We start from the raw sequence: 89,979 nt of genomic DNA, 5'->3' as shown, positions 1-89,979 counted from the left end.
GGCCTTGAGGGTGGAGAGAGACATGGGTCAGATTCCCTTCGCGGGGACGACGAGGCGGCGGGCGCGGAACTCCGCGTAGACGTCCGGCTTTTCTTCCTTGAGCCGGTCGACGTCGAGCGCGGGCACCATGTGCGTGTACTGGGCGACGAGGTCCCGGTGGGCCTCCGCGAACTGCTTGCTGGCGAAGGTGCCGTTGCCCTTCCACGTCCACGCGGGCTTCCCGCCCGCCTTCACCACCTCCGCCTCGGCGGTGAGCAGCTTCATCTCGTTCTCTACAAGGCGGAGTTCTTCCTTGATGGCCTTCTCGCGGGCCTTCACGTCGGCGTGCCTGGCGCGCAGTTCCTTGGCCTTCGCCACGTCGATCTCGGCGATGGTCTCCGCCTTCACCGACCAGAGCTTGGCCAGCAGATCGGTGGTCGCCTCCAGGCCGTCGGCCGGGGGCTCGATCCCCTCGACCACGTGGCGCTGGAACCACTTCCCGCAGTAGTCGATGAGGTACTCGATCATTTCCTCGTCGCGCTCCAGGCGGACCCACCTGAGCTTGTTGCCGCCGACGAGCGCGGCCACGAAACCGTGGTCCCACCCGCCGACCGCCATGCCCCAGTGGCACTGGATCGCGGGGGCGTCAGGGACAGCCCCGTCCTCCCACTGGTCCGCCTGGTACTCGGACCTGTTCTTGCACTCCAGGACCCCGGAGGCCGGGCCGGGCCGCTCGAACGTGAAGCGGTCCACGTTCACCCGCATCCACGGGTGCTCGATGTGCACGAGCGTCCCGGGGGCCTCCGCGGTGGGGACCCCCGACCGCTTCGTGAACATGTGGGCGATGAAGTCCTCGATCTCGCTACCGATCTCGGCGGCCTCGTTGCCCTTGAAGGTGCTCCGGCCGTGCTTCTCCTCGAAGACGTGGCGCGGACCGGTGTACTTGCCGCCCAGGCCGAGGATTCCGGCGATGTTGGAGCCGCCGAGACCGAGCCGTCGGGTGGCTTCCCACTCCTCACGGGACGCGCCGGCGGGGAGGAGGAGCCGCGCGGTGGGCGCGTCGGCCAGGCCGCGCGGGGCGCTGTCACCCAGGTCGAACAGGGTGGGCTCGATCGTCGTCGTCACTTCGTGTCCTTCGGGCAGGCGGAGAGGCGGCGCAGGCCGGCCAGGGCTTCGATCTCGGCGGCGGTCTTGACCGGGTCGACGGCGGTCCACACCGACGTCGCCAGGTCCGCGCCGTCCTTGACGGCGATCAGCGCGCGGGCCATGCACGCCTGGAACTTCTCGGGCTGCGCGCTCCGGCAGCGGCGCGGACGCGCGACCTGGCCGACGGAGCGGCAGTCGATGACGTCGAGGCGGGCCGCGTTCTCCGCGCTGCCCACGAACCGCACCCACAGGGCGGGAGCGGGGTCGTGGCGCACGACGGCCTGGTACGCACCGGCCGGTTCGTACGCGACCTTCGCGCCCCTACGGATCTGCCGGGCGGTGGCGTCGGCCCCGCCCACGGTCTGGTAGTTGCCGCCCCACACCCACTCGCCGGGGCAGGCGCGGGCGTGCTCGGCGGTCGTCCGGTGGTCGTTGTAGACCAGCGGGTTCTTCGCAGCGGTCATCCGCGCTCGCCGCCCGTCTCGCGGCTCGCCGACTCGGCGGACTGGCGCGGCAGGGCGGCCAGGGCGCGGCGGGTGCTCAGCTGGGACGGGTGGCGCAAGGGGGCGCACAGACGGCAGTTACGCGCGTCGTGCGGAGCAGTACAGTTCTGCTTCACGGTGCCTCGATTTCGATCGTGGTTGAGGTTCCGGCGGCGCTGGGGGCGGCGACTGAGGCCCTGCATGGCCCGTCGCCCCCGACGGCGTCGCCTAGGAGCCGCGGCGGTACTGCGGGGGGATGACCTCACCGGCCTTCGAAATCGCCCGGATGTGAGCGGGCGTGAAGCGGAGCTGTCCGGCGATGTAGGTGCAGGGGACTTCGCGCGCAGCGGCCTGGCCGGCCAGCCAGCGCTTCGACATCCCGAGCTTCGCGGCGGCCTGTTCGACCTTGTAGTGCGTGAGGTCGTCCTCGATCGGGTCGGGGGCGACGACAGGCTCGGGGGCGTCGGCAGCCTTGGGGACGCGACGCCGGGTCCTGACGGTCGTCACGGCGTTTCCTCTCGGTTGATTGCGGCGACCGGCACGTCCAGCACGCGAGCGATCGCCCGGAGGTTGGGCTCACTCACGCCCGCCTGCCCTCGCTCGACGCGGGACAGGTGCCCGTGATGAAGGCCCGTCTCCAGCGCTACGGCGCGGAGGGCCATGCCTTGCAACTTCCGGATTGCCCGGATGGCAGTGCCGTTCGGTGTCACGCTTCAAAACGTAGCGCTCGAAAACGATGCACGCAAACACCTTCACGCATCTTTTTGATGCATCAAGGAGCAGGAAGGGCGCCATGTTTCGAGGTTGCGCGGGCGGCAACTCACACCCCATGCACCATTTCGCCCCCACCGAGCGCCCCAGTGCGCGGTTAATGCGCCCTCACGCCTCCTGCCGTGGTGCATGAGAATCAGGCATGATGAGCCCTATGGATGGGGCGGAGGACTGGAGCGGCCTGGGGGCGCGACTCCGCGCGCGCAGGGAAGACCTACGGATGAGCCAGGAGGCTGTCGGTCAGCAGATCGGGGTGCAGCGCAACGCGCTGCGCCGCATCGAGGGCGGCATGATCCAGCGCGTATCCGCAACGGTCCGCGCCTACGCCAAGCTCATCGGCTGGACGAACGACTCCGTCGAGGCCGTCCTGGCCGGCGGCGCGCCCACCCTCCTCGAAGGCTTCGCAGACCGGCACGGAAACGTATCCCCTACCCCGGAGCCGGACTTCGCAGGAGAGATCGCCCGGGCCCTGATGAGCCGCCTACCCGCTCGCATCGTCCAGGAGATCATCGACGGCGAGGTCGTCGAACACGACGTCCTGGACCTCCGCCCGGACGGCTCCTCCGCACTGATGACGCTGATCGTCGAGCGAAGCCCGGAGACCCCGACAGCACAGGTACAGGAAGACCTCCGCCACTGGAGCGAGGTCCAGCGCCAGCTCCGGAAGCTACTCCAGGCGCAAACCCCCTGACGCAACGGGATGCATCCACTTTCATCGAACAAGTACGGACTTGCATCATTTTCAGTACACGCTGCGTAAGGGTGTGATTACACTCCCTTTGCCTGCGCGGAGAGGTGGCACTCGCCTACGTAGGTAAGGGGGCACCGCTGATGATGCAGCGTGTCCGCGTCGAGGTCATCCGTACCCCGGTCATCCCGCACGGGGGCCGGGCTTACCTCGACGGTGAAGTCACTGGCGATGGCCTGATCACCCTCTGGGTCCTCAGCACGCTCGTGACCGAGCAGGAAGCCGCCGCGCTCGCGGAGGAGCTGACTGGCGTCACGCACACGACGCTCCTGGCCCTGCTCACCTAGCCCGCCTTAGCGGGCGGTGGGGTGGGGCTTCGACGGCGGAAGCCCCACCTCTCCCCTCCCCTCCCCCCTCTCACTCGCAGGAGGCAGCCATGGCCTACGGAGAGAAGCGCGGCAAGTACTACCGCGCCCGATGGAAGGGGCCTGAAGGCTCCGTCCCCGAGTACCCCACCGCCTTGTACGACGAGAACGGCAACCGGTTCCTGACCAAGAGGCAGGCCGAGAAGTACGGCGAGCGCCAGGAAGCCGACATCGCGCGCGGCGTGTACGTCGACGCCCGTAACGGGAAGATGACCACGGCCGAATGGGCGGAGGTCTGGCTCGAAACCATGGAGGAGGTGGGCCCGCTCTCCGATCGCACCTACCGCAGTCGGCTGAACGCGCAGATCCTCCCCCAGTGGGGCACGACGGCCTTGGCCGACATCACGACCACGAACTTCAAGCGGTGGGAGAAGAGCCTCAAGACCGAGGGGTACTCCACCAACTACATCGGCGACATCATCTCCACCTTCCGGACCATGCTGGACGACGCGGTGAGCCACAAACCCCCGCTGATCCGCAGCAACCCGATCCCGGCCCGGAGTTCAGGCCGGCGTGGCCGGTACAAGAAGAAGGAGACCGCCGAGGTCGTCTTCGCCTCCCCGCGGCAGGCATTCCTCGTCGCCCGCAACGGTCTCGACTTCCGGGGCTTCAGCTGCTTCATCCTCGTCCTGACGGCTGCCTACGCGGCCATGCGCATCGGCGAGCTCGCCGGCCTCTCCCGCAATGACCTGATCCTCCCCGAGCGGCAGCTGAGGCCCCGGAAGCAAGTCCCGCTCGGCGCCTCGGGGTTCTACATGCCGGACCCCGGCATGTGGGAGCAGCCGAAGAAGGGGGCTCGGATCCTCCTCGCCAACCAGAGCCAGTACATCGACGGGGCACCGACGCTCATCGAGCCGAAGTACGAGTCCGTCCGCAGCCTGATCATCCCGCCCTTCCTCGCCGACCTCCTGCACCAGCTAATCAGCTCCCACAAGAACGAGCTGGTATTCACCGCACCCCGGGGCGGCCGGCTCCTCATCGGCGGCGAGTTCTACAGCGACACATTCCAACCGATCGTGGACGGCCGCACCCCTAAGCCGAGCAGCCGGGGGCACGCGGCCCAGCCGGGCATCCGGCCGGTGCTCGGCGTGGCGGGCATGACCCCTCACGGCCTGCGCCACTCCAACAAGGTGTGGCTGGACGAGGACGGCCACCCGAGGGTGGCCGTCGAGGAACGGATGGGGCACGAGGTCCCCGGCGTCGAAGGGACGTACTCCCACTCGACGCTGGGCATGGAACTCAAGATCGCTGCGGCTCTGGAGCGCATGTGGTGGGAGTCGGCGAGGCCGGTGATCGACTCCCGGGAATTCGGGCCGATCCCCTCCGGAGAGGAAGTTGAAAACTTGATCTCCCAAATTTCTCCCAAACGGCGCCCGAGGCGCCACCCGAAGGGGTCGACCGTCGATCCTCGGGACTGAGGAAGGCTCCACCAAAGCCCCCTTGACCTGCTATTTCTCCTAACGGGCGAGCCCCCGGCTGATGACCAGCCGCTGGATCTGGTTGGTGCCCTCGAAGATCTGCATGATCTTCGCCTCGCGCATGAAGCGCTCCACCGGGAAGTCACGGGTGTAGCCGTACCCGCCGAGGACCTGGACCGCGTCCGTGGTGACCTTCATGGCCGTGTCGGTGGCGATGAGCTTGGCCGCGCTGGCCTGACGGCTGAAGGGGCGGCCGAGGTCGCGCCGGCGGGCCGCGTCCAGGTAGGTGGCGCGGGCCGCGTCGACCGCGGCGGCCATGTCGGCGAGGAGGAAGCCGAGGCCCTGGTGGTCGACGATCCGGCGGCCGAAGGTGGTGCGCTCGTTGGCGTAGTCGACGGCGGCGTCCAGCGCGGCCTGGGCGAGGCCCGTCGCGCAGGCGGCGATGCCGAGGCGGCCGCTGTCGAGCGCGCTGAAGGCGATCTGGAGGCCCTGGCCCTCCTCCCCGATGCGCCGGTCGGCGTCGAGGAGGGCGCCGTCCCAGTACGCGGAGGTGGTCGGGACCGCCTGGAGGCCCATCTTACGCTCGGGCAGGCCGAAGCTCAGCCCTTCGGTGGCGCCGGGGGCGAGGAAGCAGGAGATGCCGTGGCTGCCGGCGCCGGTACGGGCGAAGAGGGCGTAGAAATCGGCCTTGCCGCCGTGGGTGATCCAGGCCTTGGTGCCGGTCACCCGGTAGCCGCTGCCGTCGTCCTGGAGCTCGGCCTTGCAGGAGAGGGCGGCCGCGTCGGAGCCGGCCTGCGGTTCGGAGAGGCTGTAGCCGCCGATGGTCCGGCCCTCCAGCATCGCGGGCAGCCAGCGCTCCTTCTGCTCCGGCGTACCGAAGGTGTGGAGGGGGTGGCAGGCCAGCGTGTGGACGCTGGTGGCGACCGCGACGGCCGCCCAGCGGGCGGCGAGCTCCTCCAGGACCTGGAGGTAGACCTCGTACGGCTGGCCTCCGCCGCCGTACTCCTCGGGGTAGGCGAGGCCGAGGAGCCCGGCCTCTCCGAGGGTGGTGAAGAGACCTTCGGGATAGGTCTCGGCGGCCTCGTGCTCGTTCACCCGGGGAGAGAGCTCCTTGTCGGCGATCTCCCGGGTGAGGGCGATGAGGTCCGCCGCTTCGGGGGTGGGAAGCAGGCGGTCGACATCCATGGCGACTCCAGCGGCGCGCAAAGTGGTACTGGGGCAGGTACTGCAGTACCGCTTAGCGTAGCGCAGTCGGATCTCGGCGTAGGCCTGTCCGCGGATCAGGGCGTACGCCCTCAGTGGGGGTCGAGGGCCCGCCGAGGGGCCGCCTGGAATACTGGGCGGGTGATCGAGACCTCCTCCGCCGACGCCCCGAAACTGACGGGCCGCGGGGCGGCGCGCCGCTCCGCCCTCTTCGAGGAGCTCGTCGCCCTGCTCGTCGGCGAGGGCTTCGCCCGCCTGACGCTCGACGACCTCGCCGCCCGGCTTCGCTGCTCGAAGCGCACCCTGTACGGCCTCGCCGGCAGCAAGGAGCAGCTCGTCCGGGCGGCGGTCGTGCACTTCTTCCGGCGCGCCACGGCCCGCGTGGAGGCGGTCCTGGCCGCCGCGACCGACCCGGCGGAGCGGCTGGCCGCCTATCTGCGCGCCGTCTCGGCGGAGCTGGCGCCGGTCTCCCCGCAGTTCTTCGACGACGTCGCCGCCTTCGAGCCGGCGGCGGAGGTGTACGAGCGCAACACGCGCGCGGCGGCCGGCCGGGTCCAGCAGCTCATCGAGGAGGGCGTGCGCGCGGGGGTGTTCCGCGAGGTCCACGTGACCTTCGCGGCGGACGTCATCTCCTCGGTGATGGTCCGCATCCAGCGCCGCCAGGTGGCCGCGGCGACCGGCCTGGCCGACGCCGAGGCGTACGAACAGCTGGCCGAACTGCTCCTCAGCGGGCTCCGCAAGGCCTGAACGGGGCACGCAAGACCTGAACAGGGCACGCAAGTCCGGAACGGCTCCGCAAGGCCTGAACGGAGCGCGCCCCCGCACGGGGATCGCGCACAGAGTCCGCGCATCGCCGTGGGGGGCGGGAAAGGATCTACCGGAAGGGTCTAGGCGACGGACCCGATCCGGCCGTCCGGCTCGCGATGGCCGTCGTGGTGGATCGGGGTGTGCGCGCCGGTGAGCGAGGTGCCGCTGCCGCCGCGCCGGTTGGCGACGATCTCGGCGCCGATCGACAGCGCGGTCTCCTCCGGCGTACGGGCGCCGAGGTCGAGGCCTATCGGGGAGCGCAGCCTGGCGAGTTCGAGCTCGGTGACGCCGACCTCGCGCAGGCGCTTGTTGCGGTCCTCGTGGGTGCGGCGGGAGCCCATCGCGCCGATGTACGCGACGGGAAGCCTGAGGGCGGCCTGGATCAGGGGCACGTCGAACTTGGCGTCGTGGGTGAGGACGCACAGCACGGTCCGGCCGTCGACCTCCGTCGACTCCAGGTAGCGGTGGGGCCAGTCGACGACGATCTCGTCGGCCTCGGGGAAGCGGGCCGGCGTCGCGAAGACGGGCCGCGCGTCGCAGACGGTGACGTGGTAGCCGAGGAACTTGCCGACCCGGACGAGGGCGGCGGCGAAGTCGATGGCGCCGAAGACGATCATGCGGGGGGCGGGGACGGAGGACTCGACCAGGAGGGTCAGCGGCTGTCCGCAGCGGCTGCCGTCCTCGCCGATCTCGACGGTCCCGGTGCGGCCCGTGTCGAGCATCGCGCGGGCCTCGCCCGCCGCGGTGCGGTCCAGCTCGGGGTGGCCGCCGAGCTTCCCCTCGTACGAGCCGTCGGGGCGGACGAGGAGGGCGGTGCCCCGGAGCTCGGCCGGTCCGTCGACGATCCGGGCGAGCGCGGCCGCCTCCCCCGTGGAGGCGGCCGCGAGCGCGGCGGGGAAGACCCCGCCGCGCACCGGGGTGACGAGGATGTCGATGACGCCGCCGCAGGTCAGACCGACCGCGAAGGCGTCCTCGTCGCTGTAGCCGAAGCGCTCGACGACCGTCTGCCCGTCCTCGAGAGCCTGCCGGCACAGCTCGTAGACCGCGCCCTCCACACACCCGCCGGAGACCGAGCCGATCGCCGTGCCGTCGCTGTCGACGGCGAGTGCGGCTCCGGGCTGCCGGGGCGCGCTGCCGCCGACCGCCACGACGGTGGCGACGGCGAACGTACGTCCCTGCTCGACCCACCGGTGCAGCTCTTCGGCGATGTCCAGCATTTCGGTCTCCTTGGGGGTGTGCGGAGGGCGACGGTACGACGTCAGCTGACGCCCAGCCAGCTCTCGATCGGGTGAAGAGCGAAGAACACGATGAAGATCGCGGTCAGGCACCACATGAACGCGCCGACCTCGCGGGCCTTGCCCTGCGCCACCTTGATGACGGCGTAGGAGATGACGCCGGCCGCGACACCCGGGGTGATGCTGTACGTGTACGGCATCAGCACGACGGTCAGGAAGACCGGTATGGCGACGGCGCTGTCACCCCAGTTGACGTGCTTGGCGTTCATCATCATCATCGCGCCGATGACGACCAGGGCGGCGGAGCCGACCTCACGGGGCACGATCTGGGTGATCGGGGTGAAGAAGAGGCAGGCGGCGAAGAACAGGCCGGTGATGACGGAGGAGAAGCCGGTACGGGCACCTTCGCCGACGCCGGTGGCGGACTCCACGAACACGGTCTGGCCGGAGGCGCCGGAGACGCCGCCGATCGCGCCGCCCGCGCCGTCGATGAACAGCGCCTTGGAGAGGCCGGGCATGCGGCCCTTGTCGTCGGCGAGGTTGGCCTCGGTGCCGACGCCGATGATGGTGGCCATGGCGTCGAAGAAGCCGGCGAGGACCAGGGTGAAGACGATCACGCCGACGGTGATGTAGCCGACGTCGCCCCAGCCGCCGAAGTCGACGTCGCCGAAGAGGGAGAAGTCAGGGGTCGAGACCGCGCTGCCCTTGAGCTCGGGCGAGCCGTTGGCCCAGGCGCCCGGGCCCTTGTCCGGGATGTCGGCGACCGCGTTGACGATCAGGGAGATGACCGTGCCGGCGACGATGCCGATGAGGATCGCTCCCGGGACCTTGCGGGCCTGGAGCGCGAAGATCGCGAGCAGGGTGACGGCGAAGATCAGGACGGGCCAGCCGACGAGTTCACCGTTGGTGCCCATGGTGACGGGCGGGCCGAACTGCGGGCCGGCGCCCACGAAGCCGGCCTTGTTGAAGCCGATCAGCGCGATGAAGAGGCCGATGCCTATGGTGATGCCGTGCTTGAGCGCGAGCGGGATCGCGTTCATGATCATCTCGCGGAGACCGGTGACCACCAGGAGGCAGATCACCAGACCGTAGACGACGCACATGGCCATGGCCTGCGGCCAGGTCATCTGGGGCACGACCTGGGTGGCGAGCACACCGGAGACACTGAGACCGGCCGCGAGGACGAGCGGGACCTTGCCGATGAAGCCCATCAGCAGGGTGGTCACCGCCGCCGCGAGGGCGGTCGCCGTGATGACGGCGGAGGAGCCGAGGACGTTCTTCTCGACGTCCGGACCTCCGAGGAGGATCGGGTTGAGCAGGAGAATGTACGCCATCGCCATGAAGGTGGTGACGCCGCCGCGGATCTCCGTCGCGACGGTGGACCCTCTCTCCGAGATGTGAAAGTACCGGTCGAGCCAAGAACGGCCGGCGGGGACGTTGGAGCCGGAGCCCGCGTCCTCCGATGCGGTCTTGGGCTCCACGGACGACTGGGTCATGGGGCCTACTCCCAAGGTTCAAAGGGGCACCCGCATCAGACTTCGAAGGGATTCTGATCTGGTTGAAGCTGCGGGATTTGGGATGCTGCGTGGGCTGCACGACCCGGGGGACGGCCCGAGACGAACGGAATGATTCGGTGGTGCGGGTAGTACGGGGGTGCTGCGGGTACTACGGGGTACTTCGGGTGCCGCTGGTACTGCTGGTACTGCGGGTACTGCTGGTACTGCGGGTACGGCGGGTACTGCTGGTACTGCGGGTACTGCGGGTACTGCGGGTACTGCGGGTACTGCGGGTACTGCGGGTACTGCTGGGGGGGAAGTACTCCGGGCGGCGCGGGCGGGGAAGTGTGACGTTCCTGGGAGGCACGCACCGTCCGGAGAGTCCTAGAGGGTGCCGGTGAGCGCCTCGGGGCGGACCGGCGTCTTGTTGAGCTCCAGGCCCGTCGCGGCCCGGATCGCCGCGAGGACGGCCGGGGTGGACGACAGGGTCGGGGCCTCGCCGATGCCCCGGACGCCGTACGGCGCGTTGGGGTCGGCCAGTTCGAGGTAGTCGACCGGGATGGTCGGCGTGTCGAGGATGGTGGGGATCAGGTAGTCCGTGAAGGAGGGGTTGCGCACCTTCGCGGTCTTCGGGTCGACGATGATCTCCTCCATCACCGCGACGCCCAGGCCCTGGGTGGTGCCACCCTGGATCTGGCCGACCACTGAGAGGGGGTTGACCGCCTTCCCGACGTCCTGGGCGCAGGCCAGCTCGATGACCTTGACCAGGCCGAGCTCGGTGTCCACCTCCACCACCGCGCGGTGCGCGGCGAAGGCGTACTGGACGTGGCCCTCACCCTGGCCGGTGACGAGGTCGAAGGCCTGGGTGGGACGGTGCCTCCACTCCTCCTCCACCTCCACGGACCGGTCCTCCAGGACGTCCGCGATGGTGGCGAGGGCCTCGCCGCCGTCGGTGACGACCTTGCCGCCCTCCAGGAGGAGTTCGGCGTTGGCCCAGGCCGGGTGGTACGAGCCGAACTTCTGCCGGCCGATCTCCAGGACCTTCTCGCGGACGATCTCGCAGGAGTTCTTGATGGCGCCGCCGGTCATGTACGTCTGGCGGCCCGCGGAGGTCGAACCGGCCGAGCCCACCTGCGTGTCCGCGGGGTGGATGGTGACCTGCTGGACACCGAGCTCGGTACGGGCGATCTGCGCGTGGATGGTGACGCCGCCCTGGCCGACCTCCGCCATGGCGGTGTGGACCGTGGCGACGGCCTCGCCGTTGATGACCTCCATACGGATCTTGGCGGTCGAGTAGTCGTCGAAGCCCTCGGAGAAGCCGACGTTCTTGATGCCGACCGCGTAGCCGACACCCCGGACGACACCCTCGCCGTGCGTGGTGTTGGAGAGGCCACCCGGAAGGGCGCGGACGTCCGCGTCCTCGCCGGCCGCGAGCCACTGCTGCTCGGGCGGCATCGGACGGGACTTGACGATGCGGAGCAGCTCGGCGACCGGGGCCGGCGAGTCGACGACCTGGCCGGTCGGCATGATCGTGCCCTGCTCCATGGCGTTGAGCTGGCGCAGTTCCACCGGGTCCATGCCCAGCTTCGCCGCGAGCTTGTCCATCTGGGCCTCGTAGGCGAAGCAGGCCTGGACCGCGCCGAAGCCGCGCATGGCGCCGCAGGGCGGGTTGTTGGTGTAGAGGCCGATCGCCTCGATCTCGACGTCCTCGATGACGTACGGGCCGACCGAGAGGGACGAGGCGTTGCCGACGACCGATGCCGTGGACGACGCGTAGGCGCCGCCGTCGAGCACGATCTTGCACTTCATGTGCGTGAGCTTGCCGTCCTTGGTGGCACCGTGCTCGTACCAGAGCTTCGCCGGGTGCCGGTGGACGTGTCCGAAGAAGGACTCGAACCGGTTGTAGACCATCTTGACCGGCTTGCCGGTGCGCAGCGCGAGGATGGAGGCGAGGATCTGCATCGAGATGTCCTCGCGACCGCCGAACGCGCCGCCGACGCCCGCCATCGTCATGCGGACCTTCTCCTCGGGCAGGCCGAGGCAGGGGGCGATCTGCTTGAGGTCCGAGTGCAGCCACTGGGTGGCGACGTACAGGTCGACGCCGCCGTCCTCGGCCGGCACGGCGAGGCCGGACTCCGGGCCGAGGAAGGCCTGGTCCTGCATGCCGAAGGTGTACTCGCCCGAGACGATGACGTCGGCCCTCTTGGCGGCCTCGGTCGCGTTGCCGCGGATGATCGGCTGGCGGTGCACGATGTTCGGGTGCGGGACGTGACCGGAGTGGTGGTCGTCGCGGTTCTCGTGGACCAGGATCGCGTCCGGAGCGGTGGCCGAGGCCTCGTCCGTGATGACCGGGAGCTCCCGGTACTCGATCCGGATCTTCGCGGCGGCGCGGCGGGCGGTCTCCGGGTGGTCGGCGCCCACGAGGGCGACCGGCTCACCGTGGTGCCGGACCTTGCCGTAGGCGAGGACCGGGGTGTCCTGGAACTCCATGCCGTAGTTCTTCGCGGCCGGCAGGTCCTCGTGGGTCAGGACGGCGTAGACGCCGTCCATGGCGAGGGCCTCGGAGGTGTCGATGGACACGATCTCGGCGTGCGCGACGGTGGACCGCAGGATCTGGCCCCACAGCATGTCCTCGTGCCACATGTCCGAGGAGTACGCGAACTCGCCGGTGACCTTGAGGGTGCCGTCGGGGCGGAGCGTGGACTCGCCGATGCCGCCCTTGACGTGGTTCTGCGTGACGTCGGTGGGAGTGCCCACCGGAACGGTGCGTGTGTTCTGAGCCATCGTCAGACCGCCTCTCCCTGACGCTCCTGGCGAGCGGCCGCGAGGCGGACCGCGTCGAGGATCTTCTCGTAACCCGTGCAGCGGCAGAGGTTGCCGGAGAGCGCCTCGCGGATGTCCGCGTCCGTCGGGGACGGGTTGCGCTCGAGCATCTCGTCGGCCGCGACGAGCAGACCGGGGGTGCAGAAACCGCACTGGACGGCGCCCGCGTCGATGAACGCCTGCTGGATGGGGCTCAGTTCGACGCCCTCACCGGTCTGCGAGTCCTGACCCGCCCGCGGGCGGAGCCCGCTGTCGGACGGGCGCGCCTCCCACCGCTTCGCGGCGTCGAGCGAGGTGCCACAGGTGCCCGTGGCGCAAGCACCTTCCTCCCTACGGGCTTCCGCGCGATCCTTGGCGAACTCGGCGAGGCCCTCGACGGTGACGACCTCGCGGCCCTCGGCCTGGCCGGCGGCGACGAGGCAGGAACACACCGGCACGCCGTCGAGGCGGACCGTGCAGGAACCGCACTCGCCCTGCTCGCAGGCGTTCTTGGAGCCGGGCAGGCCCATCCGCTCACGCAGGACGTAGAGGAGGGACTCGCCCTCCCAGACGTCGTCGGCTTCCTGGGGACGGCCGTTGACCGTGAAATTGACGCGCATGGTTATGCAGCTCCCTCAAGCGTGCGACCGGTTCCGCGGTACTGCTCCCAGGTCCAGCCGAGCTGGCGGCGGGCCATGATGCCGACGGCGTGGCGGCGGTACTTGGCCGTGCCTCGGACGTCGTCGATCGGGTTGGCGGCGCCCGAGCAGAGGTCGGCGAACTGCTTCGCGATCGACGGGGTGATGATCTTTCCGTTGTCCCAGAAGCCGCCCTCCTCCAGAGCCGCGTTCAGGAAGGCCTCGGCCTCCTTGGCGCGGATCGGGGTCGGCGCGGCGGAGCCGATGCCGGTACGGACCGTCCGGGTCTCCGGGTGCAGGGCCAGGCCGAAGGCGCAGACGGCGATGACCATCGCGTTGCGGGTACCGACCTTGGAGTACTGCTGGGGGCCGTCCGCCTTCTTGACGTGGACGGTCTTGATGAGCTCGTCGGGCTGGAGCGCGTTGCGCTTCACGCCCGTGTAGAACTCGTCGATCGGGATGAACCGGCTGCCGCGGACCGACTCGACCTCGACCTCGGCACCCGCGGCGAGCAGGGCCGGGTGGGCGTCGCCGGCGGGCGAGGCGGTGCCGAGGTTGCCCCCGACGCCGCCGCGGTTGCGGATCTGCGGGGAGGCGACCGTGTGCGAGGCGAGTGCCAGGCCCGGGAGTTCGGTCCGCAGGTTCTCCATGATCTGGGTGTACGGAACGGACGCGCCCAGGCGGACGTTCTCCTCGCCGACCTCCCACTCGCGCAGCAGCTCGATACGGTTCAGGTCCAGGAGGTACTCGGGGCGCCGGTGGTCGAAATTGATCTCGACCATGATGTCGGTGCCACCCGCAATGGGCACGGCCGTGGGGTGCTCGGCCTTGGCGGCGAGCGCCTCCTCCCAGCTGGCGGGGCGAAGGAAGTCCATGGTGGCTCTCTTCTAGTGCTTCTAGTGATCGGGGGTCGAACGCGTGGGCCCGGGGGGACGGCCGGCCCTCGACTTCTTATTCATGTGCTGTTAACGCGGTGTGTGGCCTAGTACACAAGGCCACCTTCGCCCGGGTGCAGTCACCGAAAACATGAAGGAGTTGGCTGGTGCCCGTTGTCGTCTTGTAGATTCGAACGAAAGACGGAGAACAGCAACCTCTCCGTTTTCCCCTGGAAACGGTGGCACCACGCCACCGTCGACAACGCGACATCCACGACCACCCACTCGAAGGAACGGCGGCGACACGATGCGGCTGCGCGCACTGCTGGAGAACGACGCGCTGGGGCTGCGGCTGCTCGGCGGCGACGACGAGCTGGACCGCACCGTCCGCGGTGTGATGACGACTGACCTCAAGGATCCCAGCCGGTACCTGTCCGGCGGCGAGCTGGTGCTCACCGGCCTCGCCTGGCTGCGGGACGCGGCCGACGCGGAGCCCTTCGTCCGGATCCTGGCCTCGGCCGGGGTCGCCGCGCTGGCGGCGGGCGAGGCGGAGCTCGGCGACATCCCCGACGATCTCGTACAGGCGTGTTTGCGCCATCGGCTGCCGCTCTTCGCGGTGAACGAGACCGTTGCGTTCGCGACGATCACCGAACATGTTGTTCGACAGGTCTCCGGCGAGCGGGCGGGCGACCTGGCGGCCGTCGTCGACCGCCACCGGCGGCTCATGACCTCCGGCCCGGCGGGCGGCGGCCCGGAGGTCGTCCTCGACCTGCTGGGCTCCGACCTGGACCTGCGGGCCTGGGTCCTCTCCCCCACCGGGCGCCAGATCGCGGGCGCCGGCGAGCCCCTCGAGAGCGGTCTCGCGGCGACCCTGGCGGGCGAGCACCTGGCCGCGACCCGGACGGGCCGGCGCGGCCCGCACCGGCTGAGCCTGGCCGGATCCACGTACTCGCTGTTCCCGATCCGCAACACCGGCCGGGGCCCGGCCCCCGCCTCCCGGGACGTGCGCGAGACGGTCCTGTCGGACTGGCTGCTGGCCGTCGAGGCCGACGCCGGGGACTGGCCCGCCGCCCGTCTCGATCTGCTCCAGGGCGTCACCCAGCTGATCGCCGTCGAGCGGGACCGGCGCGACGCGGCCCGTACGGTACGGCGCCGGCTCGCCCAGGAGGTCCTGGAGCTGGTGCAGACGGGCGCCGCGCCCGCCGAGATCGCGGCCCGCCTGCGGGTCGCGGCCCCGGTGCTGCTGCCCGGGCTCGGCACGGCCCCGCACTGGCAGGTCGTCGTCGCCCGCGTCGACTGGGAGCAGGAAGCCGGTCAGGGCACGCCCGTGGACGGCGGCCCGGTCGCCCAGGCGCTCCTGGAGGAGATCCTCGTCGACCCGGCGACCGTCGGCGCCGAGTCCGCGGACCGGATCGCCGTCGCGCACAGCGGTGACGAGGCGATCGCGCTGGTCCCGCTGGCCACCGCGCCGCTGCCGGACAGCGAGGACGAGGGCCCGGCGACGGCGCTCGGGCTGCACGCGGACGCCCTGCTCGCCGCCGTACGCGCTCCGCTCTCGTCCGGTCTCGCCGACGACGGGCGGCTCACGCTCGGCGTCAGCGCGGCCGTGCACTCGGCGGAGGGCCTGCGCGGGGCCCTGGAGGAGGCCAGGCACGCCCGCCGGGTCGCCGCGGCCCGTCCGGGCCGGGTCTGCGCCGCGGGCCACCACGAGCTCGCCTCGCACGTCCTGCTGCTGCCGTTCGTCCCGGACGACGTCCGTCGCGCGTTCACGGCCCGGCTGCTCGACCCGCTGCGCGACTACGACCGGCGCCACCGCGCGGAGCTCATCCCGACCCTGGAGGCCTTCCTCGACTGCGACGGCTCCTGGACGCGCTGTGCGACGCGACTGCACCTGCACGTGAACACGCTGCGCTACCGGGTCGGCCGGATCGAGCAGCTCACGGGCCGCGACCTGTCCCGTCTGGAGGACAAGCTCGACTTCTTCCTCGCCCTCCGGATGAGCTGATCCACACGCGTCCACGCCCCGGCGATTCACTCTTTCGGTGGAGTCCACAGGAGTGACAACCGGGCTGGTGGCGGCCCGTCGGCCAGCGCGGCCGGCGGGCCGCGCCGGGGCCTGATCCCGGGGCCGGCGGCGATCTGACGGGCTGTCGGCCACCCCCCGTACGGTGACGTCCGCCCGCGCCGGACTCTTGTGAATTCTTTCACCTAACCCCTTGGCCGGGTGCTGCCCTTCGTGCTGAGATGCGGGTCTACTCAACAGCTCAATGGCGCGCTCGGGGAGGGCAATGTGGCGGATACCGCCATGTCTGGTTCCGAATCAAGGGGCGGCGAAGATCCGTCCCTCGCCTACGGCAAGGAGACTCCTGTGGAGACCGCCATATGGCGGCTCCGCTCCCGAGGTTGCTGGACGGACGCGGCAGCGCTGCTCACTCCGTACGCGACCGAACCGGCCGCCGCGCTCGAACGGGCGGCCCTGCTGATCGAGCGCTGTCTCTACACCGAACAGGGCTGGGCCGACGCCGAGGAGGCCCTCCGGGCGGCCGAGGCGGTCGCCCGCACCGACGAGGAACGCGGGGCCGCCGCCTGCGAACGCGGCTATCTCGCCTACGCGTCCACGCTCCTCGGGGTACGCGACCGGGCCGACGAGGCCCGGATGGCCCTGGGCCGGGCGGCTGCCCTGATCGCCCCCTCGGCCGGGGGCCGGCCCCTGCTGGACTTCCGGCGCGGGCTCATCGCCCAGAACCTCGGCGACTCCCCGCAGGCGGCCCGCGCCGCGTACCGCAGGGCGCACGCCGGGGCGACGGACCAGGGGGATTCGCTGCTGCTCTCGTCCACCTGGCGCCACCTCGCCGGACTCGCCCTGAGAGAAGGCGAGTTGGCGGAGGCCCGGCACGGCTTCGCCGAATCGCTGCGGATCCGCGAGGAGTTGGGCTATCTGGTCGGTACGGCTCCGGCGCTCACCGCTCTCGCCGACACGGAGACGGAACCGGAGGCGGGCCGGCTGCGCGCGGAGGCACGCCGGCTCTTCCGGCTCCTCGGCGGCGTCCCGACCTGGCTGTCGGCCCAGCTGACGCCCCGGGCGGCGACCTGAAGTCGCCGTCGGTGACGTCGAGGTGACGGGTCCTCAGCTCCTCTGCGATGTGTCTCCGCGCCACGGCTCGGGGGCACATCGCGGAAGCCGGCCGCATGAGCTCCGTTTTCCTCCCGCTCAGCCGGTGTGGAGGGTCCGGAAGCGGTCGCGGTCCGCCGGGTCCCGGTCGGCGACCTGGACCGGCGGCCAGGCCCATTGCCGTACGCCGATGCCCGGCCTGCGTGAGAACCGGATCGTTCCGCGGGTGCCCTCGACCGTCACGCTCGGCCAGGCCCCGGCGACGGCCGCCCGGTCCGTGCCGTGGGCGCGCAGCACCTCGGCGAGGACGGCGACGGTGTCCCAGCCCTCGAAGGCGACGAAGGAGGGCGCTTCGCCCAGCCGTTCGCGGAGCTCCTTCCCGACGCGCTCGCCCAGCGGGCCGAGCCGCTCGGGGAGGTAGCGCAGGAACGGGATCCCGGCGCCGTCCTCGCCCAGCAGCGCGTCCCACTCGGCGAACTCCGGCTGCCCGGCCGGAGCACCGATCAGGAGCCCGTCGAGCCGCCGGTCGCCCCGGACGGCCCGGACGATCGGCACCGCCGGCTCCGGGTGGCCGACAAGGAGGAGGAGCGCGGTCGCGCCCTGGTCGACGAGCGCGTCGCACAGGGCCCCGGGGGTGAGCGCGTCCGCGTCGAGCGCGACGACGGTGCCACCGCGCGGACCGACGTGGTCCCGCAGGAGACGGGTCCCGGTCGCCCAGTAGACGCTCGACTGAGCCGCCACGGCGATCCTCCGCCGACCGGAGCCGAGGAGGAAGTCCCCGTAGATCCGCCAGCCGTGGGACTGGGCCGGCGCCAGGCGCGCGACCCACTCCGTCGGTTCCTCGGTGAGCGCGTCGAGCACCGCGGACGAGCAGAGGTACGGCAGGCCGAGGGCGTCGGCCCGGGCGGCGACGGCCCGCGCGACGACGCTGTGGTACTCGCCGACCACGGCGGCCACGCCCAGTCCGGCCAGCTCGTCCACGGCCGCCACGGCCCGCCCCGGGTCTGCCGCGGTGTCGCGGACGACGAGCTCCAGCGGCCTGCCGCCGATCCCGCCGGCGGCGTTGACCTCGCGAACGGCCAGGTCGAGCCCGGCGAGCAGATGCCGCCCCGCCCCGACCCAGCCGGGCCGCGTGAGCGGAACGAGAGCGCCCAGGAGGACGGGCGCCCTCTCTGTTCCACCCGAACCGGACGGCGACGACGGCGTGTTCCTCTGGGTGATCATGCCGGTCATGGGAACCGATGCCTTCGACGAAGGCAACCGGATATCGGGATGTCCGGATGTCCGGATGTCCGGATGTCCGGATGTCCGCGTGCGTCGGGGCGGGCCTCTTCCGTGGCGTTCCCGGGTGCGGGCCCGTGTCTACCCCTCCCTGCCGTCGTACCTCACCATGATCGCGTGGTCCTCGTCGTACTGCTCCCAGTCCGGAACGAGATGGAAGCGCTGGTGGTCCTGGAGGTCGCGCGCCGAGGCGACCGGGACGCGGGGGATCCCCCGGTAGAGACGGACCTGCTCGTAGTCCACCATCGCGTCGAGCGCGGCGCGGACCTCGTCGGGGCTCAGGCCCACGGCCTCGGCCAGCCGGCCCGGAGTGGTGAACAGTTCCCCGGGCCGTCCGAGGGCCTCGTGGAGGTACTCGGACAGGGCCTGCTTCCAGGGTGCGACGACCTTGACCTGCCGTAGTTTCCGGAGGGTCTCCCGCGGGCCCTCGGGGAGATCGAGGACGTCCTCGGGGAGCGGCAGGTCCTCCGGCATCCACCACCGGCCGTCCTCCGTGTGGGCGATGCCCAGCGCCAGCATCGTGCCGACGAGGTCGCGGATCGTCGCCGGTACGGGGAAGCCGCCCGCCCGCAGCGCTCCCTCGCAGGCCGCGCGGCGAGCCGCCGCCTCCGCCCGGATCCCGGCCTCCTCCTCGGCGTCCTCCGCCGCGGCGAGGGTACCGGGCTCCAGCCAGAGCACCGGCGAGTCCAGGTCGTCACCCAGTCCGTGGAGGAAGTCGCGCGGAGAGTCGCCGAACGCCTCCCACGCGACCTCGTCGAGCGTCCCGGTCACGGGCCGCGACGCGGCTGTGGCCAGGAGCATGCTCATCAGCATGGCCTGGTACGGCGGCAGCACGTGCATCCACCCGCTGTCGAACCAGCCGTTGTGCAGGGCGAGATCGCCCTTCCCCGGTTCGGTCCTCGCTGTGTCCTGATCAACCGTCATGGCCGTCCTCTCACATGTCAGCGGCATACTCACCCGCTCAACAGTCACGGCCCCGCCGAGGTCACCGTTCGGAGGACGATTCCCGGGATGATCGGAAGAACTGCTCCCGGGATCGCGGTACGAGGCACACCAGGCTCTCGTCGGTGCCGACGAGCAGCGCGCCCGCGCCGGTGACCGCGACCGCGCGGACCGGGGGGCCGGGGCGGAAGGAGAGCGTCGCGTCGCCCTCCGGGCGGTGGAGTTCGACGAGGCCGTCGGCCCAGGCCACGGCGACCACGGGGCCGTGCGGGGTCTCCGCCGCGTGCAGGGAGACCACCGGGGAGCGGCGCTCCGCCAGGGGTTCGGGGCGCGGGTCGCGGCCCGGGGTCCAGAGCCGTACCGTCCCGTCGGCGCCGCCGGAGCACACGAACGGGGTCTCCGACTCCACGGCGGCGACCGCCGTGACCCGGCCGCTGTGCGGGGCCGCCTGGTGCAGGCCCGTGAGCCCGAAGGCGTGCACGGAGCCGAGCCGGTCCCCCACCACGACCGAGCCCGCGATCGCCGCGAGGGCCGTGCCGGGATGGCGGGCCAGGGTCTTCGAGACGGCCTCGGTGAGGCGCTCCAGGTACGGGGCCCTGGGCACCGTTCCCCGGACGGAGTGCAGCCTGCCGCGGTCGTCCAGGAGCAGCACCGTGCCGTCGGGAGAGGGCGCGAGCGCCGTGACCCGGCCGGGGACGGTGTGCGGGAGGCGCCCGGCGGAGCTCGCGTCGGCCTCGTGGAGCAGGCGTACGGTGCCGGTGCGGTCGCCGACGAGCAGCGTGCCCTCCAACGGGCCGCCCGCGGCGCCGAGTACGGCGACGGGCCCCGGCCAGGGCGGCGTCAGGTCGCCGCGGTTGCGGGCCCAGCGGAGCCGCCAGGGCGCCCCCTCGGCGAGCTCGGCCAGCGCGGGCCGCAGCCGGGGGTCGGCGCCGTCGCCGAGCGCTGCGAGGAGCACCAGCGCCCGCTCCGCCGGGTCCTGTGCGCGGCAGAGCGACTGCCCGGCCCGCAGCCAGGCCGTCCTGAGCCCGCCGTGGTCGTCGGCGTCGGTCCCGCCGGAGCCTTCACCGGTTCCGGTGACGTACGCCGTGGTGACGAGCAGTGGGTCGGCCGCGCACACGGCGAGCGGGTCCGAGAGGTCCGGCAGCGGGCGTACGGGCTCCGCGGCGGCGCCGACGGCGGGGGCGGGCTCGGCCTCCAGCTCCACGACCGTCGCCCGGCGGGCGGCGCGCAGGGTATCGGGGGCCGGACTGCCGGTCCGGGCCTCGACGACGAGCCGGACCCGGCCCACTCCGGCGAGTTCGCCGATGAGCTCGGTGAGCGCGGCGGGTTCGGCGGCGGCGTGGAGGTCCGTGAGGAGGAGGACGGCCCGGCCCGAGGGCCGCGCCTCGCTGGTGGCGAGGGCGTGGACGAGTTCGTCAGGTGACCTGGCCACCACACCGAGCAGGTCGGCGATCGTCCAGGTCGCGCCGAGCGCGCTCTGTCCGGCGAGCGGGACGAGCACCCGGGGCGTACGGCGGCGGCCGCCGGCGCGCGGGCCGTAGGCGGCGAGCCAGTCGAGGAGGGCCGTCTTGCCGCTGCCGGGGGCGCCGGTGACGAGGCAGAGCCGGGGCGCCTCCGGGTCGGTGAGCCAGCCGAGCAGGGCCGCGGCCTCGGCTTCCGTACCGGTGACGGCTCGGCCTCCCTCCCGTGCCGGGGGCGGGGTCGCGGACGGCATGGGACACCTCACGGGCGCGGTGCGGGCGGTCTGACGTCAACGACCTTAATGCTCCGGACACGCTCCAGGGGGTGTCTCGTGGATCAGTACTCGGATCCGGCGAAGTGCTCCCGTACGAGCGACTGGACGACCGGCAGGTCCTGGGCGATCAGGGCGTCGAGCAGGGCCGTGTGCTCGGCGGCGTCGGCGACGAGCTCGCCGTGGCGGAAGGCGGGGGCGCTGATCAGCGGCCACTGGGAGCGGCGGTGGAGGTCGTCGGCGACGGCGAGCAGCTGCTCGTTCCCGGCGAGGGAGAGGACCGCCCGGTGGAAGGCGCGGTCGGTCTCCGCGTAGTGGGCGCGGTCGCCGCGCGCGGCGGCCGCCCCGGTGGCCTCGGCGAGCGGACGGAGCTCGGCCCAGCGGGCGGCGGGGACCGTGCGGGCGAGCCGCAGCATGACGGGGACCTCGATGAGCGCGCGTACCTCGGCGAGCTCGGCGAGCTCGCGCGGGGTGCGCTCGGTGACGCGGAAGCCGCGGTTCGGGACGACCTCGACGGCCCCCTCGACGGCGAGGCGCTGCATGGCCTCGCGGACGGGGGTGGCCGAGACGCCGAAGCGCTCGGCGAGGGCGGGGCCGGAGTACACCTCGCCGGGGACGAGCTCGCCGCCGACGAGGGCGGTACGGAGGGCTTCGAGGATCTGGTCGCGGACGGAGTGCCGCTGGACGACGCGCGGGGTGGGAGCGGGAAGGGAAGCGGGGGCGGAAGCGGGGGCGGGATGGGGGACGGCCGTGGGACGGGTCGCCGCCGGCTCGCCGTGGGTGTGCTCGCCACGCGCCTGCTCGGCTCCACGGGCATGCTCGGTTCCGCGGACCTGCTCGGCTCCACGAGCCTGTTCCGGTACGCGTACGGCGTCACCGAAGGGCGGGTACGGCCTCTCCGTCGCCCGCTCGCGCGCTGCGCCCTGCTCCACCCGGGTCCTCCTGCGGCCTCGTGCCGGGCCCGGCTCGCGATACCCGGGTCCCCTGTGCACCATAGGCGAACGGACCGACATATGGGGCAGGGGGGGGCTGCTTCGCAGGTGGGTGCGGTCCGTGCGATGGTGAGAGGCGATCGAGATTCGGGTAAGGTAAGGCTTACCTGCTAACGATCGCGATTCGGTGGTCCGCATGACCGTCCCCGCTCTGATGCCCGCACCCCTCGCCTCACCCGTCGCGGCCTCCTACGCCCGACTCGCCGAGGTCTTCTCCGGCCTGCGGATAGACGAATCGGCCCGGGGCGAGCGACTGCCCCGCGGCGCCGGCTGGGTCGGCGCCGACGAGCTCTCGGCCGGCGGAGCCGCCCTCGACGCCTTCCTCGCCTGGGACAACGCCCAGGTGCTCCGCGACTACGGCACCCAGGCCCGCCCCGACGTCGTCGCGAGCTTCGGACTCCACCGCTACGCCTGGCCCGCCTGCCTCCTCGTCACCGTCCCCTGGTTCCTGCACCGGAGGGTGCCCCGCCTGCCCGCCGCGAACGTCGCGTTCCAGCGCGCGCTCGGCCGCATGTCCGTCCGTGTCGAGGAGTTCGCCTGCCTGCCCGACGACCCCGCGGCCACCCTGCCCGGCGCCCGGGTCGTCGCCGACGAGGAGGCGCTGCGCGCCGAGGTGCGCGCCTCGCTCGCCGAGCACTTCGAGTCGGTGCTGAGCGGTTTCGGCCCCCGGATGAAGCGCGGCCGCCGCGCCCTGTGGGGCATGGCCACGGACGAGATCGTCGAGGGCCTCTGGTACATCGGCGCCCTGCTCGGCGAGGAGGAGCGGGCGATGGCCGAGCTCGAACTCCTCATGCCGGGCACCGCCGCCACCCGTAAGCCGCACAAGCCGTACGCCGGATCGGCCGGCTTCCGCGAGCTCGCGGGCTCCGCGGGACCGGACGGCGCCCCGCGCGCCACCCGCGACCGGGTGACCTGCTGCTTCTTCTACACGCTGCGCCCCGACGACACCTGCCTCACCTGCCCGCGCACCTGCGACAGCGAGCGCGTTCGTCGCCTCGCCGCGACCGCCTGAGGCTCCTGGGTGAATACGCCACCCGGACGGGTGGCGTAAATCGAACTCAAAACCCTTCCCTTGTACGGGCGTTCGAGCAGATCGCACCTATTCGTATGCCCTGGGACCCCGATGGCGTGCTCTTGCCCGGAAACCGCTTGAGCGCCGCACGGGGTCGGCCAGTATGGGCCGCCAAACGCCCTACTGCGATGCAAGGGACACCGCATGAGACTGACCGACATATCGCTGGACTGGCTGCTTCCGGGCGGCGTGATGGTGGCCGGGGTCCTGACGGCGGTGGCGGTGCTCGCGCGCGGGAAGCGCGCCGGTGACCAGGCCGCGGCCGAGGACTCCTGGGAGCGCAACGAGGAGCGCCGCAGACGCAAGGAGGCGGTGTACGGGACGGCTTCCTACGTCCTGCTCTTCTGCTGCGCCGCGGTCGCCGCGGCACTCTCCTTCCACGGACTCGTCGGCTTCGGCCGGCAGAACCTCAACCTCTCCGGAGGCTGGGAGTACCTCGTCCCCTTCGGCCTCGACGGCGCCGCCATGTTCTGCTCGGTCCTCGCGGTCCGCGAGGCCAGCCACGGTGACGCGGCCCTCGGCTCGCGGCTCCTGGTCTGGCTGTTCGCCGGCGCGGCCGCCTGGTTCAACTGGGTGCACGCCCCGCGCGGCCTGGGCCACGACGGGGCGCCGCAGTTCTTCGCGGGCATGTCCCTCTCGGCGGCGGTCCTCTTCGACCGGGCGCTGAAGCAGACCCGCCGGGCCGCGCTCCGCGAGCAGGGCCTGGTGCCCCGCCCGCTGCCGCAGATCCGGATCGTCCGGTGGCTGAGGGCGCCCCGGGAGACCTTCGCGGCCTGGTCGCTGATGCTCCTGGAGAACGTACGGACGCTGGACGAGGCGGTCGACGAGGTGCGCGAGGACCGGCGGGAGAAAGAGCAGACCCGGCTCCGCAGGCGCGACCAGGTCAAGCTCGACCGGGCCCGCCTCAAGGCCATCAACCGCCAGCACCGTGCCTTCGGGCTCGGCCGCGGCGGTGGCGGCGACCGGCAGGTCGAGATGGCGGCGCTGGGCACCGCGTCGGGCGCCGGTACGGGCCCGGGTTCCGGTTCTGGTTCGGGTGCGGGCTCCGGCTCCGCGACGTCGGCCGTACAGGCCGCTGTCGCGGAGCCCGCCATAGCGGACCCGGGACAACTGCCGCTTCGACCCCGGCCCTCCCTGCAAGCCGTAAGGGGCGCTGAGCCCCGGACGGTCGACCTCACCGCTGAGGACGACACCCAGACGCTGCCCCGCCTGGACTCCCTTGAGCGCAAACTCAAGGACCTGGAGCAGCAGTTCGGCTGAACAGACACATACGGAATCCGGCGGGGTCGTCTGTCAGGCGGCCCCGCCGTTCAGTTCGAACCAGACCACCTTGCCCATCCCGTGCTCCTCGACCCCCCAGGAGTCGGCAAGGGTCTGGACGAGGACGAGCCCCCGGCCGTTCGTACCGTCGTCGGCGGGCGGTACGCGCGGCCGTTCGAGCCCGGGGACGAAGTCCCGGACCTCGACCCTGAGCTGCTCGGGGACGACCGTCGCGGTCACGACGGCCCCGTGCTCGGTGTGGACCAGGGCATTGGTCACCAGTTCGCTGGTGAGCAGTTCGGCCACGTCGGAGGCGCCCGGTCCGCCCCATGTCCGCAGAAGTTCACGCAAGGCATGTCGCACCTCCGGCACCGCGGTGAGATCCGCGCATCCCACCTTCCTGAGCAGTTGAGTCGGCTGTCGTGCCTCCCCGGCCATATCCCCCACCCACACGTCGTCGAACAGGCTCACGGGGATGCATGCCCCACGGGGGCGCCCGCATTCCCCGGAAGCGCGGCGGCTCAGGGCCGCGGGACGTTGCGGAGGTTGGAGCGGGCCATCTGGAGCATGCGGCCCACTCCGCCGTCGAGCACGATCTTGCTGGCGGAGAGGGCGAAGCCGGTGACCATCTCGCCGCTGATCTTGGGCGGGATGGAGAGGGCGTTGGGGTCGGTGACGACGTCCACGAGGGCCGGGCCCTTGTGCTTGAAGGCGTCCTTGAGGGCGCCGGCGAGCTGCTTGGGCTTCTCGACGCGGACGCCGTAGGCCCCGGCGGCGCGCGCGATGGCCGCGAAGTCGGGGTTCTTGTTCGTCGTGCCGAACGAGGGCAGCCCGGCGACGAGCATCTCCAACTCGACCATGCCGAGCGAGGAGTTGTTGAACACGACGACCTTCACCGGCAGGTCGTACTGCACGAGGGTGAGGAAGTCGCCCATGAGCATGGAGAATCCGCCGTCACCGGAGAGCGACACGACCTGCCGGTTGCGGTCGGTGAACTGCGCGCCGATGGCCTGCGGCAGCGCGTTCGCCATCGAGCCGTGGCTGAACGAACCGATGATCCTGCGCCGCCCGTTGGGCGAGAGGTAGCGGGCCGCCCAGACGTTGCACATTCCGGTGTCCACCGTGAAGACGGCGTCCCCGTCGGCGAGTTCGTCGATGACGGAGGCGACGTACTCGGGGTGGATCGGGACGTGCTTCTCGACCTTGCGCGTGTACGCCTTGACGACGCCTTCGAGGGCGTCGGCGTGCTTCTTGAGCATCTTGTCGAGGAAGCGGCGGTCGTTCTTGGCCCGGACGCGCGGGACGACACAGCGCAGGGTCTCGCGGACGTCGCCCCAGACGGCGAGGTCGAGCCGGGAGCGCCGGCCGAGGTGCTCGGGCCGGACGTCCACCTGGACGATCTTCACGTCGTCGGGCAGGAAGGCGTTGTACGGGAAGTCCGTGCCGAGCAGGATCAGCAGGTCGCACTCGTGGGTGGCCTCGTAGGCGGCTCCGTATCCGAGGAGTCCGCTCATGCCGACGTCGTACGGATTGTCGTACTGGATCCACTCCTTGCCGCGCAGCGCGTGGCCGACGGGTGCCTTGACCCGCTCGGCGAACTGCATCACCTCGGCGTGCGCGCCCGCCGTGCCGCTGCCGCAGAAGAGCGTCACCCGGTCGGCCGCGTCGATCATCCGGACGAGCGCGTCGATCTCGTCGTCACCCGGCCGGACGGTGGGGCGGGAGGTGACGAGCGCGGTCTCCGCCGCCTTGTCCGGGGCGGGCAGGGAGGCGATGTCGCCGGGCAGCGAGACGACGCTGACGCCGCTGCGGCCGACGGCGTGCTGGATCGCCGTCTGGAGCAGGCGGGGCATCTGCTTCGGGTTGGAGATGAGCTCGCTGTAGTGGCTGCACTCGCGGAACAGCTGGTCGGGGTGGGTCTCCTGGAAGTAGCCGAGGCCGATCTCGCTGGACGGGATGTGCGAGGCGAGGGCCAGGACCGGGGCCATCGAGCGGTGGGCGTCGTACAGGCCGTTGATGAGGTGCAGATTGCCCGGGCCGCAGGAGCCGGCGCAGGCCGCGAGGCTGCCGGTGATCTGGGCCTCGGCGCCGGCGGCGAAGGCCGCGACCTCCTCGTGCCGCACCTGGATCCAGTCGAGCGAGGGCGTGCGGCGGATGGCGTCGACGACCGGGTTCAGGCTGTCGCCGACGACGCCGTACAGACGCTTCACGCCCGCGCGCACGAGGATGTCGACGAACTGTTCTGCGACGTTCTGTTTGGCCATGGCTCCATCAACACATGACCCGGCGCGTTACGCCTCCCAGACGCCCACCCCCGTACGGTCGTCGGCGTAACCGGTCACCCTCAGCTGGGTGTCGGCGAGGAAGGCGGCGAGGCCGGGCGCCTCCTGGCCGGCCCAGCGGGCGGCGAGTTCGCGGGCGAGGGCGGGCTCGCCGCGCATCGGCTCGGCGAACCCGGGCGAGGCGAGGAGCAGGGTGTCCCCCGGGCGGGCGACGGAGGCCCGGAAGCGGAACGGCTCGGCGGGCGGCGGCACCGGGTCCTCGACGATCGGGCCCGGCGCGGTCGTGACGCCGAGGTTCATGGTGAGCCGGTCGCCCTCCTCCTCGCTCTCGGCCGCCGGCGGGGTCGGTGAGCCGAAGCCGGGGACGGGGGCGCCGGTGGCGGCCGCCGGTTCGGGCAGGAGCGGTTCGATGTCCTGCCAGGCGCCGTCGCGGAGCCTGAAGAGGCCGCCGGCGCCGATCCCGAAGAAGACCCGCGTACGGCACTCGGGGTCGGCGGGGACGAGGAGGCAGCGGAGGGTCGCGGTGTACTCGTCGGGGGCGAGGCCCCGGTCGGCGGCGCGGGTGCGCAGCCTGCCGTAGGTGCGGTCGGTGAGCCGGTGCAGTCCCGACTTGAGGTCGCCGCGGCGGCCCGTCCTGATGTCCTCCGAGAGCCGGGCGTGGCTGCGGCCGACGGCCTCCGCGATCCACTGGCAGGCGTCGGCGGCGGCGAGGTGGGCGTCCTCGGCGGTGCGCGCGCCCGCGGCGACGGCGACGAGGACGAGCGCGGCCTCGTCGTGGCCGAAGCGGGCGGTGAGCAGGGCGTCGCGGCGGGGTTCGCCCCGGTAGCGGGCGGAGTCGCCGCGTACGGAGGCGGCCCGCAGGGTGCAGGTGCCGTAGCGGGCGCCGTCGAGGACGGTGTCGGCGACCAGTTCGTCGAGCTCGCCGGGGCGGGCGACGGGGAGGGCGGTGGGTTCGGCCTCGTAGGTCGGCGGCCTGCTGCCGACGAACCCGGCCGCCCGGGGGCGGGGCACGGGGACCTGGACGGTGAGGTCGGCGTCCTGGACGGTGAGGTCGGCGCCTGGACCGGTGTCCGGGTCGGCGCTCCGGGCGGTGTCCGGGGCCTCATCGGCCGGGGGCACCGGCACCTGCACGGTGGGCGTCTCGACCGGTGGAGCGACCGGGGGCGGCGGACCGGGGAAGGAGCGCGGCCCCGTCTCGGGGGCCTCCCAGGGCGCCCTGTCGGACGGGACGGGCGGCGCCGCCGCCGTCCGGGGGCCGTCCGGCTTCGAGACCGGGTTCGAGACCGGGTTCGAGACCGGGTTCGGGGCCGGGTTCGGGGCCGGGTTCGGGGCCGGGTTCGGGGCCGGGCTCGGGGCCGGGCTCGGGGCCGGGCTCGGGGCCGGCTTCAGGACCGGGCCGGGGCCCGGCGGGCCCGTGGTGGCGCGGGGCGCCGTGGCGAAGTGGTCGTCGAGTGTGTCACCCGAGACCGTCGGGGCCGTGTCCGGCGCCGACTCGTCGTAGAGCTTGTCCCACCAGTTGTCCCCCTGCTGAGTCATGCCCTTATTGTCCACCGCGCACGGCGCCCGAAAACGGACATCAGGAAAACCGTTGCTGCGAAGGGGTGATCCGCCGGGCGACCCCACCCCCCACGGGAAGGACGCCCGGCGGACCGTCGTGATCAGCGCACGTCGTAAGCGCGGACCACGGTCTGGGTGACGGAGTTGCCGTTGGCGTCCGTCAGTTCGGTCCTCAGGGTGACGGGCTTTCCGGTCGCGCCCGTGTGGTTCACGGTCGCGGTCCAGTCGCCGCCCTGCTGAGAGACCCGCGCTTCGGTCCAGGTCGTGCCCCCGTCGTAGGAGTACGAGAGCTTGGCCGAGGTGAGCGCTGCGGGGGTGTAGCCCGCGTGACCCGTCGCGGTGAGGCCGATCTGCTGGCCGTCGGTCGCGGCGAGGGTCTTGAGTCCGTCCTCCGGAAGGTCGTACCGGGGGAAGAGAATCGGGATGCCCTGAGAATAGACGCTCTCGTCAAGCTTGGAGGTGAATTTCCACACCGAGTTGACGGAGGTGGAGCGGGCCCACACCCTGCTGCCGATCTTCGTGGTGTTCTGTTCGAGCGTGTACGTCCCCGCTTCGGACGGTACTTCGAACACCCCGAACGGCCAGGCGCTCGTACCGAGGCGCTCGCCGTCGCGGCTGAGGCTGACGTTGCCGATGTCGCCGAAGGAGCCCTGCTCGGCGTGGTGGGTGTTGTCGCCCCACATGGCGTCGGCGAAGCCGATGAGGTTGCCCTGGCGCTCGGCCACGAGGACCGGCTTGCCGGACCTGTCGCGCGGGGCGGTGGGGGCGAGGACGCCGTCGTACCAGGCCTCGGTGCGCCTCTCCCCCGCCGTGTAGGCGCGGGGCGTGCCCATCATGAACTCGCCGAACGGGAAGCTGCTGCTGACGGCCTGCTCCCAGCGGGTCTCACCGGGCGTGTAGTACTCGGTGCGGGTGCCGGGGACCGGGAGCGGCTCGATCCAGCTGAAGTAGACGCTGGTGCCGTTGGGCCGGACGGCGGCCGGGCTCTCGATGAAGTCCGTCGCGATGCCGGCCGAGCCGTAGGTGGCGTCCGTACGGCCCAGGGAGCCGTCGCGGACCCGGTAGTTCCTCTCGCCCCGGATCGCGCCGGTCTCGGGGAAGGCGAGGCTGTAGACGTACGGGCTCTTCGCGGTGGCCTGCCAGGCGAGGGTGACCTCGCCCGCGGCCAGCTTGGCGAGGAGCTGGGCCGCCTCGTCGGCGGGGACGGCGAGGGCGGCCAGGCCGAGGCCGGTGAGGGAGCCGCCCGGGTACCAGCGGTCCGGGGTCGAGTGGTGCAGGACCACGGCGACGGCGCCGGCGGCCTTGGCGTTACGGGCGACGGTGCCCGCGTTGGTGGAGTCGTCGGGCAGTCGGACGAGGGCGATACGGCCCTGGACGCCGGCGGCGTTCAGTTCCTCCGGGGTGCCGGTTCCGGCGTCGACCAGCCGGGCGGAGCCGGTGCCGTCGAGGTTGTCGGAGCCGAGGGAGCCGGTGACCGGGTGGAGGGTCAGGCCGTCGGTGGTGCGCAGCGAGGTGATCTTCGGGGCGGCGGCGCGCCAGTAGCTGCCGAACTCGAAGTCGCCCTCGTCGGTGGCGCCTTCGACCGAGGCGTAGTAGCCGCGGATGGTGCGCGGTCCGGCGGCGGTGCCGGAGTGCAGCCAGGTGTCGTCCCAGGAGCGGGAGAACGCGAGGGTGGCGCCCCGGAGTTCGGCGGCCTTGTCGGTGTTCACCGACAGCTTGTGGGCCTTGCGGGCGTCGAGGACGACGGTGGTGTCCTTCTTCAGCTCCACCTGCGGGCGGCCGAGGTAGCTGAGCGAGTCGTTCAGCTTGGCGCCCGCGCCGGCGTCGGGGGTGGTGACGAAGGAGGAGAGGAAGTAGTTGCCGGGGCGCAAGCGGTAGACCTGGTCGGTGGCGCCGTCGTTGAAGCGTCGCTCGCCGCTGGCGTCGTCGGTGCCGATGACGTCCAGGGACGAGGCGCCGTCGGCGGGCTTGCCCTGACGGTCGATCAACTTGACGCGCAGGGTGACTGTTTCGGGCTCGACGTAGAGCGAGAACGGGGTCGAGACGTGGATGCCGCCGGGGCCGGTGGCGAGGACGCGGCCGGTGACGTCGCCGTACTGGGCGTGCTCCAGGCGGGCGTCGGGGGCGAGTTCGAGAGGGACCTGGACGGTGGCGCCGGCCGGGACGGTGACGGTGCGCTTGCCGAGGCGGGCGACCGAACTCCACACGCGGGATCCGTCGTTGCCGGTGACCTTCTCGACGGCGAGGTTCAGGGTGACCGGGGCGCCGGAGGTGTTGGTGTACGGGACGGAGACCGTGGTGCGGTCGCTGGATTCCTGCGGCCAGTTGAACGTCCCGCCCTGGACGGCGGAGGCGCCGAGGACCGTCTGGTCGACGGCCGCCTTGACGTCGAGGCGGCCGCCGCCGACCTCGCGGACGTCGCCGGGGAGGTCGCTCTCGGCGGAGGAGACGAGGGCGGCCTTGATCTGCTGGGCGGTCCAGTCGGGGTGGCGCTGCTTGACGATGGCGGCGGCGCCCGCGACGTGCGGGGTGGCCATCGACGTACCGGACATGGACTGGTAGGCGTACACGCCCCGGCCGCCGGCGGCGGCGGCGGAGATGGCGACGCCGGGCGCGGCGATCTCGGGCTTGAGGGTGTGGTTGACGATCGTCGGGCCGCGGCTGGAGAAGTACGCGGTGGAGTCGTCGCGGTCGGTGGCGCCGACGGTGAGGACGCTGGGCGCGCAGCCGGGCGAGGAGACCGTGTTGAGGGTCGGGCCCGAGTTTCCGGCAGCGATGACGAACAACGTCCCCTTGTTCTGGGCGAGTTCCTCGGCCGCGGTGCTCATCGGGTCGGTGCAGTCGGTGGGGACGGAGCTGCCGAGGCTCATGGAGACGACGTCGGCGCCCTGGGCGACGGCCCACTCCATGCCCGCGATGATCCAGGAGGCGGCGCCGGAGCCCGAGTCGTTGAGGACCTTGCCGTTGAGGAGGTCGGCGCCGGGGGCGACGCCCTTCTTCCTGCCGTCGCTCGCGGCGCCGGAGCCGCCGACGGTGGAGATGGTGTGGGTGCCGTGGCCCTGGTGGTCGCCGGCGGTCGCCGAGTCGGTGAAGTTCTCCGAGACGGTGACGCGGCCCTTGAGGTCGGGGTGCTCGGTGTCGGCGCCGGTGTCGAGGACGGCGACCTTGGTGCCCGTGCCGTCGTAGCCGGCGGCCCAGGCCTCGGGGGCGTGGACCTGCTGCGTCGACCGCTCCAGGGTGGCCTGGACCTTGCGGTCGAGCCAGAGCTTCTCGATGCCGGCGGCGGAGCGGGCGAGCGGGGTGTCCACGTCGGCCCAGAAGGTGGCGGCCTGCTTCTTGTCGGCCTTGAGCGCGACGCCGTCGACGGTCTTCAGGACCTGGCCGCGCTGCGCGCCGCGCGGGGCGGCGGGGACGGAGCGGGCGACGTCGGAGCCGTAGACCGCGATCAGGGGGAGCGTGGCGGTGGCGGCGTCGTCGTAGCCCTGGCGGACGAGTCCCGTGACGTTGAAGAGCTCCTCGTCGACGCGGCCGGCGGCGAGCGCGTCGGCGGCGTCCTCGGGATAGACGTACAGGTCCTGGCCGGAGCGGCGGGTCTGGACGAGCGGGACGCTGCCGTCCTCGCGCGGCAGCGCGGTGGCCGCCGGGTTCCCTGCGGCGTCGTGGGTGACGAGGACCCGGTCGCCGGTGACCAGGGTCACCGTGGCGGTCCGGTCCCCGGCGCGGGCCGAGGCCTCGCTGCCTACCAGCGGTCGCTTGCCGGCCGTGCCGTCCTGCGGCTCATTCGCCATGGACGGCGCGACCGCGGTGACGGCCAGGACGACGGCGGTCGCCGCCCCCAGGGCCGTACGCGAAATCGGGCGCATCGCTCTCCCCATCTGATTCCGGAAAAAGGGCACAAGACGCCCGGCTCCGGGAGCTGTTGGTGCTGCGGTGGCGCCACATTGGCAGAGGTGAGGGCGGTACAGGGATGATGGGCAAGGCGGGAATACGCCGTGGCCGTTTCCCGCCAGGTCACCAACGGAACGAATGCCTCCGGTGAAGGTCCCGAGAAGAACCGGGGCGTCCGCCGGACGCACGGCGAGGGGTGGGGCAACCATGCTGGGAGCGATAGGGCTCGACGAACGCCAGGAGTCCGCGTACCGCGCACTGGTCGCGCTGGGCGCGGCCGAGGTCACCGATCTCGCGCACCGGCTCGCCATGCCCGAGCGGGACACCGAGCGGGCGCTCCGCCGACTGGAGGCGCAGGGGCTCGCCGCGCAGTCCTCGGCGCGGACCGGACGGTGGGTGGCGGCGCCGCCGGGCGTGGCCCTCGGCGCGTTGCTGACCCAGCAGCGCCACGAGCTGGAGCAGGCGGAGCTGGCGGCGGCGCTGCTGGCGGAGGAGTACCGGGCGGAGGCCGAGGAGGCGGCCGTCCACGACCTCGTGGAGGTGGTCACCGGCGCGAGCGCGGTCACCCACCGCTTCCTCCAGCTCCAGCTGGGGGCGACGGAGGAGGTCTGCGCCCTGGTCACCGGGAAGCCGATCGCGGTCACCGGGATGGAGAACGACGCGGAGGAGCAGGCCGCCGGGCGGGGCGTGCGCTACCGGGTGGTGCTGGAGCGCGAGGTGCTGTCCCTCCCGACCGGGCTCCTCGAACTGTCGGCGGCGCTCGGCCGCGAGGAACTGATCCGGGTCGCCGACCGGGTCCCGACCAAGCTGGTGGTCGCCGACCGCTCGCTGGCGATGGTGCCGCTGACCGGGCGGGGCGCGGAGCCGGCGGCGATCGTCGTGCACGCGAGCGGGCTCCTCGAATCGCTGATGGGCCTCTTCGAGTCGGTGTGGCGGGACGCGCTGCCGCTGCGGCTGGGCGCGGGCGCGCAGATCGCCGAGGACGAGGCGCCGGGCCCGGACGTGATGGACCTGGAGATCCTGTCGCTGCTGCTCGCCGGGATGACGGACGCGAGCGTGGCCAAGCAGCTGGATCTGGGGCTGCGGACCGTGCAGCGGCGGGTCAAGGGGCTGATGGAACTGACCGGGGTGACGACCCGGCTCCAGCTGGGCTGGCACGCGTACGAGAAGGGGTGGGTGGCCCGCGGCTGAGGCGGGGGCGTATGGCAGGGTGAGCGGCCGGTTCCGCATACCAGCCCCTCGGGAGCATCTCCTCATGAACGCAAGGCGCCGCCGCGCGCTGCTCACGGCCGTCCAGCCGCTGCTCGAAGCCGGGGAGCGGGTCGAGGTGACGACCGTGGTGAACCTGAGCACCGTGTCGGTGGGCCGCACCGCGGTGTTCGCGGTGGCGTCCTCGATCCTCTCGGCGGGGACGATGGCGGTGATACCGGCGCCGGTGCCGATGTACCTGACGATGACGGACCGCCGCATCCTCGTCCACCGGGCGGACCCGGTCTTCGCCAAGCCGGTGGAGCACACCCTGACGCTCTCGCGGGCCGGCCTGGTCCGCTCGGCGATCAGGGAGCGGTTCCTCAACTCCTCCTTCGTCGTCTCCTCGCCCGAGGGCGGGACCGGTCTGCGGATCGTCTTCCCGCTGCTCGGCCGCAAGGAGCGCGACGCGGTGGCCGCCGCGCTGCCGCTGGCGGGCTGAGCCCGGCCCGGCCGAGGCGGGGCGGAGCCCGGTCCAGGTCGGACCTCCGCCCCGCTCCCTCCCCCGTCCGCCGCACGCGAGCGGCGCGGACGGCCGTTGTGGGGGACGCTGGGCAGCGTGGGTCTGTGGCAGCTCCTGATGGTCGCGACGGTGATGCTGCTCGGTCTGTTCGGGGTGCTGACCCCCGGCGTGCCGGGAACGTGGCTGGTGTGGGCCGCCATGCTCTGGTGGTCGCTGCATGAGCGGACGGACCTCGCCTGGATCCTGCTGGCCTCGTCGACCGGTCTGCTGCTCCTCACGCAGGTGGTCGTCTGGCAGCTCCCGCCCCGCAGGTTCCGGGGCGTCGGCATCACCCGGCGGATGATCGTGTACGCCGGCCTCGGCGCGCTCCTGGGCTTCGTCCTGGTCCCCGTCCTCGGCGCGGTCCCCGGCTTCGTCGGTGGGATCTACCTCGCGGAACGCCTCCGCCTGGGCGGCCACGGCCAGGCCGGGGCGGCGACCAGGACGGTCATGCGCGCGGCCGGCACGAGCATCCTCGTCGAGCTCTTCGCGTGTCTGCTGATCGTGGGGGCGTGGGCGGGTGCGGTGCTCTGGGGCTGAGCCGCCCTTACCGCGCGGTCGCGAGGTAGCGCGCCGCGTACGAGCGCCAGGGGCGCCATTCCTCCGCTTCCGGAACACCCACCGGGAGGACGTCCGGGTCGCCGAGAGCCCGCATCCGGATGAGGGCCGCCGCCTCGGGGGTCACGCCGGGGACGGCGAGGAGCGTGCGCTCGGCCTCGTCGCGGTCGGCACCCGGGTCGAGGCGGACGGCTCCGTCGACGAGCGCGCGGGCCAGCGGCCCCGCGACCGGGTGGCCTGTCAGGTCGGCCGGGGCCGGGAAGAGATGGGTGAGGCCGCCGCAGGCGGTGGCCAGGGGCGTGCCGTGCGCCTCGACGAGCCGGGCCGACTCCTCGGGCCCGAGGAGGGTCCGCAGCGCGAACTCCTCCGGCTCGGCCGTCCCCGGGGACCGGACGCCGGGCCGGGCGGTCACCTCGGCGGCGAGCCCGGGGGCGGCACCGAGGCGCTCGGCCACCGCGTACGGGTCGGCGTCGAGGTCGAAGAGGCGGCGCAGCCGGTGCACGGCGGTCGTCAGGTCGCGCAGCTCGGTGAGGCTGATGCGGGCCTCCAGCCAGTGCCCGGCGGACCGCTCGTCGACGGAGACGACGCCGGTGCCGTACGGGAGGCGGAGCGTGCGCCGGTAGGTGCGGGCGCCGGGCGCGCCGACGGTCTCCTCGACGCGGGGCACGGCCTCGGCGGCGAGCAGGTCGAAGACCTCCCCGGCGGCGTACGGCCCCCGGTGGGCGAGCCGTAGCGGGACCCCGGCGGCGAGCGCGGTGCGGCCTCCGGCGCCGCCGCCCGTCTCCTCGCGCAGGGCGGTGGGGGTGCGGGCGTAGACGGCGCGGATGGTGTCGTTGAACTGGCGGACGCTGGCGAAGCCGGCCGCGAAGGCGATCTCGGTGACCGGCAGGCCGGTCGTCTGGAGCAGCAGGCGCGCGGTGTGCGCCCGCTGGGCGCGGGCGAGGGCGACGGGTCCCGCGCCGAGTTCGGCGGTGAGCTGGCGCTGCACCTGCCGGGTGCTGTAGCCGAGGCGTCCGGCGAGACCCGGCACGCCCTCGCGGTCGACGACCCCGTCGCCGATCATGCGCATGGCGCGGCCGACGACATCGGCCCGTACGTCCCACGCGGCGGAGCCGGGCACGGCGTCCGGGCGGCAGCGACGGCAGGCGCGGAAGCCGTGGCCCTGGGCGGCGGCGGCCGTGGGGAAGAACGAGACGTTCCGCCGCTTGGGGGTGACGGCCGGGCAGCTGGGCCGGCAGTAGATCCCGGTGGTGCGGACGGCGAAGAAGAACTCGCCGTCGAACCGGGCGTCCCTGCTGCTGACCGCCTCGTAGCGGGTGTCGTCGTCCCTCATGCCTCCCAGTGTGCGGGACCCGACGACCCCCGACTCGCGGATTTCGGACACGACGCTCAGTGCCTGGGCGCGGGGCCGGACCATGGCGGGCGCCGCTGCCCGGGGCACGAGGCCTGGACCACGACACGAGCACGGCGCTACGGGCCCGGGACTCGCTCCCGGGCCACGACACGGCGCTGCGGGCCCGGGTGCGGGGCCCGGGCCACGACACGACGCGGCGCCGCGAGTCCGGGCACGGGGCCCGGGCCGCGACGCGGCATCGTGTTTCCTATCGGACGCGACCGCGCTTGGCCTCCATGGCGGCGCGTCCCTCCGCGCCCTTGCGCTTCCAGTCCTTGAGGATCTCGGAGCGCATCCGGGCGTCGGTCTTGGCCACGATCCGCTGGTTCTCGCGGAGCAGCTTGCGGTAGCTCTCCAGCCGGCGGACGGGCAGCGAGCCGTCCTCGATCGCCGCCGCCACCGCGCAGCCGGGCTCCGCCTCGTGGGCGCAGTCGTGGAAGCGGCAGTCCGCGGACAGCTCCTCGATCTCGGAGAAGACCTGGCCGACGCCGGTCTCGGCATCCCAGAGGCCGACCCCGCGCAGCCCGGGGGTGTCGATGAGGACGCCCCCGCCCGGCAGGACGAAGAGGTTGCGGGTGGTCGTGGTGTGGCGGCCCTTGCCGTCGATGTCGCGGGCGGCCTGGACGGTCATCACGTCCGTGCCGACGAGCGCGTTGGCGAGGGTCGACTTCCCGGCGCCGGAGACGCCGAGCAGGACGGTCGTCCCGCCCGAGACCACCGCGGAGAGCACGTCGAGGCCCTCTCCCGTGGTGGAGCTGAGCGGCACGACCTGCACACCGGGGGCGACCGTCTCGACGTCCTCGACGAGGTAGGAGAGCCCGACGGGGTCGGGCACGAGGTCCGCCTTGCTGAGGACGACGGTCGGCTGCGCACCGGACTCCCAGGAGTCTGCCGACTTACGCAGCAGTGCCTCACCGCTCGAACTGGACATCGCGAGCGCGAGGAACCGTTCGATCCGCCCGAGGTCGAGTTCGACCGCGAGCGACACGCAGATGACGATGTGATCGATGTTAGTGGCCAGCACCTGGCCTTCGGAACGCTTGGACGACGTCGACCGCACGAAGGCTGTACGACGAGGAAGAATCGTGCGTGCGTACCGCGGGTCACCGCCCTCGGGATCGACGGCGACCCAGTCGCCCGTACACACGACCTTCATCGGGTCACGGGGAACGACGAACTCGGTGTCGGCCCGGACGACGCCGTCAGGGGTGGCCACATCACACTGGCCACGATCGACACGGACGACCCGGCCCGGGACCAGGCCCTGGGCGGCGTACGGGGCGAACTCGGCCTCCCAGGCCTCGTCCCAGCCGTAGACGGCGAGCGGGTGCTGGACAGCGGAAAGGGAAGACGGGCGGAGCGGAGCGTTGAACAAGGGGAACCCTTCGAAGGGTGGCCCCGGCGGCGCGCTTGAGCGCGCGGAAGTCGAGTGGGTGTCAGCCGGAGACCACGGGGGTGGGAACGATGAACTCCTGAATGCGGGCAGAGCCCGTCACCGTGACAGTCATCAATGTCCTCACCTCCTGCTTCTTCTCAACGAACCAACACCGTGCCCTGGGCAGCGACACAGCCGCGCCCTGGAACGAGCAGAACCATAGCCCGCCCCAGGGCACGGCACCACCGATTAGATTCCGGGCCTCACCCGGAGACGTCGACAGCGGGTCTGTCAATCGAACGATTTACAGTCCTGAGCCTTGCCGTTGCCGTCGGCGCTTGGAAGGTGGTCGGACGCAGGGCGGGACAAAACCTGCGGAAGACGATCAGGCGGGCGTAGACCTGGCACGTGCTCTGGTAGCCGCGCTCTTGAACCAGCCGGCGGATCGAGGAGGACATTCGCACTGCGAGACCCGAGCTGGTCGTCCTCCTACGGGGCCCTGCTCCCCGAACTCGCCCCACCTCCCGGAGTGGTGGCCACGTCGGCACCGACACCATCAGCACCGCACAGCCGCCCACGACGGTGTTCCGGATGAGTGAGGTCAGGAGGTGATTGCGGCGTGGTGGCCAGGGCTCGAGACGCGGGCCGGATAAGGGTCTGACATGACGACGTTTCGCCTGCGCCGGCGTCCGGCTCTCCTCGGTCTGGCCGCCGCCGTGCTCCTGGCCGCACCGACCGCGATGGCAGCCACGCCACCAGCCCCCTCCCGCGGCGCCCTCGCGGAATCCCTGACCTCGGCCGACGGGAAACCCTCTCCGTCGACCGACACCGACCGGCAGGTCGAGAGGTTCAAGCACCAACTGGCCAGATCCGGCTACGTCTCGCAGTCGGGAACCGAGGCCGTCTTCGACCTGAACAAGAGGTACTGCGAGGGCGCCGTATTCAGCGCGATGTGGCCCAATCCCCAGTCGCCCTACATCGTCACCGGCATGCCGGAGGTCCCGGGCCAGGCACCCAACACCAACCCACCCGCGACGTGGCGCCTGCGGCAGGACGAGGCCATCGTCCTGATCGGCACCACGCCGCCGCCGGAGGAGTACTTCTCCTTCGACCTCACCATGCTGAAAGGCTCCCTGCCCACCGGACCGCTCCTGTGGACCTCCGTGGGCGACCCGATCAACAACAGGACCGTGCGCACACAGGGCCGGACACCGTACGACCGGCCGTTCGCCCTGGTGATCACCGGTAACGGGCGCACCCGGGCGGAGGTGAACAGGATGCTGGACGCCTCCGGGCTGGCGCGCGCGACGAACAACATGACGATCCCGCCGGCCATGTACCGGCTCGGTCTCGACCAGGATGCCGACCAGTTCCTGCTCGGCATGCGGACAGCCGTGGCCGAGCCCGGCTTCGAGAAGGCGCTCGACGACTACCGCGCCACACCTCCGCTCCAGGTCTTCCGGGTACGGCCGCAGAGCAACTCCGGGGACGAGACGGCGCCGGTGTACGCCCCCGATCCGCTGCCCGTTCCTCGCCTGCGTGTCTCCGGGACCGGGGCCACCGAACTCGACCTCAACCCCACCCTGCAACTGCTGCGCCAGCGGATCATCGACGCCCACCCGGGTTACGAGGCCCATGACGAAGTGGTCGAGCGCGGCTTCGAGGAGTCGAACCCGGGACTGCAGGGCAACCTGTTGATCGATCCGCCCACCACGGGGGTGGGCGCCCTCTCCAACGACGCCGACGACCCGATCACCCGGAACTTCAGCCTGCCGGACGGTTCCTTCGTCGTCGCGTACGGCACGAACCACGCGGCCACCCGCCAGGCGACCTACTCGAGCGCCACCCTTTACGCCGACGCCAAGGCCGCCGTGGCCCTGGCTGCCAAGAACAACCGTGAACTACAGGGCAGCGCGGACGACTTCATCCACGACCAGCCGCACGCGGACCAGCTCTACGCCTGGACCTTCAGCCGCGCCGGCGACACCGGACCGGCCGGCCCGCACGTCACCGCACTCCCGCCCACCGGCACCGACTTCTGCGCACAGTACGGCACCAACCGGCCCGTCGACATGAGTACCCTCCGATTCGTAGCACGCGCCTACATGCAACCCGACACCCTCACCCGCCCCGCCCTCTCCTCACTACTCCTCGACCGGCTGCTCGTCTTCACACCGAAGAAGTAGGGCGCCGGCAGGGCGAGCAACGGTCCGCCGTCAGGGGTTCCCGTCGTTCCGCTCTCGAACGGTGCCGGTCGAACGGGAGTCTCGATCGGATGATCACGGTCGGCGCCGGGAAGGAGAACGGGGCGCGTCCTCCGGAAGGCGCCGGCACCCCTGAGCCGGTGTGGCGCCGTCACACCCGCGCCACGAAATCACGCTCGTCAACGCCGGTCGCCCGGGCGCCACGCAGCCCGCGGGTGAGGGACGCGAGGACGCGCACCGGTTCCAGCGATCGTGCACTGAAAACGCCCGTGCGGCACCTCGATCGATCCGAGGGCGCCGCACGGGCGAGGGCTGGGGGGAAACAACGCCCCGTCCCCGGGGTTCCTCGGCTGCGTCCCCAGAGCCACATCCCAGGGGACCCCGCAACCACCGGGTGCAGGGTCTTCGGGGGCTGCGGCGGGCTGCGTCTTCGCCTTGTATCGCAGATGGATGGCGGCTCCGCCGACCCCGGCGGCGCGGGCCACCTGGTCCAGCGGCATCCGGCTGAAGCCCTGCTCGGCGAGCAGGGTCAGTGCGGCGGCCAGGGCCGCCGTCTCCTTGTCCGGGCAGCGGGGTCGTCCTGCGGTGCCGCGGCAGCGCTCCACGTCCGTCCTCTTCACGCCATCACCATCGACACTTGTAATACCGAACCGCTCGGTTTAGATTCGAAGGGATGCGAGACGTTCCCCCGTCGCGGCGTCTCACCACCCCGGAAGGACCCCTCCATGCGTTACGCAGTTCTCGGCACCGGCATCGCCGGCCGGACCATCGCCACCAAGCTGGCCTCCGTGGGCCACGAGGTCACCATCGGCACCCGCGACCCCAAGGCCACGCGCGCTCACAGCGAGCCCGACGGCTACGGCAGCCCACCGTTCGCCGAGTGGCTCGCCCACCACGACCGGATCCATCTGGAGACGTTCGCCGACGCGGCCGCCTGGGGCGAGACGGTCGTCAACGCCACCGCCGGCGCCTCCACCCTCCAGGCCCTGGAAACGGCGGGCTTCGCGAACCTGGCCGGGAAGGTGCTCATCGACATCGCCAACCCGCTGGACTTCTCCCAAGGCATGCCCCCGTCGCTGAACCCGGTCAACACCGACAGCCTCGGCGAGCAGATCCAGCGAGCCTTCCCCGAGGCCAAGGTCGTCAAGACCCTCAACACCATGAACAGCCAGATCATGGTCGACCCGTCGCGCGTCGCGGGCGAGCACTCCGTGTTCGTCTCCGGTGACGATGCCGACGCCAAGCAGGCCGTCACCGACCTGCTCGTCTCCTTCGGCTGGCCCGAGAGCAGCGTCCTCGACCTCGGCGACATCAGCACCGCCCGCGGTACCGAGATGCTGTTGCCGATCTGGCTGCGCCTGTGGGGCTCGCTCGGCCACGCCGACTTCAACTTCCACATCGCCGGAGCCTGAGCCTCACCGGGCCGCACGGCGCGGACTCCCCGGAGCTCCACCGGCCGACCCGCAACGCCGCCCCGCCCCTGCCACCGAGAGAGCCACCGGTATGCGCACCCTCGCCGTGGACGGCCCCGACGGCCCCGAGACCCTCCATCTGGCCGATGTACCGATGCCTGATCCGGTGCCCGGCAGGTGCGTGTCCTTGTCGAGGCATGCGGGCTGAATCCCGTCGACTACCAGATCGCCGCCACCGGCCATCCGGACTGGACGTGGCCGCCCGTAGCAGGTCGGGACGTGGTGGGCATCATCGACGCGCTCGGCCCGGAAGTGACCACGACCCACAATGGACAACGCGTCGCCGACCACGGCGATCTGCGCCGTCAGCGCGGGTTCGCCCAGTACGCCGTGGCCGCGGCAGCCGCCCTGGCTCCGGCACCGGCTCGCCTGGACGCCGTCACTGCCGCCGCTTGGTGTCAGTACCGAACCGCTCGGTGCGGATTTCGCTTATCCTGGCCGAATGGGTGACACCGAGACCAAGAGTGCTGGGCGGCCGCGTTCGGCCGAGAAGGACGCCGCCATTCTCCAGGCGGCACTGGAGCTGCTTGCCTCGCACGGCTACACCCGGATGAGCCTGAGCCAGGTCGCCGCCGCCGCGGAGGTCAGCAAGTCCACCATCCATCTGCGCTGGAAGACCAAAGCCGACCTCCTCACCGCAGCCCTCGCGGCCCTGCGCATGACCGACGCCCCTCCCACGAGCGGCGACACCCGCACGGATCTGATCGCCGTCCTGGAAGACTTTGCCGCCACGGTGGAACGCGTGCGCGGCATGGCACTGATCGGCACCTGCCTCGCCGAGGAAGCCCACACCCCCGATCTCCTGTCCCTCCTGCGTGAACGCACGGTCCTCCCCCGCCGCGCCCTGCTGCGCGAGGTCCTGGAACAGGCCCGCGACCGGGGCGAGATCCAGCCCGGTGCCGACCTCGAAGCGTCAGTGTCCGCGCTGCTGGGCCCCTTCTACGCCGACTACATGGCCGGCCGCGGCGGCCACACCGGCTGGGCCGATGCCGCCGTCGACCTCGTGCTGGCGGGCCTGCACCGGACAGGCGGGTGAAGCGGGGCCGTGCCCCAGTGGCTCCGTGCCGCCCTGATCGCGGTGACCGCGCTGTCCGTCGCCCCGCTGGCGACCGGGTGCGTCTCGGCGACGGGTGAATCGTGACCCTCTGACGGCGGATCGAATCCGACGCACTCTGTGGTCCCTGCATCAACCTGATCTTGATCGGAGATCGGGAGGAGAGAGTGATTCTTGGAGAGGACCGGGCAGGAGGGACTGCCGAGAACGCCACCACGAGGCCGGCGGCGAGGGACCGGCCGAGCATCGTGACACAGCGCCGAGCGCGACTCCTCGGAGCGGACACGAGTTTCCACGCCGGGCGGTCAGCCTCAGATCACCACACCGCTCGGCTGGTCGCCCCATCAGAGGCCGCAGACGGGTGAGCTCCGCCTGTTCCAGGGGATCGGCGTGAGGACGCCGGACTCCACTCGCGTGACGCCTCGCGAGACCCGCGCGGTCCGTACCCTCACCCTCACTGGCCTCAGCCTCGACTTCCTGCCCGCAGAAGGCGAGGCCCACACGAGCCTGGGCTGCGCGCTGAGGAAGCCTCTCTCCGCTGCGTGTTCGCGCCGCTCTCCCAGGCCAGGGCGAGGAAGCGCTCGATCCGGCCGAGGTCCAGCTCGACGGCGAGCGAGACGGTGATGACGGCGTGGTCGACGTTGGCCGCGAGGATCTGCCCTTCGGACCGCTGGGAGGAGGTGGAGCGCGCGAAGGCCGTACGGCGCGGCAGCAGCGTCCGTACGTAGCGCGGGTCGCTGACGCCCTCGGGGTCGACGGCGGCCCAGTCGCCGGTGCAGACGACCCGGAGCGGGTCGTGCGGGGTCACGAACGCCGTGTCGGCGCGCACGATCCCGTCGGCGGTGGCGATGTCGCACTGCCCTCGGTCGACCCGGACGACCCGGCCGGGGAGCAGTCCCTGAGCCGCGTACGGGGCGAAGGCCTCGGCCCAGCCCGAGTCCCAGCCGTGGGCGTCGAGCAGCGCGGAGGAAGAGGTGGTGGAGGAAGACGGAACGGAAGAACGGAAAGACAAGGGGGACCCTTCGAGGGGCGGCCCCGGCGCCTAGGACAGCAGAGTGAGTCAGCCGGTGGCCGCGGAGGTGGTGTGGAGGAACATCCGCGTGCGGGCGAGGCCCATCGTGATGACAGCCATCGGTCACACCTCCTGTGTCTTTTCGCGATCTTGTACGCCAACCACCGTAGCGGGAGCCCCCGGAACCCGCCACGGGTTTTTCGCCGGGTCTTTTCCGGCGCGCTCCCCCAAGGTGTCCGGCGGGGTGTCAGGTCAGGGTGAGGACGGTCAGCAGCACAGCGGTGAGGAGCGCTCCGGCGAGGAGGGCGGGGGTGCCGGGGGCCGGGGTTCTGAGCCGGGGGGCCGTCGGGAGGTCGTCCGTGCGGACGGCGGCGCGGGCGCGGGCCAGTTCGGCGGCCGGCGGGCGCGGGGGAAGGTCGACGAGCCAGGGGCGGCGAGGGTCGTGGCGGACGAGCGCCGCGCGGTGGACGCGGACGTCCTGGAGGTCGACGGGCTGCCGGACCTCTATGCGGTACGGGGCGCGCCCTTCGGGGAGCACGGTCAGGTCGAAGCCGAAGTCGGTGCCGCGGGCGGTGAGGGAGTGGAGCCGGGCCGGCACGTGGACGGCGCCCGCGCCGGAGCCGAGGTCCTGGGCGACACCTGGACGGTGCCGCAGTCGCGCCGTACCGAGCGCGAGGAGCAGGGCGACCGTGCCGTCGAGCCCGAGCATCATGACCCAGCGCGGCCCGTCGAGCGCGCCGTGGACGAGGGCGGTGACCACGACGGCGGCCGGCGCGGCCACGAGGAGCGTGCCGGGCGCGAGGAGCCGCCACAGCAGCGCGCGGACCGGGACGCGGCTGTCGCCGTGATCCGGGCCGTACTCCTCGTCCTCGGTGTCCGGGTGCCGGCCCCGGCGGCGCAGCGCCCGCACCGCTCCGGCGACGACGAGGACGGCGCCGAGCGCGGCCAGGCCGTATCCGGCGACGACCGCGTGGTCGTCCTCCCGGCCCACGAGGAGCCCGAACGCGGCGAGCAGCGCGGCGAGACCGGCGCCGGCGAGCCCCAGGAAGGGCGCCGCGAACAGGGCGGCGCCCAGGGCGGAGGGCGCCGCGAGGAAGAGCGCCCCGCCCGCGAGCTGGTTCGTGCCGCAGCCGTCGGTGTCACAGGTCCAGCGGACGCCCGAGCGCTCGGTGGCGTGGACGTGGCAGAGGAACCAGGTCTGCCAGAACAGCAGGACGGCCGCCGCGGCCCAGGGCCAGGACGTCCTTCCGTACGAGCGCGTGCGCATGGCCCGACCGTAGCCCGCGGGTTCACCGGTCCGGGAGGCCTCGGCGGGGATCGGTCCGTCCCGTCACCGCCCCCGTTCCTCGTACATCCTTCGAGGCTACGACGGGGCGGTGTGCCGGCTCATTCCTTCTCCCAGCCCGAGTGGATGCGTGACTTCACGTCGTCCGGGGGCAGGAACTTGGACCAGCGCTCGGGGAACTCGGAGGGCATGTCCGGGTCGTCCTCGTCGACGTCGTCCGCCTCGGCGCGGACGCGGGCGACCAGCTCGGCGGCCTGGACCGCGCGGGCCCGTTCGTTGGCCTCGCGGGCCGCGGCGGTGGCGACGGAGGGCCAGACGCGGTCGATGGCGGCGTTCACCGCGGCGCCGACGAGGACGGCGAAGGCGGAGATGCCGATCCAGAGGAGGACGGCGATGGGCGCGGCCAGGGAGCCGTAGATGGTCGGGCCCTCGACCTGGCTGGTGAGGTAGATGCGCAGCAGGAAGCTGCCGAGGACCCACATGCCGAGCGCGACGAGGGCGCCGGGGATGTCCTCGATCCACGGCGATCTGACGGGTACGGACACGTGGTAGAGCGTCGTGAGGAAGGCGACGGAGAGCAGGATGACGGCCGGCCAGTACAGGACGGCGACGACCTCCGTCCCCCAGGGCACCAGTTCGACGACCCGGTCGGGGCCGACGACCGCGAGGGGCAGCACCACGGCGCCGATGATCAGGGCCACGATGTAGAGCAGGAAGGCGAGCAGGCGGGTCTTGACGATGCCGCGGTGGCCGTCGAGCCCGTACATGACGGTGATGGTGTCGATGAAGACGTTCACCGCGCGCGAGCCGGACCAGAGGGCGATGGCGAAGCCCAGGGAGACCAGTTCGGGGCGTTTTCCCTGGGTCACGTCGTCCAGGAGGGGCTTGGCGATGTCGTGGACGCCACGGTCGGAGAGGACCGTTCCGGCGGCGCGGAGGATGTTCTCCTCGATGCTCGCGACGGTGTCGGTGTTGGTCCAGTCGTCGGCGTAGCCGAGGAGGGCGATCAGGCCGAGGAGCAGCGGCGGCAGCGACAGCAACGTGAAGAACGCGGCCTCGGCGGCGAGGCCGAGGATGCGGTACTCGATGCACGAGTTGACGGTGTCCTTGAGGAGGAGCCAGGCCATCTTCCGCTTCGAGACGTTGCGGTAGAGGACGCGCGCTCGGTGGAGCCTGCTCCAGGGCCGCCGCTCGGGCCGATCGGGTGTTTCGCTTGCTGCCTGCACCTGCTTACCGTATCGGCATGGCAGCGAGCACCCACACCGTGACCAACCAGGCTCCGCCCCTGGTGGGATACGACGTCTTCACGTCCGACCGGACCCTGGCGGAGGCGGTCGAGCGGCACCTCGCGCCCGAGGTCCTGGCGGAGGCCCGTGACGAGCTGAGCCTGCTGGGCCGGGCGACGGGGTCCGAGCAGGTCAGGGAGTGGGGGGAGCTCGCGAACACGTTTCCGCCGCGGCTGCGGACCCACGACCGGTACGGGAACCGGATCGACGAGGTCCATTTCCATCCGTCCTGGCACCGGCTGCTCGGCAAGTCGGTCGGGGCCGGCCTGACGGACGCGTGGGGCCGTCCGGGTGGTCATGTGCGGCGCGCCGCCGGGCTCCTGGTGGTCTCGCAGGCGGAGGCGGGACACGTCTGCCCGGTGTCGATGACGCACGCGTCGGTGCCCGCGCTGCGCGCCGAGCCGGAGCTCGCGGCCGTGTGGGAGCCGGCGGCGGCCTCGCACGTGTACGAGCGGGAGCTGCGGCCCGTCGCCGAGAAGCCGGGGGCCCTGCTCGGGATGGCGCTGACGGAGAAACAGGGCGGCAGCGACGTCCGGACGAACCGCACGGAGGCGCGTCCGCTGGCGGCCGACGGGGAGTACGTCCTGACGGGGCACAAGTGGTTCTGTTCGGCGCCGATGTCGGACGCCTTCCTGGTCCTGGCGCAGGCGCCGGCGGGGCTGACCTGCTTCCTGCTGCCGCGGGTCCTCCCCGACGGCTCGCGCAACGCGTTCGCGATCCAGCGGCTGAAGGACAAGCTGGGCAACCGCTCGAACGCCTCCGCCGAGGTGGAGTTCGACGGGACGACGTGGGCGCGCCGGGTCGGCGAGGAGGGGCGCGGGGTCCGGGCGGTCATCGGGATGGTGGCGGCGACGCGGCTCGACTGCGTGCTCGGCTCGGCGGCGCTGATGCGGCAGGCGGTGGCGCAGGCCGTGCACCACTGCGCGTACCGCGAGGCCTTCGGCGGGGTGCTGATCGAGAAGCCGCTCATGCGGAACGTCCTCGCCGATCTGGCCCTGGAGTCGGAGGCGGCGACGGTGCTCGCGATGCGCCTGGCGGCGGCGTACGACGCGGTCGAAGGCGCCACCGCAACCGACGCCTCCGGCGAAACCGACGGCAGCAACCACGCCGAGCGTGAGCAGGCTCTGCTCCGCATCACCGTGCCGGTGGCGAAGTACTGGGTGACGAAGCGGTGTACGCCGGTGGTGGCGGAGGCCCTGGAGTGCCTGGGCGGCAACGGGTACGTGGAGGAGTCGGGGCTGCCGCGGCTGCTGCGGGAGTCGCCGCTGAACTCGGTCTGGGAGGGCTCGGGGAACGTCCAGGCGCTCGACGTGCTGCGGGCGCTGCGAACCGAGCCGGCCTCGTTCGACGCGTTCCTGCGGGAGGTAGGGGCGGCGCGGGGCGCGGACCACCGGCTCGACCGGGCGATCCGGGACCTGCTGGGCGAACTGGCCGACCTGGAAGGGGTCGAGGCGCGGGCGCGGCGGCTCGTGGAGCGGATGGCGCTGGTGCTCCAGGGCGCGCTGCTGGTGCGGTGGGCGCCGCCGGAGGTGGCGGACGCGTTCTGCGCGTCGCGGCTCGGCGGGGACGGCGGTACGACCTTCGGGACGCTGGCGCACACGCTGGACCTGCGGGCGGTGGTGGAGCGGGCGCGGGTGGCGGTGTGAGACCCGCCGGCGCCTGTCTGACCGTTCCCTTCGGACAGGTCCTGGGGCCGATGCCCTCGGGGGGGCGGCAGGGCTGAGCCGCGCGTACCAGGGGTGGACCCGTCGGGGTCGGCACGCGCGGAGAGCGGGGGTGGTGCTGCGCCGACACGGCACCACCCACCGCTCGCACCACCCTCACCCACGGGGCCGGTAGGTCGCCAGAGTTGCAAAGGGTTGCAGGATTACCCGAACCGGGCCTCGCCGGGCGTCCCCGAACGGCACCATGGGCAGCGACACTCCGGACATCTGCCCTGCGCAGAACCGATACAGCACCACGGCGCACCACGGGTGGCTGGGAGAGACCGATGAAGAACACGCAGCTCGACATGAGGCGGCTGGCCGCCATGGACGCCGCCCAGGCCGCCCGGCTGCTGCACCGGGTCCGTGACGCGACCCTCGCGGGCCGTACGCCGCCGATCGCGCCCCGCGCGGAGATCGACGCCTCCTGGCAGCGGATGGCGCGGCTCGGCCTCGACCCCGACCAGGGGACGAGCAGCGTGCTGCTCCAGCGGGACGAACTGGAGCAGCGGCGCAGGAGCACACTCCTGTCCGAGGTGATGCAGACGCTCAGCGGCGGTCTCGCCGGCATCGCCGACACCTCTCTCCAGATCATGGTGGTCACCGACGAGAGCGGCCGGGTGCTGTGGCGTCAGGGAAACCTCGCGGTGCTGCGCCAGGCGAACGGCATCTGCCTGGAGGAGGGCGCGGCCTGGACCGAGCACACGACCGGGACGAACGCGGTCGGTACGGCGCTCGCCATGGGCCGGGCCGTGCAGGTGCACTCCGCCGAGCACTACGTGCACACCCTGCACAACTGGACCTGCGCCGCGGCGCCCGTGCACGATCCCCGCGATCAGCGGCTCCTGGGGATCCTGGACGTGAGCGGCCCCGCGTCCAGCTTCCATCCGGCGATGCTGGCGCTCGTCGCCTCGGTCGCGCAGCTCGCCGAGGCCGAGATGCGGGAGCGGCACCGCCGGTCGGTCGAGCGGCTGCGGGCGGTGGCCGCGCCGATCCTGTGCCGGGTGGGCGGGCGGGCCGTGGCGGTCGACGTCCACGGCTGGACGGCGGCGGTGACGGGGCTCGCGCCGGTCGACCGCATCCCGCTGCCCAAGTCCTTCCGCGCGGGCCGGGTATGGCTGCCCTCGCTCGGGGTGTGCGCGGTGGAGCCTCTGCCCGGCGGCTGGCTGCTGCGGGTCGAGGAGGAGACCCTGCCGGTGGACCCCGGCGCGGGGGCGGCGAGCCGGGTCGTGCTCGACCTGAGCCGGCCGCGCCGCTGGACGGTGGCCGTCTCGGGCGAGGCGGGCAGCTGGCAGCAGGAGCTGAGCCCGCGGCACGCGGAGCTCCTCTACGTCCTGGCGCTGCACCGCGACGGGCGGACGGCGGCGGAGCTGGCCGGCGACGTGTTCGGGGACCGTACGAGGACGGTGACCGTACGGGCGGAGATGTCCCGGGTGCGGCGGAACCTCGCGGGGGTCCTGGCACACCGGCCGTACCGCTTCCGGGAGGAGGTCGCGGTGGAGGTCCTCCGCCCGGAGCGCCCGGCGGACCTGCTGCCGCACTCGACGGCGCCCGCGGTCAGGGCGGCACCGACGGCCCGGGAGGCGTAGGGCCGATCCAGGCCCGGGAGGCGTAGGGCCGATCCAGGCCCGGCTCGCCACGGACCGGCGTCCCACTCCTTGGACACCCCGCCCGTCGGGCGGCGGAGAGAGACGCCCCCGGTCGCCTCTCCGCGCGGCCGCGTGATGCGATGGGCTCATGCACATCACGCTCACCACCTGGTCCCTCGAACAGACCTCGCCGTCCGACCTGCGCCCCTCACCCGCCCCGGAGGGCGACGACATCACCATCGCGCGGGCCGAGGTGCCTTCGGCGGAGTACAGCCGCTTCCTCTATACGGCGGTCGGTGGCGACATCAGCTGGAACGACCGCCTGGCGCTCACGTACAAGCAGTGGCAGGAGATCGTCGAGCGGCCGGGGGCCGAGATCTGGGTGGCGTACGACCGGGGGACGCCGGCCGGGTACGTGGAGCTCGACCCGCAGCCCGACGGCGTCGTGGAGATCGTCTACTTCGGCCTGATCCCCGCCTTCCGGGGGCGCCGGATCGGCGGTCACCTCCTCTCCGAGGGCGTGCGGCGCGCCTGGGACCTGGCCGAGCGGTGGCCAGAGCGCGAGGCGACGAAGCGCGTCTGGCTGCACACCTGCTCGCTCGACGGCCCGCACGCGATGGCCAACTACGAGCGGCGCGGCTTCCGGCTCTTCGACACCAAGGTGGAGGAAGTGGAAGAGTCGGAGACCCCCGGACCGTGGCCCGGCGCCCACGCCTGAGACCCGCACCGACCATGAGAAGGGGCCCTTCAGGGCCCCTTCTTCGTGACCCAGAACACAGCATCTCGCATATCGAGACACTAATGTCCATATTGCGGACGATGCTGGACTGGGTCCAAAGTCCCGTGACACGCTTCCGTCATGTCTGGAACTGGAACTGCCTTGGTGAGTCGGCGGCACGTCGACCTCGGCCGCATGTCCAGCGCCATCTGTCCGGCGCGCTGACACCACCAGCATCGCCGCGATATCTCCTCTGCCCGACCCTGCTGCGCACTGACGCGCCACCCTCTGACCTCTGCGCGAGTGTGCAGGTCAGAGCCGCCCTCTCGCAGTCCCGAAGGACAAGACGCCATGGCCGCCACCCCGGAAAACCCCACTCCCGCCGCCGCCCGCCGCAAGAACGGGCGCCACCGTGGCGAGGGTCAGTGGGCCGTGGGGCACTTCACCCCACTGAACGGCAATGAGCAGTTCAAGAAGGACGACGACGGTCTCAATGTGCGGACACGCATTGAGACGGTCTACTCGAAGCGCGGTTTCGACTCCATCGACCCCAACGACCTGCGCGGACGCATGCGCTGGTGGGGCCTCTACACCCAGCGCAAGCAGGGGCTGGACGGCACCAAGACGGGTGTCCTGGAGCCGGAGGAGCTGGACGACGAGTACTTCATGCTCCGGGTCCGCATCGACGGCGGCCGGCTGACCACGCAGCAGCTCCGGGTGATCGGCGAGATCTCCGAGGAGTTCGCCCGCGGCACGGCCGACATCACCGACCGGCAGAACGTCCAGTACCACTGGATCCGCATCGAGGACGTCCCCGAGATCTGGAACCGCCTGGAGGCGGTCGGCCTGTCGACCACCGAGGCCTGCGGCGACACCCCGCGTGTCGTCCTCGGCTCACCCGTGGCCGGGATCGCCGAGGACGAGATCGTCGACGGCACGCCCGCCATCGACGAGATCTACCGACGGATCGTCGGCAACAAGGACTTCTCCAACCTGCCCCGCAAGTTCAAGTCCGCGGTCTCCGGCTCGCCGCTGCTCGACGTGGCGCACGAGATCAACGACATCGCGTTCGTCGGCGTGCGTCACCCGGAGCACGGCCCCGGCTTCGACGTGTGGGTCGGCGGCGGTCTGTCGACCAACCCGAAGCTCGGGGTCCGGCTCGGCACCTGGGTCTCGCTCGACGAGGTCCCGGACGTGTACGAGGGCGTCATCTCGATCTTCCGCGACTACGGCTACCGCCGGCTCCGCAACCGCGCCCGCCTGAAGTTCCTCGTCGCCGACTGGGGCCCGGAGAAGTTCCGCCAGGTCCTGGAGGACGAGTACCTCCAGCGCAAGCTCGCCGACGGCCCCGCCCCCGAGCAGCCCGCCGGCCAGTGGCGCGACCACGTCGGCGTCCACCGGCAGAAGGACGGCCGGTTCTACGTCGGCTTCGCGCCGCGCGTCGGCCGGGTCGACGGCGCCACCCTCACGAAGATCGCCGAGATCGCCGAGGCGCACGGCTCGGGCCGGGTCCGCACCACCGCCGAGCAGAAGATGCTCGTCCTCGACGTCGAGGAGGCGCAGGTCGAGGGGATCGTCTCCGCCCTGGAGTCGCTCGACCTGCGGGTCACCCCCTCGCCGTTCCGGCGCGGCACGATGGCCTGCACCGGCATCGAGTTCTGCAAGCTCGCGATCGTCGAGACGAAGGGCCGCGGCTCCTCGCTCATCGACGAACTGGAGCGCCGGATCCCCGAGTTCGACGAGCCGCTGACGATCAACATCAACGGCTGCCCGAACGCCTGCGCCCGCATCCAGGTCGCGGACATCGGTCTCAAGGGCCAGCTGGTCCTGGACGACGACGGCAACCGCGTCGAGGGCTACCAGGTGCACCTGGGCGGCGCGCTCGGCCTGGAGGCCGGCTTCGGCCGCAAGGTCCGCGGCCTCAAGGTCACCGCCGCGGAGCTCCCGGACTACGTGGAGCGGGTCCTCAAGCGCTTCCAGGCGGAGCGCGAGGACGGCGAGCGCTTCGCGACCTGGACGGCCCGCGCCTCGGAGGAGGCACTCTCATGAGCGAGCGAGCCGCACCGTTCCACTGCCCCTACTGCGGGGACGAGGACCTGCGTCCCAACGAGCAGGGCCACGGCGCCTGGGAATGCGCCGCGTGCAGCCGGGCCTTCCAGTTGAAGTTCCTGGGGCTGCTCGCCCCGGGCACTTCGGGCACCACCCCTGGAAGGGAAGCGATATGACGGTCACTCAGGTCCAGCAGGACATCACCGCGGCCGACCTCAAGGCACTCGCCGAGCAGGCCGGCCGCGATCTGGAGGACGCCTCGCCGCTGGAGATCCTCCGGTGGGCCGTGGACACCTTCGGCGCGCGCTTCTGCGTCACCTCCTCCATGGAGGACGCGGTCGTCGCCCACCTCGCCTCGCGGGTCCGGCCCGGCGTGGACGTCGTCTTCCTCGACACGGGTTACCACTTCGAGGAGACCATCGGCACCCGGGACGCCGTCGACGCCGTCATGGACGTCAACGTCATCACCCTGACGCCGCGTCAGACCGTGGCCGAGCAGGACGCCGAGTACGGCGCGAAGCTGCACGACCGCGACCCCGACCTGTGCTGCGCGCTGCGCAAGGTCAAGCCGCTGGAGGAGGGCCTGACCGCGTACAGCGCGTGGGCCACCGGCCTGCGCCGCGACGAGTCCCCGACCCGGGCGAACACCCCGGTCGTCGGCTGGGACGAGAAGCGGCAGAAGGTCAAGGTCTCCCCCATCGCCCGCTGGACGCAGGACGACGTCGACGCGTACGTCATGGAGCACGGTGTCCTCACCAACCCGCTCCTGATGGACGGTTACGCCTCCGTCGGCTGCTCACCCTGCACCCGCCGCGTCCTGGAGGGCGAGGACGCCCGCGCCGGACGCTGGGCGGGCCGCGCCAAGACCGAGTGCGGGCTGCACGGCTGATGACCACCACCCCTCAGACCTCCCACACCTCCCAGGAGAACCACGTGACCGGTGCCACCATCTGGCTCACCGGCCTGCCGAGCGCCGGAAAGACCACGATCGCGTACGAGCTGGCCGGCCGCCTCCGCGAGGAAGGCCACCGCGTCGAGATCCTCGACGGCGACGAGATCCGCGAGTTCCTCTCCGCGGGCCTCGGCTTCACCCGCGAGGACCGGCACACCAACGTGCAGCGCATCGGCTTCGTCGCCGAGCTGCTCGCCTCGCACGGCGTGCAGGTTCTCGTACCGGTCATCGCCCCGTACGCCGACAGCCGCGAGGCGGTCCGCAAGCGCCACGCCGCCGAGGGCACCGCCTTCGTCGAGGTGCACGTGGCCACGCCCGTCGAGGTCTGCTCGGTCCGCGACGTCAAGGGCCTCTACGCCAAGCAGGCCGCCGGCGAGATCAGCGGCCTGACCGGCGTCGACGACCCGTACGAGGCCCCCGAGACGCCCGATCTCCGGATCGAGTCCCAGAACCAGACCGTGCAGGAGTCCGCGGCACAGCTCCACGCGCTGCTCACCGAGAGGGGTCTGCTGTGACCACCGTCGTCAACGTCCACGAGGCGACCGACAGTCCGTTCGCGCTGTCGCACCTCGACTCCCTGGAGTCGGAGGCCGTCCACATCTTTCGCGAGGTGGCGGGCGAGTTCGAGCGGCCGGTGATCCTCTTCTCCGGCGGCAAGGACTCCATCGTCATGCTGCACCTGGCGCTGAAGGCCTTCGCCCCGGCGCCGGTCCCCTTCACGCTGCTGCACGTCGACACCGGGCACAACTTCCCCGAGGTCCTCGAGTACCGCGACCGCGTCGTCGCCCAGCACGGGCTGCGGCTGCACGTCGCGTCCGTGCAGGAGTACATCGACGCGGGCAAGCTGCGCGAGCGCCCCGACGGCACCCGCAACCCGCTGCAGACCGTCCCGCTGACCGAGGCGATCCAGCAACACCGCTTCGACGCGGTCTTCGGCGGCGGCCGCCGCGACGAGGAGAAGGCCCGCGCCAAGGAGCGGGTGTTCTCGCTCCGCGACGAGTTCTCCCAGTGGGACCCGCGCCGCCAGCGCCCCGAGCTGTGGCAGCTCTACAACGGCCGCCACGCGCCCGGCGAGCACGTCCGCGTCTTCCCGCTCTCCAACTGGACCGAGCTGGACGTCTGGCAGTACATCGCCCGCGAGGGCATCGAACTGCCGGAGATCTACTTCGCCCACGAGCGCGAGGTCTTCGCGCGCAGCGGCATGTGGCTGACGGCCGGCGAGTGGGGCGGCCCGAAGGACACCGAGACGGTCGAGACGCGGCTCATCCGCTACCGCACCGTCGGTGACATGTCCTGCACCGGTGCCGTCGACTCCGACGCCACCACGCTCGACGCCGTCATCGCCGAGATCGCCGCCTCCCGCCTCACCGAGCGGGGCGCGACCCGCGCCGACGACAAGATGTCCGAGGCCGCGATGGAAGACCGCAAGCGCGAAGGGTACTTCTAGCCATGACGAGCACGACCGAGCAGTTCGCCGAGTTCGCCGACGTCTCGGCGACCACCCTGCTGCGCTTCGCCACCGCCGGCTCCGTCGACGACGGCAAGTCCACCCTGGTGGGCCGTCTCCTCCACGACTCCAAGTCGGTCCTCACCGACCAGCTGGAGGCCGTCGAGGCCGCGTCCCTCAAGCGCGGCCAGGAGGCGCCCGACCTGGCGCTCCTCACCGACGGTCTGCGGGCCGAGCGCGAGCAGGGCATCACGATCGACGTGGCGTACCGCTACTTCGCCACCGCCCGCCGCCGCTTCATCCTCGCCGACACCCCCGGGCACGTGCAGTACACCCGCAACATGGTGACCGGCGCGTCGACGGCCGAGCTGGCCGTCGTCCTCGTCGACGCCCGCAACGGCGTGGTCGAGCAGACCCGCCGACACGCCGCCGTCGCCGCCCTGCTCCGCGTCCCGCACGTGGTCCTGGCCGTGAACAAGATGGACCTCGTCGACTACGCCGAGCCCGTCTTCGCCGCGATCGCCGAGGAGTTCACGACGTACGCCTCCGAGCTCGGCGTCCCGGAGATCACCGCGATCCCGATCTCGGCGCTCGCCGGCGACAACGTCGTGGAGCCGTCCGCGAACATGGACTGGTACGGCGGCCCGACGGTCCTCGAGCACCTGGAGACGGTCCCGGTCAGCCACGACCTGACGGCCTGCCACGCGCGCTTCCCCGTCCAGTACGTGATCCGTCCGCAGACCGCCGAGCACCCCGACTACCGGGGCTACGCCGGTCAGATCGCGGCCGGTGCCTTCCGGGTCGGCGAGCGGATCACCGTCCTGCCGTCCGGGAAGACCTCCACGATCAGCGGGATCGACGCCCTCGGCGAATCGGTGGACATCGCCTGGGCCCCGCAGTCGGTCACGATCCGGCTCGCCGACGACATCGACATCTCGCGCGGCGACCTGCTCGCCCCGGTCGGTGACGCCCCGGCGACCACCCAGGACATCGAGGCGACGGTCTGCCACGTGGCCGACCAGCCGCTCACCGTCGGCCAGCGGGTCCTGCTCAAGCACACGACCCGCACGGTCAAGGCGATCGTCAAGGACATCCCGTCGCGGCTGACCCTGGACGACCTGTCCCAGCACCCGAACCCCGGGCAGCTGGTCGCCAACGACATCGGCCGGGTCGTCGTGCGCACCGCCGAGCCGCTCGCGCTCGACGCGTACGCGGACTCCCGCCGTACCGGTTCCTTCCTGCTGATCGACCCGGCGGACGGCACTACCCTCGCGGCCGGCATGGCGGGCGAGTCCTTCGCCACCGGCAAGGCCGTCGCGGCCGTCGAGGACGAGGAGGGGTGGGACTTCTGATGTTCCAGGACATCTACGCCACCTTCGCCAAGGAGGGTGGTCGCGTGGGCGGCGGCACCCTCGGGACGGGCCAGGGAGGTGTGGCGCGATGTTGCGCGCCGGTCTCGACGCACCGCGCGAGCGGTGCACGCCGGCTCCACCCGCTCCACCCCGAACGACATAGACGCAGACTTCGCAGAAGTTGAATCGAGGGGACTCCTTCCCGTGCCTGCCACCACCCGTACCACCCTGCGCCGCAGCCTCACCACCGCCACCGTTTTGCCACTGCTGATCGGCGCACTCGTCTCCTGCGGCTACGGCTCCCAGGCCAAGAGCGACGAGAAGAAGGTGGCTGCCGTGGGCGCGAAGCTCTCCGCCGACACCGTACGGCTCGGGTACTTCCCCAACCTCACGCATGCCACGGCGCTCGTCGGCGACCAGGAGGGCTTCCTCCAGAAGGAGTTGGGCGGCACGCAGCTGGTGTCCACCACGTTCAACGCCGGCCCGTCCGAGATCGAGGCGCTGAACGCGGACTCGATCGACATCGGCTTCATCGGCCCCTCGCCGTCCATCAACGGCTACGTCAAGAGCAAGGGTTCCAACCTCCGCATCATCGGCGGCTCGGCCTCCGGCGGCGTGAAGCTCGTGGTGAACCCGGCGAAGATCAAGACCCTGGACGACCTCAAGGGCAAGCGGATCGCCACGCCCCAGAAGGGCAACACGCAGGACGTCGCCTTCCTCAACTGGATCGCGGAGAAGGGCTGGAAGGTCGACTCCGCGAGCGGCAAGGGCGACGTCGCGGTGGTGCGCACGGACAACAAGACGACGCCGAACGCCTTCAAGTCGGGCTCCATCGACGGCGCCTGGGTGCCGGAGCCGACCGCTTCCAAGCTCGTCAGCGACGGGGCGAAGGTCCTCCTCGACGAGTCCGACCTGTGGCCGGACAAGAAGTTCGTCATCACGAACATCATCGTGTCGCAGAAGTTCCTCACGGCCCACCCGGACGTCGTCGAGGCCTTCCTGCGCGGCGCGGTGAAGACCACCGAGTGGATCAACGCCAACCCGGACAAGGCGAAGGCCTCGGCCAACGCCAAGCTGAAGGACCTCTCGGGCAAGGCGCTGGGCGCGAAGGTCATCGACGCCGCGTGGCCGTCCATCCAGTTCACGGACGACCCGCTGGCGGCCACGCTCCAGGCCCAGGCCGGTCACGCGGTGAAGACCGGTCTCCTGGAGCAGCCCGAGCTCACGGGGATCTACGACCTGAAGCCCCTCAACAAGGTCCTGAAGGCCGCGGGCAAGCCCGAGGTCTCCGACGCCGGTCTCGGCGTGAAGTAGCCAGGCGTCAGACACCAGTGCAGCAGCCCGAGTTCAGCTTCACCAGGAGGTGACGACCATGGCCACGACCGCGACGCTCGCCAAGGCCGAGGACCGTGCGGCGGTGACCCATGCCGCTCGTATCGCGCATGTCTCCAAGTCCTTCGGCGGACCCGCCGGCGGACAGCTCGTCCTCGACGACATCTCGCTCGATGTCGCCCCCGGCGAGTTCGTCACCCTCCTGGGGGCCTCGGGCTGCGGCAAGTCCACGCTGCTCAACCTGGTCGCCGGGCTCGACCGGCCGTCCGCGGGGTCCATCGAGACCCCCGGTGGCCGGCCGGCCCTGATGTTCCAGGAGCACGCCCTCTTCCCGTGGCTCACCGCGGGCAAGAACATCGAACTGGCCCTGCGGCTGCGCGGGGTGCCCAAGACCGAGCGGCGCCCCGAGGCCGAGCGGCTGCTCGACCTCGTCCGGCTCGGCGGCTCGTACGGCAAGCGGGTGCACGAGCTGTCCGGCGGCATGCGCCAGCGGGTCGCGCTGGCCCGGGCGCTCGCCCAGGACAGCGACCTGCTCCTGATGGACGAGCCGTTCGCCGCGCTCGACGCCATCACCCGGGACGTGCTCCACGACGAGCTGACCCGGATCTGGCGGGAGACGAAGGTGTCGGTCCTCTTCGTCACCCACAACGTCCGCGAGGCCGTGCGGCTGGCCGAGCGCGTCGTCCTCCTCTCGTCCCGGCCGGGCCGGATCGCCCACGAGTGGACCATCGACATTCCGCAGCCGCGCCGCATCGAGGACGCCGACGTCGCCGAACTGTCCCTCGAGATCACCGAGCAACTCCGTGGGGAGATCCGCCGTCATGGCCAGCACTGAAGCCACTCCAGAGACGCCGAGGGCACGGAGGGCCGACGACCTCGCCGGCCTGGAGGCCGGCCTGGACGCACTGGACAGCGTGCAGATCCGGCGGACCCCCTTCCGTGAGGTCCTCCTCAAGAAGGTGTTCCCGCCGCTCCTCGCGGTCGCGCTGGTCCTCGTGGTCTGGCAGCTCCTCGTGTGGGGGAAGGTCACCGACGACTACAAGCTGCCCGCCCCGTCCGCGGTGTGGGACAGCCTGACCACCATGTGGCTGGAGGGCACGCTCCTAGAAGTCCTCTGGACGAGCGTCTCCCGGGCCCTGCTCGGCTTCCTCCTCGCGCTCGCGATCGGCACCCCGCTGGGTCTGCTGGTCTCGCGCGTGCCGTTCGTGCGCGCGGCCATCGGCCCGATCCTCTCGGGTCTCCAGTCGCTGCCCTCGGTGGCCTGGGTGGCGCCGGCGGTCCTCTGGCTCGGCCTGAACGACAGCATGATGTTCGCGGTGATCCTGCTGGGCGCCGTCCCGTCGATCGCCAACGGTCTCGTGTCCGGCGTCGACCAGGTCCCGCCGCTCTATCTGCGGGCCGGCCAGACGCTCGGCGCGACGGGCGTCAAGGGCGCCTGGTTCATCGTGATGCCGGCCGCGCTGCCGGGCTACCTCGCCGGCCTGAAGCAGGGCTGGGCGTTCTCCTGGCGTTCGCTGATGGCCGCGGAGATCATCGCCTCCTCCCCCGAGCTGGGCCTCGGTCTCGGCCAGCTCCTGGAGAACGGCCGCAACGACTTCGACATGCCCGGCATCTTCCTGGCGATCATCCTGATCCTCGTCGTCGGCGTCGCCATCGACCTGCTGATCTTCAGCCCGCTGGAGCGTGCGGTGCTGCGCCGCCGCGGCCTCCTGGCGAAGGGCTGAGCCACCCCATGAACAGGCCGGTCCTCCTCGTCATCGCCCACGGCAGCCGCGACCCGCGGCACGCGGCGACCGTCCAGGCGCTCGTGCGCCGGGCCGGTGCACTGCGGCCGGGGCTGCGCGTGGAGACGGCGTTCCTGGACTTCAACCTGCCCTCGGTGATCGGGGTCCTCGACCGGCTCGCCGCCGACGGGGTACGGGACGTGGTGGCGCTGCCGCTGCTGCTGACCCGGGCCTTCCACGCGAAGGCCGACGTCCCCGCCGTCCTGCGGCAGGCGCCGCCCCAACTGCGGATCCGGCAGGCGGAGGTCCTCGGACCGTCGCCGCTGCTGATCGCGGCGGTGCAGCGGCGGTTGTACGAGGCCGGGCTCACGCCCGGCGACAAGAGCGCGACCGGGGTCGTCCTGGCCTCGGCGGGCTCCACCGACCCGGAGGCGATCGCGGTGATCGCAGAAACGGCGCGGGAGCTGCGGCGCACCGGTTGGTGCTCCGTGCGGCCCGCTTTCGCCTCCGCATCTCTCCCGCGCACGGAGGACGCCGTCCGGCTCCTCCGTACCGATCCGGGCGTCCGCCGGGTGGCCGTCGCCCCGTACGTGATCGCCCCGGGCAGACTCCCGGACCGGATCGCCGCCGGCGCGGCCGGGGCGGACGTCCTCGCGGACGTCCTCGGCCCCTCCCCCGAACTGGCCGCGCTCCTCGTGGAGCGGTACGACGGCGCCGTACGCGCCTCGGAGCGGATGGCCGCGGCGGCCATCTAGGGCGTGCCGCTCGGGATCGTCAGTCGAAGTCGAGACCGCCCGTGCGGGTCCTCTTCAGCTCGAAGAGGTCGGGGTGGGCCGCCAGGACGCGGAAGCCGTCGAAGAGTTCGGCGGCGCGTTCGCCGCGCGGGATCGCCCGGAGGACCGGGCCGAACCAGACCGTGCCGTCGACGTGGATCGTCGGTGTGCCGACGTACCCCCCGGCCTCGGGGTCCTTGCCGGCGTCGTGGCTGCGGCGGACGGCCTCGTCGTACGCCGGGTCGTGGGCGGCGGCGGCGAGTGCGGCGGGGAGGCCGAGTTCGGTGAGTGATTCGGCGACGACCGTGTCGAAGTCCTTCTGCTTCTTCTCGTGGATGCGGGTCCCGTAGGCGGTGTAGAGGGGGCGCAGGATCTCCTCGCCGTGCCGCTCGGCGGCGGCTGCCGCGACGCGTACCGGGCCGATGGAGGCGTCGACGAGTTCGCGGTACCAGTCGGGCAGGGTGTTGCCCTCGTTGTGGAAGTACAGGCTCATGACCTTGAAGCGGAGGTCGATCGGCCGGTGGCGTTCGACCTCCAGCATCCAGCGGGACGTGATCCAGGCGAAGGGGCAGACGGGGTCGAAGAAGAAGTCGACGGTGGTACGGGGCTCGGTGCGGGGCTCGGTCGCGGTGCTCGTCGTCATGCAGCTGAATCTAGCCAGCGGGTGGCCCGTCACCTTGGGCCAATGCCGAGCCCTCGGGGTGGGCCACTCGGTCGTCAGTCCTCGTGGGTCATCTCGACGAGTCTGACCACCGTGTTCCAGTTCCGGGCGGTGGCCACGAGTCCCTTGACGACGGCGGGGCGGGAGACGACGTCCCCCAGCTTCGACCGGCCGAGGCCCTCGGGGACGTAGAGGTAGAGCACGCGGTCGCCGAGGGCGAAGTCCTCCGGCAGATACGCCTCCCGGTCGATCGCGGCGAAGCGTTCCGGCTCGGCCGCGCCGGAGTAGAAGACGGCGTGGAGCTGTTTGCCCTCGAGCTCGGCGGCCGGGAAGGGGCAGGCCGCGACGACGGCCGCGAGGTAGTCGCCGTCGCGGACCAGACAGTCGACGTGGAAGCCGAATCGGCGCTCGATCGCGTCCTCCAGCTCGGCAGTGAGCTCGGCGTCGGAGGCGTTCCCGTCGGTGGTGAGGACGGCGTTCCCGCTCTGGAGGTACGTGCGGACGTTCCGGTGGCCGAGGCCTTCGAGGACGGACCGGAGCTCCGCCATGGGGACCTTGCGGTGCCCGCTCACGTTGATGCCGCGGAGCAGGGCCGCGTATGTCTTCGCCATGGGTTCACCTTAGGTCGGCCACCGCGCCGCGTGGGGGGCGGCACGGTGGCCGGTTCGAACACTCTCCGATGGGAGCGATCCTGGAGAAGACCCTTCACCCATCTGTGACTTATTCAACAAGGTTTCGTAATGACGAATCCATCATTTGCGCTGATAGCGGGCGAGGACCCGATTGCCGTCCTCCACCAGCCGCCGGCGCAGCTCGGCGGCACCGATGGCCCCGCTGTAGTACTCCTGGAAGGCCGGTGTCGCCACCTTGTCCTTCCACTCCGGGTATCCGCGCACCCCCTGCGCGGGGGCCGGCCGCAGCCGCTCGGCGACCTCGGCGCCGGTCGCCCAGCCGTCGCGGGCGGTGTGCAGGGAGGGGTCGGCGAGCGCGGCCGTGCCGGTGGGCAGCATCCAGTCGCCGCGGGCGAGCCGCACCATGTTCTCCGGCCGCAGGAAGAAGTCGAGGAACTCCGCCGCCTCCTTCTTGTACGGGCTGTCCTCGGCGATCGACAGGGTCTGCGGGGAGACGCCCTGGGCGAGCCCCTCGCTCCCCACCGGGGCGGGCAGCACCGTCCACGCGAAGCCCTTGGGAGCCTGCTGGGCGATCTGCTGCCGGTAGGCGAAGCCCAGCGGGACCATGGCGTACTTGCCGGCGAAGAAGCCGGGCAGGGTGTCGGATCCGCCGCTGCCGAGCGTCGTGCGCGGGGCGGTGTGGTCGACGACGACCTGGTCGTGGACGGTGCCGGTGACGACGGCGTCGGCCTCGGTGAAGTCGACGGTGATCCGGCCGTCCGCTCCCCGGTGGAACAGGCTGCCGCCGGCCGACACCCCGAGGTTGAGGCTGACGGAGACGGGCTCCTTGAGCGGCCAGGCGACGGCGTACCGGTCGGGTCCCATGAAGGTGGTGAGGTCCCGGGCGACCTGCCGGAACTCGCTCCAGGTCCAGGGCTTCTCGGGGGTGGGGACGCGGACGCCGGAGGACTCCAGGATCTTCCGGTTGGCGATGATCACACGGGGTTCCTGGAGGAAGGGGACGCCGTGGATTCCCTCGCCGAAGGTGGTGGTCTCCCAGCTGCGGGCGGGGATGTCGGCGCGCAGCCGTGCGGAGAGCAGCGGGCGCAGATCGGCGAGGTCGCCGCCGTAGGCGAAGTCGCCGAGGTCGTCGGCGGCGTCGTGGATGATGTCGGGCGCCTCGCCGCCCTCGAAGGAGGTGAGGAGCTGGTCGTGGACGGAGTCCCAGCTGCCCTGGACGTAGTCGATCTGGACGTCGGGGTGGGCGGCGTTCCATTCCGCCACGAGCTGCTTGTTGGCGTCGACGGACTCCTTCTGCCAGGCGAGGGACTGGAAGCGGAGGCGTACGACGCCGTCGTCGGGGCGCTCGCCGCCACCGGCGCAGCCGGTGAGGAGCAGGGCGAGCGCGGCGGTGAGGGTGAGGAGCCGTCGTCTCATGACTTCACCGCCCCGGCCAGCATGCCGCCGGTGATGCGGCGTTGGAGGAAGGCGAAGACGACGAGGGACGGCAGGGTGGCGAGGAAGGCCGCGGCGGCGAGCGGGCCGAGGTCGGCGACGCCCTCGGCGCCGAGGAAGTGGGTGAGGACGACCGGCAGGGTCTGCTTCTCGGGGGTCTTGAGCAGGACGAGCGCGAAGAAGAACTCGTTCCAGGCGGTGACGAAGGCGAAGAGGGCGGTGGCGACGATGCCGGGGACGAGCAGCGGGGCGGTGACGGAGACGAGGGTACGGAGCCGGCCGGCGCCGTCGACGGCCGCGGCCTCCTCCAGCTCGGCCGGGACGGCCTTCACGTATCCCATGAGCATCCAGAGCGCGAAGGGCAGCGACCACACCACGTAGACCATGACGAGGCCGGGGACGCTGTTGATCAGGTGGAGGTTCTTGAGGATCAGGAAGAGCGGGATGATCACCAGGACGAAGGGGAAGGCCTGGCTGATCACGACCCAGCCGGTGGCGGCCGTGGCGAGCCGGCCCCGGTGGCGGGCGGTCACATAGGCGAGCGGGGTCGCGACGACGACCGCGATGAGGGCCGCGGCGAGCGCGGCGACGAGACTGTTCCCGGCCGCCCTGAGCAGCGGCTGCTCGTCGAACGCCTGCCGGAAGTTGGCGAGCGTCGGCTCCTCCGGGATCCAGGTGGGGTGCAGCGAGGCCAGCTCGGGGGCGGGCTTGAAGGCGGTGGAGACGAGCCAGAGGAAGGGGAAGGCGAGGAAGGCCAGATAGGCGAGGAGGGCGAGGTACTGGCCGATCCGCGCGGGTCTGCTCGTCCGGAGGGCGCTCACCGGTCCTGGTCCCCTTTCAGCCGGCGTACGAGGGAGAGGGCGGTGAGCACGGAGACGGCGGCGATCATCACGCAGCCCATGGCGGCGGCGTAGCCGAACTGGCCGTACCGGAAGGCCTCCTCGTAGGCGAAGAGCATGGGGAGCCGGGTCCGGCCGCCCGGTCCGCCGCTGGTCAGGACGTACACCAGGGCGAAGGAGTTGAAGTTCCAGATGAGGTTGAGCGCCGTGATGGCGAGGGCCACCGGCCTCAGCGCGGGCCAGGTGACGGTACGGAAGCGGCGCCAGGCTCCGGCGCCGTCGAGGGCGGCGGCCTCGTGGAGTTCGCGCGGGGTGTTCTGAAGGCCGGCGAGCAGGGCGACGGTGGTCTGGGGCATGCCGGCCCAGACACCGACGACGATGACGGCGGGGAGGGCGGTGGCGAGCCCGGAGAGCCAGTCGTGGCCCTGGCCGAGGCCGAGGTCGCGGAGGGTCTCGTTGAGGATGCCGGCGTCGGGGTTGTAGACGAGCCGCCACATGATGCCGACGACGACCTCGGGCATCGCCCAGGGGACGATCGCGAGCGCCCGTGCCAGCCAGCGGAAGCGGAGCTTCTGGTCGAGGAGGAGGGCGAGGCCGAGGGCGAGCAGGAACTGGGGGACGGTGACGCCGACGGCCCAGACCAGGCCGATGCGGAAGGAGTCCCAGAAGAGGGTGTCGTGGAGCAGGTCCTGGAAGTTGAGGGTGCCGATCCAGCGGGTGGCCTGGGTGCGGCCGGACTGCGCGTCGGTGAAGGCGAGCGCGATGCCGTAGAGGAGCGGGCCGACGCTGAGGACGAGGATCGGCAGGAGCGCCGGGAGCACCAGGAACCAGGCGCCGAGGTCGGGCCCCCGGGGGCGTGTCGTGCGGACGGTCCGCGGTGTCCGCGTCCCGCCCGGCCGCTTCGTCGCGGTCGCCGAGCTCATCGATCCGACCCCCGTCTGCCGCTGCCGCGCCGGTGGGAACCCCGTCATGGTGCTGACGGGCCGTCGGGCCGTCAAGGTGACCTGCACGCCACCCCTGACCTGGTGGGAGACTTTGGCTCAAACGCACAGGTAGGGAGAGGTCGATGGACGAGGCGCGGGCGCGGGAGATCCTGGCGGCGGCGGGGCTGCCGGTCGCGGAGGCGCGGCTGCTGGCCTTCGGGGAGAACGCGGTCTTCGCCGTGGGCGACCTGGTGGTGAAGGTCGGCAGGGACGCCGAGCTGTTCGAGCGGGCCGGCCGTGAGGTGGCCCTCGCCGGATGGCTCGCCGACGCGGGGGTGCCGGCGCCCCGGGCCGCCGAGGAGAAGCCGCGGCTCGTCGACGGCCACCCGGTGACCTTCTGGCATCGGCTGCCCGATCCGGTCCGGCCCGCGGAGCCCCGCGATCTGGCGCCGCTGCTGCGGGCCGTGCACGCCCTGCCCGAGCCGGCGGGGTTCACGCTTCCCCGGCGTGAGCTGCTCGGCGGGGTGGAGCGGTGGCTGCGGCTCGCGGGCGAGGCGATCGACCCGGCGGACGCGGCCTTCCTCCGGGAGCGGCGCGACGCCTTCGCCCCGGCGGCCGCCGCGCTCACTCCGCATCTGGCGCCGGGCCCGATCCACGGCGACGCCCTCCCCCGGAACGTGCTCGTCGGCCCGGACGGCCCGGTCCTGATGGACCTGGAGACCTTCTCCTCCGATCTGCGCGAGCACGACCTCGTGGTGCTCGCCCTCTCCCGGGACCGCTACGGCCTCGACCCGGCCGCCCATGACGCCTTCACCGAGGCGTACGGCTGGGACGTGCGGGAGTGGGAGGGGTGCGCCGTACTGCGCGGCGCGCGGGAGACCGCGAGCTGCGCGTGGGTGGCCCAGCACGCGCCGACGAACCCGAAGGCGCTGGCCGAGTTCGAGCGGCGGGTCCGCTCGCTGCGGGACGGCGACCCGGAGGTCCGCTGGTACCCGTTCTGACATCATGAGCCCCGTCGAACCGGGCCGATCGAACGGGGTGTTGGGCGCGGGTGGAACTGTCCGAGGTGACTCTCGACGTCGAGGTGAGCGGTGAGGGACCGGCCGTGCTGCTCGTGCACGGCTTCCCCGACAGCCACCGGCTGTGGCGCCACCAGGTCCCGGCCCTCACGGCGGCGGTCTTCCGGTGCGTCGTCCCCACGCTGCGGGGCTTCGGCGCCTCGGACCGTCCCGAGGGCGGCCCCGAGGCGTACCACCCGGCGAAGCTGGACCAGCCGGAGAAGGTGAACGACCTGCTGCTCTCCTTCCTCAAGGAGAACGGCTGGAGCCTGTCCGGCGGATCAGGGTCGGACAGGCCCTAGAAGGGGACGGGCACGGCGCCGCGCAGGGGCCAGACCGGGTCGACGACCGCCTCCGTGTCGCCCTTGCGGCGCAGGAAGGCCTGGAAGTTCTCCGCCCAGGCGCGGTACCAGACGATCTGCCGCTCGTGGAGTTCGCCCGGATCCATCCCGGCGACCTCGGGGTGCCGCTCGGCTATCGCGACGGCGACCCGGACGGCGGCGAGCGCGTCGGCGGCGGCCTCGTGGGCGGTTTCGAGGACGACGCCGTACTCGCCGCAGACCGCTTCCAGGGTCCGCTTGCCGCGCCGGTAGCGGTCGACGGCCCGGTCGATGGTGTACGGGTCGACGACGGGTCCGATGCCGGCCCCGCCGAGCCGCTCGCTCAGCGACGGCAGTCCGTGGCGGCGCAGCTCGGCGGAGAGCAGCGTCAGGTCGAAGGAGGCGTTGTACGCCACGATCGGCACGCCCTGGTTCCAGTACCCGGTCAGGGTCTCCGCGATCTCGTTGGCGACCTCCCGGACCGGGCGGCCCTCGGCGGCGGCCCGCTCGCTGCTGATGCCGTGGATGGCGGAGGCCTGTTCGGGGATGCGGATGCCGGGGTCGGCGAGCCAGTCGCGCTGCCGGACGACCCGTCCCTCGTGGAAGCCGACGATCGAGGCCGTGACGATACGGGCCTCCAGCGGGTCGGTGCCGGTCGTCTCCAGGTCGAAGCCGACCAGTGGTTCCCCATGCCAAGCCATCGGGTCCTCCTTACGTGATCTCCCCCGTGGTGGTGACCACCCTCGCACGCACCACTGACAACGCCGCTGGGCGGTGGTCAGGAGACGGGACGAGAGTCGAGCCAGACGGACTCGAATTCCTCCCGGTACGTCTCGAAAAGTCCGTGTTCGCCGTCGGCGCCCTGCTGACCGTGGCGCACCACGCTCCGGCCGCCGCCGCGCAGGACGAGGACCGGGGCCTCCATGCCGCGGGCCTTGCGCAGGTAGGACTGCACGACACCCACCCCGTCGGGGCCGTCGCCGTCCACCAGGTACGCGGTGAAGCGGGGGGTCTCGTCGAAGACGTGGATCTGGAAGGCACCCGGGTCGCGCAGCTTCGAGCGCACCCGCCGCATGTGCAGGATGTTCATCTCGACGGAGCGGCTGAGCTCGCCCTTCTTGAGGCCGAGTTCGCGCTCGCGCCGCTTGACGGCGCTGCTCGCCGGGTTGAGGAACAGCAGCCGCGTCCGGCAGCCGGACTCCGCGAGCCGGACCATGCGGCGCCCGGAGAAGTTCTGCACGAGCAGATTCAGGCCTATGCCGGTGGCGTCGAGGCGTCGGGCCCCGCCGAAGAGGTCCTCGGCGGGCAGCTGCCGCTGGAGCCGCACCCGGTCGGGGTGGACGGAGACCACGTCCGCGTACCGGTCGCCGACGAGCTCCTCGACCGCGTCCACGGGCAGCCGGTCGGCGGACGGGACCCCGGCCCCGCTGCCGAGGATCTCCAGGAGCCGCGCGGACGCCCGCTCGGACTGGGCGAGGACCGTCAGCGAGAGCGCCCGGTTGCGGGAGACGACGTTGCGCGTGACCTCCAGCTCGTCCAGGGCGAGCTCGACCTCGCGCCGGTCGTCGAAGTAGGGCTCGAAGCAGGGCCAGTGCTGCACCATCAGCTCGCGCAGCTGCGGCAGCGTGAGGAAGCTCAGGACGTTGTCGTCGGCCGGGTCGAGCAGATAGCCCTTGCGCCGCGAGACCTCGCGCACGGCGACGGCCCGCTGCACCCACTCCTGGCCGGCGGGTCCGGCCGCGGCCACGACCCACTCCTCGCCGTGCACCGGTTCGTACACGGGCCGCAGGACGGCCGCGACCACGGCCCGCAGCCGCTGTTCGACGAGGTTCAGCCAGATGTAGGCGCGCCCGGCGCGCTGGGCGCGGGTGCGTACCTCGCCCCAGGCCTCGGCGCCCCAGTCGAGCTCCGCGCCGATCTCCACCGGCCGGGCCACGGAGACCGTCCCGGGCGGGACGGTCATCCCCGGCGGGACCGCGGAGCCGGGCGGGGCGACCGTGCCGGGCGGCACCTCGGCGGCGTCGGCCGGGCCTCCCTCGCGCCCCGCGTCACCTGGCGGCAGCTCCAGACCTCCCGAGCTCACCCGCGCACCGCCTTCTTCTGCTCCTGGAAGCCCGTTTCGACCACTCCGACAACGATCAAGGAAGGGTACTCCGCGAGCGGGAGGCGGTGCAGCAGGATCGTCAGGCTGCTCGCTCAACTCCCCAGATCGGGCTGGCCGTTCTGGGAGGCGAGATCGGCCGGAGTGAGCGGATTCATAGCGGTTACGTCCCTGGGCGCGAGCTGGAAGCCCTGCCAGTGGACCGGCATCGGCTGCTGGTCCTCGTCCCGGGCGATGTGGTGGAACCCGATGTTGACCCACACCGACGGTTTGGTCAGGGTCTCGCCGTTGACCCATTTGTCCACGCTGTCACCGGCGTTGGTCCCGCAGTTCCCGATGTTGTTGCTCGCGAACTGCTCGCAGGCCCGCGACTGGGTGAAGTACACGTCGTGCTTGGTGAAGCCGCGGCCGGCGTGGGTGGAGGTGTGGCCGGGCACGATCTCGTACGAGCGGGCGTGGCCGTCGGCGTTCTTGCCGGTGCCGCTGACCACCCGCCACCAGCGCATGTTCCTGGCGTCGCCGGCGAGCTCCTTGGTGACGGCGGTGCGCTTGGTCTTCACGGTCGGTCCGCCGCCGTTGGCGGGCGGCGCGGTGACGGTGGAGTCGAACTGCTCGATCCGGTCCTTGGTGGAGCCGTCGAGCCCGAAGTCGAGCTTCCAGAAGACGTTGTGGGCGTGGCTGGTGGCGTAGGCGCGGGCGCCCTTGCCGATGGGCCAGCCGCGGCCGTCGGTGGCGTTGTAGTCGACGGGCGAGAGGCTGCCGGTGGCTCCGACGTTGGCGCCTATGGTGCCGTCGGCGGAGAAGCGCCACTCGGAGATGTACTCGTACCAGCCGACCTTGTTCACGGTGTAGACGAGCAGGTCCTTGCCCTGCACCTGGTACACCTTGTCGCCGCCGTCGCTGGCCATGCGGTAGGCGTGGCCGCGGGCCCTGGTCGTGGTGCACAGGCCCTTGACCTGGCCGACCTCGGGCACCTTGATCGTGGAGAGGGTGCCGCCGGGGCACTCGGCGGGCTTGAGGTCCTGCAGGCCCCAGCCGAAGCCGGCGCCGGTGAGGTCGTCGTACTCGGCGGCGCCGTCGTCGTACGGCACGTGGATCTGGGCGAGCCGGGCGCTGGTGAGGACCTTGACGGGCGCACCGCCGGGCGGCTGGTAGGTGACGTGGTCGAGCGTGAGTCCGGCGTCGGTGTGGTAGCGCCAGCACATGTTCCAGACGGCGCCGCCTTCGAGTTTCTGCGTGATGCGGTACGCGGCCGAGCAGGCGGGCTGGGCGGGCGGGCGCGGCGTGGTCGTCGGGGCCGGCGGGCGGGGTGTGGTGGTCGGGGCCGGCGGGCGGGGTGTGGTGGTCGGCGCCGGCGGGCGGGGTGCGGCAGTCGCGGGTCCCGCGGCTGCCGTGGCGGTGCCGAGCAGGACGGCCGCGGTCAGGACGGCGCCCCTCCGGCGGGTGCGCGTGGTGCGCTGGGTGGACATGGGAACGTACTCCCTCGTACGGAGATGTCGTGGAACGCGGGAACCGGGTGCGGCGGTGGTCAGCCGACGCGCGTGACGGTCCTCGCGGAGAGGTCGACGATGAGGTTCCGGGTGTTGATCCAGGCCCCGTTGACGACCTTGGTGACGAGCCGGACGCACCGGTGCTCGCCGCAGTCGGCGAGCCGCGCGGGCACGTTCGCCTCGCGGTAGGGGCGGTAGACGTCGCCGTTGAACCACAGCTGCCCGGTGGTGGTGAGCGCCTTGCCCGTGGCGTCCTGGTAGTCCTCCTTGACGCCCTGGCCGAGCGGGCTCGCGAGGATGAGCTCCAGGGCCTCGCGCAGCTCCTCGGGGTGGGCGGAGGGCTGGACGCCGCGCTGCGCGGCGGACCTCTCGACCTTCCCCGTGCCGAGGTTGACGGTCCGGGTGACGAGCTCGTCCTTGGCGTAGTCGTAGAAGCGGACCTCGGCGCGGCGCGTGCCGTCCCCCGGTGCCGGGTCGGCGAGCACGGTGCCCAGGTGCTGCGGGCCGCGCCCTCCCTCGACGTCCTGCTGGGCGGCGGCGGCCGGCGGGGTCAGCGCCAGCGACTCGGCCCTCGTGAGTTCGTCGTCGGTGAGCGGGTCGGAGCCGATGCCCTTCTCCCCCTCGGCCGGCGCCGGGGCGACGGTCGCCGGCGGCGGCACGGCGGCAGGCGCCTGGGCGCCGGGCTCCCCCTGGCCGGTGGCACCGGCCGAACCGTCCCCCGTCGACGCACCGGCGGATCCCGCGGCCCCGACCGATCCGGCGACTCCGGCGGACCCCGCGACTCCGGGTCCCGCGGTTCCGGCGGCTCCCGCGGCCCCGTTCGCCCCCGCGCTGCCCGGCAGGCTGATCGCGACCGCGACGGCGGTTCCCGTCACCGCCATGGCCGCGCCGGCCACCACCTTCCCCAGGTGGCGGCGTGCTATTTCGTACACACTTCCCCCTCTTTCCCCCTCTTGGTGCATGGTCACCCGGTAGGACGGGGCGAAGTCCTAGGAGGTTGCGCCTCTTTCGGGCAGGATCTGGCCGAAGAAACACCACCTAAACCCGGACAGAAGAGGAAGAGTCATCCATGCAAGTCTGGCCGGGACAGGCGTATCCCCTGGGCGCCACCTATGACGGAGCGGGAACCAACTTCGCGGTCTTCTCGGAGGCCGCTCACAGGATCGAGCTGTGCCTGCTCCACGACGACGGCTCGGAGACGGCGGTGGAGCTGCGCGAGACGGACGCCTTCGTCCGGCACGCCTATCTGCCGGGCGTGATGCCGGGGCAGCGGTACGGCTTCCGGGTCCACGGCCCGTACGCCCCCGAGCGCGGGCTCCGCTGCAACGCGGCGAAGCTGCTTCTCGATCCCTACGCGCGCGCGGTGTCGGGGCAGGTCCGCTGGGGCGAGTCGGTGTACGGCTACCCGTTCGGGCGGCCGGACGCGCGCAACGACCTCGACTCCGCTCCGGACACGATGACCTCGGTCGTGGTCAATCCGTACTTCGACTGGGGCGACGACCGGCGCCCGCGCACCGAGTACCACCACACCGTGATCTACGAGGCCCATGTGAAGGGCCTGACGATGCTCCACCCGGACCTGCCGGAGGAGCTGCGCGGGACGTACGCGGGGCTCGCGCACCCGGCGGTCATCGGCCATCTGAAGGAACTGGGCGTCACGGCCCTGGAACTGATGCCCGTCCACCAGTTCGTGAACGACCACCGGCTGGTGGACGCGGGCCTTTCGAACTACTGGGGCTACAACACGATCGGCTTCTTCGCCCCGCACAACGCCTACGCGTCCTGGGGCGACCGGGGCCAGCAGGTCCTGGAGTTCAAGTCGGCGGTGCGGGCGCTGCACCAGGCGGGCATCGAGGTCATCCTCGACGTGGTCTACAACCACACGGCCGAGGGCAACCACCTGGGCCCGACGCTCTCCATGCGGGGCCTGGACAACCCCTCGTACTACCGGCTCTCGAACGACCCCCGGTACTACACGGACACGACGGGCACCGGGAACTCGCTGCTCATGCGCTCCCCGCACGTGCTCCAGCTGATCATGGACAGCCTGCGGTACTGGGTGACCGAGATGCACGTGGACGGCTTCCGCTTCGATCTGGCGGCCACCCTGGCCCGGCAGTTCCACGAGGTGGACCGGCTCTCCTCGTTCTTCGACCTCGTGCAGCAGGACCCGGTGGTCAGCCAGGTGAAGCTGATCGCCGAGCCCTGGGACGTGGGCGAGGGCGGCTACCAGGTGGGCAACTTCCCCCCGCTGTGGACCGAGTGGAACGGCAAGTACCGCGACTGCGTGCGGGACCTGTGGCGGGGAGAGCCCCGCACGCTCGCCGAGTTCGCCTCCCGGCTCACGGGCTCGTCCGACCTCTACCAGGACGACGGGCGGCGCCCGCTCGCCTCGGTGAACTTCGTGACCTGCCACGACGGTTTCACCCTGCGCGACCTCGTCTCGTACCACGAGAAGCGCAACGAGGCCAACGGCGAGGGCAATCGGGACGGCGAGAGCTACAACCGCTCGTGGAACTGCGGTGCGGAGGGCGAGACCGACGATGTCGGGATCACCGAGCTGCGCGCCCGCCAGATGCGCAACTTCCTCGCCACGCTGATGCTGTCGCAGGGCGTGCCGATGCTGAGCCACGGCGACGAGTTCGGGCGGTCGCAGGGCGGCAACAACAACGCGTACTGCCAGGACAACGAGGTGTCCTGGGTGCGGTGGCCGAAGGGGAACAGCGAGGCGGAGGCCACGCTCCTGCGCTTCACCCGGTCGATGGTGCGGCTGCGGCGGGAGCATCCGGTCTTCCGGCGGCGCCGCTTCTTCCACGGGCGTCCGGTGGAGGGCACCCACGACGAGCTCACCGACATCGCCTGGTTCACGCCCGAGGGCGAGGAGATGACGTCGCGGGACTGGCAGGCGGCGCACGCGCAGGCGTTGACGGTCTTCCTGAACGGCAACGCCATCTCGGAGCCGGGGACACAGGGCGAGCGGATCGCCGACGACTCCTTCCTCCTGATGTTCAACGCCTCGGCGAAAGAGCTGGAGTTCGTGGTGCCGGACAGTCACGGCCGTTACTGGCGGGTGGTGGTGGACACCTCCGACCCGGAGGGGATGCCGCCGCAGGAGGGCCCTGAGCTGACCGGGGGCGAGCGCGTGACGCTCGCGCCGCTCAGTCTGACGGTCCTGCGGCGACCGGCCTGAGCTCCCGTACGGGAGCCGCCATCCGCACCGTCCAGGAGAGCACCGCGCAGGCCACGGCCGCGCCCACCGCCACCGCGAAGGCGGCGGGGGCGCCGTGGCCCTCGGCGAGGCGGCCGGAGAGAGCGAGGGCGAGGGCCTGGCCGCCGACGATCCCGCTGGTCAGGAAGGCCATGGACTCGGCGAGCCGGGCGGCGGGCACGGTCCGCTCCGTGAGCCCGAAGACCGTGATCAGGTGCGGGGCGTAGGCGGCGCCGAGGACGACGACGACCGCGTACAGCGCGCCGAGGGAGCCGACGAAGAGCAGCGGTACGGAGAGGACGACGAGTCCGGCGGTGGCCGCGCGCCAGCGGGTGGTGAGCCCGATGCGGGCGGGCAGGGCGGCGAGGGAGAGACCGACGGTGGCGCTCATCACGCCCATCGCCGCGTAGACGAGCCCGGCCTGGGCGGGCGCGCCGAGCTCCTCGGTGAGCGCGGTGATCCCGGCCTGCGAGGCCCCGAACATCGCGCCCTGGAGGACCATCGTGCCGCGCAGCGCGTACGCCGAACGGGGCAGCCGCGCCCGCTCGGCCGCGTCCGTACGGGTGGCCGTGCCGGTGCTCGCGCGGGCGGTGGGATGGAGGGCGAAGGCGGAGCCGCAGACGACGAGGAGGAGCGCGGCGACGAGGAGCGCGGCCGCGGGGTGGGCGAGGGCGGCGGCGAGGCCGACGAGGGCGGGGCCGAGGACGAAGGACACCTCGTCGAGGGTGCCCTCGAAGGAGAGGACCGCGCCGACGGTCCGGTCGTCCGCGCCGGCGCGGCGGGCGAGGGCCACCGAACGCGTCCGGGCGAGCGGCCCGACCTGGGGGACGGTGGCCCCGGCGAGCGCGCCGAGCAGCACCAGCCAGCCGGTGCCCGCGTGGGCGAGCGCGGCGAGGACGAGGGCGGCCACGGCGACGGCGTTGGCGAGGGAGGCCGCGAGGACGACGCCGCGCTGGCCGTGCCGGTCGGCGAGGCGGCCGATGACCGGTCCCGCGACGGTCTGTCCGGCCGCGAGCGCGCCGCCCGCGAGCCCGGCCGTGGCGAGGGATCCGCTGGTCTCGGCGACCAGGAGCAGGCTGCCGAGCTGGCACATGGCGGTGGGCAGCCGGCCGAGGAAGGAGACGGTCGGCAGGACCGGCCCGAGCAGCGAGAACGTCTCGCGGTACATGCGGAGCATCCCGCGAACGTAGTGCGATGCACCCGAACGGGTGCATGGGGTGATGACACAGAAGCCTCCGCGCGGGGTACGTACGTTCGCATGACCTCCCTCCCGGCCCTGTCCGCGCTCCCCACCGCCACCTACCGGCTCCAGCTCCAGCCGGAGTTCCCGTTCGCCGCCGCCGAGCGGGCCGTCCCGTACCTCGCCGGGCTCGGGGTCTCGCATCTGCACCTCTCGCCCGTCCTGGAGGCGGTGCCCGGCTCGACCCATGGCTACGACGTCACCGACCACCGGTCCGTACGGGCCGAGCTGGGCGGCGAGGAGGGGCTGCGGGCCCTGGCCGCGACCGCGCGGGCGCACGGCCTCGGCCTGGTCGTGGACCTGGTCCCCAACCACATGGCGGCCGACCCGCGGCACAACCACGCGCTGCGGTCCGTGCTCCGCGAGGGCCCGGACTCGGCGTACGCCCGCTGGTTCGACGTGGACTGGACGGCGGGGGACGGCCGGCTGCTGCTGCCGTTGCTGCCCGCTCGGCTCCCGGAGGTGCGGGACCGGCTGCGGGTCTCGGACGGGGCCCTGCACCTCGACGGACAGGAGTTCCCGCTGCGGGCGGGCACCGAGGGGCTGCCGCTGGACGAGCTGCTCGACGCCCAGTGGTACCGGCTCGCCTGGTGGCGACTGGCCCGCACGGAGCTCAACTACCGTCGCTTCTTCACCATTTCGGAGCTCATCGGGGTACGGGTGGAGGACCCCGAGGTGTTCGCGGCGACGCACGCGAAGATCGTGGAGCTGGTGGCGGACGGGGTGGTCGAGGGGCTGCGCATCGACCATCCGGACGGGCTCGCGGATCCGCAGGGGTATCTGGAGGACCTGGCGGCGGCGACCGGCGGGCGCTGCTGGACGGTGGTGGAGAAGATCCTCACGGGAGCGGAGACGCTGCCCGCCGCCTGGCCCGTCGCGGGAACCACCGGGTACGACGCGCTGCGCCGGATCGAGGGCGTCCTCACCGACCCGGCCGGCTCCGACGAACTGGCCTACCTGTACCGCGAGTTCACCGGCTGCGCCGGAGACCGGGGCGGGGACTGGGAGGCGACGGCGCGGCGCGCCGCGTACGAGGTGGTGACGCACGACCTGGCCGCCGAGACGGCCGCGCTGACCCGGATCGCGGAGCGGATCTGCGCGGCCGACCCGGCGCTGCGCGATCACGCACCCTGGGCCCTGCGGACCGCGATCCGTGAGCTGCTCGTCCGGGTGCCGGTCTACCGCACCTACCGGACGGGCGGCGAGGAGGTGCTGACCCCGGCGGCGGCGCGGGGCGCGAAGGCCGCGTTCGCCGTGCCGGAGGAGGCCTCGGCCGTCGACCTGGTAGGGGAGCTGGCGCTCGGCGCGCTGGGCGACGGGCCCGAACACCGGGCGTTCCGGGCGAGGTTCGCGCAGACCTCCTCGGCGCTGCGGGCCAAGTCCGTGGAGGACACCGCCTTCTACCGGTACACGCCGCTGCTCTCGGCGAACGAGGTGGGCGGCGAGGCGGGGTGTCCGGCGGTCCCGGTCGACGCGTTCCACGCGTACTGCCTGCGGATCGCCCGGGACTGGCCGGCCACCGGGACCGTACTGTCCACGCACGACACCAAGCGCAGCGCGGACGTGCGGGCCGCGATCGCGGTGCTCGCCCAGTGCCCCGAGGTGTGGGCGGCGCTCCTGACGGAGGTCGCGGGGGTGCGCGCGCCCGATCCGCACCTGGCGTGGACGGCCTGGCAGACGGCCTTCGGTTTCGGCGCCCCGGACGCGGACCGGCTCGGCCCGGCGATCCTCAAGTCCGTGCGGGAGGCGGGACTTCGGACGAGCTGGACCGAGCCGGACCCCGCGTACGAGCGGGCGGTGACCGAGTTCACGGCGGCCGGTCCCGGCCGGATCCCGCTGCGGTCGGCCTCGGAGGCGGCCTTCGCGCTGGAGCCGCACATCCGCGCCCACGCGCTCGGGGCGGCACTCGTGCAGCTGACGATGCCGGGGGTGCCGGAGCTGTACCAGAACACGGAGCGGGAGTACCGGGCGCTCGTCGACCCGGACAACCGCGCCCCGTTCGCGATCGGCCCGGAGGACGACAGGACGGTCCTGGTCCGGGCGGCGCTGCGGCTGCGCCGGGAGCGCCCGGAGGCCTTCGGCGCCACGGGCACGTACGTCCCGCTGACGGCCGAGGGCCCGGCCGCCGCGCACTGCCTGGCCTTCGCCCGCTCCGGCGCGGTGATCACCGCCGTGACCCGGCTCTCGCTGCGTCTCGCGGAGGCGGGTGGCTGGCAGGACACGGAGCTGGTCCTGCCGGTGGGCCGCTGGGGCGATCTCCTCGACGGAGTAAGGGAGTTCACCGGCGGCCCGGAGACGGAGCTCAAGCTCGCGGAACTCTTCGCGGACCGGCCGGTGGCGCTGCTCGCACGACTGGACGACTGAGCGCTCCCGGGGGTCACCCCGGGAGCACCCGGCCGATCGGAGTCGGTCGGAGTCGATCGGATTCGATCAGAAGCGGGAGGCTCGCGTGACCTCGCACGCGGTGTACTCGGAGCCGTCGCCGGTTCCGATGTACGGGGTGGTCACCTCGGCGCTCACGGAGGCGCCCGCCGCGACCGCGATACCGGCCTTGATCGCGGTGGCCGGGGTGACGCTGCCGCCCGCGGCGCCCTTGAACTTCATGGTGACGTTGTAGTCGTAGTCCAGCGAGCCGTCGTTCTTCACGGTGATCCGGGCGACGAGCTTCTTGGTCGACTGGTCGTACTTGCACTCGTCGATGGTCACGTCACGGATCGCCTTGTCCGCGCTGCTGGAGCCACCGGGCACGGAGCCGCCAGAGGTGCTGCTGTTGTCGTTGTCGCTGTGGTTGCTGCCGCTGGAGCCGCTGCTGCCGCCACAGCTGCCGCCGCTCGAACCGCGAGCACCGGTCAGGGCGACGACCGCGACGGCGGCGACGGCGATGGCTCGGACGTGACGCATCTTCATGTTTCAATCCCCGTGGAAAGTGGCACGATAGAGGGCTCTTTGACGAGCGCACGTCACCCTAGCAGCGCCGGGCGGCCCCCTCGCCCAGGCCCGGATCAGCCGCCCGGGCGGACGATCAGGCTGCGCGGGGCCCGGGTGATGAGGCCGGCGGCCGCGGGGCGGAAGCCGTCGGCGAGGCGCAGCCGGGGCATCGCGGTGAAGAGCGCGCGCAGGGCGTACTCGGCCTCCAGGCCGGCGAGCAGGACGGCGGGGCAGAAACCGCTGCCGTACGTGAGCTGGCCCGGGTCGTCGCGGAACGGGTCGAAGCGGTCGGGCTCGCGGAAACGCTCCGGGTCCCGGCCGGCGGAGCCGACGAGCAGGGCGACGGACGCACCCGCCGGGATGATGCCGCCGCTGACCCGGACCTCGGAGCGGGTGCGGCGCACGGCGATCTGCACGGGCGGGTCGCGGCGCAGCGACTCCGCCCAGGCGCGGGCGACGAGCGCGGTCGGGGCGTCACGGAGGGCGGCGACCTGGCCGGGGTCGGCGAGGACGTTGCCGAGGAAGGAGGCGAGGGCCTTCTCCCGTACGGCGATCTGGCCGCCGCACTCCCCGGCGAGCGCCCCGGCCGCCCGGCCGCGCACGAGCCGCATCATGTCGCGGTAGGGCACGCCGACGGCGGCGGCGACGGTCCCCGCGGGCAGCCAGTGGCAGAAGTCGGCGACGAGGTCGGCCTGCGGGCGTTCGGCGATGCGGCGGGCGAGGACGTACGCCGTGCGCTCGGTGACGCTCCTCAACTCGGCCATGTCGGCATCGACATGGGCCCGGGCGCAGGGTGGGTCGCCCGGCCGGTGGCCGTGGGTGAAGCGGGTGTCGGTGAGGGCGGCGGCGACGTCCGCGTACCGGCTGAGGACCCAGGCGCGCAGCAGCGGGTCGTAGGTGAGCGGGAACTCCTCGCGGAGCGTCCGGTGGATCGCGTGCGGGTCGCGGGTGGCACCGGGGTCGAGGGGGCTCGGCGCGACGGTCCGTCCGGTGGGCGCGTAGGGACCGGCGGGTCCGTGGGATCCGGCTGGACCGGCGAGCTCTGCGGGTTCCTCGGCGGTCGGGTCGGCGACGGTCCGCACCAGGCCCGCGGAGCCTCCCCGCAGGGAACTCGCGCCCGGGGTCACGGTCGGAATCGCGGCGGACACCGTGCCCGGGGCCATGGACGGCAGTCTCGTCCAGGGGTCGCCGGACTCCTCCGGCCGGTCGTTCCGTATGCCGCTGTTCGGCTCGTCGCTCATCGCGCCCCCTGTCGATCGGCGGTGGGTGCCGCGGCCGGAGATCGTGGCGCGCGTGCTCCCACCCCAGCACCGGGCGGCCCGCACGGCGCGTCACGTACCGCCGAACGGGTGAACGGGGTGAGTGGGGCGAAGGGGCGGTTCAGCCGTGGGAGAGCCGGAACGCCATCTGGCCGAAGCCGACCACGTCCCCGGGCCTCACGACCACCGCGCCGGTGACCCGGCGGCCGTTGACGGTCGTCCCGTTCGTCGAACCGAGGTCGCGCAGGACCCACATCCCGCTCTGGAGCGAGAGCTCGGCGTGCAGCCGGGACGCGGTCTCGTGACTGAGCCGCAGACCGTTGACCGGGTCGCGGCCGATCCGCAGCGGATGCGGGCCGGGCAGCGGGAGCAGCAGCTTCGGCAGGCGCTCCGCGCGCCAGGCACGTCCGAGCCGCACCGTGAACGCCGACATCCGCTCGACCGCGCCGACGACCCGCCGGGTCCAGTTGCCATCGGTCCGCAGGTCGGCGACGAGCAGGTCGAGCTCGTCCGGCCGGCGGGCCTGGAGGGCGCGCTCCATCCGGTAGACGAAGGTGTCGTGCGAGAGGCGTCCCTGGGCGGCGCCCTCACGGAGCAGCCCCAGCGCGCGGTCCCGCTCGGCGTCGGTCAGCCGAGGGGAGTTCGCGGGAAGCTCGAAAGGGGTCGTCACACCCGTGATTGTCGGCCCGGTGGGCCCGAAGTGTCCAGAAGGGCCCCGGGCAGGGCGACGGCGGCGGCCTTCGCCGCACGCGCCACGTCAATTCCGGGCGCGCGATCACCTCTGTGTGGGACGCGCCGGGCGCGTCGGGGTCCTGACTGCCAGGATGGACGCGGTAGTCAGTCGTTGAGTGGTGGAACCGTCGACGAGGGGATGCGCGTGCTCTTCGAGGTGTGGGCGCCGAGCGCCCGGGACCGGGTCACGCTGGAGCTGAACGGCACCGGCCACGCCCTGGAAAGGGACGCCGAGCGGGCCGGCTGGTGGACGGGGGTCGTCGCCGCCGAGGACGGCGACCGGTACGGCTTCGCCCTCGACGGCGGGCCCGTCCTGCCGGACCCGCGCTCGCGCCGGCTGCCCGAGGGGCCCGACGGGCCGAGCGCGGTCGTCGACCACTCCTCGTACGTCTGGCGGCACGAGTCCCCTCGGCTGCGGCTGCGCAGCGCGGTCCTGTACGAGCTGCACGTCGGCACCTTCACCCCCGAGGGGACGCTCGACGCGGCGACCGCCCGCCTCGGGGAGCTCGCGGGCCTCGGCATCACCCATGTGGAGCTGATGCCGCTGTGTCCGTTCCCCGGCGTGCGCGGGTGGGGGTACGACGGGGTGGCGCCGTGGGCGGTCCACGAGCCCTATGGCGGTCCTGAGGCGCTGAAGCGGTTCGTGGACGCGGCACACGGGCTCGGCATGGGCGTGGTCCTGGACGTGGTGCACAACCACCTGGGCCCGTCCGGCAACCACCTCCCGTCCTTCGGCCCGTACTTCACGGACACGCACCACACGCCGTGGGGCGCGGCGGTGAACCTGGACGCACCGGGTTCGGACGAGGTCAGGGCGTACTTCCTGGGGAGCGCGCTCGCGTGGCTGCGGGACTACCGGATCGACGGGCTGCGGCTCGACGCGGTCCACGCGCTCGCCGACACCCGCGCGCTGACCTTCCTCGAAGAACTCTCGGCCGCCGTCGACGAGTTGGCGAAGGAGCAGGCCCGTCAGCATTTCCTGATCGCCGAGTCCGACCTCGCCGACCCGCGCACGACGACCCCGCGCACGCTCGGCGGTCTCGGCGTCCACGCCCAGTGGAACGACGACTTCCACCACTCCCTGCACACCGCCCTGACCGGCGAATCCCAGGGCTACTACGGCGACTTCGCACGGGCGCCGATGTCGGCGCTCGCCAAGACGCTCACGCACGTCTTCTTCCACGACGGCACGTACTCGACCTTCCGGGGTCACCACCACGGCCGCCAGGTGGACCGGGAGCGCACTCCCGCCCACCGCTTCCTGGGGTACGCCCAGACGCACGACCAGATCGGCAACCGCGCTCTGGGCGACCGCCTTTCGGCCTCCCTCTCCCCCGGCCTGCTCGCCTGCGCGGCAACGCTCGTCCTGACCGGCCCCTCCGTGCCGATGCTGTTCATGGGCGAGGAGTGGGGGGCGACGACGCCCTGGCAGTACTTCACCGACCACACCGATCCGGAGCTCGCGGAGGCCGTACGGCGGGGCAGGCGGCGGGAGTTCGCCGAGCACGGCTGGTCGGAGAACGAGGTCCCCGACCCGCAGGACCCGGCCACCCGCGACCGCTCGGTCCTCGACCGCACCGAGCGGGAGCGGGATCCCCACAAGCGGCTCCTCGCCTGGCACCGCCAGCTCATCGCCCTCCGCCGCACCCTGCCGGACCTGACGGACCCGGACCTGGCGGGCGTGAAGGTCGCCTTCGACGAGGAGTCCCGCTGGCTGGTCTTCCGCCGGGGCGACCTGAGGGTCGCGGTCAACATGGGCAAGGAGCCGGCGGTGATCCCCCTCGGTTCGAACGGCCGCGACCGGGTCCTCGCGGCCTGGGACCCGATCGAGGCGCCGGGCGCGGACGGGGTGCTGACCCTCCCGGGCGAGTCGGCGGTCGTCCTGACGGACGGCTGACCCAGGGCCTGTCCGGCGGATCATGGCCGGGGTAGCGGCGCCCTGATCCGCCGGACCCCCTGAGCCCGGGAGGGAGCCGGGGCCTACTCGACGATCGCCATCTCGTGCGGCGTGTTGTTGAAGCGGTGACCCCCGCCGTCCTCCGTCGCCGTCACGATGTCCTCGATGCGGACGCCGAAGCGGCCCGGGAGGTAGACGCCCGGTTCGATCGAGAAGCACATGCCGGGGACGATCGGAAGCTCCTCGCCCTCGATCATGTACGGGGGTTCGTGCGTCGTGACGCCGATGCCGTGGCCCGTGCGGTGGATGAAGTACTCGCCGTAGCCGGCGTCCGTGATGACCTTGCGGGCCGCGCGGTCGACCTCCTGGCAGGCCGCGCCGGGGCGGACCGCCTCGAAGCCGGCCTGCTGGGCCTCGCGGACGAGGTCGTGGACGCGCCGCTCCTCGTCGGTCGGTTCGCCGACGTGGACGGTGCGGGTGGTGTCGGAGCCGTAGCCGTGCTTGAGGCCGCCGAAGTCGAGGACGACCATGTCGCCGCGCTCGATGGTCCGGTCGCCCGCCTCGTGGTGCGGGTTGGCGCCGTTGGGTCCGGAGCCGACGACCGTGAAGTCGACCTGGGAGTGCCCGAAGCGCATGAGGAGCGCGGCGAGGTCGGCGGCGACGTCGGTCTCCTTGCGGCCGGCGAAGCGGACCTTGAGGATCTCGCCGTACGCCTGGTCGGCGGCGGCCCCGGCTGCCGCGATCCGCGCGAGCTCGTGCGCGTCCTTGACGCCGCGGAGCATGGGCAGGGCCTCGGTGAGGGAGACGTACGAGGTGCCGGGCAGGGCCCTCTGGAGGCCGAGCAGGTGCATGGCCCAGGCGTTGTCGCTGATGCCGAACCTGCCGTCGACGTCCAGGAGCGGTGCGGTGACCGCGTACGGGTCCTTGCCGTCCGTCCAGTCGCGCAGGGTGAGCGCCGCCGCTCCCGTCGCCTTCTCGGCGTCGGGCGCCTCCAGGGTCGGGACGACGAGGACCGGCTCCTGGCCGACGGCGAGGACGAGGACGGTGAGCCGTTCGGTGATCGCGGTCGGCTGGTAGCCGGTGAGGTAGACGAGGTCGGGCCCGGGGGCGACGAGCACGCCCGCGAGCCCGGCGTCCGCCGCGGAGTCGGCCGCGCGGGTCATCCGGGCCCGGTAGTCGTCCGCGGTGAAGGGCACGACCTCTTCGGCGGCTGCGACGGGAGTGCTCGGCATGGGGGCTCCTTCTCGGCGGCGGCGGCGCGGCGGGCTCGTCGGCGGACACGGCGGCACCGTCGACGTACAGCATCCTGCCCGTGGCCGGGCCCCGACGCGACCGCTCAGCGGCGGTCAGGGCCCTGCGCGATGAGCCGCTCGAGGAGGTCCTGGAAGTCGTCGCCGACGACGATCCGCAGGTCTCCGTGCTCCTCGTCGTGCTCGCTGAGCTGGGTGAGCGTCCCGCCGCGCCACCAGAAGACGTACGGGCTGATGGCGCCCGGCGTGTCCTCGTACCCGGAGGCGGCGAAGGAGGCCATCGCGCCGAGCGCCGGGATGATCGAGGTGTCCCGGATGGGGTGGAAGGCGAGCTGGTGGCGGAAGGGCAGGGCGACGAGCGCGCCGTGCTCGCCCAGCGGAAGGCCGGTGACGCGCTGGGCGACGCCGTCGAGGTCGAGGACGCGGCTGGCGGTGTAGAAGGAGTCGCCGAGGATGATCTCGAAGCACATGCCGTCGGCGTCCCGGACGGTCTCGTGCTCCTCCACGGGCAGCCCGCGCAGATTGCGCAGCGCCCGGTCGCGGAGCTGGGCGTGGTCGCCGAGCCGGTCGAGCGCCTCGTCGGTGAGCATCATGACGCTCTCCGGCAGGTCGAGGGCGAGGACCTCGTACAGTCCGGGGGCGACGTTCCTGGCGTAGCCGAAGGCGCCGGCGTCGATGCCGTCGCCGCTGACGACCCGGGGGTAGAGCTGGGCCCTGATCTGCTCGGGCGGGAGGGTCTCCAGGGCGGAGGGTCCCTCCATCGCCTTGACGACCAGGTCCACATGGCGGTGGATCAGCTCGGGCCAGACGCGCGTGCCGCGGCGGTCCTGGTGGCAGACGGCGGCGAGGTTGCCGAGGCCGAAGCGGCGCGCCTTGTCGTCGACGACGTGGTCCGCGTAGACGGACACCTCAAGGCCGAGTTCGGCGAAGGTGGCGCGGACCCGGCCGCGGAAGAGCGCGGCCTCCCGCTGCGAGAAGTACCCGAACTCGGGGTCCCTCGGTGCGTCCTCGCCGTCCCGCTTCGGTCCTCGCCGCAGCCAGCCCACGTCTGCCCGCCTTCCGTCGCCCCGTCGCCGTTGCGCACAGGGTAGCGAGTGCGGATGTCAGCTCTTGAGCCGTCTCGCGAACTCGGCCACCGGCCCGCCCGGTTCCCCGGATCCCCCGGATGCGCCGGACCGGTCTCCGGATCCGTCACCGGCCCGGTCCCCGCCGAGCCCCGGGAGGAGGAGTTCGGTGCGGTGGACGAGCCGGGGCGCGACCAGTGGGACGGCGGTGGCGCCCGGGACGCCGGCCGCCACGGGGAGCGGCAGGAGCGCGAGGCCGTGTCCGGCGGCGGCGAGAGCGGCGAGGGTACGGGTGTCGGTGCCCTCGTACCGCAGGGCCGTGCGGAAGCCCCGCCCGGCGGGTCCGGCGTGGACGGCCCGCAGCTGGTCGAGGGGGACGCCTGCGGCGGGTGCGTCGAGCCAGCGGGCGTCCACGAGGTCGTCGAGCCGCAGGCCGGCGCGCCCGGCGAGGGGATGCCCCGCGGGCAGGACGACGGCGAGCGGCTCCTCGGCGACGCCGGTCGCGGCGAGCGGGGCGACGTCGGGCAGCCGCAGCGGGTCGCTGGGGGCGGCGATGCCGTCGACGAGCCCGGCGTCGGCCGCGCCGGTGGCGACGGCCTCGGGCACGCGCTCACGGGGCAGGCCGTGGAGCGTGACCCCGGTGGCGGGAAGGGCGGCGAGGGTACGGGGGTGCAGGGCGAGCGAGGAGGCGGCGACGTTCAGGGTCGCGCGGGGCGCGGCGGCGAATTGGCCGAGGTCGGCGCGGGCCGCGTCGAGGCGGAGGAGCAGCGCCCCGGCGTGTTCGAGGAGCCGCTGCCCGGCGGGGGTGGCCGCGACGGGCCGCCGGGTGAGGAGGGACAGCCCGAGGTCGGCCTCCAGGGCGGCGATGTGCTGGGAGACGGCGGACTGGGTGTAGCCCAGCTCGCGCGCGGCCTCGGAGAAGGACGCGAGCCGGGCGACCGTCACGTACGTACGGAGGAGGTGCGGGTCCATGAGGGCGGCTCAGGAACCGTCGGGGGCGGTGAGGAGAGCGCGGGCGTAGTGGGCGAGCGAGCGGTTGTAGCGGGGCAGCAGGGGCGCGAGGGCGCCGAGGGCGAGGGAGGCGGCCTCACGGTCACGGCCGGTGTCGGCGAGGGCGAGGGCGAGGAAGGCGTCGACGGCGGCGGAGAGGGCCGTCTCGTCGGTGTCGAGCCGGTCGGCGGGGATGGCGCGCTCGGCGGTGAGGAGTTCGACGCTGCGGTCGGGCCGGCCGAGGTTGCGGAGGCTGCTGGCGAGCTGGATGACGGCCCGGCGGCGGCGCAGCCCGGTGAGGCCGCGGTCGAGGGCGCGCTCGTAGAGGCGGACGGCCTCCACGGGCAGGCCCGTGGAGTCGTGGGCGGCGCCCAGCTCGAAGAGGGCCTCGGCGTCGTCCTCGGGCCGCTCGTCGGCGAGGACGGCGACGGCGGCGCGGAAGGCGGCGGGCTCGTGGTCGTCGAGGCGCGCCCAGAGGGTGGCGACGCGGAGCTCCCAGTGTCCCGTCCCATTTAATCTTGCCTCCGGGTGAGCCTGTGACCTGCGGTGATGCAACGACAGGCGAGACGGGTCCTCGACGGAATCTCAGCTGACGTTGCCTCCCGGCAGCGCTTCCGCCGGATTGTCTCACTTAACGTTGCCGGTCAGTCGTCCTCAACAGCCTGGCGCTGGCGGAAGGCGGCTTGTCGGCATCGATGCGAGCAATAGCGCGCGTCACTGCGTCGGTCGTCGCCGGGTGTCCATGTGACGCCGCAAACTGGACACTCTTTGTGTGAGCGGAATGGGCTGCTGAGCGCGAGTTCTTGCCTCTTCTGCCGATATCGGCGCGCTTTGCAGGCCGGCGAGCAGAACCGCGCCCGGGGATGACCGCCCTCCAGCGATTTGCCGCAGCCCGCGCATCGGCTCCGGTCGTCTTCGGGGTCGGGGGCAAGTCGGGCGTTGAGTCGTCGAGTGAGATCACCCAGCGTCTCCGCGATATGGGGCCTGGGTTCGTTGGGCATCGGGAAAGGATGATTGGGGAGAGTGCGGTAGTAGCGCTCTTCCTCGATCCAGCGGACAAGCGGGTCGGCGGCTCCGGAGACTTCGAAACGGTAGCCGGGGGCGGCTCGTTCGCGGACTTCGCTGATGAACTGGCGGATGTCCCTGTCGCAGCCAGTGAAGGGAAGGTTCCGGAGCTTGGGCGAGGCCAGGAGACCGGTGAGGGCGACGATCTCGGGATAACCGCTGGCGATGAGCCGTGGATCCTCGCGATAGGTGCCCCCTCCAGGCGGAATGAGGAGCCGCAGTCTGCGATCACGTACTTGGTGAAACCTGCGGCTGTCCCACCAACGCCAGCACCATTGGGACGCTTGGCGCATGGCGACCTCCGTGGCCTGCCAGCCGTGTTCGCGGAACAGGCGACAGTGATCGCGCTGGGCCTGGATGATCTCGGGCAGCGGGCGGACCTCGAACTGGGTGTGGTAGGTGTCGGTCCAGCGGCCGTGGCGGATGCAGAGGCGGGTGCTTCGGGGGACCCAGCACCGGACTTGGGTGAAGACCCCCTTGGCGGCCAGGCAGAGCGTGCAGGCCGCTTGAACCCGCCAGCCTTCATCGAGCGGTTGACAGGCTGCGGGAAGGTGCCGGGCGAGGTCGGGAGTCCGCAGGTCAGGTAGGGCCTTGAGCAGCCGGTCGTGCGGGTGGCCGGACAGGTGGCTGATGGCGTTCAGCAGCGGCAGCGGAGCGGGGTGGATCCGGTGTTTGTTGTTGATGTGTTCGTGGAGTTCGAGGTGGGAGACGCGGTTCGCCGTCGCGAGCCGACTGACGTAGGAGTCCCAGGTCTCGTGATGCAGTGGGGTGACGGTATGCGGGAGCCGCCGCAGCCGGGGCGCCGGCAGGCGGCTGATCATGCCGCGTCTCCGACCTCGCCGCTCTCGTCGTCAACGGCGCGTGGGCTGTCGGACTGGGTGCTGTGATCAACCGGGATGGACTGAAGCAGGGGGCGGGTGATGCGTTCACTGCCGTCGGCGATCGCGCTGATGGCGGCCGCGCGAACGAGGTGGGAGAGACTGCTGATGCTGCCGCCGGTGCGGGTGTGGAGATACTTCGACTGCCGGACCAGGCTGTCCCGCTCGTGGTGGTGCAGCCGCAGCGAGTTCTCCATCAGCGCGATCATCGAGCGCCATTCGGCCTTGTAGGGGAAGTTCCCGGTGTACTTCATCACGCAGCGGGCCGCAATCTGCTTGCCGCGGACCCCGGTGAACAGGCCCTCGCGCTCGACGTTGATGCCAGCGTAGACGAACGTGGCGGGGATGTGCTCGGCGAAGTACTTCAGGTGGTCGGACATGTCCTTGCCGGTGGATGTGCCCATCTGGATGTTGTGGATCTCGTCGACCAGGACCAGGTCGCAGCGGGCGTCGGTGAGGATTTCACATACCGCGTCCGCGATGTCCATCTCGTTGTGACGGGCCTTCAGCGGCAGCCCCAAGAAGTGCGCGAGGCGAGTGGCGAGTTTGCGTGGGGAGCCATTGGGCGGGGCGGAGATGTAGATAACCGGGATGCGGTCGTGATCGGGGAAGCGCTGGCGTACTCGCAGTTCGTGGGCCCGCCCGAGCTGCTTGATGGCGGTGGACTTGCCCGTGGCCCAGGGGCCGGAGACGATCAGCCCTCGGCGGGCACTGATCTCCCGCCGGTTGACCAAGGTCAGCAGCCGGCCCTGGTGGAGGACATCGCGAACGGTTGGGGTCTCCACGATGATCAGCTCGGAGTGGTAGTTGACCCGCCCCTCGTCGTACTCGTCCCGGGCCCCGGGATCGAGGTCCTTCCAGTCATCCTCGGGCAGCAGATCGAAGGCGATCGGGTCCTCGTCGACGAACCGACGCCAGCCCTCCAGCGTGGTCGTGGGCATCCGCCGATCCTCGGGCTGCCCGAACTCGGGTGCGTTCACCACCATTTCCGGGCCTCCTTGCGTGCGTCGAAGACTTTCAGCGGGATGATCTCGGCCACCGTGTCGTCGTCCCCGGCGTCCTCGTCGGCCCCGGCCGGGGCCGGGGGTTCGGACTGCGAAGGCAGCGGGGGCTCGGGCCGTGGCCATGCGGGCTGGCTGGTGGCCGTGGTGCGGGCGGCAACCTTGGGGCCGCTGCGCCGACTGCGACGGCCTCGGACCGGCTTGGCCGGGGCTGCCGCCTTCTCCTCAGGGCCGCTGGTCGCCCGGTCAAGCAGGTCGCCGACCGCCTCCGCGATAGCGTCCTCGGTGACCCGGTCGCCCTGCTCGCGCAGGTCACGGGCGGCGTGGTTCCAGGCCAGCTCGCCGAACGGGGTGACGGTGGTCGACAGCAGCCGCCAGGGGACAGTGATCCACCGCCTGGTGCGGTGATTGCGGAGCCAGACGAGCCGGATGTCGTAGGGGTCGTGGCGGACCTCCCAGCGGTTCTTCCGCTCGGTGATCCCGGACTTCTCCCGCCGCAGATCGTTGAGATCGTCGCAGTCGTAGATCCGGTGATTGATCTTGATGCCGTAGGAGTTGATGGCCTGCCAGCGGGTCGGCAGCAGTTCCAGATAGTCCTCCGCCGTCAGCGCGAGCGGCAGGAAGCCGGCCGTCTCCACCAACGACGCGTACTTCTCGTTCGGAGAGAAGGTCCGTCCCGGGGCGAGAGGATCACGTAGTGAGTCGTGGGGCCTGTTCTGCCACTTAGCGCTGATCCATTGCTCCAGCAGTTCCTGGAGCTGATGCAGGGAGAACAACGGCTCGTCCTCGACCTTCCGGCCTCGGTATTCCGTCGAACGTCCCGTGTAGCCGGGAAGAAACTGAGCAAACAGTGAGGCTGCCGAGCCCAGTGTCCTTTCGATGTGGGGCTTGTGAGTCGGCGTGCGGGGCGGAGCATGGATCACCTCGGTGCCGAACGCGTTGCAAGCGGCATGGAAGTTCTTCGACAAGAAAGCCTTGCCGCCGTCGACCACGACTGTCTCCGGGATGATCAGCGGGACCGCGGCCGCGTGCCGCAGCCTCTCGTCCACCGTCAGCAGGCGCTCGTAGGGCAGCACCGAGTGCTCCATCCGCAGAGCCTGCGGCCAGCCCGGCCGCATCGGAGCCGGGGTCACCGACCGAGCCAGCAGCAAAGCGGCGTCCACCGACTTCGTGGTCGGCCGCAGCACCGCCGCCGTGATGGACCGCGTCGCGACATCGACCATGCCGACCAGCTCGACGCGGTCCACGACACCGTTCTCCAGCCTCACCAGCACATCGAACGGCGTGGAGTCGATCTCCATCAGCTCGCCCGGACGGCAGACGGTGACCTGATCGAAGACACCGTCGGGCCGGTTGGCCAGCGAACGGCGGGTGCGAGCTGAACCGGTCGTGTGCCGGCCGGCCTCCAGCCGGTTGAACAGACGGTAGAAGGTCGCCCGCGAGGGCATCTCGACCGGCGGCCCCTCCAACTTCTTCACCGCCAGGCCGACGCGTTCGAAGTAGTAACTGACGGTGCGGGTCGAGCCGTCGACGGCCTGGTCCATGAGTCGTCGCAGGACTTCCACGACCTGCGGGTCGACCTGGCCCAGGACCGGTCGGCGCGGTGCCAGGCGGCCGTCGACCATGCCCCTCACTCCGCGTTTTTGATAGCGGCGTCGGCGCCAGCGGATGGTGTGCGGACTGACCGGACGGCCGGTCTCACGTGACAGCTCGGCGGCCTTGGCCGCCTCGCGCTCGGCCAAGTTCCGCGACGCCGGGTCGTACTCGGGCCGAGGCATCGCTCCCGCCGAGGCGTCCGGCGGCAGACCGGTGAGCACTTCGCTCATGTGCCGGTGCCACCACAGAGCCCGTTCGGCTTCGCCGGGCGGCAGCCCGTCCAGCAGACCGAGAGCAAGCCGACGGGCCCCGCCCGAGCCGATCACCTCGAAGCCCGGAGAGGTCATCAGCGTCGGCAGATGCATCGCGCTGGACTGCCCGTGTTCATCGGCGAGCCGCACCAGAACGCCGGAGAGACCGACGACGGTGTGGACCTTGCCGTCGAACCTCACTCGGTCACCGGGCCTGACCACCAGCGGATTCTTCACCGGACCTTCACCGCCTGTCGGACCATGCTCTGCGCCCCCAGCGGACCCAATTCCAAATCGACTTCCAGCACCCGGCTCCAGAGCAGATGATAGAGAACCGGCAGCACCGCCAGCCGGTCACCGACCCTCTCGGCCCCGGCAAACAGAGTCTCCGGCTGGGCGAAGACCGCCGTCAGCTCCGAGGCGACGGATTCCCGGTGGTTGCGCGGGTGCCGGTAGCCCGCCAACCATTTCACGTTCGCCAGCAGCACCGGATCGATCGATCCCACCCGACGGAATGCCCATCCAGCGAGTTCGCACGCCCGCGCGGTCGCCGCGAACGCCTCCACATCGTCCGGCTCGATCCGGTCGTCCGGACGGACGTCCACCACCAGGCCGCCGCCGTCATCGAGCCGGGCGAAGAAGTCCGGGACGTGCCCGCGGCGACCCCGCCGCCCGGGCCAGAACAGCCGGAACGGCTGGCCGGCCAGACCTGTGACCTCCGGATCGAAGTCCATCAGCATCGCGTGGTGCCGTTCCAGGTGGGACTCGCAGGACAGCTGCCCGGCAGTCGTAGCCGCCCAGTAGTCACGGGTCACGGACCGCTGCCCTTGGTAGGACTTGACCGTGCGCACCGGCGCCAGCCGCTCGAATTTCAGCGTCCAGCAAGCCGCCAAGGGCTCGCGGCGGCGTACGCAGTCCTCATCGACGTACCCCACCTCGAACGCCACCTGCCCGAGCCTCCCGACATCCACCGCACACCCCCGGATCGATCACACAGAGCCGATCCGAGCAAAGCCACCAGCAGGCATCAACCGCCAGCAGTACGGGCTCAAACCGCCCGAGAGAGGGAATACCGCGCGAGAAGGGCGAAGGTCAGAAGCATCTTGGCTTCGTAGGTCTGCAGGATGGGGCTGCCTGAGGCTCAGGACCTGGTGGGCGAAGGCGCGCATCAGCCAGGCGGCGTGAAGACTGCTCTGCATAATGGCTCCGCGGGGAAGCGTCCGCGAAGCATCAGGGCGGCCGCGCCGGCGAGCCGGACCCAGTTCTGCAGCGTCTCCAGGTTGACCCTCGGATAAGCAGCGACCGACCCGATCGTCACTCCCGGCCGTGACCCGTACGGCGCGCCCGCGTCGCCTTGATTTCCGGCGGGTAGCGCTTCATGACCACAAGATGTCCGTTCTCAGGCCCTCAAGATCTACGTCTCAAGCGTCCAAGATTCAGAGACTATAGCCCAATATCTCATAGTTCACACCCTTGTTCCACCGTTCGGCTGGCAGACCCGAGGTAGACCCGGTCCAACTTCGCCGCCAAAAGCTCTTGAGTTGATGGACTAATGAATGGGAGCTTGCGAATCCTTGAACACCGCCGCAAGCTCCATCTCGCTCATGGGGCAAGGGGGCGATCCGCGCTGGGGGGCGCGGCATCCACGTCACCCGTTTCAACCCCACGGCGACACAGATCTGACTGTCCACCCCGTTCCGGGCGCCCTCCAACGACGAGGGGCGCGGCCGAGTCGACGGGGCAGGTACAAGGTGGGGTGGGAAACATGTCGTCTCCGATGACACGCCGGCGAAGCCGGAGCACGGTTCGGACTCGCGCCTTTGGCGTTCCGTCGAGTGGAGGCCCGAACGGGTCTCCACTGTCCCCGCACACTCAGGGCAGGACCATGGCCCGCTGACCCGAAGGCACGCAGGGCAGGCTCGGCCTGACGCCGGAACCAGCGCCATTGCGCGGCGCGTACCTACGGCCGCAGCACCGTCGCGGATCTCGTGGGTGGCGATCAGCACGCGTTCCGCCCGGCGCGTCTGACAGCGGGCCACGGGTGCTCCGCA

General features: G+C 72.0%; 78 protein-coding genes and 1 pseudogene. 34 read left to right on the top strand and 45 right to left on the bottom strand.

The window, feature by feature from the left end:
* Positions 1-27 precede the first annotated feature (27 nt).
* The 4 genes from ACWFR1_RS21670 to ACWFR1_RS21655 all read right to left on the bottom strand — a co-directional run bounded on the left by ACWFR1_RS21670 (position 28) and on the right by ACWFR1_RS21655 (position 2,317).
* A complete protein-coding gene (locus ACWFR1_RS21670; protein WP_453553522.1) occupies positions 28-1,104 on the bottom strand; it encodes a YqaJ viral recombinase family nuclease in 1,077 nt (358 codons plus the stop codon).
* A complete protein-coding gene (locus ACWFR1_RS21665) occupies positions 1,101-1,589 on the bottom strand; it encodes a hypothetical protein (RefSeq protein ID WP_453553520.1) in 489 nt (162 codons plus the stop codon). Before ACWFR1_RS21665 ends, ACWFR1_RS21670 begins: the two co-directional genes overlap by 4 nt.
* Positions 1,590-1,835: 246 nt before the next feature.
* On the bottom strand, positions 1,836-2,114 hold the full coding sequence (locus ACWFR1_RS21660) for a hypothetical protein (protein ID WP_453553518.1): 279 nt from the start codon (positions 2,112-2,114) through the stop codon (positions 1,836-1,838).
* Positions 2,111-2,317 (bottom strand): helix-turn-helix domain-containing protein, encoded by a 207-nt coding sequence (locus ACWFR1_RS21655; protein WP_453553516.1) that lies wholly within the window; start codon positions 2,315-2,317, stop codon positions 2,111-2,113. Before ACWFR1_RS21655 ends, ACWFR1_RS21660 begins: the two co-directional genes overlap by 4 nt.
* A 203-nt stretch (positions 2,318-2,520) precedes the next feature.
* Between ACWFR1_RS21655 and ACWFR1_RS21650 the strand changes: the two genes are divergently transcribed.
* From ACWFR1_RS21650 to ACWFR1_RS21640, 3 genes are all read left to right on the top strand, one after another.
* Positions 2,521-3,069 (top strand): helix-turn-helix domain-containing protein, encoded by a 549-nt coding sequence (locus ACWFR1_RS21650; protein ID WP_453553514.1) that lies wholly within the window; start codon positions 2,521-2,523, stop codon positions 3,067-3,069.
* Between the two features lie 140 nt (positions 3,070-3,209).
* A complete protein-coding gene (locus tag ACWFR1_RS21645) occupies positions 3,210-3,413 on the top strand; it encodes a hypothetical protein (protein WP_453553512.1) in 204 nt (67 codons plus the stop codon).
* Positions 3,414-3,502: 89 nt separating this feature from the next.
* The gene (locus tag ACWFR1_RS21640; RefSeq protein WP_453553510.1) at positions 3,503-4,909 is read left to right on the top strand and encodes a tyrosine-type recombinase/integrase; all 1,407 of its coding nucleotides are present in this window, start codon (positions 3,503-3,505) and stop codon (positions 4,907-4,909) included.
* Positions 4,910-4,948: 39 nt separating this feature from the next.
* On the opposite strand, the gene ACWFR1_RS21635 is transcribed toward ACWFR1_RS21640, so the two are convergent.
* On the bottom strand, positions 4,949-6,094 hold the full coding sequence (locus tag ACWFR1_RS21635; protein WP_453553508.1) for an acyl-CoA dehydrogenase family protein: 1,146 nt from the start codon (positions 6,092-6,094) through the stop codon (positions 4,949-4,951).
* Between the two features lie 159 nt (positions 6,095-6,253).
* Here ACWFR1_RS21635 and ACWFR1_RS21630 point away from each other — a divergent pair, with 159 nt between their 5' ends.
* Complete coding sequence (locus ACWFR1_RS21630) at positions 6,254-6,859, top strand: TetR/AcrR family transcriptional regulator (protein WP_150264947.1); 606 nt, start codon at positions 6,254-6,256, stop codon at positions 6,857-6,859.
* A 140-nt stretch (positions 6,860-6,999) separates the two neighbouring features.
* Here ACWFR1_RS21630 and ACWFR1_RS21625 read toward each other — a convergent pair whose 3' ends face one another.
* The 5 genes from ACWFR1_RS21625 to ACWFR1_RS21605 form a co-directional block, all read right to left on the bottom strand.
* On the bottom strand, positions 7,000-8,136 hold the full coding sequence (locus ACWFR1_RS21625; RefSeq protein WP_453553506.1) for an XdhC family protein: 1,137 nt from the start codon (positions 8,134-8,136) through the stop codon (positions 7,000-7,002).
* A gap of 41 nt (positions 8,137-8,177) precedes the next feature.
* Positions 8,178-9,650, bottom strand: coding sequence for an NCS2 family permease (locus tag ACWFR1_RS21620; RefSeq protein ID WP_453553504.1), 1,473 nt, complete (start codon positions 9,648-9,650; stop codon positions 8,178-8,180).
* 384 nt (positions 9,651-10,034) lie between these two features.
* Entirely contained in the window at positions 10,035-12,434 is a 2,400-nt protein-coding gene (locus tag ACWFR1_RS21615) for a xanthine dehydrogenase family protein molybdopterin-binding subunit (protein WP_453553502.1), read from the bottom strand.
* A 2-nt stretch (positions 12,435-12,436) separates the two neighbouring features.
* Complete coding sequence (locus ACWFR1_RS21610) at positions 12,437-13,072, bottom strand: (2Fe-2S)-binding protein (RefSeq protein ID WP_453553500.1); 636 nt, start codon at positions 13,070-13,072, stop codon at positions 12,437-12,439.
* A 2-nt stretch (positions 13,073-13,074) separates the two neighbouring features.
* On the bottom strand, positions 13,075-13,965 hold the full coding sequence (locus ACWFR1_RS21605; RefSeq protein WP_150264953.1) for an FAD binding domain-containing protein: 891 nt from the start codon (positions 13,963-13,965) through the stop codon (positions 13,075-13,077).
* Positions 13,966-14,272: 307 nt separating this feature from the next.
* Between ACWFR1_RS21605 and ACWFR1_RS21600 the strand changes: the two genes are divergently transcribed.
* Positions 14,273-15,970: a PucR family transcriptional regulator gene (locus ACWFR1_RS21600; RefSeq protein WP_453553498.1), complete on the top strand. Its 1,698-nt coding sequence runs from the start codon at positions 14,273-14,275 to the stop codon at positions 15,968-15,970.
* Positions 15,971-16,255: 285 nt separating this feature from the next.
* Entirely contained in the window at positions 16,256-17,059 is an 804-nt protein-coding gene (locus tag ACWFR1_RS21595) for a hypothetical protein (RefSeq protein ID WP_453553496.1), read from the top strand.
* A gap of 117 nt (positions 17,060-17,176) precedes the next feature.
* Here ACWFR1_RS21595 and ACWFR1_RS21590 read toward each other — a convergent pair whose 3' ends face one another.
* The 4 genes from ACWFR1_RS21590 to ACWFR1_RS21575 all read right to left on the bottom strand — a co-directional run bounded on the left by ACWFR1_RS21590 (position 17,177) and on the right by ACWFR1_RS21575 (position 21,964).
* Positions 17,177-18,301: an ABC transporter substrate-binding protein gene (locus tag ACWFR1_RS21590; protein ID WP_453553494.1), complete on the bottom strand. Its 1,125-nt coding sequence runs from the start codon at positions 18,299-18,301 to the stop codon at positions 17,177-17,179.
* Between the two features lie 138 nt (positions 18,302-18,439).
* Positions 18,440-19,282: a DUF6042 family protein gene (locus tag ACWFR1_RS21585; protein WP_453553492.1), complete on the bottom strand. Its 843-nt coding sequence runs from the start codon at positions 19,280-19,282 to the stop codon at positions 18,440-18,442.
* A gap of 61 nt (positions 19,283-19,343) precedes the next feature.
* Positions 19,344-21,014: a hypothetical protein gene (locus ACWFR1_RS21580; protein ID WP_453553490.1), complete on the bottom strand. Its 1,671-nt coding sequence runs from the start codon at positions 21,012-21,014 to the stop codon at positions 19,344-19,346.
* Between the two features lie 83 nt (positions 21,015-21,097).
* A complete protein-coding gene (locus tag ACWFR1_RS21575) occupies positions 21,098-21,964 on the bottom strand; it encodes a GntR family transcriptional regulator (RefSeq protein ID WP_453553488.1) in 867 nt (288 codons plus the stop codon).
* A gap of 196 nt (positions 21,965-22,160) precedes the next feature.
* Between ACWFR1_RS21575 and ACWFR1_RS21570 the strand changes: the two genes are divergently transcribed.
* Entirely contained in the window at positions 22,161-23,036 is an 876-nt protein-coding gene (locus ACWFR1_RS21570; protein ID WP_453553486.1) for a (2Fe-2S)-binding protein, read from the top strand.
* Positions 23,037-23,240: 204 nt separating this feature from the next.
* On the top strand, positions 23,241-24,356 hold the full coding sequence (locus ACWFR1_RS21565) for a DUF2637 domain-containing protein (RefSeq protein ID WP_453553484.1): 1,116 nt from the start codon (positions 23,241-23,243) through the stop codon (positions 24,354-24,356).
* Between the two features lie 33 nt (positions 24,357-24,389).
* Here ACWFR1_RS21565 and ACWFR1_RS21560 read toward each other — a convergent pair whose 3' ends face one another.
* The 4 genes from ACWFR1_RS21560 to ACWFR1_RS21545 form a co-directional block, all read right to left on the bottom strand.
* On the bottom strand, positions 24,390-24,794 hold the full coding sequence (locus tag ACWFR1_RS21560) for an ATP-binding protein (protein WP_453553531.1): 405 nt from the start codon (positions 24,792-24,794) through the stop codon (positions 24,390-24,392).
* A gap of 83 nt (positions 24,795-24,877) precedes the next feature.
* Complete coding sequence (locus tag ACWFR1_RS21555; protein WP_453553482.1) at positions 24,878-26,620, bottom strand: pyruvate dehydrogenase; 1,743 nt, start codon at positions 26,618-26,620, stop codon at positions 24,878-24,880.
* Between the two features lie 27 nt (positions 26,621-26,647).
* Positions 26,648-28,174, bottom strand: a complete 1,527-nt coding sequence (locus ACWFR1_RS21550) for a protein phosphatase 2C domain-containing protein (protein ID WP_453553480.1) — start codon at positions 28,172-28,174, stop codon at positions 26,648-26,650.
* A gap of 122 nt (positions 28,175-28,296) precedes the next feature.
* On the bottom strand, positions 28,297-32,058 hold the full coding sequence (locus ACWFR1_RS21545) for a S8 family peptidase (RefSeq protein WP_453553478.1): 3,762 nt from the start codon (positions 32,056-32,058) through the stop codon (positions 28,297-28,299).
* 232 nt (positions 32,059-32,290) lie between these two features.
* On the opposite strand from ACWFR1_RS21545, the gene ACWFR1_RS21540 reads away from it, so the two are divergent.
* The 3 genes from ACWFR1_RS21540 to ACWFR1_RS21530 all read left to right on the top strand — a co-directional run bounded on the left by ACWFR1_RS21540 (position 32,291) and on the right by ACWFR1_RS21530 (position 34,373).
* Complete coding sequence (locus ACWFR1_RS21540) at positions 32,291-33,274, top strand: helix-turn-helix domain-containing protein (RefSeq protein WP_453553476.1); 984 nt, start codon at positions 32,291-32,293, stop codon at positions 33,272-33,274.
* Between the two features lie 64 nt (positions 33,275-33,338).
* Positions 33,339-33,773: a hypothetical protein gene (locus ACWFR1_RS21535; RefSeq protein WP_453553474.1), complete on the top strand. Its 435-nt coding sequence runs from the start codon at positions 33,339-33,341 to the stop codon at positions 33,771-33,773.
* A gap of 117 nt (positions 33,774-33,890) precedes the next feature.
* Positions 33,891-34,373: a DUF456 domain-containing protein gene (locus ACWFR1_RS21530; protein ID WP_453553472.1), complete on the top strand. Its 483-nt coding sequence runs from the start codon at positions 33,891-33,893 to the stop codon at positions 34,371-34,373.
* Positions 34,374-34,380: 7 nt separating this feature from the next.
* Here the strand turns inward: ACWFR1_RS21530 and ACWFR1_RS21525 are convergent, their stop codons facing one another.
* Together ACWFR1_RS21525 and rsgA (ACWFR1_RS21520) are read right to left on the bottom strand one after the other, a co-directional pair.
* Positions 34,381-35,724, bottom strand: coding sequence for a DNA-3-methyladenine glycosylase 2 family protein (locus ACWFR1_RS21525; RefSeq protein ID WP_453553470.1), 1,344 nt, complete (start codon positions 35,722-35,724; stop codon positions 34,381-34,383).
* A gap of 268 nt (positions 35,725-35,992) precedes the next feature.
* On the bottom strand, positions 35,993-37,159 hold the full coding sequence (rsgA, locus tag ACWFR1_RS21520) for a ribosome small subunit-dependent GTPase A (protein WP_453553468.1): 1,167 nt from the start codon (positions 37,157-37,159) through the stop codon (positions 35,993-35,995).
* A 662-nt stretch (positions 37,160-37,821) separates the two neighbouring features.
* Here rsgA (ACWFR1_RS21520) and ACWFR1_RS21515 point away from each other — a divergent pair.
* A complete protein-coding gene (locus ACWFR1_RS21515; RefSeq protein ID WP_453553466.1) occupies positions 37,822-39,345 on the top strand; it encodes a hypothetical protein in 1,524 nt (507 codons plus the stop codon).
* Between the two features lie 197 nt (positions 39,346-39,542).
* On the opposite strand, the gene ACWFR1_RS21510 is transcribed toward ACWFR1_RS21515, so the two are convergent.
* On the bottom strand, positions 39,543-39,968 hold the full coding sequence (locus ACWFR1_RS21510; RefSeq protein WP_453553529.1) for a TetR family transcriptional regulator: 426 nt from the start codon (positions 39,966-39,968) through the stop codon (positions 39,543-39,545).
* A gap of 120 nt (positions 39,969-40,088) precedes the next feature.
* Between ACWFR1_RS21510 and ACWFR1_RS21505 the strand changes: the two genes are divergently transcribed.
* The 3 genes from ACWFR1_RS21505 to ACWFR1_RS21495 all read left to right on the top strand — a co-directional run bounded on the left by ACWFR1_RS21505 (position 40,089) and on the right by ACWFR1_RS21495 (position 41,871).
* Positions 40,089-40,775 carry an NADPH-dependent F420 reductase gene (locus ACWFR1_RS21505; protein WP_453553464.1) on the top strand — a complete coding sequence of 229 codons (687 nt, stop codon included), beginning with the start codon at positions 40,089-40,091 and terminating at the stop codon, positions 40,773-40,775.
* Positions 40,776-40,952: 177 nt separating this feature from the next.
* A complete protein-coding gene (locus ACWFR1_RS21500; RefSeq protein WP_453553462.1) occupies positions 40,953-41,285 on the top strand; it encodes an alcohol dehydrogenase catalytic domain-containing protein in 333 nt (110 codons plus the stop codon).
* Positions 41,278-41,871: a TetR/AcrR family transcriptional regulator gene (locus tag ACWFR1_RS21495; RefSeq protein WP_453553460.1), complete on the top strand. Its 594-nt coding sequence runs from the start codon at positions 41,278-41,280 to the stop codon at positions 41,869-41,871. Before ACWFR1_RS21500 ends, ACWFR1_RS21495 begins: the two co-directional genes overlap by 8 nt.
* A 565-nt stretch (positions 41,872-42,436) precedes the next feature.
* Here ACWFR1_RS21495 and rsgA (ACWFR1_RS21490) read toward each other — a convergent pair.
* The 3 genes and pseudogenes from rsgA (ACWFR1_RS21490) to ACWFR1_RS21480 form a co-directional block, all read right to left on the bottom strand.
* Positions 42,437-42,901 (bottom strand): annotated as a pseudogene (gene rsgA, locus ACWFR1_RS21490) (GTPase RsgA); the annotation flags it as partial.
* 247 nt (positions 42,902-43,148) lie between these two features.
* The gene (locus tag ACWFR1_RS21485) at positions 43,149-44,168 is read right to left on the bottom strand and encodes a hypothetical protein (RefSeq protein WP_453553458.1); all 1,020 of its coding nucleotides are present in this window, start codon (positions 44,166-44,168) and stop codon (positions 43,149-43,151) included.
* Between the two features lie 119 nt (positions 44,169-44,287).
* Positions 44,288-45,412, bottom strand: coding sequence for a YihY/virulence factor BrkB family protein (locus ACWFR1_RS21480; protein ID WP_453553456.1), 1,125 nt, complete (start codon positions 45,410-45,412; stop codon positions 44,288-44,290).
* Positions 45,413-45,429: 17 nt separating this feature from the next.
* Here ACWFR1_RS21480 and ACWFR1_RS21475 point away from each other — a divergent pair, with 17 nt between their 5' ends.
* The 14 genes from ACWFR1_RS21475 to ACWFR1_RS21410 all read left to right on the top strand — a co-directional run bounded on the left by ACWFR1_RS21475 (position 45,430) and on the right by ACWFR1_RS21410 (position 59,093).
* Positions 45,430-47,118, top strand: coding sequence for an acyl-CoA dehydrogenase family protein (locus tag ACWFR1_RS21475; protein WP_453553454.1), 1,689 nt, complete (start codon positions 45,430-45,432; stop codon positions 47,116-47,118).
* A 344-nt stretch (positions 47,119-47,462) separates the two neighbouring features.
* Positions 47,463-48,764 (top strand): GAF domain-containing protein, encoded by a 1,302-nt coding sequence (locus tag ACWFR1_RS21470; RefSeq protein WP_453553452.1) that lies wholly within the window; start codon positions 47,463-47,465, stop codon positions 48,762-48,764.
* A 148-nt stretch (positions 48,765-48,912) separates the two neighbouring features.
* The gene (locus ACWFR1_RS21465; RefSeq protein ID WP_453553450.1) at positions 48,913-49,482 is read left to right on the top strand and encodes a GNAT family N-acetyltransferase; all 570 of its coding nucleotides are present in this window, start codon (positions 48,913-48,915) and stop codon (positions 49,480-49,482) included.
* A 141-nt stretch (positions 49,483-49,623) separates the two neighbouring features.
* Positions 49,624-49,707 carry a putative leader peptide gene (locus ACWFR1_RS21460; RefSeq protein WP_312846743.1) on the top strand — a complete coding sequence of 28 codons (84 nt, stop codon included), beginning with the start codon at positions 49,624-49,626 and terminating at the stop codon, positions 49,705-49,707.
* Between the two features lie 126 nt (positions 49,708-49,833).
* Complete coding sequence (locus ACWFR1_RS21455) at positions 49,834-51,531, top strand: nitrite/sulfite reductase (protein ID WP_453553448.1); 1,698 nt, start codon at positions 49,834-49,836, stop codon at positions 51,529-51,531.
* The gene (locus ACWFR1_RS21450) at positions 51,528-51,707 is read left to right on the top strand and encodes a hypothetical protein (RefSeq protein WP_453553446.1); all 180 of its coding nucleotides are present in this window, start codon (positions 51,528-51,530) and stop codon (positions 51,705-51,707) included. The genes ACWFR1_RS21455 and ACWFR1_RS21450 overlap by 4 nt, the downstream gene beginning before the upstream one ends.
* Positions 51,704-52,420 (top strand): phosphoadenylyl-sulfate reductase, encoded by a 717-nt coding sequence (locus tag ACWFR1_RS21445; protein ID WP_453553444.1) that lies wholly within the window; start codon positions 51,704-51,706, stop codon positions 52,418-52,420. Before ACWFR1_RS21450 ends, ACWFR1_RS21445 begins: the two co-directional genes overlap by 4 nt.
* Positions 52,420-52,998, top strand: a complete 579-nt coding sequence (gene cysC / locus ACWFR1_RS21440) for an adenylyl-sulfate kinase (RefSeq protein WP_453553442.1) — start codon at positions 52,420-52,422, stop codon at positions 52,996-52,998. The genes ACWFR1_RS21445 and cysC overlap by 1 nt, the downstream gene beginning before the upstream one ends.
* Positions 52,995-53,930, top strand: coding sequence for a sulfate adenylyltransferase subunit CysD (gene cysD / locus ACWFR1_RS21435; protein ID WP_453553440.1), 936 nt, complete (start codon positions 52,995-52,997; stop codon positions 53,928-53,930). The genes cysC and cysD overlap by 4 nt, the downstream gene beginning before the upstream one ends.
* Positions 53,931-53,932: 2 nt before the next feature.
* Complete coding sequence (locus ACWFR1_RS21430; RefSeq protein WP_453553439.1) at positions 53,933-55,282, top strand: sulfate adenylyltransferase subunit 1; 1,350 nt, start codon at positions 53,933-53,935, stop codon at positions 55,280-55,282.
* Positions 55,283-55,486: 204 nt separating this feature from the next.
* Complete coding sequence (locus ACWFR1_RS21425; RefSeq protein WP_453553437.1) at positions 55,487-56,596, top strand: aliphatic sulfonate ABC transporter substrate-binding protein; 1,110 nt, start codon at positions 55,487-55,489, stop codon at positions 56,594-56,596.
* Between the two features lie 58 nt (positions 56,597-56,654).
* A complete protein-coding gene (locus ACWFR1_RS21420; RefSeq protein WP_453553435.1) occupies positions 56,655-57,449 on the top strand; it encodes an ABC transporter ATP-binding protein in 795 nt (264 codons plus the stop codon).
* On the top strand, positions 57,436-58,338 hold the full coding sequence (locus tag ACWFR1_RS21415) for an ABC transporter permease (RefSeq protein WP_453553433.1): 903 nt from the start codon (positions 57,436-57,438) through the stop codon (positions 58,336-58,338). Before ACWFR1_RS21420 ends, ACWFR1_RS21415 begins: the two co-directional genes overlap by 14 nt.
* 8 nt (positions 58,339-58,346) lie before the next feature.
* Positions 58,347-59,093, top strand: a complete 747-nt coding sequence (locus ACWFR1_RS21410; protein WP_453553431.1) for a sirohydrochlorin chelatase — start codon at positions 58,347-58,349, stop codon at positions 59,091-59,093.
* Between the two features lie 19 nt (positions 59,094-59,112).
* Here ACWFR1_RS21410 and ACWFR1_RS21405 read toward each other — a convergent pair whose 3' ends face one another.
* The 5 genes from ACWFR1_RS21405 to ACWFR1_RS21385 form a co-directional block, all read right to left on the bottom strand.
* The gene (locus tag ACWFR1_RS21405; RefSeq protein ID WP_453553429.1) at positions 59,113-59,754 is read right to left on the bottom strand and encodes a mycothiol-dependent nitroreductase Rv2466c family protein; all 642 of its coding nucleotides are present in this window, start codon (positions 59,752-59,754) and stop codon (positions 59,113-59,115) included.
* 74 nt (positions 59,755-59,828) lie between these two features.
* Positions 59,829-60,383 (bottom strand): DUF1697 domain-containing protein, encoded by a 555-nt coding sequence (locus ACWFR1_RS21400; RefSeq protein WP_453553427.1) that lies wholly within the window; start codon positions 60,381-60,383, stop codon positions 59,829-59,831.
* 141 nt (positions 60,384-60,524) lie between these two features.
* Positions 60,525-61,820 carry an ABC transporter substrate-binding protein gene (locus ACWFR1_RS21395; protein WP_453553425.1) on the bottom strand — a complete coding sequence of 432 codons (1,296 nt, stop codon included), beginning with the start codon at positions 61,818-61,820 and terminating at the stop codon, positions 60,525-60,527.
* Positions 61,817-62,659 (bottom strand): carbohydrate ABC transporter permease, encoded by an 843-nt coding sequence (locus tag ACWFR1_RS21390; protein ID WP_453553423.1) that lies wholly within the window; start codon positions 62,657-62,659, stop codon positions 61,817-61,819. The genes ACWFR1_RS21395 and ACWFR1_RS21390 overlap by 4 nt, the downstream gene beginning before the upstream one ends.
* A complete protein-coding gene (locus tag ACWFR1_RS21385; RefSeq protein WP_453553421.1) occupies positions 62,656-63,600 on the bottom strand; it encodes a carbohydrate ABC transporter permease in 945 nt (314 codons plus the stop codon). The genes ACWFR1_RS21390 and ACWFR1_RS21385 overlap by 4 nt, the downstream gene beginning before the upstream one ends.
* A 143-nt stretch (positions 63,601-63,743) precedes the next feature.
* Between ACWFR1_RS21385 and ACWFR1_RS21380 the strand changes: the two genes are divergently transcribed.
* Positions 63,744-64,601, top strand: a complete 858-nt coding sequence (locus ACWFR1_RS21380; RefSeq protein WP_453553419.1) for a phosphotransferase enzyme family protein — start codon at positions 63,744-63,746, stop codon at positions 64,599-64,601.
* 50 nt (positions 64,602-64,651) lie between these two features.
* Entirely contained in the window at positions 64,652-64,960 is a 309-nt protein-coding gene (locus ACWFR1_RS21375; RefSeq protein WP_453553417.1) for an alpha/beta fold hydrolase, read from the top strand.
* Here the strand turns inward: ACWFR1_RS21375 and ACWFR1_RS21370 are convergent.
* The 4 genes from ACWFR1_RS21370 to ACWFR1_RS21355 all read right to left on the bottom strand — a co-directional run bounded on the left by ACWFR1_RS21370 (position 64,957) and on the right by ACWFR1_RS21355 (position 69,501).
* Positions 64,957-65,679 carry an exonuclease domain-containing protein gene (locus ACWFR1_RS21370; RefSeq protein WP_453553415.1) on the bottom strand — a complete coding sequence of 241 codons (723 nt, stop codon included), beginning with the start codon at positions 65,677-65,679 and terminating at the stop codon, positions 64,957-64,959. The two genes, ACWFR1_RS21375 and ACWFR1_RS21370, sit on opposite strands and share 4 nt — an antisense overlap.
* A 77-nt stretch (positions 65,680-65,756) precedes the next feature.
* On the bottom strand, positions 65,757-67,061 hold the full coding sequence (locus ACWFR1_RS21365; protein WP_453553414.1) for an SAV2148 family HEPN domain-containing protein: 1,305 nt from the start codon (positions 67,059-67,061) through the stop codon (positions 65,757-65,759).
* A 113-nt stretch (positions 67,062-67,174) separates the two neighbouring features.
* Positions 67,175-68,548: a copper amine oxidase gene (locus ACWFR1_RS21360; protein WP_453553412.1), complete on the bottom strand. Its 1,374-nt coding sequence runs from the start codon at positions 68,546-68,548 to the stop codon at positions 67,175-67,177.
* Positions 68,549-68,607: 59 nt separating this feature from the next.
* Entirely contained in the window at positions 68,608-69,501 is an 894-nt protein-coding gene (locus ACWFR1_RS21355) for a Tat pathway signal sequence domain protein (protein ID WP_453553410.1), read from the bottom strand.
* Positions 69,502-69,638: 137 nt separating this feature from the next.
* Here ACWFR1_RS21355 and glgX point away from each other — a divergent pair, with 137 nt between their 5' ends.
* The gene (glgX, locus tag ACWFR1_RS21350) at positions 69,639-71,759 is read left to right on the top strand and encodes a glycogen debranching protein GlgX (RefSeq protein ID WP_453553408.1); all 2,121 of its coding nucleotides are present in this window, start codon (positions 69,639-69,641) and stop codon (positions 71,757-71,759) included.
* On the opposite strand, the gene ACWFR1_RS21345 is transcribed toward glgX, so the two are convergent.
* Positions 71,728-72,945 (bottom strand): MFS transporter, encoded by a 1,218-nt coding sequence (locus tag ACWFR1_RS21345; RefSeq protein WP_453553526.1) that lies wholly within the window; start codon positions 72,943-72,945, stop codon positions 71,728-71,730. The two genes, glgX and ACWFR1_RS21345, sit on opposite strands and share 32 nt — an antisense overlap.
* A gap of 90 nt (positions 72,946-73,035) precedes the next feature.
* Here ACWFR1_RS21345 and treY point away from each other — a divergent pair, with 90 nt between their 5' ends.
* Positions 73,036-75,381: a malto-oligosyltrehalose synthase gene (gene treY / locus ACWFR1_RS21340; protein ID WP_453553406.1), complete on the top strand. Its 2,346-nt coding sequence runs from the start codon at positions 73,036-73,038 to the stop codon at positions 75,379-75,381.
* Between the two features lie 66 nt (positions 75,382-75,447).
* Here the strand turns inward: treY and ACWFR1_RS21335 are convergent, their stop codons facing one another.
* The 3 genes from ACWFR1_RS21335 to ACWFR1_RS21325 form a co-directional block, all read right to left on the bottom strand.
* Positions 75,448-75,924 carry a hypothetical protein gene (locus tag ACWFR1_RS21335; protein WP_453553404.1) on the bottom strand — a complete coding sequence of 159 codons (477 nt, stop codon included), beginning with the start codon at positions 75,922-75,924 and terminating at the stop codon, positions 75,448-75,450.
* Between the two features lie 95 nt (positions 75,925-76,019).
* On the bottom strand, positions 76,020-77,186 hold the full coding sequence (locus ACWFR1_RS21330; RefSeq protein WP_453553402.1) for a cytochrome P450: 1,167 nt from the start codon (positions 77,184-77,186) through the stop codon (positions 76,020-76,022).
* A gap of 139 nt (positions 77,187-77,325) precedes the next feature.
* Complete coding sequence (locus tag ACWFR1_RS21325) at positions 77,326-77,874, bottom strand: FHA domain-containing protein (RefSeq protein ID WP_453553400.1); 549 nt, start codon at positions 77,872-77,874, stop codon at positions 77,326-77,328.
* 207 nt (positions 77,875-78,081) lie between these two features.
* Here ACWFR1_RS21325 and treZ point away from each other — a divergent pair, with 207 nt between their 5' ends.
* Entirely contained in the window at positions 78,082-79,833 is a 1,752-nt protein-coding gene (gene treZ / locus ACWFR1_RS21320) for a malto-oligosyltrehalose trehalohydrolase (protein WP_453553524.1), read from the top strand.
* An 83-nt stretch (positions 79,834-79,916) separates the two neighbouring features.
* Here treZ and ACWFR1_RS21315 read toward each other — a convergent pair whose 3' ends face one another.
* From ACWFR1_RS21315 to ACWFR1_RS21280, 8 genes are all read right to left on the bottom strand, one after another.
* Complete coding sequence (locus ACWFR1_RS21315) at positions 79,917-81,065, bottom strand: aminopeptidase P family protein (protein WP_453553398.1); 1,149 nt, start codon at positions 81,063-81,065, stop codon at positions 79,917-79,919.
* Positions 81,066-81,169: 104 nt separating this feature from the next.
* Entirely contained in the window at positions 81,170-82,129 is a 960-nt protein-coding gene (locus ACWFR1_RS21310) for a hypothetical protein (protein WP_453553396.1), read from the bottom strand.
* A 57-nt stretch (positions 82,130-82,186) separates the two neighbouring features.
* Positions 82,187-83,119, bottom strand: coding sequence for a LysR family transcriptional regulator (locus ACWFR1_RS21305; protein ID WP_453553394.1), 933 nt, complete (start codon positions 83,117-83,119; stop codon positions 82,187-82,189).
* A gap of 9 nt (positions 83,120-83,128) precedes the next feature.
* Positions 83,129-83,692, bottom strand: a complete 564-nt coding sequence (locus tag ACWFR1_RS21300) for a tetratricopeptide repeat protein (RefSeq protein ID WP_453553392.1) — start codon at positions 83,690-83,692, stop codon at positions 83,129-83,131.
* An 89-nt stretch (positions 83,693-83,781) separates the two neighbouring features.
* Complete coding sequence (locus ACWFR1_RS21295; protein WP_453553390.1) at positions 83,782-85,023, bottom strand: hypothetical protein; 1,242 nt, start codon at positions 85,021-85,023, stop codon at positions 83,782-83,784.
* On the bottom strand, positions 85,020-86,066 hold the full coding sequence (locus ACWFR1_RS21290) for an ATP-binding protein (protein WP_453553388.1): 1,047 nt from the start codon (positions 86,064-86,066) through the stop codon (positions 85,020-85,022). Before ACWFR1_RS21290 ends, ACWFR1_RS21295 begins: the two co-directional genes overlap by 4 nt.
* Positions 86,057-88,165 carry an integrase gene (locus ACWFR1_RS21285; protein WP_453553386.1) on the bottom strand — a complete coding sequence of 703 codons (2,109 nt, stop codon included), beginning with the start codon at positions 88,163-88,165 and terminating at the stop codon, positions 86,057-86,059. Before ACWFR1_RS21285 ends, ACWFR1_RS21290 begins: the two co-directional genes overlap by 10 nt.
* Entirely contained in the window at positions 88,162-88,875 is a 714-nt protein-coding gene (locus tag ACWFR1_RS21280) for a TnsA-like heteromeric transposase endonuclease subunit (RefSeq protein ID WP_453553384.1), read from the bottom strand. Before ACWFR1_RS21280 ends, ACWFR1_RS21285 begins: the two co-directional genes overlap by 4 nt.
* Positions 88,876-89,979: the final 1,104 nt, after the last annotated feature.

The organism is Streptomyces sp. NPDC055103 (genome assembly GCF_053607625.1).
Note: the sequence above shows the minus strand (reverse complement) of the source record. Positions and strands in the feature narration are given on the sequence as shown.

What these genes read in the sequence shown, in the direction of transcription:
- ACWFR1_RS21665 (WP_453553520.1), bottom strand. Translation starts at nt 1,589, where the DNA reads ATGACCGCTGCGAAGAACCCGCTGGTCTACAACGACCACCGGACGACC.
- ACWFR1_RS21650 (WP_453553514.1), top strand. Translation starts at nt 2,521, where the DNA reads ATGATGAGCCCTATGGATGGGGCGGAGGACTGGAGCGGCCTGGGGGCG.
- ACWFR1_RS21645 (WP_453553512.1), top strand. Translation starts at nt 3,210, where the DNA reads ATGATGCAGCGTGTCCGCGTCGAGGTCATCCGTACCCCGGTCATCCCG.
- ACWFR1_RS21640 (WP_453553510.1), top strand. Translation starts at nt 3,503, where the DNA reads ATGGCCTACGGAGAGAAGCGCGGCAAGTACTACCGCGCCCGATGGAAG.
- ACWFR1_RS21635 (WP_453553508.1), bottom strand. Translation starts at nt 6,094, where the DNA reads ATGGATGTCGACCGCCTGCTTCCCACCCCCGAAGCGGCGGACCTCATC.
- ACWFR1_RS21625 (WP_453553506.1), bottom strand. Translation starts at nt 8,136, where the DNA reads ATGCTGGACATCGCCGAAGAGCTGCACCGGTGGGTCGAGCAGGGACGT.
- ACWFR1_RS21620 (WP_453553504.1), bottom strand. Translation starts at nt 9,650, where the DNA reads ATGACCCAGTCGTCCGTGGAGCCCAAGACCGCATCGGAGGACGCGGGC.
- ACWFR1_RS21615 (WP_453553502.1), bottom strand. Translation starts at nt 12,434, where the DNA reads ATGGCTCAGAACACACGCACCGTTCCGGTGGGCACTCCCACCGACGTC.
- ACWFR1_RS21610 (WP_453553500.1), bottom strand. Translation starts at nt 13,072, where the DNA reads ATGCGCGTCAATTTCACGGTCAACGGCCGTCCCCAGGAAGCCGACGAC.
- ACWFR1_RS21605 (WP_150264953.1), bottom strand. Translation starts at nt 13,965, where the DNA reads ATGGACTTCCTTCGCCCCGCCAGCTGGGAGGAGGCGCTCGCCGCCAAG.
- ACWFR1_RS21600 (WP_453553498.1), top strand. Translation starts at nt 14,273, where the DNA reads ATGCGGCTGCGCGCACTGCTGGAGAACGACGCGCTGGGGCTGCGGCTG.
- ACWFR1_RS21590 (WP_453553494.1), bottom strand. Translation starts at nt 18,301, where the DNA reads ATGATCACCCAGAGGAACACGCCGTCGTCGCCGTCCGGTTCGGGTGGA.
- ACWFR1_RS21585 (WP_453553492.1), bottom strand. Translation starts at nt 19,282, where the DNA reads ATGACGGTTGATCAGGACACAGCGAGGACCGAACCGGGGAAGGGCGAT.
- ACWFR1_RS21580 (WP_453553490.1), bottom strand. Translation starts at nt 21,014, where the DNA reads ATGCCGTCCGCGACCCCGCCCCCGGCACGGGAGGGAGGCCGAGCCGTC.
- ACWFR1_RS21570 (WP_453553486.1), top strand. Translation starts at nt 22,161, where the DNA reads ATGACCGTCCCCGCTCTGATGCCCGCACCCCTCGCCTCACCCGTCGCG.
- ACWFR1_RS21565 (WP_453553484.1), top strand. Translation starts at nt 23,241, where the DNA reads ATGAGACTGACCGACATATCGCTGGACTGGCTGCTTCCGGGCGGCGTG.
- ACWFR1_RS21560 (WP_453553531.1), bottom strand. Translation starts at nt 24,794, where the DNA reads ATGGCCGGGGAGGCACGACAGCCGACTCAACTGCTCAGGAAGGTGGGA.
- ACWFR1_RS21555 (WP_453553482.1), bottom strand. Translation starts at nt 26,620, where the DNA reads ATGGCCAAACAGAACGTCGCAGAACAGTTCGTCGACATCCTCGTGCGC.
- ACWFR1_RS21550 (WP_453553480.1), bottom strand. Translation starts at nt 28,174, where the DNA reads ATGACTCAGCAGGGGGACAACTGGTGGGACAAGCTCTACGACGAGTCG.
- ACWFR1_RS21545 (WP_453553478.1), bottom strand. Translation starts at nt 32,058, where the DNA reads ATGCGCCCGATTTCGCGTACGGCCCTGGGGGCGGCGACCGCCGTCGTC.
- ACWFR1_RS21540 (WP_453553476.1), top strand. Translation starts at nt 32,291, where the DNA reads ATGCTGGGAGCGATAGGGCTCGACGAACGCCAGGAGTCCGCGTACCGC.
- ACWFR1_RS21535 (WP_453553474.1), top strand. Translation starts at nt 33,339, where the DNA reads ATGAACGCAAGGCGCCGCCGCGCGCTGCTCACGGCCGTCCAGCCGCTG.
- ACWFR1_RS21525 (WP_453553470.1), bottom strand. Translation starts at nt 35,724, where the DNA reads ATGAGGGACGACGACACCCGCTACGAGGCGGTCAGCAGCAGGGACGCC.
- ACWFR1_RS21515 (WP_453553466.1), top strand. Translation starts at nt 37,822, where the DNA reads ATGACGACGTTTCGCCTGCGCCGGCGTCCGGCTCTCCTCGGTCTGGCC.
- ACWFR1_RS21505 (WP_453553464.1), top strand. Translation starts at nt 40,089, where the DNA reads ATGCGTTACGCAGTTCTCGGCACCGGCATCGCCGGCCGGACCATCGCC.
- ACWFR1_RS21495 (WP_453553460.1), top strand. Translation starts at nt 41,278, where the DNA reads ATGGGTGACACCGAGACCAAGAGTGCTGGGCGGCCGCGTTCGGCCGAG.
- ACWFR1_RS21485 (WP_453553458.1), bottom strand. Translation starts at nt 44,168, where the DNA reads ATGCGCACGCGCTCGTACGGAAGGACGTCCTGGCCCTGGGCCGCGGCG.
- ACWFR1_RS21475 (WP_453553454.1), top strand. Translation starts at nt 45,430, where the DNA reads ATGGCAGCGAGCACCCACACCGTGACCAACCAGGCTCCGCCCCTGGTG.
- ACWFR1_RS21470 (WP_453553452.1), top strand. Translation starts at nt 47,463, where the DNA reads ATGAAGAACACGCAGCTCGACATGAGGCGGCTGGCCGCCATGGACGCC.
- ACWFR1_RS21465 (WP_453553450.1), top strand. Translation starts at nt 48,913, where the DNA reads ATGCACATCACGCTCACCACCTGGTCCCTCGAACAGACCTCGCCGTCC.
- ACWFR1_RS21460 (WP_312846743.1), top strand. Translation starts at nt 49,624, where the DNA reads ATGTCTGGAACTGGAACTGCCTTGGTGAGTCGGCGGCACGTCGACCTC.
- ACWFR1_RS21455 (WP_453553448.1), top strand. Translation starts at nt 49,834, where the DNA reads ATGGCCGCCACCCCGGAAAACCCCACTCCCGCCGCCGCCCGCCGCAAG.
- ACWFR1_RS21450 (WP_453553446.1), top strand. Translation starts at nt 51,528, where the DNA reads ATGAGCGAGCGAGCCGCACCGTTCCACTGCCCCTACTGCGGGGACGAG.
- ACWFR1_RS21445 (WP_453553444.1), top strand. Translation starts at nt 51,704, where the DNA reads ATGACGGTCACTCAGGTCCAGCAGGACATCACCGCGGCCGACCTCAAG.
- cysC (WP_453553442.1), top strand. Translation starts at nt 52,420, where the DNA reads ATGACCACCACCCCTCAGACCTCCCACACCTCCCAGGAGAACCACGTG.
- ACWFR1_RS21430 (WP_453553439.1), top strand. Translation starts at nt 53,933, where the DNA reads ATGACGAGCACGACCGAGCAGTTCGCCGAGTTCGCCGACGTCTCGGCG.
- ACWFR1_RS21420 (WP_453553435.1), top strand. Translation starts at nt 56,655, where the DNA reads ATGGCCACGACCGCGACGCTCGCCAAGGCCGAGGACCGTGCGGCGGTG.
- ACWFR1_RS21415 (WP_453553433.1), top strand. Translation starts at nt 57,436, where the DNA reads ATGGCCAGCACTGAAGCCACTCCAGAGACGCCGAGGGCACGGAGGGCC.
- ACWFR1_RS21410 (WP_453553431.1), top strand. Translation starts at nt 58,347, where the DNA reads ATGAACAGGCCGGTCCTCCTCGTCATCGCCCACGGCAGCCGCGACCCG.
- ACWFR1_RS21405 (WP_453553429.1), bottom strand. Translation starts at nt 59,754, where the DNA reads ATGACGACGAGCACCGCGACCGAGCCCCGCACCGAGCCCCGTACCACC.
- ACWFR1_RS21400 (WP_453553427.1), bottom strand. Translation starts at nt 60,383, where the DNA reads ATGGCGAAGACATACGCGGCCCTGCTCCGCGGCATCAACGTGAGCGGG.
- ACWFR1_RS21395 (WP_453553425.1), bottom strand. Translation starts at nt 61,820, where the DNA reads ATGAGACGACGGCTCCTCACCCTCACCGCCGCGCTCGCCCTGCTCCTC.
- ACWFR1_RS21385 (WP_453553421.1), bottom strand. Translation starts at nt 63,600, where the DNA reads ATGAGCTCGGCGACCGCGACGAAGCGGCCGGGCGGGACGCGGACACCG.
- ACWFR1_RS21380 (WP_453553419.1), top strand. Translation starts at nt 63,744, where the DNA reads ATGGACGAGGCGCGGGCGCGGGAGATCCTGGCGGCGGCGGGGCTGCCG.
- ACWFR1_RS21370 (WP_453553415.1), bottom strand. Translation starts at nt 65,679, where the DNA reads ATGGCTTGGCATGGGGAACCACTGGTCGGCTTCGACCTGGAGACGACC.
- ACWFR1_RS21360 (WP_453553412.1), bottom strand. Translation starts at nt 68,548, where the DNA reads ATGTCCACCCAGCGCACCACGCGCACCCGCCGGAGGGGCGCCGTCCTG.
- glgX (WP_453553408.1), top strand. Translation starts at nt 69,639, where the DNA reads ATGCAAGTCTGGCCGGGACAGGCGTATCCCCTGGGCGCCACCTATGAC.
- ACWFR1_RS21345 (WP_453553526.1), bottom strand. Translation starts at nt 72,945, where the DNA reads ATGTACCGCGAGACGTTCTCGCTGCTCGGGCCGGTCCTGCCGACCGTC.
- treY (WP_453553406.1), top strand. Translation starts at nt 73,036, where the DNA reads ATGACCTCCCTCCCGGCCCTGTCCGCGCTCCCCACCGCCACCTACCGG.
- ACWFR1_RS21335 (WP_453553404.1), bottom strand. Translation starts at nt 75,924, where the DNA reads ATGAAGATGCGTCACGTCCGAGCCATCGCCGTCGCCGCCGTCGCGGTC.
- ACWFR1_RS21330 (WP_453553402.1), bottom strand. Translation starts at nt 77,186, where the DNA reads ATGAGCGACGAGCCGAACAGCGGCATACGGAACGACCGGCCGGAGGAG.
- ACWFR1_RS21315 (WP_453553398.1), bottom strand. Translation starts at nt 81,065, where the DNA reads ATGCCGAGCACTCCCGTCGCAGCCGCCGAAGAGGTCGTGCCCTTCACC.
- ACWFR1_RS21305 (WP_453553394.1), bottom strand. Translation starts at nt 83,119, where the DNA reads ATGGACCCGCACCTCCTCCGTACGTACGTGACGGTCGCCCGGCTCGCG.
- ACWFR1_RS21295 (WP_453553390.1), bottom strand. Translation starts at nt 85,023, where the DNA reads ATGATCAGCCGCCTGCCGGCGCCCCGGCTGCGGCGGCTCCCGCATACC.
- ACWFR1_RS21290 (WP_453553388.1), bottom strand. Translation starts at nt 86,066, where the DNA reads ATGGTGGTGAACGCACCCGAGTTCGGGCAGCCCGAGGATCGGCGGATG.